At 62.3% G+C, this 112718-nt stretch carries 112 protein-coding genes (1 of these 112 running past the window's edge); 51 read left to right on the plus strand and 61 right to left on the minus strand.

The annotated features are described in order from the left end of the window. The first annotated feature begins 78 nt into the window (after positions 1 to 78). Positions 79 to 798, plus strand: coding sequence for a 16S rRNA (uracil(1498)-N(3))-methyltransferase (locus AC09SL_RS23000; RefSeq protein WP_058544214.1), 720 nt, complete (start codon positions 79 to 81; stop codon positions 796 to 798). Positions 799 to 821: 23 nt separating this feature from the next. On the opposite strand, the gene trhA is transcribed toward AC09SL_RS23000, so the two are convergent. Next, the gene (gene trhA / locus AC09SL_RS23005) at positions 822 to 1439 is read right to left on the minus strand and encodes a PAQR family membrane homeostasis protein TrhA (protein ID WP_018609564.1); all 618 of its coding nucleotides are present in this window, start codon (positions 1437 to 1439) and stop codon (positions 822 to 824) included. A 284-nt stretch (positions 1440 to 1723) separates the two neighbouring features. Here trhA and AC09SL_RS23010 point away from each other — a divergent pair, with 284 nt between their 5' ends. Continuing rightward, positions 1724 to 2638 (plus strand): LysR family transcriptional regulator, encoded by a 915-nt coding sequence (locus AC09SL_RS23010; protein ID WP_058544215.1) that lies wholly within the window; start codon positions 1724 to 1726, stop codon positions 2636 to 2638. Between the two features lie 118 nt (positions 2639 to 2756). Here the strand turns inward: AC09SL_RS23010 and madM are convergent, their stop codons facing one another. The 15 genes from madM to AC09SL_RS23085 form a co-directional block, all read right to left on the minus strand. Further along, positions 2757 to 3521, minus strand: coding sequence for a malonate transporter subunit MadM (madM, locus tag AC09SL_RS23015; protein WP_058544222.1), 765 nt, complete (start codon positions 3519 to 3521; stop codon positions 2757 to 2759). A gap of 5 nt (positions 3522 to 3526) precedes the next feature. After that, entirely contained in the window at positions 3527 to 3919 is a 393-nt protein-coding gene (gene madL, locus AC09SL_RS23020) for a malonate transporter subunit MadL (RefSeq protein WP_058544216.1), read from the minus strand. A gap of 67 nt (positions 3920 to 3986) precedes the next feature. Next, entirely contained in the window at positions 3987 to 4907 is a 921-nt protein-coding gene (mdcH, locus tag AC09SL_RS23025) for a malonate decarboxylase subunit epsilon (RefSeq protein WP_058544217.1), read from the minus strand. Then, the gene (locus AC09SL_RS23030) at positions 4904 to 5527 is read right to left on the minus strand and encodes a malonate decarboxylase holo-ACP synthase (RefSeq protein ID WP_058544218.1); all 624 of its coding nucleotides are present in this window, start codon (positions 5525 to 5527) and stop codon (positions 4904 to 4906) included. Before AC09SL_RS23030 ends, mdcH begins: the two co-directional genes overlap by 4 nt. Next, the gene (mdcE, locus tag AC09SL_RS23035; RefSeq protein ID WP_058544219.1) at positions 5521 to 6324 is read right to left on the minus strand and encodes a biotin-independent malonate decarboxylase subunit gamma; all 804 of its coding nucleotides are present in this window, start codon (positions 6322 to 6324) and stop codon (positions 5521 to 5523) included. The genes AC09SL_RS23030 and mdcE overlap by 7 nt, the downstream gene beginning before the upstream one ends. Continuing rightward, the gene (locus AC09SL_RS23040) at positions 6321 to 7172 is read right to left on the minus strand and encodes a biotin-independent malonate decarboxylase subunit beta (protein ID WP_058544220.1); all 852 of its coding nucleotides are present in this window, start codon (positions 7170 to 7172) and stop codon (positions 6321 to 6323) included. Before AC09SL_RS23040 ends, mdcE begins: the two co-directional genes overlap by 4 nt. Beyond that, positions 7165 to 7464 carry a malonate decarboxylase subunit delta gene (locus AC09SL_RS23045; RefSeq protein ID WP_058544221.1) on the minus strand — a complete coding sequence of 100 codons (300 nt, stop codon included), beginning with the start codon at positions 7462 to 7464 and terminating at the stop codon, positions 7165 to 7167. Before AC09SL_RS23045 ends, AC09SL_RS23040 begins: the two co-directional genes overlap by 8 nt. Continuing rightward, on the minus strand, positions 7464 to 8339 hold the full coding sequence (locus tag AC09SL_RS23050; RefSeq protein ID WP_064106882.1) for a triphosphoribosyl-dephospho-CoA synthase: 876 nt from the start codon (positions 8337 to 8339) through the stop codon (positions 7464 to 7466). The genes AC09SL_RS23045 and AC09SL_RS23050 overlap by 1 nt, the downstream gene beginning before the upstream one ends. Beyond that, positions 8340 to 10010, minus strand: a complete 1671-nt coding sequence (gene mdcA / locus AC09SL_RS23055) for a malonate decarboxylase subunit alpha (protein WP_058544370.1) — start codon at positions 10008 to 10010, stop codon at positions 8340 to 8342. A gap of 494 nt (positions 10011 to 10504) precedes the next feature. Further along, entirely contained in the window at positions 10505 to 10987 is a 483-nt protein-coding gene (locus AC09SL_RS23060) for a chemotaxis protein CheW (RefSeq protein WP_058544371.1), read from the minus strand. Beyond that, positions 10980 to 16907 carry an Hpt domain-containing protein gene (locus AC09SL_RS23065; protein ID WP_058544372.1) on the minus strand — a complete coding sequence of 1976 codons (5928 nt, stop codon included), beginning with the start codon at positions 16905 to 16907 and terminating at the stop codon, positions 10980 to 10982. The genes AC09SL_RS23060 and AC09SL_RS23065 overlap by 8 nt, the downstream gene beginning before the upstream one ends. Before the next feature lie 186 nt (positions 16908 to 17093). After that, positions 17094 to 19154 carry a methyl-accepting chemotaxis protein gene (locus AC09SL_RS23070; protein ID WP_058544373.1) on the minus strand — a complete coding sequence of 687 codons (2061 nt, stop codon included), beginning with the start codon at positions 19152 to 19154 and terminating at the stop codon, positions 17094 to 17096. A gap of 177 nt (positions 19155 to 19331) precedes the next feature. Then, a complete protein-coding gene (locus AC09SL_RS23075; protein ID WP_058544374.1) occupies positions 19332 to 19871 on the minus strand; it encodes a chemotaxis protein CheW in 540 nt (179 codons plus the stop codon). A 10-nt stretch (positions 19872 to 19881) separates the two neighbouring features. Beyond that, positions 19882 to 20247 (minus strand): twitching motility response regulator PilH, encoded by a 366-nt coding sequence (pilH, locus tag AC09SL_RS23080; RefSeq protein WP_058544375.1) that lies wholly within the window; start codon positions 20245 to 20247, stop codon positions 19882 to 19884. Positions 20248 to 20296: 49 nt separating this feature from the next. Beyond that, positions 20297 to 20725 carry a response regulator gene (locus tag AC09SL_RS23085; RefSeq protein WP_003206467.1) on the minus strand — a complete coding sequence of 143 codons (429 nt, stop codon included), beginning with the start codon at positions 20723 to 20725 and terminating at the stop codon, positions 20297 to 20299. Positions 20726 to 20949: 224 nt separating this feature from the next. Between AC09SL_RS23085 and gshB the strand changes: the two genes are divergently transcribed. The 7 genes from gshB to AC09SL_RS23120 all read left to right on the plus strand — a co-directional run bounded on the left by gshB (position 20950) and on the right by AC09SL_RS23120 (position 27002). After that, on the plus strand, positions 20950 to 21903 hold the full coding sequence (gene gshB / locus AC09SL_RS23090; protein WP_064106883.1) for a glutathione synthase: 954 nt from the start codon (positions 20950 to 20952) through the stop codon (positions 21901 to 21903). A gap of 76 nt (positions 21904 to 21979) precedes the next feature. Further along, positions 21980 to 22876, plus strand: coding sequence for an energy transducer TonB (locus tag AC09SL_RS23095; protein WP_064106884.1), 897 nt, complete (start codon positions 21980 to 21982; stop codon positions 22874 to 22876). Positions 22877 to 23107: 231 nt separating this feature from the next. Next, on the plus strand, positions 23108 to 23677 hold the full coding sequence (locus tag AC09SL_RS23100; protein WP_058545932.1) for a YqgE/AlgH family protein: 570 nt from the start codon (positions 23108 to 23110) through the stop codon (positions 23675 to 23677). Then, complete coding sequence (gene ruvX / locus AC09SL_RS23105; RefSeq protein ID WP_003177497.1) at positions 23677 to 24114, plus strand: Holliday junction resolvase RuvX; 438 nt, start codon at positions 23677 to 23679, stop codon at positions 24112 to 24114. Before AC09SL_RS23100 ends, ruvX begins: the two co-directional genes overlap by 1 nt. A gap of 84 nt (positions 24115 to 24198) precedes the next feature. Continuing rightward, positions 24199 to 24705, plus strand: a complete 507-nt coding sequence (pyrR, locus tag AC09SL_RS23110; protein WP_058545933.1) for a bifunctional pyr operon transcriptional regulator/uracil phosphoribosyltransferase PyrR — start codon at positions 24199 to 24201, stop codon at positions 24703 to 24705. A 24-nt stretch (positions 24706 to 24729) separates the two neighbouring features. Further along, positions 24730 to 25734: an aspartate carbamoyltransferase catalytic subunit gene (locus tag AC09SL_RS23115; protein ID WP_064106885.1), complete on the plus strand. Its 1005-nt coding sequence runs from the start codon at positions 24730 to 24732 to the stop codon at positions 25732 to 25734. Then, positions 25731 to 27002: a dihydroorotase gene (locus tag AC09SL_RS23120; protein ID WP_058543299.1), complete on the plus strand. Its 1272-nt coding sequence runs from the start codon at positions 25731 to 25733 to the stop codon at positions 27000 to 27002. Before AC09SL_RS23115 ends, AC09SL_RS23120 begins: the two co-directional genes overlap by 4 nt. A gap of 123 nt (positions 27003 to 27125) precedes the next feature. Here AC09SL_RS23120 and AC09SL_RS23125 read toward each other — a convergent pair whose 3' ends face one another. After that, complete coding sequence (locus tag AC09SL_RS23125) at positions 27126 to 27554, minus strand: NINE protein (protein WP_003206477.1); 429 nt, start codon at positions 27552 to 27554, stop codon at positions 27126 to 27128. 249 nt (positions 27555 to 27803) lie between these two features. Between AC09SL_RS23125 and AC09SL_RS23130 the strand changes: the two genes are divergently transcribed. Next, a complete protein-coding gene (locus AC09SL_RS23130) occupies positions 27804 to 28415 on the plus strand; it encodes a C40 family peptidase (RefSeq protein WP_058543298.1) in 612 nt (203 codons plus the stop codon). 159 nt (positions 28416 to 28574) lie between these two features. Here AC09SL_RS23130 and AC09SL_RS23135 read toward each other — a convergent pair whose 3' ends face one another. After that, the gene (locus tag AC09SL_RS23135; RefSeq protein WP_058543297.1) at positions 28575 to 29609 is read right to left on the minus strand and encodes a type IV pilus twitching motility protein PilT; all 1035 of its coding nucleotides are present in this window, start codon (positions 29607 to 29609) and stop codon (positions 28575 to 28577) included. 53 nt (positions 29610 to 29662) lie between these two features. Here AC09SL_RS23135 and AC09SL_RS23140 point away from each other — a divergent pair, with 53 nt between their 5' ends. The 10 genes from AC09SL_RS23140 to AC09SL_RS23185 all read left to right on the plus strand — a co-directional run bounded on the left by AC09SL_RS23140 (position 29663) and on the right by AC09SL_RS23185 (position 36773). After that, positions 29663 to 30349 carry a YggS family pyridoxal phosphate-dependent enzyme gene (locus AC09SL_RS23140; protein ID WP_058543296.1) on the plus strand — a complete coding sequence of 229 codons (687 nt, stop codon included), beginning with the start codon at positions 29663 to 29665 and terminating at the stop codon, positions 30347 to 30349. 35 nt (positions 30350 to 30384) lie between these two features. Beyond that, positions 30385 to 31203 carry a pyrroline-5-carboxylate reductase gene (gene proC / locus AC09SL_RS23145; RefSeq protein WP_058543295.1) on the plus strand — a complete coding sequence of 273 codons (819 nt, stop codon included), beginning with the start codon at positions 30385 to 30387 and terminating at the stop codon, positions 31201 to 31203. A gap of 10 nt (positions 31204 to 31213) precedes the next feature. Then, positions 31214 to 31804 carry a YggT family protein gene (locus tag AC09SL_RS23150; RefSeq protein ID WP_058543294.1) on the plus strand — a complete coding sequence of 197 codons (591 nt, stop codon included), beginning with the start codon at positions 31214 to 31216 and terminating at the stop codon, positions 31802 to 31804. Positions 31805 to 31809: 5 nt separating this feature from the next. Continuing rightward, positions 31810 to 32103, plus strand: coding sequence for a DUF167 domain-containing protein (locus AC09SL_RS23155; RefSeq protein WP_064106886.1), 294 nt, complete (start codon positions 31810 to 31812; stop codon positions 32101 to 32103). A gap of 310 nt (positions 32104 to 32413) precedes the next feature. Next, entirely contained in the window at positions 32414 to 33553 is a 1140-nt protein-coding gene (gene metX, locus AC09SL_RS23160) for a homoserine O-succinyltransferase MetX (protein ID WP_058543292.1), read from the plus strand. A gap of 7 nt (positions 33554 to 33560) precedes the next feature. Continuing rightward, complete coding sequence (gene metW / locus AC09SL_RS23165; protein ID WP_058543291.1) at positions 33561 to 34181, plus strand: methionine biosynthesis protein MetW; 621 nt, start codon at positions 33561 to 33563, stop codon at positions 34179 to 34181. Positions 34182 to 34207: 26 nt separating this feature from the next. Continuing rightward, complete coding sequence (locus tag AC09SL_RS23170; RefSeq protein ID WP_058543290.1) at positions 34208 to 34642, plus strand: DUF4426 domain-containing protein; 435 nt, start codon at positions 34208 to 34210, stop codon at positions 34640 to 34642. Next, the gene (gene rdgB / locus AC09SL_RS23175) at positions 34639 to 35235 is read left to right on the plus strand and encodes an RdgB/HAM1 family non-canonical purine NTP pyrophosphatase (RefSeq protein ID WP_058543289.1); all 597 of its coding nucleotides are present in this window, start codon (positions 34639 to 34641) and stop codon (positions 35233 to 35235) included. Before AC09SL_RS23170 ends, rdgB begins: the two co-directional genes overlap by 4 nt. Further along, positions 35232 to 36431, plus strand: a complete 1200-nt coding sequence (gene hemW, locus AC09SL_RS23180; RefSeq protein WP_058543288.1) for a radical SAM family heme chaperone HemW — start codon at positions 35232 to 35234, stop codon at positions 36429 to 36431. Before rdgB ends, hemW begins: the two co-directional genes overlap by 4 nt. Positions 36432 to 36449: 18 nt before the next feature. Next, positions 36450 to 36773: a DUF3392 domain-containing protein gene (locus AC09SL_RS23185; RefSeq protein ID WP_003177482.1), complete on the plus strand. Its 324-nt coding sequence runs from the start codon at positions 36450 to 36452 to the stop codon at positions 36771 to 36773. A 180-nt stretch (positions 36774 to 36953) separates the two neighbouring features. Here the strand turns inward: AC09SL_RS23185 and trmB are convergent, their stop codons facing one another. From trmB to AC09SL_RS23205, 4 genes are all read right to left on the minus strand, one after another. After that, on the minus strand, positions 36954 to 37679 hold the full coding sequence (trmB, locus tag AC09SL_RS23190; RefSeq protein ID WP_058543287.1) for a tRNA (guanosine(46)-N7)-methyltransferase TrmB: 726 nt from the start codon (positions 37677 to 37679) through the stop codon (positions 36954 to 36956). 9 nt (positions 37680 to 37688) lie between these two features. Then, positions 37689 to 38483: a thiazole synthase gene (locus tag AC09SL_RS23195; protein WP_003177480.1), complete on the minus strand. Its 795-nt coding sequence runs from the start codon at positions 38481 to 38483 to the stop codon at positions 37689 to 37691. A 54-nt stretch (positions 38484 to 38537) separates the two neighbouring features. After that, on the minus strand, positions 38538 to 38738 hold the full coding sequence (thiS, locus tag AC09SL_RS23200; protein ID WP_058543286.1) for a sulfur carrier protein ThiS: 201 nt from the start codon (positions 38736 to 38738) through the stop codon (positions 38538 to 38540). A 90-nt stretch (positions 38739 to 38828) separates the two neighbouring features. Next, positions 38829 to 39200 (minus strand): DUF423 domain-containing protein, encoded by a 372-nt coding sequence (locus AC09SL_RS23205; RefSeq protein WP_058543285.1) that lies wholly within the window; start codon positions 39198 to 39200, stop codon positions 38829 to 38831. Between the two features lie 73 nt (positions 39201 to 39273). Between AC09SL_RS23205 and mtgA the strand changes: the two genes are divergently transcribed. After that, the gene (gene mtgA / locus AC09SL_RS23210; protein WP_058543284.1) at positions 39274 to 39996 is read left to right on the plus strand and encodes a monofunctional biosynthetic peptidoglycan transglycosylase; all 723 of its coding nucleotides are present in this window, start codon (positions 39274 to 39276) and stop codon (positions 39994 to 39996) included. A 194-nt stretch (positions 39997 to 40190) separates the two neighbouring features. Here the strand turns inward: mtgA and rpoH are convergent, their stop codons facing one another. The 4 genes from rpoH to ftsY form a co-directional block, all read right to left on the minus strand. After that, entirely contained in the window at positions 40191 to 41045 is an 855-nt protein-coding gene (gene rpoH / locus AC09SL_RS23215) for an RNA polymerase sigma factor RpoH (RefSeq protein ID WP_003177476.1), read from the minus strand. 113 nt (positions 41046 to 41158) lie between these two features. Then, complete coding sequence (gene ftsX / locus AC09SL_RS23220; RefSeq protein ID WP_058543283.1) at positions 41159 to 42181, minus strand: permease-like cell division protein FtsX; 1023 nt, start codon at positions 42179 to 42181, stop codon at positions 41159 to 41161. Next, positions 42178 to 42849, minus strand: coding sequence for a cell division ATP-binding protein FtsE (gene ftsE / locus AC09SL_RS23225; protein WP_025215982.1), 672 nt, complete (start codon positions 42847 to 42849; stop codon positions 42178 to 42180). The genes ftsX and ftsE overlap by 4 nt, the downstream gene beginning before the upstream one ends. Then, a complete protein-coding gene (ftsY, locus tag AC09SL_RS23230) occupies positions 42846 to 44264 on the minus strand; it encodes a signal recognition particle-docking protein FtsY (protein WP_058543282.1) in 1419 nt (472 codons plus the stop codon). Before ftsY ends, ftsE begins: the two co-directional genes overlap by 4 nt. 343 nt (positions 44265 to 44607) lie before the next feature. Here ftsY and AC09SL_RS23235 point away from each other — a divergent pair, with 343 nt between their 5' ends. From AC09SL_RS23235 to AC09SL_RS23250, 4 genes are read left to right on the plus strand one after another with little or no spacing between them, the layout of a single operon-like run. Further along, on the plus strand, positions 44608 to 45963 hold the full coding sequence (locus AC09SL_RS23235) for a M16 family metallopeptidase (protein ID WP_058543281.1): 1356 nt from the start codon (positions 44608 to 44610) through the stop codon (positions 45961 to 45963). Further along, entirely contained in the window at positions 45956 to 47446 is a 1491-nt protein-coding gene (locus tag AC09SL_RS23240; protein WP_058543280.1) for a M16 family metallopeptidase, read from the plus strand. Before AC09SL_RS23235 ends, AC09SL_RS23240 begins: the two co-directional genes overlap by 8 nt. After that, positions 47446 to 48057 carry a 16S rRNA (guanine(966)-N(2))-methyltransferase RsmD gene (gene rsmD, locus AC09SL_RS23245; protein WP_064106887.1) on the plus strand — a complete coding sequence of 204 codons (612 nt, stop codon included), beginning with the start codon at positions 47446 to 47448 and terminating at the stop codon, positions 48055 to 48057. Before AC09SL_RS23240 ends, rsmD begins: the two co-directional genes overlap by 1 nt. A gap of 28 nt (positions 48058 to 48085) precedes the next feature. Next, positions 48086 to 49078 carry a hydrolase gene (locus AC09SL_RS23250; RefSeq protein WP_419555129.1) on the plus strand — a complete coding sequence of 331 codons (993 nt, stop codon included), beginning with the start codon at positions 48086 to 48088 and terminating at the stop codon, positions 49076 to 49078. Positions 49079 to 49199: 121 nt separating this feature from the next. On the opposite strand, the gene AC09SL_RS23255 is transcribed toward AC09SL_RS23250, so the two are convergent. Both AC09SL_RS23255 and AC09SL_RS23260 read right to left on the minus strand, forming a co-directional pair. Then, positions 49200 to 50054, minus strand: coding sequence for a sulfurtransferase (locus AC09SL_RS23255; protein WP_058543279.1), 855 nt, complete (start codon positions 50052 to 50054; stop codon positions 49200 to 49202). Between the two features lie 34 nt (positions 50055 to 50088). Continuing rightward, complete coding sequence (locus tag AC09SL_RS23260) at positions 50089 to 50760, minus strand: TetR/AcrR family transcriptional regulator (RefSeq protein WP_003206524.1); 672 nt, start codon at positions 50758 to 50760, stop codon at positions 50089 to 50091. Positions 50761 to 50908: 148 nt separating this feature from the next. On the opposite strand from AC09SL_RS23260, the gene AC09SL_RS23265 reads away from it, so the two are divergent. From AC09SL_RS23265 to AC09SL_RS23285, 5 genes are all read left to right on the plus strand, one after another. Then, positions 50909 to 52339, plus strand: coding sequence for a coniferyl aldehyde dehydrogenase (locus tag AC09SL_RS23265; protein ID WP_058543278.1), 1431 nt, complete (start codon positions 50909 to 50911; stop codon positions 52337 to 52339). 27 nt (positions 52340 to 52366) lie between these two features. Beyond that, complete coding sequence (locus tag AC09SL_RS23270; protein ID WP_058543277.1) at positions 52367 to 52912, plus strand: hypothetical protein; 546 nt, start codon at positions 52367 to 52369, stop codon at positions 52910 to 52912. An 86-nt stretch (positions 52913 to 52998) separates the two neighbouring features. Further along, positions 52999 to 54594: a GMC family oxidoreductase gene (locus tag AC09SL_RS23275; protein ID WP_058543276.1), complete on the plus strand. Its 1596-nt coding sequence runs from the start codon at positions 52999 to 53001 to the stop codon at positions 54592 to 54594. Positions 54595 to 54709: 115 nt separating this feature from the next. Further along, positions 54710 to 55189: a pantetheine-phosphate adenylyltransferase gene (coaD, locus tag AC09SL_RS23280; RefSeq protein ID WP_003177462.1), complete on the plus strand. Its 480-nt coding sequence runs from the start codon at positions 54710 to 54712 to the stop codon at positions 55187 to 55189. A gap of 136 nt (positions 55190 to 55325) precedes the next feature. Next, positions 55326 to 55577, plus strand: coding sequence for a YfhL family 4Fe-4S dicluster ferredoxin (locus AC09SL_RS23285; protein WP_003206534.1), 252 nt, complete (start codon positions 55326 to 55328; stop codon positions 55575 to 55577). A 162-nt stretch (positions 55578 to 55739) separates the two neighbouring features. On the opposite strand, the gene AC09SL_RS23290 is transcribed toward AC09SL_RS23285, so the two are convergent. The 3 genes from AC09SL_RS23290 to AC09SL_RS23300 form a co-directional block, all read right to left on the minus strand. After that, positions 55740 to 56060 carry a hypothetical protein gene (locus AC09SL_RS23290; RefSeq protein ID WP_058543275.1) on the minus strand — a complete coding sequence of 107 codons (321 nt, stop codon included), beginning with the start codon at positions 56058 to 56060 and terminating at the stop codon, positions 55740 to 55742. A 212-nt stretch (positions 56061 to 56272) separates the two neighbouring features. Next, the gene (mutM, locus tag AC09SL_RS23295) at positions 56273 to 57085 is read right to left on the minus strand and encodes a bifunctional DNA-formamidopyrimidine glycosylase/DNA-(apurinic or apyrimidinic site) lyase (RefSeq protein ID WP_003206537.1); all 813 of its coding nucleotides are present in this window, start codon (positions 57083 to 57085) and stop codon (positions 56273 to 56275) included. Positions 57086 to 57115: 30 nt separating this feature from the next. Then, a complete protein-coding gene (locus AC09SL_RS23300) occupies positions 57116 to 57931 on the minus strand; it encodes an HDOD domain-containing protein (RefSeq protein ID WP_165826107.1) in 816 nt (271 codons plus the stop codon). Between the two features lie 232 nt (positions 57932 to 58163). Here AC09SL_RS23300 and AC09SL_RS23305 point away from each other — a divergent pair, with 232 nt between their 5' ends. The 4 genes from AC09SL_RS23305 (at position 58164) to ilvD (ending at position 63685) form a co-directional block, all read left to right on the plus strand. Further along, positions 58164 to 58703 (plus strand): type 1 glutamine amidotransferase domain-containing protein, encoded by a 540-nt coding sequence (locus AC09SL_RS23305; RefSeq protein ID WP_058543273.1) that lies wholly within the window; start codon positions 58164 to 58166, stop codon positions 58701 to 58703. 254 nt (positions 58704 to 58957) lie between these two features. Then, positions 58958 to 60154 carry a class I SAM-dependent rRNA methyltransferase gene (locus AC09SL_RS23310; protein WP_003206543.1) on the plus strand — a complete coding sequence of 399 codons (1197 nt, stop codon included), beginning with the start codon at positions 58958 to 58960 and terminating at the stop codon, positions 60152 to 60154. 215 nt (positions 60155 to 60369) lie between these two features. Continuing rightward, the gene (locus AC09SL_RS23315) at positions 60370 to 61575 is read left to right on the plus strand and encodes an MFS transporter (protein ID WP_058543272.1); all 1206 of its coding nucleotides are present in this window, start codon (positions 60370 to 60372) and stop codon (positions 61573 to 61575) included. 268 nt (positions 61576 to 61843) lie between these two features. After that, on the plus strand, positions 61844 to 63685 hold the full coding sequence (gene ilvD, locus AC09SL_RS23320; protein ID WP_058543271.1) for a dihydroxy-acid dehydratase: 1842 nt from the start codon (positions 61844 to 61846) through the stop codon (positions 63683 to 63685). A 157-nt stretch (positions 63686 to 63842) separates the two neighbouring features. Here the strand turns inward: ilvD and AC09SL_RS23325 are convergent, their stop codons facing one another. Both AC09SL_RS23325 and AC09SL_RS23330 read right to left on the minus strand, forming a co-directional pair. Further along, positions 63843 to 64898: an HAD family hydrolase gene (locus tag AC09SL_RS23325; protein ID WP_058543270.1), complete on the minus strand. Its 1056-nt coding sequence runs from the start codon at positions 64896 to 64898 to the stop codon at positions 63843 to 63845. 290 nt (positions 64899 to 65188) lie between these two features. Next, positions 65189 to 65701, minus strand: a complete 513-nt coding sequence (locus AC09SL_RS23330; RefSeq protein ID WP_058543301.1) for a dihydrofolate reductase — start codon at positions 65699 to 65701, stop codon at positions 65189 to 65191. Positions 65702 to 65787: 86 nt separating this feature from the next. On the opposite strand from AC09SL_RS23330, the gene AC09SL_RS23335 reads away from it, so the two are divergent. Beyond that, the gene (locus tag AC09SL_RS23335) at positions 65788 to 67155 is read left to right on the plus strand and encodes a DUF2868 domain-containing protein (protein WP_058543269.1); all 1368 of its coding nucleotides are present in this window, start codon (positions 65788 to 65790) and stop codon (positions 67153 to 67155) included. Continuing rightward, positions 67148 to 68521, plus strand: a complete 1374-nt coding sequence (locus AC09SL_RS23340) for a GTPase/DUF3482 domain-containing protein (protein WP_064106888.1) — start codon at positions 67148 to 67150, stop codon at positions 68519 to 68521. The genes AC09SL_RS23335 and AC09SL_RS23340 overlap by 8 nt, the downstream gene beginning before the upstream one ends. 230 nt (positions 68522 to 68751) lie before the next feature. Here the strand turns inward: AC09SL_RS23340 and AC09SL_RS23345 are convergent, their stop codons facing one another. Beyond that, on the minus strand, positions 68752 to 69243 hold the full coding sequence (locus tag AC09SL_RS23345; protein ID WP_058543268.1) for a 2-thiouracil desulfurase family protein: 492 nt from the start codon (positions 69241 to 69243) through the stop codon (positions 68752 to 68754). A gap of 1 nt (position 69244) precedes the next feature. Then, a complete protein-coding gene (locus AC09SL_RS23350; protein WP_058543267.1) occupies positions 69245 to 69880 on the minus strand; it encodes a 2OG-Fe(II) oxygenase in 636 nt (211 codons plus the stop codon). Between the two features lie 153 nt (positions 69881 to 70033). Here AC09SL_RS23350 and AC09SL_RS23355 point away from each other — a divergent pair, with 153 nt between their 5' ends. Further along, positions 70034 to 70777 (plus strand): DUF2059 domain-containing protein, encoded by a 744-nt coding sequence (locus AC09SL_RS23355; RefSeq protein WP_064106889.1) that lies wholly within the window; start codon positions 70034 to 70036, stop codon positions 70775 to 70777. A gap of 61 nt (positions 70778 to 70838) precedes the next feature. On the opposite strand, the gene bipL is transcribed toward AC09SL_RS23355, so the two are convergent. Continuing rightward, positions 70839 to 71786 (minus strand): phospholipase BipL, encoded by a 948-nt coding sequence (bipL, locus tag AC09SL_RS23360; RefSeq protein WP_058543300.1) that lies wholly within the window; start codon positions 71784 to 71786, stop codon positions 70839 to 70841. 108 nt (positions 71787 to 71894) lie between these two features. On the opposite strand from bipL, the gene AC09SL_RS23365 reads away from it, so the two are divergent. The 3 genes from AC09SL_RS23365 (at position 71895) to AC09SL_RS23375 (ending at position 75983) form a co-directional block, all read left to right on the plus strand. Beyond that, on the plus strand, positions 71895 to 72470 hold the full coding sequence (locus tag AC09SL_RS23365; protein WP_058543266.1) for a DUF6436 domain-containing protein: 576 nt from the start codon (positions 71895 to 71897) through the stop codon (positions 72468 to 72470). A gap of 665 nt (positions 72471 to 73135) precedes the next feature. Continuing rightward, on the plus strand, positions 73136 to 75541 hold the full coding sequence (locus AC09SL_RS23370) for a penicillin acylase family protein (protein ID WP_058543265.1): 2406 nt from the start codon (positions 73136 to 73138) through the stop codon (positions 75539 to 75541). 100 nt (positions 75542 to 75641) lie between these two features. Continuing rightward, complete coding sequence (locus AC09SL_RS23375; RefSeq protein ID WP_014340738.1) at positions 75642 to 75983, plus strand: carboxymuconolactone decarboxylase family protein; 342 nt, start codon at positions 75642 to 75644, stop codon at positions 75981 to 75983. Positions 75984 to 75994: 11 nt separating this feature from the next. On the opposite strand, the gene AC09SL_RS23380 is transcribed toward AC09SL_RS23375, so the two are convergent. After that, positions 75995 to 76960: a GlxA family transcriptional regulator gene (locus AC09SL_RS23380; protein WP_058543264.1), complete on the minus strand. Its 966-nt coding sequence runs from the start codon at positions 76958 to 76960 to the stop codon at positions 75995 to 75997. A 187-nt stretch (positions 76961 to 77147) separates the two neighbouring features. Between AC09SL_RS23380 and AC09SL_RS23385 the strand changes: the two genes are divergently transcribed. Then, positions 77148 to 77786 carry an HD domain-containing protein gene (locus tag AC09SL_RS23385; protein ID WP_058543263.1) on the plus strand — a complete coding sequence of 213 codons (639 nt, stop codon included), beginning with the start codon at positions 77148 to 77150 and terminating at the stop codon, positions 77784 to 77786. Between the two features lie 181 nt (positions 77787 to 77967). On the opposite strand, the gene AC09SL_RS23390 is transcribed toward AC09SL_RS23385, so the two are convergent. The 8 genes from AC09SL_RS23390 to AC09SL_RS23425 form a co-directional block, all read right to left on the minus strand. Continuing rightward, entirely contained in the window at positions 77968 to 78855 is an 888-nt protein-coding gene (locus AC09SL_RS23390; protein WP_064106890.1) for an ABC transporter permease subunit, read from the minus strand. After that, on the minus strand, positions 78852 to 79772 hold the full coding sequence (locus tag AC09SL_RS23395) for an ABC transporter permease subunit (RefSeq protein ID WP_058542258.1): 921 nt from the start codon (positions 79770 to 79772) through the stop codon (positions 78852 to 78854). Before AC09SL_RS23395 ends, AC09SL_RS23390 begins: the two co-directional genes overlap by 4 nt. After that, the gene (locus AC09SL_RS23400) at positions 79769 to 80911 is read right to left on the minus strand and encodes an ABC transporter ATP-binding protein (RefSeq protein WP_058542259.1); all 1143 of its coding nucleotides are present in this window, start codon (positions 80909 to 80911) and stop codon (positions 79769 to 79771) included. Before AC09SL_RS23400 ends, AC09SL_RS23395 begins: the two co-directional genes overlap by 4 nt. Before the next feature lie 62 nt (positions 80912 to 80973). Further along, positions 80974 to 82071: a polyamine ABC transporter substrate-binding protein gene (locus AC09SL_RS23405; protein ID WP_058542260.1), complete on the minus strand. Its 1098-nt coding sequence runs from the start codon at positions 82069 to 82071 to the stop codon at positions 80974 to 80976. Between the two features lie 185 nt (positions 82072 to 82256). Further along, on the minus strand, positions 82257 to 83354 hold the full coding sequence (locus AC09SL_RS23410) for a polyamine ABC transporter substrate-binding protein (RefSeq protein ID WP_058542261.1): 1098 nt from the start codon (positions 83352 to 83354) through the stop codon (positions 82257 to 82259). A 177-nt stretch (positions 83355 to 83531) separates the two neighbouring features. Continuing rightward, on the minus strand, positions 83532 to 84896 hold the full coding sequence (locus AC09SL_RS23415) for an aspartate aminotransferase family protein (RefSeq protein WP_058542262.1): 1365 nt from the start codon (positions 84894 to 84896) through the stop codon (positions 83532 to 83534). Positions 84897 to 84954: 58 nt separating this feature from the next. Beyond that, positions 84955 to 86313, minus strand: coding sequence for a glutamine synthetase family protein (locus AC09SL_RS23420; RefSeq protein ID WP_018610575.1), 1359 nt, complete (start codon positions 86311 to 86313; stop codon positions 84955 to 84957). Positions 86314 to 86353: 40 nt separating this feature from the next. Beyond that, positions 86354 to 87130 (minus strand): gamma-glutamyl-gamma-aminobutyrate hydrolase family protein, encoded by a 777-nt coding sequence (locus AC09SL_RS23425; RefSeq protein WP_058542263.1) that lies wholly within the window; start codon positions 87128 to 87130, stop codon positions 86354 to 86356. Positions 87131 to 87408: 278 nt separating this feature from the next. On the opposite strand from AC09SL_RS23425, the gene AC09SL_RS23430 reads away from it, so the two are divergent. Continuing rightward, complete coding sequence (locus AC09SL_RS23430; RefSeq protein ID WP_025216023.1) at positions 87409 to 88785, plus strand: glutamine synthetase family protein; 1377 nt, start codon at positions 87409 to 87411, stop codon at positions 88783 to 88785. Positions 88786 to 89026: 241 nt separating this feature from the next. Beyond that, the gene (locus AC09SL_RS23435; protein ID WP_058542264.1) at positions 89027 to 89659 is read left to right on the plus strand and encodes a TetR/AcrR family transcriptional regulator; all 633 of its coding nucleotides are present in this window, start codon (positions 89027 to 89029) and stop codon (positions 89657 to 89659) included. 69 nt (positions 89660 to 89728) lie between these two features. Here AC09SL_RS23435 and AC09SL_RS23440 read toward each other — a convergent pair whose 3' ends face one another. The 7 genes from AC09SL_RS23440 to AC09SL_RS23470 form a co-directional block, all read right to left on the minus strand. After that, entirely contained in the window at positions 89729 to 89944 is a 216-nt protein-coding gene (locus AC09SL_RS23440) for a TOBE domain-containing protein (protein ID WP_003177394.1), read from the minus strand. 25 nt (positions 89945 to 89969) lie between these two features. Further along, positions 89970 to 90776 carry an aliphatic sulfonates ABC transporter ATP-binding protein gene (gene ssuB, locus AC09SL_RS23445; RefSeq protein WP_058542265.1) on the minus strand — a complete coding sequence of 269 codons (807 nt, stop codon included), beginning with the start codon at positions 90774 to 90776 and terminating at the stop codon, positions 89970 to 89972. Then, positions 90773 to 91555, minus strand: coding sequence for an aliphatic sulfonate ABC transporter permease SsuC (gene ssuC / locus AC09SL_RS23450; protein WP_058542266.1), 783 nt, complete (start codon positions 91553 to 91555; stop codon positions 90773 to 90775). Before ssuC ends, ssuB begins: the two co-directional genes overlap by 4 nt. Positions 91556 to 91562: 7 nt before the next feature. Beyond that, complete coding sequence (gene ssuD, locus AC09SL_RS23455; protein ID WP_058542267.1) at positions 91563 to 92711, minus strand: FMNH2-dependent alkanesulfonate monooxygenase; 1149 nt, start codon at positions 92709 to 92711, stop codon at positions 91563 to 91565. Positions 92712 to 92735: 24 nt separating this feature from the next. Then, positions 92736 to 93701 (minus strand): sulfonate ABC transporter substrate-binding protein, encoded by a 966-nt coding sequence (locus tag AC09SL_RS23460; protein ID WP_058542268.1) that lies wholly within the window; start codon positions 93699 to 93701, stop codon positions 92736 to 92738. A 91-nt stretch (positions 93702 to 93792) separates the two neighbouring features. Beyond that, complete coding sequence (gene ssuE, locus AC09SL_RS23465) at positions 93793 to 94386, minus strand: NADPH-dependent FMN reductase (RefSeq protein WP_058542269.1); 594 nt, start codon at positions 94384 to 94386, stop codon at positions 93793 to 93795. 306 nt (positions 94387 to 94692) lie between these two features. Beyond that, positions 94693 to 95331 carry a peroxiredoxin gene (locus tag AC09SL_RS23470; RefSeq protein ID WP_003206652.1) on the minus strand — a complete coding sequence of 213 codons (639 nt, stop codon included), beginning with the start codon at positions 95329 to 95331 and terminating at the stop codon, positions 94693 to 94695. Positions 95332 to 95668: 337 nt separating this feature from the next. Here AC09SL_RS23470 and mntA point away from each other — a divergent pair, with 337 nt between their 5' ends. Next, positions 95669 to 96064: a type VII toxin-antitoxin system MntA family adenylyltransferase antitoxin gene (gene mntA, locus AC09SL_RS23475; RefSeq protein WP_058542270.1), complete on the plus strand. Its 396-nt coding sequence runs from the start codon at positions 95669 to 95671 to the stop codon at positions 96062 to 96064. Further along, positions 96054 to 96482 carry a type VII toxin-antitoxin system HepT family RNase toxin gene (gene hepT, locus AC09SL_RS23480; protein ID WP_058542271.1) on the plus strand — a complete coding sequence of 143 codons (429 nt, stop codon included), beginning with the start codon at positions 96054 to 96056 and terminating at the stop codon, positions 96480 to 96482. Before mntA ends, hepT begins: the two co-directional genes overlap by 11 nt. Positions 96483 to 96566: 84 nt before the next feature. Here the strand turns inward: hepT and AC09SL_RS23485 are convergent, their stop codons facing one another. The 3 genes from AC09SL_RS23485 to argE all read right to left on the minus strand — a co-directional run bounded on the left by AC09SL_RS23485 (position 96567) and on the right by argE (position 100951). Continuing rightward, a complete protein-coding gene (locus AC09SL_RS23485; protein WP_058542272.1) occupies positions 96567 to 97886 on the minus strand; it encodes an OprD family porin in 1320 nt (439 codons plus the stop codon). A 471-nt stretch (positions 97887 to 98357) separates the two neighbouring features. Further along, a complete protein-coding gene (gene argA, locus AC09SL_RS23490; protein ID WP_058542273.1) occupies positions 98358 to 99656 on the minus strand; it encodes an amino-acid N-acetyltransferase in 1299 nt (432 codons plus the stop codon). 137 nt (positions 99657 to 99793) lie between these two features. Then, positions 99794 to 100951, minus strand: a complete 1158-nt coding sequence (gene argE, locus AC09SL_RS23495; protein ID WP_058542274.1) for an acetylornithine deacetylase — start codon at positions 100949 to 100951, stop codon at positions 99794 to 99796. 158 nt (positions 100952 to 101109) lie between these two features. Here argE and AC09SL_RS23500 point away from each other — a divergent pair, with 158 nt between their 5' ends. After that, positions 101110 to 102477, plus strand: a complete 1368-nt coding sequence (locus AC09SL_RS23500) for a CYTH domain-containing protein (protein WP_058542275.1) — start codon at positions 101110 to 101112, stop codon at positions 102475 to 102477. Between the two features lie 128 nt (positions 102478 to 102605). On the opposite strand, the gene AC09SL_RS23505 is transcribed toward AC09SL_RS23500, so the two are convergent. Beyond that, positions 102606 to 103076 carry an Lrp/AsnC family transcriptional regulator gene (locus AC09SL_RS23505; protein ID WP_058542276.1) on the minus strand — a complete coding sequence of 157 codons (471 nt, stop codon included), beginning with the start codon at positions 103074 to 103076 and terminating at the stop codon, positions 102606 to 102608. Between the two features lie 126 nt (positions 103077 to 103202). Here AC09SL_RS23505 and AC09SL_RS23510 point away from each other — a divergent pair, with 126 nt between their 5' ends. The 5 genes from AC09SL_RS23510 (at position 103203) to AC09SL_RS23530 (ending at position 107500) form a co-directional block, all read left to right on the plus strand. After that, positions 103203 to 103541, plus strand: coding sequence for a hypothetical protein (locus AC09SL_RS23510; RefSeq protein WP_058542277.1), 339 nt, complete (start codon positions 103203 to 103205; stop codon positions 103539 to 103541). A gap of 144 nt (positions 103542 to 103685) precedes the next feature. Next, positions 103686 to 105470 (plus strand): type IV pilus assembly ATPase TfpB, encoded by a 1785-nt coding sequence (tfpB, locus tag AC09SL_RS23515; protein ID WP_058542278.1) that lies wholly within the window; start codon positions 103686 to 103688, stop codon positions 105468 to 105470. Between the two features lie 264 nt (positions 105471 to 105734). After that, positions 105735 to 106655 (plus strand): SPFH domain-containing protein, encoded by a 921-nt coding sequence (locus AC09SL_RS23520; protein WP_003206668.1) that lies wholly within the window; start codon positions 105735 to 105737, stop codon positions 106653 to 106655. Between the two features lie 9 nt (positions 106656 to 106664). Continuing rightward, positions 106665 to 107114, plus strand: a complete 450-nt coding sequence (locus AC09SL_RS23525; protein WP_058542279.1) for an NfeD family protein — start codon at positions 106665 to 106667, stop codon at positions 107112 to 107114. 65 nt (positions 107115 to 107179) lie between these two features. After that, the gene (locus AC09SL_RS23530) at positions 107180 to 107500 is read left to right on the plus strand and encodes a DUF2388 domain-containing protein (RefSeq protein WP_170846005.1); all 321 of its coding nucleotides are present in this window, start codon (positions 107180 to 107182) and stop codon (positions 107498 to 107500) included. Positions 107501 to 107589: 89 nt separating this feature from the next. Here the strand turns inward: AC09SL_RS23530 and gcvH are convergent, their stop codons facing one another. The 5 genes from gcvH to AC09SL_RS23555 form a co-directional block, all read right to left on the minus strand. Further along, positions 107590 to 107973: a glycine cleavage system protein GcvH gene (gene gcvH / locus AC09SL_RS23535; RefSeq protein ID WP_058542280.1), complete on the minus strand. Its 384-nt coding sequence runs from the start codon at positions 107971 to 107973 to the stop codon at positions 107590 to 107592. Between the two features lie 52 nt (positions 107974 to 108025). Beyond that, complete coding sequence (gene gcvT, locus AC09SL_RS23540; protein ID WP_058542281.1) at positions 108026 to 109108, minus strand: glycine cleavage system aminomethyltransferase GcvT; 1083 nt, start codon at positions 109106 to 109108, stop codon at positions 108026 to 108028. A gap of 155 nt (positions 109109 to 109263) precedes the next feature. Next, positions 109264 to 110880: an ABC transporter permease gene (locus tag AC09SL_RS23545; protein ID WP_058542282.1), complete on the minus strand. Its 1617-nt coding sequence runs from the start codon at positions 110878 to 110880 to the stop codon at positions 109264 to 109266. A gap of 193 nt (positions 110881 to 111073) precedes the next feature. Then, positions 111074 to 112078: an extracellular solute-binding protein gene (locus AC09SL_RS23550; protein ID WP_058542283.1), complete on the minus strand. Its 1005-nt coding sequence runs from the start codon at positions 112076 to 112078 to the stop codon at positions 111074 to 111076. A gap of 186 nt (positions 112079 to 112264) precedes the next feature. Then, positions 112265 to 112718 carry the end of a 2-octaprenyl-3-methyl-6-methoxy-1,4-benzoquinol hydroxylase gene (locus AC09SL_RS23555; RefSeq protein ID WP_196764458.1) on the minus strand. The gene runs 764 nt beyond the window's last position, so the window shows 454 of its 1218 coding nt (coding positions 765–1218); the start codon falls outside the window, past its right edge; it ends in the stop codon at positions 112265 to 112267.

Genomic DNA, 112718 nt, shown 5'->3' on the forward strand with positions numbered 1-112718 from the left:
CGCTCCTACACCGCTCCTACATAGCTCCTACATAGCTCCTACACAGCTCTACACATTTAACTTTTCCAGAGATTCAGTATGAGACTGTCCCGCTTCTTCATCGATGCGCCCCTGAGCCTCGGCGACCACGAACTGCCTGAAGCCCAGGCCCACTACATCGGCCGTGTGCTGCGCATGGCCGAGGGCGATGCCGTGCAGGTGTTCGATGGCTCGGGCCAGGAGTTTCGCGGCACCCTGGCCGAGGTCGGCAAGAAACGCGTGCGGGTGCAATTGGACGAGCAGTTCGCCGGACAGCCTGAATCGCCGCTGCGCATTCACCTCGGCCAAGGCCTGTCCCGGGGCGAGCGCATGGATTGGGCGATCCAGAAAGCCACGGAGCTGGGGGTCGGCGAGATCACGCCGATCTTCAGCGAACGCTGCGAAGTGCGCCTCAAGGACGAACGCGCCGACAAACGCCTGCTGCACTGGCGTCAGGTGGCAATCAGCGCCTGCGAGCAGTGCGGGCGCTCGAGCGTGCCGATCATCCACGCGCCCCTGCTGCTGGCTGACTGGCTGAAGCAGACCGAGGCCGAGCTCAAACTGGTGCTGCATCCGGTGGCCGAGCCGCTGGTCAGCCATGACAAACCGTCGACACTGGCGTTCCTGATTGGTCCTGAAGGCGGTTTGTCGGACGCCGAAGTCGAACAGGCCAAGACCGCCGGCTACCACGCCGCCCGCCTCGGCCCTCGCGTGCTGCGCACCGAAACCGCGCCGGTGGTGGCGCTGGCGGTGGCGCAGCAGCTGTGGGGGGATTTCTAGAGTCAAATGTTGAACCCATGGCGCTAGAGCACGTAGAACAGAATCGCCACGAAGTGCAGCAAACTGCCGGCGATGACAAACAGGTGCCAGATGCCATGGGCGTGGCGTAGCCGATGGTCGAGGGCGAAGAAGATAATGCCCACGGTGTACAACACGCCGCCCGAGGCCAGCCAGGCAAACCCGGCGCTGCCCAGGGCCGCCAGCAGCGGCTTGACCGCCACCAACACGATCCAGCCCATCACCGCGTAGATGACGATCGACAGGATCCGCGCTTCGGAACGCGGCTTGATCTCCTGCAGTATCCCGATCAGCGCCAGCCCCCAGACGATTCCGAACAAGGTCCAGCCCCACGGCCCGCGCAGGGTCACCAGGCAAAACGGGGTATAGCTGCCGGCGATCAACAGGTAGATCGAAAAGTGATCGACCTTCTGCATGATGGCTTTTTTGCGCCCGCGCACGCTGTGGTAAACCGTCGAAGCGCTGTACAGCACCAGCAAGGTGAACCCGTAGATCGCCACGCTGACGATCTTCCACGGATCGCCCGCCATACCGGCAATCACCAGCAACCACACCGCCCCGATAAAAGCCGCCACCGCCCCGACCAAGTGCGTCCAGGCGTTGAGTCGTTCCCCGTGATACATCCAGTCCCACCTCACATTCCAGAACAGAGGCCAAGGCTCAGGCCTGGCGCGCCAAAGTGCAATGCTTTGCTTCAAGCCAGCCAAGTACGAACCTGTGGCAAAAGACTTATCTGTGGCGAGGGAGCTTGCTCCCGCTTGAGTGCGCAGCGCTCACAAGATTCTTGGGGCGGCTTCGCCACCCAGCGGGAGCAAGCTCCCTCGCCACAACAGCTTCCAAGCGACATAAATCGCGTCGCTGGGAAGACATGGGGCACAATCGGCCAATACGAATAAGAGTCCGTCCCATGCTGATCGACGAAGAATTGACCCTGAAGAAACTCGAGGTGTTCCTGGCCTTCATGCGCACTGGCAACCTGGCGCGGGCGGCCGCCGAGTTGCAGACCAGCAACGTCAGCGTGCACCGGGCCATTCACTCGCTGGAGAGTGCCCTGCGTTGCCCGTTGTTCAAGCACGAAGGCCGCAACCTCACGCCGTTGGAAAGCGCTTATGTGCTGGAAGAGCGGGCGCAGAGGCTGATCCAGGACGTGGTCGAAAGCGTACGCCTGACCCGCGAAGCCGCCGGTTTCTCCGCCGAACGCTTCAAGCTCGGCTCGCTGTATTCATTGACGGTCAAGACCGTGCCGCAACTGATCATGGGCCTGAAGATCCGCCGCAGCGAACTCAATATCGACCTGATCCTGGGTTCGAACATCGACCTGCTGTACAAGCTCAAGAACATGGAGGTAGACGCGATCCTGATCTCCCTGGACGACAGCGTGAACGACCCGGACTGCGAGCATATCGAGCTGTTTTGCGACGACATCTTCCTCGCCACACCGGCCGATTCTCCCTTTGCCCAACGCACTGAGGTCGATCTGGCCGAGGTGCGCGACGAGACGTTCATTACCCTGACCCAGGGGTTTGCCACGCACCAGGACGGTATCCGGGTGTTCAAGCAGGCGGGGTTCGAACCTAAGGTGGCGATGCAGGTCAACGACATCTTCACCCTGCTGAGCATGGTCAGTTCCGGGGTGGGCTATGCGTTGCTGCCAGGACGAATTGCGGCGGTGTATGAAAACCGGGTGAAACTGATCCCATTGCAGGAAAAGTACCGGTTGCAGCAGCGCATCGGCGTGGTGTTCCTGAAGGCCAAGGAGCGTGATCCGAATTTGCTGGCGCTGCTGGCTGAGTGCCGGATGTATGCCAATCGGCAGGCTTGAGACCGTGTTGCCTTCATCGCGAGCAAGCTCGCTCCCACAAGGGATGTGTGAACACCGATCCAATGTGGGAGCGAGCTTGCTCGCGATGGGGACAGTCCTGTCAGCAAGAGACTTTGCCTTACCCCATCAACCCCCGCATGATCAGAAACAACAACGAAGGCCCCAACAAGCAACCAAGCGCCGTATAGAACGCCGCCGTCAGGCAGCCATATGGCACCAGCTTCGGATCGGTCGCCGCCAACCCACCGGCCACACCGCTGGAGGTACCCATCAAGCCACCGAAAATCACCGCACTGCGTGGATTATTCAGGCCAATTAACGGTGCCACGAACGGCGTCGCCACCATCACCAGGATCGCCTTGATCAACCCGGCGGCAATGGACAGCGCCATCACTTCGGAACTGGCACCAATTGCCGCTCCGGTCACCGGCCCGACGATGTAGGTCACCGCCCCGGCGCCAATGGTGGTCAGGCTCACCGCATCGGTGTAACCGAAGGCCATTGCCACGCCCACGCCAGCAATGAACGACGTACCGACCCCGACAAACAGCGCCAGCACCCCGACAAAGCCGGCGCGCTTGAGTTCTTCGACACTCACGCCAAACGCCGTGGCGACGATGGCGAAGTCCCGCAGCATCGCACCACCCAGCAAGCCGATCCCGGACAGCAGCGGAATGTCCACCACGCCCTTATGCCCGCCGGTCACGGCACCGCCAATGTAGGAGAGCACCAGCCCCAGGAGAATGGCGATGGCCGAGCCGTGCAGGCGGCCTTTGGTGAACGTGTCGCTGATCCAGTAGGACACCCACATGGTGATGCCGACAATGGCAAAACCGCTGATCAGGCCGTAGCTGGTGATGACTTTCATCATGGATTCGTACATGGCAATCACCCGACCGTCTTAACGGAAACATCGGCCTGAGGCCCTTTGTTGCCAATGCGCACCAGCACCGGCACCATCGCAAAGGCAATCACCACCGCCAGGGTCCCGGCCAGGATCGCCATCGGCCCGCCCTTGAGCGCGCCGTAGACGTTTTGCTGCGCCGCCATCGCAACCACGATGGGGATGTAGATCGCACTCCAGAATTCCACGCCGGCCTCGGATTTGCCCTTGAACAGGCCGCGCTTGTTCAGGTAACTGCCCAGGCCGATCAACAGCAGCATCGCAATGCCGACGCCGCCGACGTTGGCCGGCACGCCGATCAACTTGCCCAGCAGCTCACCGATAAAAATACCCGTCAGGGTACAAAAGGCCAGAAATGCCACACCGTAGATAATCATTGTTGTAGTCCTCAAAGTGCATCGTCGAAGTTGTTGTTTTTGTGCTTCGCCAGCTTGAGTCGGTGGTTTAGGGTTGGCGGTTTCCCTCCTCACGCAACAGCGCTTGCAAGGTGTCGAGCCGGGCGCCGTCGAAAGCCATGACAGTGCCTTGCTCGAATACCCGGCGCGCCAGGGCGGTCAGTACCGCACCGGGGGGCAGTTCGATTTGCAGTCGTACGCCACGCTCGTAAGCGCTTTGCACGGTACCGCGCCAATCCACCACGCGGCACATGTTGAACGCCAGGTCGTCGCGCAAGGCCTCGGTGTCGATCACCGGTCGTGCGCGGCTACCGCTGAGATAACCCAAGGCCGGTGCTTTCAACGGCACGTCGGCAAATGCCTGGGCCAATGCCCGGGCCGGTGCTTCCAGCAACGGGCAATGGGACGGCACACTCACCGCCAGCCGACAGGCCTTCCCGGCCCCCAGGCTTCGCGCTTGCCTGGCAACGTCGGTCATGGCCTCGTCGCTGCCGGCGATGACCACCTGGTTATCGGCGTTGATGTTGGCCAGATAGACCGGGGTACGGTCGCTGTGCACCTGCGCCAGCAACGCTTCCACTGCCGCGAGGTCCAGGCCGATGATCGCGGTCATGCCATAGCCTTGCGGGTACGCCTGCTGCATCAATTCGCCCCGCAGGCTGACCAGTCGCAAAGCATCCTCGAACCCCAGCGCTCCGGCCACTACCGCTGCCGGATAAGCACCGATGGACAGCCCCGCCACGTAATCCGGCGCAGGGGCCAGTTCCAGCAATCGGCGCGACGCTGCCACGCCGGCGATCAACAGGCACAGTTGCACGGCGCGGGTCGATTGCAAGGCCTCGGCACTGTCCAGTTGCAGCACGTCCTCACCGAGCACGTCACCTGCCTCGTCGAGGACTTGCGGCGCCAGGCCATGGAGCATCCCCACGCGCTGCGCACCCTGGCCGGGAAAGACGAAGAGGCTGCTCACGCGACTTGCTCCAATGAAGGCTGCCAAGGATCGCTCACCAGCCGTGCCTGAACATCATCCTTGAGCAGGACCCGCCGCGACGAACCCGCCCACTCGCGCAAGGCGACGGCACCGCAGGGCGCTTGCAATTGCAGGTCCACGGCGCAGACCGAAGCATCCAGTTGCGCCAGCAACTCCTTGGCCTGGAGTCGGTCGATAACGTGCGGCGCCCGCAGAATCAAATCCAGGTCGCTGCGTTCATGCAGCGCCTCGACGCCCGTGGCGAGCTCGAACCCGGCGCTGCCGCTGACGCCCCAGACCCAGCCACTGGCATCGAGCAGCGGACGCAGGCGGGACAGCGCTTGCAGGGCTGGCAAGTCACGAGTCGACGGAACATGACAAAGATCTTCCGGCCTTACACGACGGGAAATCGCCGCGACCGCCATCGACGTTGCATAACGCTGCTCGCGCAAGCGCCCGCGCACGCCGACCGCGATTTGATCCGGTGCCGTCAGCGCGCGTCGAACCACCACCGGTTGACCGGCGGCAATCGATTCGACCACCCATGCCGGCGCACCCGCAGGCAGCTGCCCCGGGGTCAGCCCCCAGAGCAGGTCATGGGCCAGATACCTATTCACCACTGCGCTCTCAGCAGCTGGCGCACGGTGCTGGAAGCCGCGCGATGGGTCGCACCGAGGCGACTGCTCAAGTCCCGAGGTGCCCCGGCAACATCGTTGATCGCCTGTTGCAGGCAATCCGTTACCCGAGCCAGATCCGCCGCCGTCGGTTGCTCGATCTGCTCCACCGACAAGGTTTCCCACAGCAGGCCCAGGCTGGCAAAGCTGTCGATGTCATAAGCCATTGGCGGCACGCTGGCAGCCAACGCCTCAAGCTCTTCGACACTGCGCAGGGTCACCCGCGCCGCCGAGGCCTTGCCCATGGCGTGGACCATCACGCCCGGGTCGCGCAGGGCAATCAGCCGGTTGGCCTGGTAGCCGTGGGCCAGGAACGCCCCGGACATGGCCTTGCCCACCAGCAAACCGATCACCGGATGTCCGGCCAATCGGGCGCGGGCGTAACTGTCGGCCGCACCGGCCAAGGCCTGATGAATACCCAGGGCTTCTTCACGCCGGCCGTAGGCCTGGCTCGGTACATCGACAATGGCGATCAGCGGACGCTTGTTGACTGCCTCGCGGTCGGCGTCGATAGCATCGTCCACCGCTTTAGCCAGGCCCCAGCCCTCCAGCAAACCGACTTCGCCATTGCGAGCACGGGGAAAGCGACTGTCGGGATCCGCCACCACGGCCAGCAGGCGCACGGTTTGCTCGCCCAGCCGGACGTCAGCGACTTTCAACGAAGCCGGCAAGCCTTCCAGCGGTTTGGCGTCGCCACCCAAGGCCTCGAACCAGCGCAAGCCTCTCAACGAATAGGCACTCATGGGCGTTCTCCCTGATACAGCTGGCGAACCGTAGCCGGTTCGATTTGCACTTTTGTGTCCAGGCGGGCCAGACGTTGCAGGAATAGCTCGGCCTGGCCGCTGCGGTGTTCGGCGGCAATGCCCTGATGCAGCAACTGGCCGACCTGTTGGCGGATCTGCGCCACATCATCGGCGACGTAACGGTCCACCAGCCCACTGGCGAAACGCTGTTCGCCGCCGGTCAGGCTCCAGATGAATGGCCGGTCACGGGAGTCGTATTCGTCGATCCCGGCCTCCTGTTCGATCACTTGTGGGCCGTTCAGGCCCAGCCGCGCTTCCTGGGTCACCAGCAGATAACTGCACAGCCCGGCGGCGATGGACATGCCACCAAAGCAGCCGACGCTGCCAGCCACCACGCCGACCACCGGTTGGTATTGGCGCAGATCGACAATCGCCGAATGAATCTCGGCAATCGCCGCCAACCCGAGGTTGGCCTCCTGCAACCGCACGCCGCCGGTTTCCAGCAGCAACACGGCGCGGGTCGGGATGCCCTTGCGGTTGTCCTCGGCGGCCAGTTCCAGCGCACCGGCAATTTTCGCCCCGCCGACTTCGCCGAGGCTGCCACCCTGGAACGCGCCTTCAATGGCGGCGATTACCACGGGCAGGCCATCGAGCGTGCCCTTGGCGATCACCACCCCGTCGTCGCTTTGCGGCACTACGCCCTGGCGCAACAGCCACGGCGACATGACCCGCTGGAACGGGTCGAGCAGTTCACGGAAGGTGCCGTCATCGAGCAAGGCTTTCGCCCGTTGCCGGGCGCCGAGTTCGACGAAGCTGTGCTTGTTGAGCAACGCTGCACTGTCAGTCATGGCCGATCTCCTCGAAGCCTTGCTCCAGGCGCAAACGCACCACGCCGGGGGTAGCGCCGAAATCGTGGATGTCGATAGACAAGGCCGGCGGTGTCTGGCCGTCAAACATGCGGGCGAACAGGTGCTGCCAGCGTTGTTCACTGCCGTTGACCGAGGTCTGCACCTGGATGGTCAGCTTGCCCGCCAGGCCGGGTTCGATCAGTACTTCCAGGTCGCCCGAACCGACACAGCCCACCAGCGTCCGGCCCCGAGGCGGCTGCCCGGCGGGGAATTCAAAGGATAAGGTTTCCATCAGCACACTCCAGGGAAGAGGCCATCGCCGCGTTCGATACGGTCGAGGAACAGGCAGGCGGCGAGCAGGTCGGCAGCACCACCGGGCGAGGCATTCAAGGCAATCAGTTGTTGGTCCAGCGCGTGCAATTGGCGACGACCGCCCAGGCTCGCACTGCCACCGGCATCGAGCACAGCCTTGGCCCCCTGTTGCATGGCCTGCAAACCCGGCTCGCCAGCGCGGTAGAGCACGCAGGTGTCGGCCAGGGTGGTCATGATCGCCAGCAAGGCATCGAGCCGGGCGTTCTGCTCTCCCGCGCCCGCCGCGCGACTGCGCTTGAGCTGCGGCAGGCCCAGGCCAGTCACCGCGGGAAACGCCAGTTGCGCTTCTTCCCGGGCACCGCGTACGCCGTAGCGTTGGGCTACCTGGGCGCCATGGCTCAAGGGTTGGGGCGCATAACGGTCGTTGAGCAAGGCCAGCCGGGCAGCACGTAAAGTGACGGCGCCAGCGACCCTGGATTCAGATTCCAGCGCTGCCGCAGCGACCAACAGGCCCAAGGCCCAGATCGCACCCCGGTGCGTGTTGACGCCGCCAGTGGTGACGAGCATCGCGGCTTCACCTTCACGGCCGATGCGTCCCAGGGCTTCGCGCAGCGGCAAGCCGATCTCGCCACAGTCAAGGGCGGCTTCGGCCATTTCCTTGAACGCCGGCCACAGCGACAGTGCCGAGGCGTGCATCAGACCCAGGTGCAGGTCGGTGTGGGCGCCATTGCCACGCCGGTCCACCAAGGCCGGTTTAGGCGAGAGGTCGGCTTCGTCGATCAGCGCATCCACCGCCATATCCGCCAGGCGCTCGGCCAAGGACAGTTTTTTCGGTTGCAGGTTGAAGGCGTGCATTTACCAGCTCCTGAACTTGGCGGGCGGGTTGTAGAGGCCACCGGACCATTCCACCAGATCGGCCACGCTCTTGGCTGCAAGCAACTCGCGGGTGGCATCGGTGCGGCGGATGCCGAGGTCCTCGGGCAAGGCGATCAGCCCTTCGCGGCGCATGCGCGCGGTGTCTTTCGGGTTGTGGCGCAGGCCAATGGCAGTAACGCCGGCCACGGCCGCGATCATCGCCTGGCGCTCCTCCAGGGAGCGGGCCTTGTACAGGTAGGCGATGCCCTCTTCGGTCAGCAGGTGGGTGACGTCGTCGCCGTAGATCATGATCGGCGCCAGGGGCATGCCGGCTTTCTTCGCCACGTCCACCGCATCGAGTGTCTCGACGAAGGTCGGTTTGCCGCCCTCCTGGAACGTCTCGACCATCTGCACCACCAGCTTCTTGCCGCGTTCGAGCAACGGCGCCTCGCCATCGCCGTGGCGCATATCGAGCCAGGCCGGCGTGCCGTGACGACGACCGCGCGGGTCGTGGCCCATGTTCGGCGCACCGCCGAAGCCGGCCAATCGGCCACGGGTCACGGTGGAGGAATGGCCGTCGCCGTCCACTTGCAGGGTGGCGCCGATGAACAGGTCCACCGCGTACTGCCCGGCCAGTTGGCAGACCATGCGGTTGGAGCGCAGCGAGCCATCGTGGCCGGTGAAGAACACATCCGGCCGGGCGGCGATGTAGTTTTCCATGCCCAGTTCGGTGCCAAAGCAATGCACGCTTTCGACCCAACCACTTTCGATGGCCGGAATCAGGGTCGGGTGTGGATTGAGGGTCCAGTTGCGGCAGATCTTGCCCTTCAGGCCGAGGGATTCGCCGTAGGTCGGCAGGATCAGTTCAATAGCGGCAGTGTTGAACCCGATGCCGTGATTGAGCGACTGGACGTTGTGTTTTTCATAGATCCCGCGGATCGCCATCATCGCCATCAGCACATGCACAGGCTTGATATGGCGCGGGTCGCGGGTGAACAGCGGCTCGATGTAGAACGGCTTGTCGGCCACCACCACGAAATCGACCCAGGACGCTGGGATGTCGACCCGTGGCAAGTCACTGACGTCGTCCACCAACTGGTTGACCTGGACAATGACGATGCCATCACTGAAGGCCGCCGGTTCAATCAGCGCCGGCGTGTCTTCGGTGCTGGGGCCGGTGTAGATATTGCCGGCACGGTCGGCCATGAAACCGGCCGAGAGCACCACGTTGGGAATCAGGTCCACCACCAGCCGGGCATAGAGTTCGATGTAGGTATGGATCGCGCCGATTTCCAGCAGGCCGTCTTCGAGCAACTGGCTGATGCGCAGACTCTGGGTGCCGGCGAAGGAGAAATCGAGCTTGCGGGCGATGCCGCGCTCGAACAGGTCCAGGTGCTCGGACCGCCCGACGCTGGGCATGATCATGTGCAAATCGTGCAGCTTCGAAGGGTCGACCTTCGCCAGGGAGCGGGAAAGGAAGTCCGCCTGCTTCTGGTTATTGCCCTCCAGCACCACACGGTCGCCGGGCAGGACCAACGCCTCCAGCGCCGCGACGATCTTGTCGGTGGGCAGTACCACACCGTCGGCAAGCCCCTTCACCAGCCCGAGACGCCGCTGCTTTTCGCTGCGCCGCCGCGTCCAGCGCGAGTCGGGGGATATTGTTGTTGTCATGACCACTCCACGGGTTCGCTGTCGTGGGGGTCACATTAGGAGTGTTGTGGCGGGGGCATCAATCAAGCTCGACGGCGGATCGTTACGGTTGGAGTAATGATTGAACGCCATCCTTGTGGGAGCGAGCTTGCTCGCGATGGCGTCGAATCAGTCAACATTGTTGTTGCCTGACACTCCGCTATCGCGAGCAGGTTCGCTCCCACATAGGTCGTTTATAAGATCAGTGCTCACCGCTAATCCTGTGGGAGCAAAGCTTGCTCGCGATAGCGATGGGTCAGATTGCATCAATGCAGAATGTGCCGCCGCCTTAGCGAGCAAGCCCGCACACAATTGGATTGGGTACACCTGCAATCGCAGGTCGGCTGTCAGGCCGCCTCGCGAGCAAGCTTTGCTCCCACAGGTCCTGCTCACACAAATCTGGTTGGGGTACACCCGCAAGAGCCAGGCCGGCTGCCATCGCGAGCAAGCTCGCACACATTGGAACTTCGTATGTCTCAGGTTTTGTAGGGTTGAATCAGGCCCGCAGCCATCACCAACTCCTCCAACGCCAGCAGATCCGGCACTTTCGCCACGTGTTCCCCGACCTGCACCGCCGCCTGTTCCAACCCGCACAGCGGCACGTCGACGTAGCTCAATTGGCTGTCGAGCTTGTAGGAGCGGGGGATGCCTTGCACCAGCAGGGCAATGAAACGCAGCTCCGGCCGCCCGCCCAGGGCGTTGAGCACGACGATGCGTGCTCGCTCGCCAATCACGGTTTTCTGGCCGCAGGCCGACTCGAAGCTCAGCAACGGGATTTGCCGTTCGCGCCAGCTCACCCAGCCCAGGAACCACGGCGGGGTGTCCATATCGAATACGCTGTCCTGGTAGTCGATCAGTTCGGCCACGGCCACGTTGGGCAACACCAGGTGCCGGTCGGCCAATGGCAGCAGCAGACCGGTGAGGGGGCTGGTGCGCGAGTGAAGATGCAGGTCATGCATGGGTTTTGCTCCAGTACGCGATGCTGTCGAGCAGCACCGACTCCTGGTACGGCTTGCCCAGGTAGTCGTTGACGCCGATGGCCATGGCGCGGTCGCGGTGTTTCTGGCCGGTGCGGGAGGTGATCATGATGATCGGCAGGTGCGCCAGGCGCGGGTCGTTGCGCACCTGCGTGGCCACTTCGAAGCCGTCCATGCGCGGCATCTCGATGTCCAGCAGCATCAGGTCAGGCATATGTTCGGCCAACAACGCCATGGCGTCCACGCCATCCTTGGCGGTCAAAACGTGCATGCCGTGGCGCTCCAGCAAGCGGCTGGTGACCTTGCGCACCGTCACCGAGTCGTCCACCACCAGCACCAGCAGCGGCCGTTGCGATTCGCCCTCGCCCTCAGCCGGCACCTGGCGGCGCGGGACCTGGTGGGGCAAGGCGCGGATCGGCGCCAGCAGGTCGAGAATCAACACCACCCGGCCGTCCCCCAGGATCGTCGCCCCGGACAGCCCCTGCACCGCCGAAAACTGCGGACCGAGGCTCTTGACCACGATCTCCCGGGTCCCGGCGGTAGCGTCCACCTGCACAGCGACATGCCGCTCATTGCACTGCACCAGCAGCACCGGCAACGGTTGGCTCTGGCCCAGCAGTTTCGGGCGGGTGCCGGTTTTCAGCAGCTCACCGAGGTAGCACAGCTCATAACGTTGCCCGGCATAGGTGTAGGTCGGCGGATCGAGCTGGTAATAGCCATCCAGTTCGACGGGCAACACCCGGACAATGCTCTCGATGGTGTTCAGCGGGATCGCGTACTGGTCTTCCTGGCAGTGCACCATCAACGCCCGGTTCACTGCCACGGTAAACGGCAGGCGAATGCGAAAATGCACGCCCTGCCCCCGCGTGGAATCGATGATCATGCTGCCGCCCAGTTGCCGAACCTCTTCGTGGACCACGTCCATGCCAACGCCGCGGCCGGATATCTGGGTGATTTTCTCAGCAGTGGAAAACCCCGGCTGCAAGATGAACTGCAGCACGTCGCGGTCGCTGATGTCGCTGTCCGGCGCCAGCAAGCCACGCTTGATCGCCTTGTTGCGCACCGCCTCCAGCGGCACGCCGGCGCCATCGTCGCGGATGTCGAAAATAATGTCGCCGCCTTCCCGGGACAGGTCGAGGCTGATGCGTCCGCGTGCCGGCTTGCCGGCGGCAATGCGCACGTCGGCCGGCTCCAGGCCGTGATCGACGGCATTGCGCAACATATGTTCAAGCGGCGCGGCCATGCGCTCCAGCACGTTACGGTCCATCTCGCCCTCGGCATTGCCGACCACGAACTCCACGTCCTTGCCCAGTTCCTGCGCCACTTGCCGAACGATGCGCTTGAGCCGTGGCAGCATGCGTTCGAACGGCACCATGCGCGTACGCATCAGGCCTTCCTGCAGCTCGGTGTTGATCCGTCCCTGCTGTTGCAGCAGGACCTCGGCATCGTGATTGCTACGGTCGAGGGTTTCCTTGAGCTCAAGCAAGTCCGAGGCGGATTCGAACAGTGCCCGGGACAACTGCTGCAATTGGGAGTGGCGGTCCATCTCCAGCGGGTCGAACTCTTCGTAGCCCAGGCGCTCGGCCTCGACCTGCTGGCGGCTGAGAATCCGCCCCTGGGTTTCGGTGTCCAGGCGCCGCAACTGGTCGCGCATGCGCTCGATGGTGGTTTCCATTTCACCCAAAGCCACCCGCGCGTCATTGACCTGCTGTTCGATGCGCCCACGGAAGATCGACGTTTCACCCGCCAGGTTCACCAGGTCGTCGAGCAGTTCGGCGGAGACCTTGACCATGTCCGCGCCGTCGCCTGATGTACTGGGGTCCGGCCTTGCAGGCGCCGCTGGCGGAGCTACGGCGGGGGCCGGCTCCGGTACCGGGACAGCCTGCGACGCAGCATTCTCGGAGGGATGATTCACCGCCTGGATCTGCGCGATCAACCGGTCGGCCAGCGGGCACGGGTGGCCGGCGCGCACCGCGTCGAGCATCTGCGCCAGTCGGTCATGGCTGCTTTGCAACAAGGTGAACAGCGCCGGGGTCGGCTGAAGCAGGCCCGCCGACAGGCCTTCGTAGAGGTTTTCCAACTCGTGGGCCAGGTCGCCGATGGGCACGATCTCCACCATGCGCGCACCGCCCTTGAGGGTATGCAAATCCCGCAGCAGGGTTTCCACGGCCTGGCGATTCGACGGCTCGTCCTGCCAGCGCAGCAGCGCCGCGCCCGAGCTGTCGAGGATGTCGAAGCCTTCCTCAAGGAAGATTTCCAGCAGCTCTGGATCATGGCCGGTGCCGTCGGCCTGGGCCGCTGCGCTCGTCTCGATGCCGTTCGGCTTGTCCTGGCGGAACCTTCGCAGGGCGTCGATCAGCGCTACGGGATCGCCCAACGGCTGGCCCTGTTGCAGCTGCCCAAGCAACAGATCGAGGCGTTCGTGGCTGCTGGCGAGCAGTTGCGCCAGTTCCTCGCTATAGCTGTAGCGCCGGTCTACCAGCCCTTCGTAAAGATTTTCCAACTCCTGGGCCAGGTCGCTCACTGGCCGGATGTCGGCCATTCGCGCACCGCCCTTGAGGGTGTGCAAGTCACGCTGCAGCGAGGACAGCGGCGCGCCGTTATCCGGATCGGCCAACCAGCGGTGCAGGGCCTGGGCGGCGCTTTCGAGAATGTCCTGGGCTTCTTCGAGGAAAATCGCCGCGAGGTCATCTTCCATCGAAGTATCGACGGGCGCGTCACGCTCCATTTGCGCCGTCGCGTGGCTCAGTTCGCGGATGCTCAGGGTGCGGCTGCCGTCGCTGCGTATCAGGCCGGTGGCCGACGGGTCGAGGCTCTCCTGGAGCAGGCGGCGCAAGGCCTGTACCCGTTCGGGCTGCGGATGCACATGCTGCCCGGCCGCCAGTTCATCGAGCATGTCGATCAGCGCTTCATGGGCGCGCTGGGCCTCCTGGAAAAATTCATCGCTGACCGCCAGGCTGCTTTCTTCAACCGCGCCATAGAGGTCCAGCAAGGCTTCGCAGAGTTCGTCCACCGGGTGCAGGTCGGCCAGGTGCGCGCCTTCGCCGAGTGTGGTCAGCTCATCGAGCAGCGCACTCAGCTCCTGGCCTTCGCCGGGGTGCTGCTGCCAGCGCTGCAAGAGGCTTTCGGCGTCCAGCAGGATGTCCATGCCCCGGGCGAGGAAGTTGTTGATCAGTTGTGGGTCGCGCTTGGTCCGCAGCGCCTTGTCCGGCGCACTGTTGGCGGCATGCAGACGCTCGGCCAGCAGGGCCTGGGCGCGCTGGATCAGGTCCTCGGCGCCGGGGATCGCGGCCAGCGGCTCGCTGTGCAACTGGCGCAAGCCACGGCGCAGCAGGCCTTCGGCTTCCAGCAGCAATTCGACCTCATCCAGGTCGAGGGCAATCAGGTGCGCCCGGTATTCCCGGGCCAGCTCATCCATCGCCCCGGCCAGCTCGGCGATCGGCAGCACGCCGGCCATCGAAGCGCTGCCCTTGAGCGTATGCAAGGCCCGCTGCAATTCATCACTGGCCTGCAAGGGCAGGTGATCGGCCGACTGATCGAGAAAGCGATTGAGGCTGGCGAGGTGGCCCTGGGCTTCGTTGTCGAAGATCTTCAGCAGCAGCGGATCGAGGGCGGTCACGTCCTGCTCGTCCTCATCCTCCTCATCGCCGCCCTTGGCCAGGACATGGGCGCGGGCGGCCAAGCGGTCGACGTCGTCGCGCTGGCGCTGGTGATTGGCCGCGAATTCGGCCACCAGGGCCGGCAACAACTGCACCGTGTCTTCGATCAACTGGCGGACCGAGGCCTGCGGCTCGACACTGCGCTCCAGCACCCGGTTGAGCAGGTTTTCCACGGCCCAGGCCAGTTCACCCAACACCAGCGCCCGGACCATCCGGCCACTGCCCTTGAGGGTATGGAAGGCCCGGCGCAGTTCGCTCAGTGCAGCGTGGTCATCAGGATGCGCACTCCAGCGCGGCAAGTATTCACGCAGGACGTCCAGCACCTCGTCGGTTTCCTCGAGGAACACCTCGCGCAACTCGTCGTCCACCGGACTTTCATCCGGCGGTGGCGGCAACAGGCTGCCCGGGGTGCTCCTGGCCGGCGGATTGACCGCCGAGACCGGGCTGGCCAACACCTGGGCCAAGGATTGCACTGTCTGCGGGTCGTCCAGCTCCTGCAAGTCTTGCATGACCTGGGCTTCGTTGGGGCTCAACACCTCGTCGAGCACCGGCACCCGCGCTTCGTCAGGGAAATAACCGAGCGCGGCCAGGCTCCGCTCGACCGCATCCAACAAGGGTTCGCCGGGGGTTTCGGGGTCCTCGCTCAAGCGCTCCAGGTAGTATTCAAGGCCGGTGATCACGTCGGCCAGGTGGTCGAGTTCTTCCCAACCTGGCTGGGCCTGCTCCAGCAGCAGGTGGTCGCGGATAAACCCGTTGCAGGCCTCCACCAGGCTGGCGGCACGGCTCAGCGGGATCATCGCCAGCGCGCCGCGCACCTGGGTCAGCAGCGCTGGCAAGGGCTGCAGTTGCTCGCTGCTCCAGTCCGCGTCGATGTAGTCGACGATCATGTCCTTGGCCTGTTGCAGGCAGGTGTGGGCTTCCTTGATGACGATCTGGTGGATCTGGGTCAGGTCGGTGGTGGGCAGGTGGGTGTCTTCGCGACTCTCCGGCTCGACGGTGCCGACCATGCCGGCCAGGGTCGCCTCGACGTAGAGCAAGGCCCCGGCGACGTCCATGAGGGTCGCGTCATCCGGCTCGCGCTGGCCCTGGGCGAGGCTCAAGACCACCGCCAGTTGATCGATGATGACCTTGCGCGGCTGGCCGAAACCGAGCACCGCCAGGGTGTCGGCGATCTGCCGCAGCGGCGCCAACAGGCTTTCCAGCTCCGAGGCGTGCTGGCGATCGCTGCGCACGAACAGGTCCAGGCGCTCCTTGACCCGTACCAACTCCTCGCACAGCGCGGCAAGCACCGAGCGCATGGCATCGCGGTCGGGCCCGGCCAGGCGCGCGCGTTCTTCGTCGACCATGGCGCTGTCGGGCAGCGCGTCGTCCAGTGAGTAGCGTTCTTTCATGATCTGCATCTGCCCGCTGGGGTGTTCGGCCTTGGCAATATAGAACAACAAACTCTTGAGCAAGTGGGGCGGTGCCGGCTGATTGATGCCTGGCATGCCTTGGTCCAGCAGGCGCTTGAGTTCCTTGTCGGCTTCCTTGAACAGGCTGCGCAGCGCCGGGCTGTTGGCGATGCGCCCGTCACGCATGCCTTCGACCAGCGCCGAAGCCACCTGCCACAAGGCATTGAGGGGCGCATCGGCACACAGGGTTTCCAGGCGATGGAAGACCTTGGCCAGGTAACCGAGGTAGGTCGCGTCATCCTGTTCGCGCAACAGGCCCACCAGGGCCATTTGCAGGGTCTGGCGACATTTGCGCAAGGTGTTTGGCAGGTCAGCGGGTTCCAGGCGCTGCAAGGCCTCGTCGCTGAGCGGCGCAATATCGGGCAACTCGGGGCTGAACAGGCTGGTTTCCGACAACAGGCTCTCGCCCCGGGCACTGCGCAGGTCGTTGATCAAGGGCAACACCACCAGCGGCAGGTCGCGACGGGCACCTTGTACGCGATCCAGGTAGATCGGCAACTGCCCCAGGGCCTGGCTCAACAGGCTGATGGCTTCGTCGCGATGGGTGACGCGGTTGTCCTGCAGGGCGGCGCACAGCTGCTCCATCTCCTCGGCCAGCAACGCCGCACCGTAGAACTCGACCATCTGCAGGCCGCCGTGGACCTGGTGAATGCACGCCAGGCATTGCCCGAGGGCATCCGACGCCTGCGGATCGTCCACCAGGCGGTTGAGGGCCAGGTGCGCCTGCTTCAGCGTTTCGGCAATCTCGCCCTTGACCCATTCCAGGGCCACATAGTCGTGCCGATCACCCATAACCACTCCAATCAGGAGAACACAACACGCCTGCGGGGAAGGGATTTACCTGTGGGAGCAAAGCTTGCTCGCGATGCAAACACCTCGGTTCCCGAAGAACCGCGTTATCTTCATCGCGGGCAAGCCTTGCTCCCACAGAAACCTCCTCGCCACAAAAAGCCTTTTCCAACGGATGGATCCGGTTGGTCACCCTTTTTCCTCATCGCCAGCCGCTGCCGTCGGCAACGTGAACCCCGACACCGAACGACGCAGCTGGCTGGCCATTTTCGCCAGGTTGCCGATGCTCTCGGCAGTGGCGGTGGAACCGGACGAAGTCTGCGAAGTGATCTGCTGGATCACGTTCATGGTCAAGGAAATCTGCCCCGCCGAGGTGGTCTGTTGCTGCGCCGCGTTGGAAATGCTCTGGATCAGCGCCGCCAAGGTCTTGGACACACCTTCGATTTCTTCCAGGGCGACGCCGGCGTCCTGGGCCAGTCGCGCACCGCGCACCACTTCGGTGGTGGTCTGCTCCATGGAAATCACCGCCTCGTTGGTGTCAGCCTGGATCGCCCGCACCAGGGTCTCGATTTGCCGCGTCGCCGCCGAAGAGCGCTCGGCCAGGCGCTGCACTTCATCGGCCACCACCGCGAACCCGCGCCCGGCATCCCCGGCCATGGACGCCTGGATGGCGGCGTTGAGGGCCAGGATGTTGGTCTGGTCGGCGATGTCGTCGATCAGGCTGACAATGTCGCCGATTTCCTGGGATGACTCACCCAGGCGCTTGATGCGCTTGGCGGTGTCCTGAATCTGCTCGCGAATGTTGTCCATGCCATGAATGGTGTTGTGCACCACCTCATTACCCTTGTTGGCAATCTCCACCGACCGCTCGGCCACCGCCGACGACTCGGCGGCATTGGCCGACACCTGGTCGATGGACTGGGCCATTTCATTAATTGAAGTCGAAGCTTCGGAGATTTGCTGGGCCTGGTGCTCGGAAGCCTGGGCCAGGTGCATCGCCGTGGCCTGGGTTTCCTGCACGGCAGCCGCGACCTGGCCGGCGGTGAGGTTGATGGTCGCCACCAGATCGCGCAGTTGATCCACCGAGTAATTGATGGAGTCGGCGATGGTGCCGGTGAAATCCTCGGTGACCGAGGCCGTGACGGTCAGGTCGCCGTCGGCCAGGTCTTCGATTTCATCCAGCAACCGCATGATCGCGTTCTGGTTGCGCTCGTTCTTTTGTGCGGTTTCGTGCAACTGGCGGTTGGTTTCGCGAACCATCACCAGGCCGATCAGGATGATCGACATCAGCGCCAGCAAACCCAGCACATAGCCGCCGATGGTGTTGATGGAACGCCCACTGGCAAGGTTTTCGAAGGCCGTGGCCAGGTGCGAAGCCTCGTCAAGCAGGGTCTGCGACAGGTTGAAGATGTTGCCGGCCGATTCGCGAACCTTGAACAGCTCCGGGGAGGTCTCGAGGATTTCGTCCACCGAACCGGAGACGAACTCGAAGAGTTCGCTGATTTCACTCAGGCGTGCCCGGGCATCGCGGTCCTGGACCTGGGATATCTTCAAGGCCGGGTCACCTTGCAACATGCCATTGAGCACCTGGCCAAAACGCGCGGCGTCGCGACCGAAGGTGTCGGCGGCCTGGCTGGCGTTTTCGTCCCCCGCCAGCACGGTATTCACCGCGCCGAGAATCCGTTCGGCCAGCAGCGACTGGCGCTGGGCCATGGCCACCTGGGCGGCAGGCGCGCCGCGTTGCAGCAGGATCTCGACGACTTTTTCGTATTCGACCTGCAACTGCGGCACGGTTTCGGCCAGGGTCGCCGCCACCTGGTGCAGCGACAGCACGGTCTGTTCGCTGGAGAGGATGGCATCGGTGTTCTTGAGCAGGCGCTCCCAATCCAGCTGCACGGCGCGCATCTGCGGGCGCAGGGTGGCGGGCGCAGGGGGCAGGCCGGTCACCGGGTCGCCCTGTTTCAAGGAACCCCAGCGCTGGGCGAAGTCATTGCGCGCATCGCTCAGCAGCTTGAACGCCGCAGGCTTGCCGGCGGCGGCCTCGGTGGCGTTCTTGGCGATGCGCTGGGACAGCACCCGCAGCTCACCGGCATGGCCGATGTACTGTTTGTCATAGGTCGATTGGGTGTTGAGGTACGCAAAGTTGGCGAACAGCAGCATGATGAAGACGATCAGCGCGACGAACAGCACGATGATCTGCGAACGACTGCGCGACGCTTCCAGTGGCTTGCCTGTTTTTGCTTTGATCATCGGTTCTCGCCTGTGCTGCCCAATCTATTCACAATCCCAAGCCCGACTGGATTCCCCGTAGGAGCTGCCGAAGGCTGCGATCTTTTGATCCTAGGGCGTATGCCAAAGCAAGCTGTCTGTTGGAAAGATCAAAAGATCGCAGCCTTCGCCAGCTCCTACCCTGAGTTGCGCTGTCGCCTAAATCGCCACATCCATGAACCCTGGCGAGCGCGCCAGGGCAAACGGGCTGAACACTTGCCACTCGCGCTCGCCGCCAAACCGGCCCTTGACGAAGGCCGCTTCCGGGCCGTCGAGGTCGTCCGTCAGCGTCGGTTCCAGGCGGTCCTGGGCAAAATGCTGCAGCCCAAGGACCTCGTCCACCAGCAACCCGGCGAATACCTCGTCGTGATCCACCACCAACACCCGTCGCTGCTTGCGCACGGTCGACAGCTCGTGACCAAAGAACCCGCACAAGTCCATCAACGGCAACAAGCGCCCGCGCAGGTTAGCCACTCCACGCACCCACGGCTTGACCCCGGGCAAATGCGTGTGACGTGGTTCGTGCAGCACTTCGCTGACTTCGCCCATCGGCGCCACGTACCAGTGCTCGCCCAGGCGAAAGCCGATGCCGCTCCAGCCGGCGCGGTGGGTCGGCTGGGAGGGCAGGTCGGCCCCCAGCAACCGGCAGCGCCGGTCGATCTGCAGCAGCAGTTCGAATGCGGTCAGGGATTGGCTCATGGCAGCGCCGTCAGCCCGCCAGCACTTTGTTCAGGGTTGCGATCAGGGTTTCTTCGTCCACCGGTTTGGTCAGGTAGTCCTTCGCCCCTTGGCGCGTGCCCCAGACCTTGTCGGTGTCCTGGTCCTTGGTGGTAATGATGATCACGGGGATGTGGCCGGTGTCCGGGTCCTTGGTCAGCTGGCGCGTGGCCTGGAAACCGTTGAGGCCGGGCATGACGATGTCCATCAGCACCGCATCGGGTTTTTCCTGGCGGGCCAGGGCCACGCCATCGGCGCCATTCTCGGCCTTCAGGACCTGATGGCCGTGCTTTTCCAGCATGCCGGTCAGTTTGTACATTTCAGTCGGCGAATCATCGACGATCAGAATTCGTGCCATGGTGTTCCCCATTTTTTTTGTTGACCCCGGGCCCGGTGGCCGAGTGTCATTAATGTGCCTGGTGCGGCTGGACAGCGGCAAAGCCCGGGACATGGGCCTGTATCGCACCCAGCAGTTCTTCCTTGCTGAACGGCTTGGTCAAAAACTGATCGGAACCGACGATGCGCCCCTTGGCCTTGTCGAACAACCCGTCGCGGGACGACAGCATGATCACTGGCGTGGCCTTGAACGCACTGTTGTTCTTGATCAGGGCACAGGTCTGGTAGCCATCGAGGCGCGGCATCATGATGTCGACAAAAATGATGCCCGGATGATGGTCGGCGATCTTGGCCAGGGCATCGAAGCCATCGACGGCCGTGATCACCTCGCAGCCCACGTTGCGCAGCAAGGTTTCGGCGGTGCGGCGGATGGTCTTCGAGTCGTCGATGACCATGACCTTCAAGGCGCTGGGTTGCTGCTGCGTGAGATGCTCTGCCATTGCCACTGCGAACCGGTTTTTAACGCGTAAGTGTGATCGACAGCGCAAACCCTTGATGTTCAAGGCCCGCACGTCACATGCCAGCCTTTTTAGCACAGTCTCCATCGCCGATCTATCGGCCGCTTGGCACGGTGGTTTTTCCTTGACCGCCAATCTTCCGGGCGCCACTCTGACGCCACTTTTTCACGCCAATATGTGCCCATCAAATTTCGAGGAACCAAGCCATGAGCGTACGCGTCGGCATTGTCATGGACCCTATCGCCCGCATTTCCTATAAAAAGGATAGCTCGCTGGCCATGCTGCTGGCCGCTCAGAAGCGCGGCTGGGAGCTGTTCTACATGGAGCAGCGCGATCTCTACCAGGCCGAGGGCCAGGCTCGGGCGCGGATGAAGCCGCTGAAAGTCTTCGCCAACCCCGAAAAATGGTTTGAGCTGGGCACCGAGCGCGATGCGCTGCTCAGCGACCTGGACGTGATCCTGATGCGCAAGGATCCGCCGTTCGACATGGAATTCGTGTACTCCACCTACCTGCTGGAACAGGCTGAAAACGCCGGTGTGCTGGTGGTCAACAAGCCCCAGAGCCTGCGCGACTGCAACGAAAAGCTGTTCGCCACGCTGTTCCCGCAATGCACGCCGCCAACCATCGTCAGCCGTCGCCCGGACGTGTTGCGCGAATTTGCCGACCATCACGGCGACGTGATCCTCAAGCCCCTGGACGGCATGGGCGGCTCCTCGATCTTCCGCCACACCGCTGGCCACCCTAACCTCTCGGTGATCCTGGAAACCCTGACCTTGCACGGCAAGCAGCAGATCATGATCCAGGGTTACCTGCCGGCCATCGTCGATGGCGACAAGCGCATCCTGATGATCGACGGCGAACCGGTGGATTATTGCCTGGCGCGCATCCCGGCAGCTGGCGAAACCCGCGGCAACCTGGCGGCCGGCGGGCGTGGCGAGGCGCGCCCGTTGACCGACAAGGACCGCTGGATCGCCGCCCAGGTCGGCCCGACCCTGCGCGAAAAAGGCCTGCTGTTCGTAGGCCTGGACGTGATCGGCGAGCACCTGACGGAAATCAACGTCACCAGCCCGACCTGCATCCGCGAGATCGACAATGCCTTTGGCACCGACATCGGCGGCATGCTGATGGATGCCATCGATCAGAAGCTCAAGGCTCGTTGATCCAGATCTGCTGAAGGAAACCCACATTGCGTTATCATGCCCGGCCTGAAAAAAACGCGATGTTGGTTTCCTTGTCATGACACTCCCGTCCGATCTGCCCCAAGAGCTCGCCCATCGTAGCGTGCGCCCGGCTGATCGCCTCGGTTTTACCCTGTTCCTGGCGGCGTTGATCCACCTGGCCCTGCTGCTGGGCGTCGGTTTTGCCACGGTCGAGCCCAAGCAGATCAGCCAGACCCTGGAAATCACCCTGGCCACCTTCAAGAGCGAGACCAAGCCCAAGAAGGCTGATTTTCTCGCCCAGGAAAACCAGCAAGGCAGCGGCACCCTGGAAAAAAAGGCGACCCCCAAGACCACCGAGATCGCGCCGTTCCAGGACACCAAGGTGCAGAAAGTCACCCCGCCGCCAGCTGCAAAGCCCGAAGTGAAGGAGACGACGCCCAAGGCAGCCGTGACCACCGTGGCGCCAAAGCCGAAAAAGGCCCCGGTCAAGGAAGAGGTCAAGCCTGATCCCAAGCCCAAGGCCCCCGAACCCACCTTCGACAGCTCACAGTTGTCCAGCGACATCGCCAGCCTGGAAGCCGAACTGGCCCAGGAGCAACAGCTCTACGCCAAGCGCCCGCGCATCCACCGCCTGAGCGCCGCCTCGACCATGCGCGACAAGGGCGCCTGGTACAAGGACGAGTGGCGCAAGAAGGTCGAGCGCATCGGCAACCTCAACTACCCCGACGAAGCGCGGCGCAAGCAGATCTACGGCAACCTGCGGCTAATGGTCTCGATCAACCGTGACGGCTCGCTGTATGAAGTACTGGTGCTCGAATCCTCCGGCCAGCCGCTTTTGGACCAGGCCGCCCAGAGGATCGTGCGCCTGGCCGCGCCGTTTGCACCGTTTACCGGGGACCTGTCGGACATCGACCGCCTGGAGATCATCCGCACCTGGAAGTTCGCCCGTGGCGACCGGCTCTCCAGTAACTGACTCAGGCCTGAGCCCGCCACAGATCCCTTGTGGGAGCGGGCCGTGTGGGAGCAAGGCTTGCTCGCGATGAAAGCGCCGCGGCCTCTTGAGAACCGCAGCGCCTGGATCGCGAGCAAGCTTTGCTCCCACAAAGCCCTCTCCCACATTTGGTCGGAGTCGCCAACCAGACCGAGACATTTCCTGCACATCCCCAGCTTGTCAGTTCGGCCCTGCCCCGCCACACTAGCGCCTATGAAAAACGTCAGCCCCACCTACCTCAAGCATCACTTCCTGATTGCCATGCCGCACATGGCCGATCCGAATTTTGCCCACACCTTGACCTACATCGTCGAGCACACGGCCAATGGGGCCATGGGGCTGGTAATCAATCGCCCGCAGGAGCTGAACCTGGCGGACATCCTGGAGCAGTTGCGCCCCGAAGTGGAACCGCCACTCTTGTGCCAGCACGTACCGATTTTCATCGGTGGCCCGGTGCAGACCGACCGCGGCTTCGTGCTCCATCCGTCGGGCCCCAAATACCAGGCCACCGTGGATCTGGACGGGATATCACTGTCCACCTCCCAGGACGTGCTGTTCGCCATCGCCGACGGCGTCGGCCCGCAAAAGAGCCTGATCGCCCTCGGCTATGCCGGTTGGGAACCCGGGCAACTGGAAGCCGAACTGGCCGACAACGCCTGGCTGACCTGCCCGTTCGATGCCGACATCCTGTTCAACACCAGCAGCGAACTGCGCCTGGAAGCGGCGGCCAGCCGGCTAGGGGTCAACCTCAGCCTGCTCACCAGCCAGGCAGGACACGCCTGATGGCCCTGCGCTTGCTGCTGGGTTTCGATTACGGCACCAAACAGATCGGCGTAGCGGTCGGCCAGGTCATTACCGGCCAGGCCCGCGAGTTGTGCACCTTGAAGGCGCAAAATGGTGTTCCGGACTGGAACCAGGTCGAAGCGCTGATCAAGGAGTGGAAACCCGATGCCGTGGTGGTCGGCCTGCCGCTGAACATGGACGGCACGCCCAGCGACATGTGCCTGCGCGCCGAGAAATTCGCCCGCCGGCTCAATGGCCGCTACAACCTGCCCTTCTATACCCATGACGAGCGCCTGACCACGTTCGAGGCCAAGGGTGAGCGCCTGGTGCGCGGCGGGCAGAAAGGCAGTTACCGCGACAACCCGGTGGACGCCATCGCCGCCGCCCTGCTGCTGCAAGGCTGGCTCGACGCCAACGCCGCCCTGTTCGAAACCTGATTTTTTGAAAGCGCCGCCAAGGCGCTTTCTCTTAGCGATAGACCGCGCCACTCACCACCGGCCCGGGAACCTGAAGGAGCCAGCATGAGCCTGCCCAATCCTGCCGAACTGATCAGCCAGATGGCGATTCGTCTCAAGGCACACCTGGAACACCGCGGCATCAGCGACCCGCGCTACATCGGTATTCGCACCGGTGGCGTCTGGGTCGCCCAGGCCTTGCTCGAAGCACTGGGCAGCCAATCGCCCCTGGGCACCCTGGACGTGTCCTTCTACCGCGACGACTTCAGCCAGAACGGCCTGCACCCGCAAGTGCGCCCCTCGGCCCTGCCGTTCGAGATCGAAGGCCAGCACCTGGTGCTGATCGACGACGTGCTGATGAGCGGTCGGACCATCCGCGCCGCCCTCAATGAACTGTTCGACTACGGCCGCCCGGCCAGCGTGACGCTGGTGTGCCTGCTGGACCTGGACGCCGCCGAGCTGCCGATCCGGCCGAACGTGGTCGGTGCGACGCTGACGCTGGCCGCCCATGAGCGGGTCAAGCTCTCCGGCCCGTCGCCGCTGCAACTCGAACTGCAAGACCTTGCCCTTTAACTGCCCTTGTAAGAGTCCATCGCGATGACGCCTCTCGAAACCAAGCGCCCGCTGCAGCTCAACGACCAGGGCCAGCTGCAGCACTTCCTGTCCCTCGACGGCCTGCGCCGCGAGCTGCTGACGGAAATCCTCGACACTGCCGACTCGTTCCTCGAAGTCGGTGCCCGGGCGGTGAAGAAAGTCCCATTGCTGCGCGGCAAGACCGTGTGCAACGTGTTCTTCGAAAACTCCACCCGCACCCGCACCACCTTCGAACTGGCGGCCCAGCGGCTGTCGGCGGACGTGATCACCCTCAACGTGTCCACGTCCTCGGCGAGCAAGGGTGAAACCCTGCTCGACACCCTGCGCAACCTCGAAGCCATGGCCGCCGACATGTTCGTCGTGCGCCACGGCGACTCCGGTGCAGCGCACTTCATTGCCGAACACGTCTGCCCGCAAGTGGCGATCATCAACGGCGGCGACGGCCGTCACGCCCACCCGACCCAGGGCATGCTGGACATGCTGACCATCCGTCGGCACAAGGGCGGCTTCGAGAACCTGTCGGTGGCCATCGTCGGCGACATCCTGCACTCGCGGGTGGCCCGCTCGAACATGCTGGCCCTCAAGACCCTCGGCTGCCCGGACATCCGTGTGATCGCGCCCAAGACCCTGCTGCCCATCGGCGTCGAGCAATACGGCGTGAAGGTCTACACCGACATGACCGAAGGCCTCAAGGATGTGGACGTGGTGATCATGCTGCGCCTGCAACGCGAGCGCATGACCGGCGGCCTGCTGCCCAGCGAAGGTGAGTTCTACCGCCTGTTCGGCCTGACCACCGCCCGCCTGGCCGGGGCCAAGCCGGACGCTATCGTCATGCACCCGGGGCCGATCAACCGCGGCGTGGAGATCGAGTCGGCGGTGGCCGACGGGCCGCACTCGGTGATTCTCAACCAGGTGACCTACGGCATCGCCATCCGCATGGCCGTGCTGTCCATGGCCATGAGCGGGCAAACGGCCCAGCGCCAATTCGACCAGGAGAACGCCCAGTGAAGCTCAGCATTCTCGGCGCACGCGTGATCGATCCAGCCAGTGGCCTGGATCAAGTGACTGATATTCATATCGATGCCTGCAAGATCGTCGCCCTTGGCGCAGCGCCGGCCGGTTTCGTCGCGGTCGAGACCCTCGACGCCCAAGGCCTGGTGGCCGCTCCCGGCCTGGTGGACCTGAACGTCGCCCTGCGCGAGCCGGGCTACAGCCGCAAAGGCAGTATCGTCAGCGAGACCCGGGCCGCCGCTGCCGGTGGCGTGACCAGCCTGTGCTGCCCGCCGCAGACCAAACCGGTGCTGGACACCTCGGCCGTGGCCGAACTGATCCTTGACCGCGCCCGCGAGGCCGGCAACACCAAGGTTTTCCCCATCGGCGCACTGAGCAAAGGCCTGGACGGCGAGCAACTGGCCGAGCTCATCGCCCTGCGTGACGCCGGTTGCGTGGCGTTCGGCAACGGCCTGAACAGTTTCAGCAACACCCGTACCCTGTGCCGTGCCCTGGAATACGCGGCGACCTTCGGCCTGACGGTGATCTTCAACTCCCAGGACCACGACCTGGCCGAAGGCGGCTTGGCCCACGAGGGCCCGACCGCCAGCTTCCTCGGCCTGCCGGGCATCCCGGAAACCGCCGAGACCGTGGCCCTGGCCCGAGACCTGCTGTTGGTCGAGCAAAGCGGCGTGCGCGCCCACTTCAGCCAGTTGACCAGTGCCCGCGGCGCGGCGCTGATCGCCCAGGCCCAGGCCCGCGGCCTGCCGGTGACCGCCGATGTGGCGCTCTACCAGTTGATCCTGACCGACGAAGCGCTGATCGATTTCAACAGCGTCTACCACGTCCAGCCGCCGCTGCGCACCCGCGCCGACCGCGATGGCTTGCGCGAGGCGGTGAAATCCGGGGTGATCTCGGCCATCTCCAGCCATCACCAACCCCACGAACGCGATGCCAAGCTGGCACCGTTTGGCGCCACCGAGCCGGGCATCAGCAGCGTCGAACTGCTGCTGCCGCTGGCCCTGACACTGGTGGAAGACGGTTTGCTGGACCTGCCGACCCTGCTGGCGCGCCTGAGCGCCGGTCCGGCCCAGGCACTGCAATTGCCGGCGGGGAAACTCGCGGTGGGCGCCGCGGCGGACCTGGTGCTGTTCGACCCTGCCACGTCCACGGTGGCCGGTGAAGCCTGGCGTTCCAAGGGTGACAACTGCCCGTTCCTCGGCCATAGCCTGCCGGGAGTGGTGCGTTACACCCTGATGGATGGGCGGATTACCCATCAGGCCTGATACCGCGCCGCGCCTATCGCGAGCAAGCTCGCTCCCACAGGTGGATCTTTGGTGAACACATGATTTGTGAACATCTCGATCCAGTGTGTGAGCGAGCTTGCTCGCGATGCAGGCGACCCGGTCTTACTGAAAAGCCCCACGCTTCTGCGCATTACGAATCGACACCTGATCGTTCAGCGTCCAGAAGTCATACAGCACCCCCAGGAAAAACACCCCGCCGGTCAGCAGGTAAAGGATCCCGCTGAGCCATTTGCCCTGGTACATGCGGTGTACGCCCAGCACCCCGAGAAACGTCAGAAGAATCCACGCCACGCTGTATTCGATGGGCCCCGGGGTGAAACGCAGGTCCGCTTCGCGGTCCATGGCCGGAATCAGGAACAGGTCGATCAACCAGCCTATGCCCAGCAGGCCGAAGGTGAAGAACCAGATCGTGCCCGTGACCGGCTTGCCGTAATAGAAACGATGGGCCCCTGTGAACCCGAAAATCCACAGCAGATACCCAATGACCTTGCTGTGGGTATCGCGGATTGCATCCTGCTGATAGCTGTTCATGAATGGCCTCTTTTGCCTCGATAGATAAATTTTTTCTGACTTTTTGTGACTTTTTCGTGTCTGGCCGACAAACGGTTCTCGGCACCCCGAACCGACGAAAGCCCCGTGGCATAGGGGTTCTGTCGGACAATCCGGTCAATTTGCCGCATTTTGCTGGTTTTTGCGCGGCGTTTCGAATCGACAAACGGCCTCGGAATGGCAAAAAAAGCTGTTATAAAGTTGCGCGCCAACCTTTAAGAGCCCTGCCTAATGCGTCCATTTTTCAAGACATGGCTAACCCTCTGCCTATTATTGCCACTGGCCGCCCACGCCACCAATCGTGAGCAACGTCTTCCCAACGTCAACGGCTATACCCCGAAATCCCATGTTTCTGCTTCCTTGAGCAAGAACAAGCCAAGCGCCCAGCGCGTGAGCACGACCAACAGCAAGCTGGTCCCGCCGATGGCGACCAAAACGAGCAGCAATGTGTTGAGTCGCGCCGTGAATGTACTCGGCACACCTTACCGTTGGGGCGGCAGTAGCCCAAGTAAAGGTTTCGATTGCAGCGGGCTGGTGAAATACGCCTTCAACGACGCCACCTTCGACCTGCCGCGCACCTCCAACGCCATGGCCACCGGTCATGGCGAGAAAGTCGAGCGCAAGGATCTCAAGCCAGGCGACCTGATCTTCTTCAAGCTCAGGAGCCGCCGGGTCAACCACGTGGCCATCTACCTGGGCAACGACCGCTTCATCCACGCCCCGCGCCGTGGCAAGTCGGTGAGCATCGATACCTTGAACAAGCCGTATTGGAACAGTCATTACGTGATAGCCAAGCGCGTGCTGCCCAAAGAGCCGGGGGCGATGCACGTGGTTCAGCGCTGAAGAGCGCATGGCCTTTAGCTAGGTTGCACCTGTAGGAGCTGCCGAAGGCTGCGATCTTTTGATCCTGATCTTTCGCTCTCGACTCAATCGGCAGTGGAAAGATCGCAGCCTCGTTGCACTCGACAGCTCCTACAGGGACTGCCGCCTCCCTGTTCCTGCTTAGAAGTTATCCGGCGTACGCGCCCGCTCCCGCGCATGCTCGCGGCTGATCAGCCCCTTGTTCACCAAGTCCTTCAGGCACATGTCCAGCGTCTGCATCCCCAGCGAGCCGCCGGTCTGGATGGCCGAGTACATCTGCGCCACCTTGTCTTCACGGATCAGGTTCCGAATGGCCGCGGTGCCCAGCATGATTTCATGCGCCGCGATCCGGCCGCCGCCGATCTTCTTGACCAGCGTCTGGGAAATCACCGCCTGCAACGATTCCGACAACATCGAGCGAACCATGGACTTCTCGTCACCGGGGAACACGTCCACCACCCGGTCAATGGTCTTGGCCGCCGACGTGGTGTGCAGGGTGCCGAATACCAGGTGCCCGGTTTCGGCGGCGGTCAGCGCCAGGCGAATGGTCTCCAGGTCGCGCATCTCCCCCACCAGGATCACGTCCGGGTCCTCCCGCAGGGCCGAACGCAGGGCCGTGGAGAAACCCTGGGTGTCGCGGTGCACCTCGCGCTGGTTGATCAGGCATTTGCGCGGTTCGTGAACGAATTCGATAGGGTCTTCGATGGTGAGGATGTGATGGTGCTTGTGGCTGTTCAGGTAATCGATCATGGCCGCCAGGGTGGTGGACTTGCCTGAACCGGTCGGCCCGGTCACCAACACCAGCCCGCGAGGGGCCTCGGTCACTTTGCGAAACACCTCGCCCATCCCCAGGTCTTCCATGGTCAGGACTTTCGACGGAATGGTGCGGAACACCGCCCCCGCACCGCGATTCTGGTTAAAGGCGTTGACCCGAAACCGTGCGACGCCCGGCACGTCGAAGGAAAAATCGGTCTCCAGAAACTTTTCGTAATCCACCCGTTGCCGGTCGTTCATGATGTCGTAGATCAGTTCATGAACCTGCTTGTGGTCCAGTGCCGGCAGGTTGATGCGCCTGACATCGCCATCGACGCGGATCATCGGTGGCAGCCCGGCGGACAGGTGCAGGTCCGACGCGCCCTGCTTGGCGCTGAACGCCAGTAACTCAGTGATATCCATAGCGCTCCTCAATTCCAGTAGAATGCCGCGAACCTCACCGCTGGCGCTTCTTTATGTCCACGATAGCAGACAACATCGCTCAGGTTAGTTCGCGCATCCGCGCTGCGGAGCAGGCCGCCCAGCGTGCCGAACACAGTGTCCAACTGCTGGCCGTGAGCAAGACCAAGCCCGTCCAGGCACTGCGCGAAGCCTATGCCGCAGGCCTGCGGGACTTCGGCGAGAACTACCTGCAAGAAGCCTTGGGCAAACAGCTCGAACTGACCGACCTGCCCTTGATCTGGCACTTCATCGGCCCCATTCAATCGAACAAGACGCGCGCTATCGCCGAACATTTCGACTGGGTGCATTCCGTGGATCGCTTGAAAATCGCACAACGTCTGTCCGAACAACGCCCGGCCGACTTGCCACCGCTGAACATCTGCATTCAGGTCAACGTCAGCGGTGAAACCAGCAAATCCGGCTGTACCCCAGCGGACCTGCCCGCCCTGGCCAGCGCCATCAGCGCCCTGCCCCGCCTGAAACTGCGCGGGTTGATGGCGATTCCCGAACCCACCGAAGACCGCGCCGCCCAGGATGCTGCCTTCGCCGCTGTCCAACGCCTGCAAGCCAGCCTGGCGCTGCCGCTGGACACCCTTTCCATGGGCATGAGCCACGACCTTGAGTCGGCCATTGCCCAGGGCGCCACCTGGGTGCGCATCGGTACAGCCCTGTTTGGTGCCCGCGACTACGGTCAATCCTGAAACATGGCCGACTCATCTCTTTATAAGGACCTGTCATGAGCAACATGCGTATTGCCTTCATCGGCGCCGGCAACATGGCCGCCAGCCTGATCGGCGGCCTGCGGGCCAAGGGCCTGGACGCTTCCCTGATCCGCGCCAGCGATCCGGGCGAAGCGACCCGCACCCGGGTGAGCGCCGAGCACGGCATCGAAACCTTCGCCGACAACGCCCAGGCCATCGACGGCGCGGACGTCATCGTGCTGGCGGTCAAGCCGCAGGCGATGAAAACCGTCTGCCAAGCCCTGCGCCCAAGCCTCAAGCCCCATCAACTGGTGGTGTCGATTGCCGCCGGCATTACTTGCGCCAGCATGAACAACTGGCTCGGCGAGCAGCCCATCGTACGCTGCATGCCCAACACCCCGGCGCTGCTACGCCAGGGCGTCAGCGGCCTGTTCGCCACTTCCCAAGTGTCCACCGCACAACGCCAGCAGGCCGAGGAGCTGCTGTCGGCTGTCGGCCTGGCACTGTGGCTGGACACCGAACAGCAACTGGACGCCGTCACCGCGGTCTCCGGCTCGGGCCCCGCGTACTTCTTCCTGCTGATCGAAGCCATGACCGCCGCCGGCGAGAAACTCGGCCTGCCCCGGGAAACCGCCGCTCAGCTGACCTTGCAGACCGCACTGGGCGCCGCGCACATGGCGGTGTCCAGCGACGTCGATGCGGCCGAACTGCGCCGCCGTGTGACCTCGCCGGCCGGCACCACCGAAGCGGCCATCAAATCGTTCCAGGCCGGGGGCTTCGAAGCCCTGGTGGAAAAAGCACTCGGCGCCGCCGCGCACCGCTCGGCCGAAATGGCCGAACAACTGGGCCAATAAGGAGTCATTCATGATTGGATTGAACACTGCAGCGGTGTACGTGCTGCAAACCCTCGGCAGCCTGTACCTGCTGATCGTGCTGCTGCGCTTCGTGCTGCAACTGGTGCGCGCCAACTTCTACAACCCGCTGTGCCAGTTCATCGTCAAGGCCACCCAGCCACTGCTCAAGCCGCTGCGTCGGATCATCCCTAGCCTGTTCGGCCTGGACATGTCTTCGCTGGTCCTGGCGATTCTCGTGCAACTGGCGCTGATGGCCCTGACACTGCTGCTGACCTACGGCACCACCGGCAACCCGCTGCAACTGCTGATCTGGTCGATCATTGGCGTGACCGCGCTGTTCCTGAAGATTTTCTTCTTCGCCCTGATCATCAGCGTGATCCTGTCGTGGGTCGCACCGGGCAGTCACAACCCGGGCGCCGAACTGGTGAACCAGATCTGCGAGCCGGCCCTGGCGCCGTTCCGCCGTATCCTGCCGAACCTCGGCGGCCTGGATATCTCGCCGATCCTGGCATTCATGGTGCTCAAGCTGATCGACATGCTGGTGATCAACAACCTGGCGGCGATGACCATGATGCCGGAAATCCTGCGCCTGCTGATCTGACCCACGTGAGCTACTTTCGCTGGGATGGCGACGACCTGATCCTGGAGTGTCACCTGCAACCGGCAGCCCGCAGCGATGATTTCGCCGGGCTGCACGGTGACCGCCTGAAGATCCGCCTCACCGCCCCGCCGGTCGAGGGCAAGGCCAACGCATACTTGATGGCGTTCCTGGCCAAGGCGTTTGGCGTGTCCAAGAGCCAGGTCAGCCTGGTCAGCGGCGAATTGAACCGGCAGAAACGGGTGCGCATCCATTCGCCGAAGAAACTGCCGGAGTTGCCGGGCCTCGCCCGGCCCACCTGATCCGGCTTGGATCGGGGGCATGGTTAACCCTGTGGCGAGGGAGCTTGCTCCCGCTGGGAGGCGCCTGCAGGAGCTGCCGGAGGCTGCGATCTTTTGATCTTGATCTGTTGTGCGTTCGCTCACGACTCAATTGCCTGGGGAAAGATCGCAGCCTCGTTGCACTCGACAGCTCCTACAGGGCCGCTTCGCGCCCCAGCAGGAGCAAGCTCCCTCGCCACAAAAACAACGGCGGACAATCAGCCGCGCCTTTGCTTGCCGCCCGCCACAGCGGTCTTTAGACTTACGCCTCATTTCAACGCGAGCAGGGTCGATGCCAGCTGCCTTTCCCCCCGATTCCGTTGGTCTGGTGACGCCGCAAATGGCGCATTTCAGCGAGCCCCTGGCCCTGGCCTGCGGCCGTTCGTTGCCAGCCTATGACCTGATCTACGAAACCTACGGCACCCTCAATGCCACGGCGAGCAATGCCGTGCTGATTTGCCACGCCTTGTCGGGGCATCACCACGCCGCCGGCTACCACAGCATCGACGACCGCAAGCCCGGCTGGTGGGACAGTTGCATCGGCCCGGGCAAGCCCATCGACACCAGCAAGTTCTTCGTGGTCAGCCTGAACAACCTGGGCGGCTGCAACGGCTCCACCGGCCCCAGCAGCCTCAACCCGGACACCGGCAGACCCTTCGGCGCCGATTTCCCGGTGCTGACCGTGGAGGACTGGGTCCACAGCCAGGCACGCCTGGCCGATCGCCTCGGTATCGGCCAGTGGGCAGCCGTGATCGGCGGCAGCCTGGGGGGCATGCAAGCCCTGCAGTGGACCATCACCTACCCGGACCGCGTGCGCCACTGCCTGGCAATCGCCTCGGCGCCCAAGCTGTCGGCGCAGAACATCGCCTTCAACGAAGTGGCACGCCAGGCGATCCTCACCGACCCCGACTTCCACGGCGGCTCGTTCCAGGAGCACGGCGTGATCCCCAAGCGCGGGCTGATGCTGGCGCGGATGGTCGGGCACATCACCTACCTGTCCGACGACTCCATGGGCGAGAAATTCGGCCGCGGCCTCAAGAGCGAAAAGCTCAACTACGACTTCCACAGCGTCGAGTTCCAGGTCGAGAGCTACCTGCGTTATCAGGGCGAGGAGTTCTCCGGGCGTTTCGACGCCAACACGTACCTGTTGATGACCAAGGCACTGGACTACTTCGATCCGGCGGCGAACTTCGACGATAACCTGGCGAAAACCTTCGCCAATGCCACCGCCAAGTTCTGCGTGATGTCGTTCACCACCGACTGGCGCTTCTCCCCGGCGCGCTCGCGCGAGCTGGTGGACGCGCTGATGGCCGCGCGCAAGGACGTCTGCTACCTGGAAATCGACGCGCCCCAGGGTCACGACGCCTTTTTGATCCCGATCCCGCGCTACCTGCAGGCGTTCGGCAACTACATGAACCGTATAACGCTGTGAGGACGCCATGAGAGCCGATCTGGACATCATCCAGGAATGGATCCCCGCCGGCAGCCGCGTGCTCGACCTGGGCTGCGGCAACGGCGAACTGCTGACCTGGCTGCGGGACAACAAGCAAGTCAGCGGCTACGGCCTGGAAAACGACCCGGACAACATCGCCGAGTGCGTTGCCAAGGGCATCAACGTCATCGAGCAGGACCTGGACAAGGGCCTGGGCAATTTTGCCAGCAACAGCTTCGACATCGTGGTCATGACCCAGGCGCTGCAAGCGGTGCACTACCCGGACAAGATCCTCGACGAAATGCTGCGGGTCGGACGCCAGTGCATCATCACCTTCCCCAACTTCGGCCACTGGCGTTGCCGCTGGTACCTGGCGAGCAAGGGTCGCATGCCCGTTTCGGAGTTCTTGCCCTACACCTGGTACAACACGCCGAACATCCACTTCTGCACCTTCGAGGATTTCGAAGCGCTGTGCCGCGAGCGTCAAGCCAAGGTCATCGATCGCCTGGCCGTGGACCAACAGCACCGCCACGGGTGGGCCAGCAAGCTATGGCCTAATCTGTTAGGTGAGATAGGCATCTATCGGGTCAGCAGCCCAGGCCTTAACGATCATCAGGTCGCGGTCTGAGCCCCGGCCTTACCCAGGAGCACGACATGAAACGTCTAGCGTTGTTTCTCATCACCGCTTGCCTGAGCGTTGGCGCCATGGCCGCCGACGCTATCAAGGGTGAGCGCAAGGAAGTGTTCGGTGATATCACCGTGCACTACAACACCTTCAACTCCACCTTCCTGACACCGGACATCGCCAAGGGCGCCGATCTGATTCGCAGCAAGCAACAAGGTGTGATCAACGTCTCGGTGCTCAAGGATGGCAAACCCTTGATGGCCCAGGTCAGCGGCACTGTGAAAGACCTCACCAGCCAGAGCATCCCGCTGCAATTCAAGCAGGTGACCGAGCAAGGCGCGATCTACTACATCGCCCAGTACCCGGTGCCCCAGCAGGAAACCCGTACCTTCGAGATCAAGGTGCAGACCGGCGACAAGATCAACACCATCAATTTCAACCAGGAACTGTTCCCGGGCCAATGATCAATTTCACCCAACTCGTACTGGCCAGCCACAACGCCGGCAAACTCAAGGAACTGCAAGCCATGCTCGGCGGGTCGGTGCAGCTGCGCTCGATTGGCGAGTTCAGCCAGGTGGAACCGCAAGAGACCGGCCTGTCGTTCGTCGAGAACGCCATTCTCAAGGCCCGCAATGCCGCACGCATCTCGGGCCTGCCGGCGCTGGCCGACGATTCCGGGCTGGCCGTGGACTTCCTCGGCGGCGCGCCCGGCATTTATTCGGCCCGCTATGCCGACGGCAAAGGTGACGCGGCGAACAATGCCAAGCTGCTCGACGCCCTCAAGGACGTGCCCGAAGCCGAGCGCGGCGCGCAGTTCGTTTGTGTGCTGGCCCTGGTACGCCATGCCGATGATCCATTGCCGATCCTCTGCGAAGGCCTGTGGCACGGGCGCATTCTCACCGAAGCCAGCGGCGAGCACGGTTTCGGCTATGACCCGTTGTTCTGGGTGCCGGAACGCAATTGCTCCAGCGCCGAGCTGGGGCCGGTGGAAAAGAACCAACTGAGCCACCGCGCCCGTGCGATGGCCCTGCTGCGTCAACGCCTGGGCCTGCAATGATCGATGACGCTCCCGCACCGCTGATTCATGGCGGTGTACAAACGCCTCGGGCACCACTGCCGGTGCTGCCGCCCCTGGCGTTGTACGTCCACATCCCGTGGTGCGTGCGCAAATGCCCGTATTGCGACTTCAACTCCCACACCGCCAGCCCTCAGCTGCCGGAAGAGGAATATGTCGACGCCTTGCTGGCCGACCTCGAACAGGACTTGCACGCGGTCCATGGTCGCCCGTTGAGCTCGATCTTTTTCGGCGGCGGCACCCCGAGCCTGTTCAGCGCCCGGGCCCTGGGGCGTCTGCTCAAGGGGGTGGAAGCGCGGATACCGTTCGCCCAGGACATTGAAATAACCCTGGAAGCCAACCCCGGCACCTTCGAACAAGAAAAATTCGTCGCTTACCGGGCCTTGGGCATCAATCGCCTGTCCATCGGCATCCAGAGTTTCCAGCAGGCCAAGCTTGAAGCCCTGGGCCGGATCCACAACGGCGACGAGGCGGTGCGCGCCGCCGGCATGGCCCGCCAGGCCGGTTTCGACAATTTCAACCTGGACCTGATGCATGGGTTGCCCGACCAGTCCCTGGAAGACGCCTTGAGCGACCTGCGCCAGGCCATCGCCTTGCAGCCGACGCATTTGTCCTGGTACCAGCTGACGCTGGAGCCGAACACGGTGTTCTGGAACCAGCCGCCGACATTGCCCGAAGACGACACGCTGTGGGACATCCAGGAAGCCGGGCAAGCCTTGCTGGCCGAACACGGCTACGCCCAATACGAGGTTTCGGCCTACGCCCAACCCGGCCGGGCGGCGCGGCATAACCTCAATTACTGGAGCTTCGGCGACTTCATCGGCATCGGTGCCGGCGCCCACGGCAAGCTCAGCCATCCGGACGGGCGCATCGTGCGCACCTGGAAGACCCGCCTGCCCAAGGACTATCTCAACCCGGCCAAAAGCTTCCAGGCCGGCGAGAAAACCCTGGCCAACGAAGAGCTGCCGTTCGAGTTCCTGATGAATGCCCTGCGCCTGACCGCAGGCGTGGAAGCGCGGCTGTACCCGGAGCGCACCGGGCTGCCCCTGCAAAGCCTGGCCGAAGGTCGGCGCGAGGCCGAACAAAGCGGGTTGTTGCAGGTCGAACCGACACGTCTGGCGGCCACCGAGCGCGGACAGCTGTTTCTCAACGACTTGCTGCAGACATTTCTGAGCTGATCAACACAAGGAAATCGAATGGATCTGGTACTCGATCTGCTGGCCACCGTGTCCCGCTGGAGCCGCAGCAACCTGTCGGAAATCTCCCTGGCATTGGTAGGTTGCCTGCTGGTGCTGTTTGGCGCCGACATCAAGGGTTGGGTCGAACAACGCCTGGGCAGCATCGCCGGCGCCTTGCGCGTCCCGCTGATCGCCCTGCTGTGCATGATCGGCAGCGGCGCGGCACTGATCTACGCCACGCCGTGGGTCGTCCGGGGCTTGAGCCAGTTCAACAACTACAGCCTGGCGCCGGTGTTGTTGGTGGTGCTGGTGTTGATCGGCGTAGTCGCGGATCGGCGCTGATCCCACCCACACCACAAAACAAATGTGGGAGCTGAGCTTCTGTGGGAGCAAGGCTTGCCCGCGATAGCAGCGCCTCGGTACCCACTTGAATCCCGAGTTGCCTGCATCGCGAGCAAGCTTTGCTCCCACAAAGCCTTGCTCCCACAGAAGTTCAGCTCCCACATTGGGTATTGGTGATGCTTAAGCCACCTTCTCGAACTTCAAATCCCAAACCCCATGCCCAAGCCGCTCGCCTCGGCGCTCGAACTTGGTGATCGGCCGCTCAGCCGGGCGCGGCACGCACTTGCCGTCTTCGGCCAGGTTGCGGTAGCCCGGGGCGACGTTCATCACTTCCAGCATGTATTCGGCGTAGGGTTCCCAGTCGGTGGCCATGTGCAGCACACCGCCGACCTTCAACTTGCTGCGCACCAGTTCAGCGAACGACGCCTGGACGATACGGCGCTTGTGGTGGCGGCTTTTGTGCCAAGGGTCCGGGAAGAACAACATCAGCCGGTCGAGGCTGTTGTCGGCCACGCAGCGGTTGAGCACTTCGATGGCGTCGCAATCGTAGACCCGCAGGTTGGTCAGCCCTTGGGTCAGCACGCCGTTGAGCAGCGCACCAACGCCGGGACGGTGGACTTCCACACCGATGAAATCCTGCTCCGGTGCAGCGGCGGCCATTTCCAGCAGCGAATGGCCCATGCCGAAGCCGATTTCCAGCGAGCGCGGGGCCGATCGGCCGAAGACCTGGTCAAAGTCCACCGGTGCATCGGCAAGCGGCAGGACAAACAGCGGCGCGCCCTGCTCCAGGCCGCGCTGCTGGCCTTCAGTCATGCGCCCGGCGCGCATCACGAAACTCTTGATGCGGCGGTGCTGGCGCTCTTCGCCTTCTTCCGGCAGGACCGGCGTGTCGTTCGATTCAGTCATCAATGGCTCTTACTTGATCAGACCATCCAGCGGCGAGGAGGCGCTGGCGTAAAGTTTTTTCGGCATGCGGCCGGCCAGGTACGCCAGGCGACCGGCGACGATGGCGTGCTTCATGGCTTCGGCCATGAGGATCGGCTGCTGGGCGTGGGCGATGGCCGAGTTCATCAGCACTGCTTCGCAACCCAGCTCCATGGCGATGGTGGCGTCGGATGCGGTACCGACACCGGCATCCACCAACACCGGGATCTTGGCTTCTTCCAGGATGATCTGCAGGTTGTACGGGTTGCAGATCCCCAGGCCGGTGCCGATCAGGCCGGCCAGCGGCATGACCGCGATGCAGCCGATTTCCGCCAATTGACGGGCAATGATCGGATCATCGCTGGTGTAGACCATCACGTCGAAGCCTTCCTTGACCAGGGTTTCGGCGGCCTTGAGGGTTTCGATCACGTTGGGGAACAGGGTTTTCTGGTCCGCCAGCACTTCCAGCTTCACCAGGTTGTGGCCGTCGAGCAGCTCACGGGCCAGGCGGCAGGTGCGCACGGCCTCGATGGCGTCGAAGCAACCGGCGGTGTTCGGCAGGATGGTGTAGCGATCCGGCGGCAGGATATCCAGCAGGTTCGGTTCGCCCGGGTTCTGGCCGATGTTGGTCCGGCGCACAGCGACGGTCACGATTTCGGCGCCCGAGGCTTCGATGGCCAGGCGGGTTTCTTCCATGTCGCGATATTTGCCGGTGCCTACCAGCAAGCGCGACTGGTAGGTACGACCGGCCAGGACGAAGGGCTTGTCGCTACGAACGATGCTCATGGGAAATCCTCTGTTGGGGTGAGGTTCTTGCGAAATACCGCGAAACCGAGGCGACTAGCCGCCGCCGATGGCGTGGACCACTTCGACGCTGTCGCCATCGTTCAACGTGGTTTCGGTGTGCTGGCTGCGCGGGACGATATCCAGATTGAGCTCCACCGCGACGCGGCGTCCGGTGAGTTCCAGACGGGTCAGCAGGGCCGCAACGGTTTCACCGTCGGGCAGTTCAAGGGGTTCGCCGTTCAACTGAATGCGCATGCCGGATGCCGCCATCATTTTTAGGGGCTGGCATTCTAGCCCGATCAGTCTGGGTGACCCAAGCCATTCGTCATGAAATGGACCGCCCGGTCAGCCCAGCCGCCAGGCGGCAAGCCCCAGGCACAGCCAGCCGATCAGGAACGCCACGCCGCCAAACGGCGTGATGATGCCCAACTTGCTGATACCTGTGAGGGTCAGCAGGTACAGGCTGCCGGAGAACAACAGGATACCGATCACAAATGAAACCCCGGCCCAGGTGACGATGCGGCCGGGAATGTGCGTGGCCAGCAGCGCAACGCCCAGCAACGCCAGGGTGTGCACCAGTTGGTAGGTGACGCCGGTGTGGAAAATCGCCAGGTATTCGGCGCTCAGGCGGCCTTTGAGGCCATGGGCGGCAAATGCCCCCAGTGCCACGCCCGTGAAGCCGAAAAAAGCAGCCAGCATCAGAAAGCTACGCAGCATGAGAACTCCAGTCAGACTCGGTGGACAGGGTCTGTATAATGGCCCGCTCGACGGGTTCGGCCAAGCCATCTCTATGCTGCGTTTATTATTTCGACGATTCCTTAACGCCCTGCTCTGGTTCGCCGTTGGCAGTGTTGTGCTCGTACTGTTGTTTCGGGTGGTGCCGCCGCCGTTCACGGCGCTGATGATCGAGCGCAAGGTTGAATCCTGGTTCGGCGGCGAACCGATCGACCTGCAACGTACCTGGCAGCCTTGGGATCAGATCTCCGATAGCCTGAAAGTGGCGGTGATTGCTGGCGAAGACCAGAAATTCCCCGAGCACTGGGGCTTCGACTTCGGTGCGATCCAGGCTGCGCTTACCCATAACGGACGCGGCGGCTCGATTCGCGGCGCCAGCACCCTCAGCCAGCAAGTGTCCAAGAACCTGTTCCTGTGGCCCGGCCGCAGTTGGCTGCGCAAGGGCCTGGAAGCCTGGTTTACCGCGCTGATCGAAATATTCTGGCCCAAGCAGCGGATCCTCGAGGTGTACCTCAACAGTGTCGAGTGGGATGACGGCGTGTTCGGAGCTGAAGCGGCAGCGCGACATCATTTTCGCGTAGGCGCCGACGCCTTGTCTCGGCAACAGGCCAGCCGTCTGGCGGCGGTATTGCCCAACCCGCGGAAATGGAGCGCCAGCCGGCCGAGCCCTTACGTACTGCGACGGGCGAGCTGGATTCGCCAGCAGATGAGCCAGCTGGGGGGCGACAGTTATTTGCTGGAGCTCAATAATTCGCGGCGAGCACCTTGGGCCCAGTAACCAAGACACTGGAGATCCCTTGTGGGAGAGGGCTTGCTCGCGAATGCGGTGCACCAGATACATTGATGTGCACTGACACACCGCATTCGCGAGCAAGCCCGCTCCCACAGGTGGAGTGTCGGGTCCGACATCGAGCACAAAAAAACGCCCCGATCATCACTGATCGGGGCGTTTTTTCATGGCCGCTATCGCAGTCAGGCAGCGATCGACACCTTGAGCTTGTTCATCGCGCTCTTCTCAAGCTGGCGAATCCGCTCGGCCGACACGTTGTACTTCTGCGCCAGGTCGTGCAGCGTGGCTTTTTCCTCGGCCAGCCAGCGCTGGTAGAGGATATCGCGGCTGCGCTCGTCCAGCACTTCCAGGGCTTCGTGCAGGTTGGTGTTGGAGTTGTCGCTCCAGTCGGCGTCTTCCAGTTGACGCGCCGGGTCGTACCGGTGGTCTTCCAGGTAGTTGGCCGGCGATTGGAAAGCGCTGTCGTCGTCCGCTTCGGCGGCCGGGTCGAAGGCCATGTCATGGCCGGTCAGGCGGCTTTCCATCTCGCGCACCTCCCGAGGCTCTACACCCAGGCTTTCGGCGACACGATGGACTTCTTCGTTGTTCAGCCAGGCCAGGCGTTTCTTCTGGCTGCGCAGGTTGAAGAACAGCTTGCGCTGGGCCTTGGTGGTCGCGACTTTCACGATGCGCCAGTTGCGCAGGATGAACTCGTGGATTTCCGCCTTGATCCAGTGCACCGCAAACGACACCAGGCGCACGCCCATTTCCGGGTTGAAACGCTTGACCGCCTTCATCAGGCCAACGTTGCCTTCCTGGATCAGGTCGGCCTGGGCCAGCCCGTAGCCGGAATAGCTGCGGGCGATATGTACGACAAAACGCAGGTGGGCGAGCACCATCTGCCGAGCCGCCTCAAGATCCTGCTCATAATAGAGACTCTCGGCCAGTTCACGCTCCTGCTCGGGGGTCAGCAGTGGAATGCTGTTGACCGTGTGCACATAGGCCTCCAGGTTCGCACCCGGGACCAGAGCATAAGCAGGTTGCAAAGAAGTGGTCATACGAAAAAACCTCCGACTCACATAACTCGTGCAGTTCAGCACTGCGAAAATTGACCGGAAACCCTAGGACAAGTTCCCACAAAAATTGAAAGGTCAATACACGCAAAAAACACTTATTTTGGCGCAAGCTCACGCAAGTGGCGTGCGACCGCAATCCATGCACCGATATAACCCAACAGCACCGCGCCAAGCAAGAGCGACAGACCATCGGCGACTGGCACGCCGGCGAGCGAGAAATCACTGCCGTACAAACCGGCCAACCTTGTTACCGCGTCGTTCAGCCAATCCAGTCCGAACGCCAATACCCCCCAGGACAGGATCCCGGCACCGAAGCCATACAGCGCGCCCATATAAAGGAAGGGCCTGCGTACATAACTGTCCGTACCACCGACGAGTTTAATCACTTCTATCTCGGTGCGGCGGTTTTCAATATGAAGACGAATGGTATTGCCTATCACCAAAAGTAATGCAGAAACCAGCAGCACCGTCAGACCGAAGACGAACCGGTCGCCGAGCTTGAGGATCGCCGCAAGACGCTCGACCCAGACTAGATCAAGTTGCGCCTGTTGTACCTTCGGCAACTCGGAAAGTCTTTGTCTCAATGCTTCAAGGGTCGGTTTGTCGACCTCGTTCGGCGTCACCAGTACCACGCCCGGTAGCGGGTTCTGCGGCAACTCCTTGAGGGCGTCACCCAGGCCGGACTGCTGCTGGAACTCTTCAAGCGCCTGCTCGCGGCCGATGTACTCGGCTTCGGCCACGCCCGGCATGGCCTTGATCTGCTCGCGCAACGCCTGGCCTTCGCCGGGGCTCGCATCCATCTGCAGGTACAGGGAAATCTGCGCCGCGCGCTGCCAGGAACCGCCCAGGCGCTCCACATTACTTAGCAATAATGACAGGCCCATGGGCAGACTCAGGGCAACCGCCATGACCATGCAGGTAAAGAAGCTGCCGATGGGTTGCTTGCCCAGGCGCCTCAGGCTGTCCAGCAGGCTGGCGCGATGGCTTTCGATCCAGGCGTGCAGCAGCGTAGCGAAGTCCGGGCCGTCGTCATCGTCGCGTTTTTTCTTTTGCGGCTGCGGATCGGAGGCCTTCGGGGCCACGCGTTCGGCCACTTTCGGGCTGCGGGTCGCACTCATACGCCAGCCTCCCCGTCACCAATCAGTCGTCCACGTTGCAACGTGAGCATGCGGTGACGCATACGCGCAATCAATGCCAGGTCGTGACTGGCGATCAGCACGCTGGTACCCAGGCGGTTGATGTCTTCGAATACGCCCATGATTTCCGCCGCCAGTCGCGGGTCGAGATTACCGGTGGGCTCGTCCGCCAGCAGCAACGCCGGGCGATGGACGATGGCGCGGGCGATGCCGACGCGCTGTTGCTGGCCGGTAGACAGGTCGCCCGGGTACAGGTCGGTCTTGTCCGACAGGGCCACGCGCTCCAGGGCCGAATCCACGCGCTTGACGATCTCGGCCTTGGACAGGCCAAGGATCTGCAACGGCAATGCCACGTTGTTGAATACCGTGCGGTCGAACAGCAACTGGTGATTCTGGAACACCACGCCGATCTGCCGTCGCAGGTAGGGGATCTGGGCATTGCTGATGGTGCTCAGGTCCTGGCCGGCCAGCAGCAATTTGCCGGTGGAGGGCCGTTCCATCGCCAACAGCAGGCGCAGCAAGGTACTTTTACCGGCGCCGGAATGGCCGGTGACAAACAGAAACTCGCCCCGACGGACCCGAAAGCTCAGCTCATGCAAGCCGACGTGACCGTTCGGATAGCGTTTACCGACCTGTTCGAAACGAATCATGAATGCTCCCGTTCGGCAAACAGTGCCTGGACAAAGGGCTCGGCTTCAAAGGTGCGCAAGTCGTCGATGCCTTCGCCCACGCCGATATAGCGAATGGGCAGGCCGAACTGCTTGGCCAGGGCGAAAATCACCCCACCTTTGGCGGTGCCGTCGAGCTTGGTCAGGGCCAGCCCGGTCAGTTCGACGGTCTGGTTGAATTGCTTGGCCTGGTTGATGGCGTTCTGGCCGGTACCGGCGTCCAGCACCAGCAGCACTTCGTGGGGGGCGTCGGCGTCGAGCTTGCCGATCACCCGGCGCACCTTCTTCAATTCTTCCATCAGGTTGTCTTTGGTGTGCAGGCGACCGGCTGTGTCGGCGATCAGCACATCGATGCCACGGGCCTTGGCAGCCTGCACGGCGTCGAAGATCACCGAAGCGGAGTCGGCGCCGGTGTGCTGGGCGATCACTGGGATCTTGTTACGCTCGCCCCACACTTGCAGCTGTTCGACCGCGGCGGCGCGGAAGGTGTCGCCCGCGGCCAGCATGACTTTCTTGCCTTCGAGCTGCAGTTTCTTGGCCAGCTTGCCGATGGTAGTGGTCTTGCCTGCGCCGTTGACGCCGACGACCAGGATCACGAACGGCTTGTTCTGCGAGGCGATCACCAGCGGCTTTTCCACCGGCTTGAGCAGGCTGGTCAGCTCGCCTTGCAGGGATTTGTACAGTGCGTCGGCGTCGGTCAGCTGCTTGCGCGCAACCTTCTGGGTCAGGCTCTGGATGATCACCGAGGTGGCCTCGACACCGACATCGGCGGTCAGCAGGCGGGTCTCGATGTCTTCCAGCAACTCGTCGTCGATGACTTTCTTGCCCAGGAACAGGCTGGCCATGCCTTCGCCGATGCTGGCGCTGGTCTTGGACAGGCCCTGCTTGAGGCGGGCGAAGAAGCCGACCTTGTTTTCCTCGGCGCTACGCACGGGCTCGACGGTTTCCAACACAGCGGGTGCCGGCTCGGGTGCGGCAGGCGCAACCACGGGTGCAACGGCGACTGGCGGCTCAATGACTGCTTCGACGACTGGCGCCTCGACAACCTGCGTCGGCGCTGGAATCGGCGGGGTGATATGGGGCGCCGTTTCCTCCACCAACGCGACCGGTTCTTCCGCCACCGGCAAGGTCAACCAGGGGGTTTGCTCGGCGGGCGGGGTCAGCGGCTGCTCGGCCACTGGCTCAGCAACGGTCTGAGGCTCGACCGGTTGCAGCACCGGCTCGGCAATCGGCAGGACGATGGGCGCGGTTTCTTCGGCCACTGCCTCGGCGGGCTCAGGCAGCGGTTGCGGCTGTTCAACGACGGTTTCCTGCGGTTTCTTGCGCAGCCATCCGAACAGGCCTTTCTTCTCGCCAGCCGCAGCTGGGGTCTTCTTGTCGTCGTTGGAACCAAACATGGAGGACGGCTATCTCACGGTAGCGACGCGCCAAAGGGCGCCTCGGTAATAAATATTCAATGCTGAACAGACTGCGTTTCATCCAGCTTGTTCACGCGCAACATTTTGTCGAGACGTCCCAAGGACACCTCAAAGTCGATTTTTTCGAAGGACTGGTACGGCATCATCGGCGAAAACGCCGGGATCAACGGGCAAACCCGACAATTCTCCGGGGAACCCAGACAACCCCGGACCGATAAAAGGCCCGATAGGCGTGGCCGCCAGTAAAACGGACCGTTATCCTAGCACCCTCTCGCCCGCCGACGCTAAGACCTAGCGGGCAACCCAACAGGTTTAAACACGAATGAATGCTCTTGCCCGCCGCGCCGCAGGCCTGCTGCTCAGCACAGTTTGTCTGCCCTTTTCAGCCTTGGCTGCCGACCCACAACCCACCCATGAATTTACCCTCGACAACGGCCTGAAGGTCGTCGTGCGCGAAGACCATCGTGCGCCGGTGGTGGTCTCCCAGGTCTGGTACAAGGTTGGCTCCAGCTACGAAACGCCAGGCCAGACCGGTTTGTCCCACGCTCTGGAACACATGATGTTCAAGGGCAGCGAAAAAGTCGGTCCGGGCGAAGCCTCGCTGATCCTGCGCGACCTCGGTGCCGAAGAGAACGCCTTCACCAGCGATGACTTCACCGCCTATTACCAGGTACTGGCCCGTGACCGCCTGGGCGTGGCCTTCGAACTGGAAGCCGACCGCATGGCCAGCCTGCGCCTGCCGCCGGAGGAGTTCAGCCGCGAGATCGAGGTGATCAAGGAAGAGCGCCGCATGCGCACCGACGACAAGCCCATGTCCAAGGCCTACGAGCGCTTCAAGGCCATGGCTTACCCAGCCAGCGGCTACCACACGCCGACCATCGGCTGGATGGCCGACCTGGACCGGATGACCGTCGAGGAGCTGCGTCACTGGTACGAATCCTGGTACACCCCGAACAACGCGACCCTGGTGGTGGTCGGCGACGTGACGCCGGACGAGGTCAAGTCCCTGGCCCAGCGCTACTTCGGCCCGATTGCCCGGCGTGCGGTGCCGGTCGCGAAAATCCCCCTGGAACTGGCCGAACCCGGCGAGCGCCAGATCACCCTGCATGTGCAGACCCAACTGCCCAGCGTGATGCTGGCCTTCAATGTGCCCAGCATCGCCACCGCCACGGACAAAACGTCGGTCAATGCGCTGCGGCTGATCTCGGCCCTGTTGGACGGCGGCTACAGCGGGCGGATCCCGACCCAGCTGGAGCGCGGCGAAGAGCTGGTGTCCGGCGGCTCGTCGAGCTACGACGCCTACACCCGTGGCGACACGCTGTTCACGTTGTCGGCGACGCCCAACACGCAGAAAAACAAAACCATCGCCCAGGCCGAAGCCGGCCTGTGGCGCTTGCTTGAACAGCTGAAAACCACCGCGCCGACGGCCCAAGAGCTGGAACGCGTGCGCGCCCAGGTCATCGCCGGCCTGGTCTATGAACGCGACTCGATCACCAGCCAGGCCACCGCCATCGGCCAGTTGGAGACCGTCGGTTTGTCCTGGAAGCTGATGGACACCGAGCTCGCTGAACTGCAAAGCGTGACCCCGCAAGATATCCAGAAGGCAGCCCAGCTGTATTTCACCCGCTCGCGCCTGAGCGTTGCGCATGTCCTGCCCGAGGAGAAAGCTCATGAGTGAGCGCAAATCGCGGCGCCCGGTACTGATCGGCCTGGCGCTCATCGTCCTGGCCGGCTCCCTGGCGTTCTATCTGTCGCCGACCACCGACGTCACCGCCAGCCAGGCGTTGGATAACGCCAAGTCCGGCAACAAGCTGCAATCGTTGGCGGAACTGGACGGTAAAGCCCCCAGCCACCGCCAGCTCGACGTGCAGACCTGGAAAACCGCCGACGGCGCCAAGGTGCTGTTCGTCGAAGCCCGGGAATTGCCCATGTTCGACCTGCGCCTGACCTTCGCCGCCGGCAGCAGCCAGGACGGCGACGCTCCCGGTCTCGCGCTGCTGACCAACGCCATGCTCAACGAAGGCGTGGCCGGCAAGGATGTCAGCGCCATTGCCCAAGGCTTCGAAAGCCTTGGTGCCGTCTTCGGCAACGGCGCCTACCGGGACATGGCCGTGGCGTCCCTGCGCAGCCTCAGCGCAGCCGACAAGCGTGAGCCGGCATTGAAGCTGTTCGCCGAAGTTGTCGGCAAACCGACCTTCCCTGCCGACTCCTTCGCCCGCATCAAGAACCAGATGCTCGCCGGTTTCGAGTACCAGAAGCAGAACCCCGGCAAACTGGCCGGCCTGGAACTGATGAAGCGCCTGTACGGCGATCATCCTTATGCCCACTCCAGCGACGGCAGCGCCGAGAGCATTCCACCGATCACCCTGGCCCAGGCCCGGGCTTTCCACGCCAAGGCCTACGCCGCCGGCAATGCAGTGATCGCGCTGGTGGGGGATTTGTCCCGTGCCGAAGCCGAAGCGGTTGCCAACCAGGTATCCGCCGCGCTGCCCAAAGGCCCGGCCCTGGCGAAAACCCCGCCGCCGGTGGAGCCCAAAGCGAGTATTGGCCACATCGAATTTCCGTCCAAGCAGACCAACCTGATGCTCGCGCAACTGGGCATCGACCGAGACGATCCGGACTATGCCGCCGTATCCCTGGGCAACCAGATCCTCGGCGGTGGCGGCTTCGGCACACGACTGATGACCGAGGTGCGGGAAAAGCGCGGCCTGACCTACGGCGTATATTCCGGCTTCACGGCGATGCAAGCCCGCGGCCCGTTCATGATCAACCTGCAGACCCGTGCGCAGATGAGCGAAGGCACCTTGAAACTGGTGCAGGACGTGTTCGCCGACTACCTCAAGAACGGTCCCACCCAGAAAGAACTCGATGACGCCAAGCGTGAGTTGGCCGGCAGTTTCCCGCTGTCCACCGCCAGCAATGCCGACATCGTCGGCCAGCTCGGCGCCATGGGTTTCTATGACTTGCCGCTGAGCTACCTGGAGGACTTCATGCGTCAGTCCCAGGAATTGACAGTCGAGCAGGTCAAGGCCGCGCTGAACAGACACCTGAGCACCGATAAAATGATCATCGTCACCGCTGGCCCGAGCGTGCCGCAAGAGCCGCTGCCGCCCCCCACTGACAAACCTGCCGAGCAGCCGCTCGGGGTTCCGGAGCACTAATGGCCCGCCCATCGAATTCCAGCAAGAAACCCGTGCACAACGGTGTGAACCAGTTGCGCATCATCGGCGGCGAATGGCGCAGCCGGCGCCTGAGCTTCCCGGATGCCCCGGGCCTGCGTCCCACTCCCGACCGCGTGCGCGAAACCTTGTTCAACTGGCTCGCACCCTACGTGGCGGGTGCCCGGGTGCTCGACCCGTTCGCCGGCAGCGGCGCGCTGTTTCTCGAGGCCCTGTCCCGTGGCGCCGCCATGGGCCAGGCGCTGGACGCCAGCAACCTGGCGGTCTCCAGCCTGAAAGAACATTTGGGCACCCTGCGCTGCACCGTCGGCCAAGTGCAGACCGCCGACGCACTGCGCTACCTGGACAGCCAACCGGCAACGCCTTTCGACCTGGTGTTCCTCGACCCGCCTTTCAACCAGAACCTGCTGCCGACGGTTTGCGCCTTGCTCGAGGAACGTCAGTGGCTGGCCGAGGATGCCTGGGTCTACACTGAAAGCGAGACAGCCCCGTCCACCCTGGGCTTGCCGGGCAATTGGCGCTTGCATCGCGAGCAGAAATCCGGACGGGTGTATTACGCGTTGTGGCAGCGTTTGACAAAGGACATGGACTGAACGGCTGGCCAGTGCATCGAGAATAATAATGATGTCCGCCGCATTTGAACGTTTCGTCCCCGCCCCGGGCCTTGGCAACCCGCATTTGCAAACCTTATGGGGCCCATTGTGGCGCCAGACCACTCACCTCGATCGCCAGCGCGAACGCCTGTGGCTGGACGACGGTGATTTCCTCGATCTTGACTGGCATGGCCCCCACAGCGCCGAGGCGCCATTGGTGCTGGTGCTACACGGGCTGACCGGTTCTTCCAACTCGCCTTACGTGGCCGGGCTGCAACACGCCCTTGCTCGCCAGGGTTGGGCCAGTGCGGCCTTGAACTGGCGTGGCTGCTCGGGTGAGCCGAACCTGCTGCCGCGCAGCTACCACTCGGGCGTCAGCGAAGACCTGGCCGCCGCCATCACCCACTTGCGCGCCCGACGGCCCTTGGCGCCGCTGTTTGCGGTGGGTTATTCACTGGGCGGCAATGTGCTGCTCAAGCACCTGGGGGAAACCGGCCGCGACAGCCAGTTGCAAGGGGCCGTGGCGGTCTCGGTGCCGTTTCGCCTCGACCAGTGCGCCGATCGCATCGGCCAGGGCTTTTCCAGGTTCTACCAGGCGCATTTCATGCGTCAGCTTGTGACCTATGTGCGCAACAAGCAACGCCAGTTCCAGCACGACGGACGCCACGAAGGCCTCGCGACCCTCGCGGCGCTTGGCCCGTTGGAAAACATGCGCACCTTCTGGGACTTTGACGGCCGGGTGACGGCGCCGCTGCATGGGTTCTCCGATGCGGCGGACTACTACCGCCGTGCCTCCAGCCGTTATTTCATGGCAGGCATCAGCACGCCGACCCTGGTCATCCAGGCCGCCGACGATCCTTTTGTGTTTCCCCACAGCGTGCCAGAACCGGGCGAATTATCCGCCTCGACCCGAATTGAACTGCACGCCCAGGGCGGGCATGTGGGATTTGTCGACGGAACCCTGCGGCGTCCGGGGTATTACCTGGAGCGGCGGATTCCCGATTGGCTGGCCAGCCTGTAACAGGCCTGTAGGAGCTGACGAGTGCAACGAGGCTGCGATCTTTCCACAATCACTTGAGTCCAAGAGCGAAAGATCAAAATCAAAAGATCGCAGGCTTCGCCAGCTCCTACGGGGATTGCATTCAGTCCCCGACGGCCAATGGCCTTTGGGGATCATTGATCCACTCACTCCACGAGCCGGCGTACAGCCTCCCCAGCGGATACCCTGCCAGGCACAAGGCAAACAGGTTATGACACGCCGTCACGCCGGAGCCGCAATAGGCCACCAGGTCGGTGGGCGAGCGCTCGCCCAGTTTTTCGGCGAAGCGCTGCTTGAGCTGGTCGGCCGGCAAGAAACGGCCATCGGCGCCCAGGTTGTCTGTGAACGCCGCACACCGGGCGCCCGGGATATGCCCGGCCACTGGGTCGATCGGCTCGACTTCACCCTTGAATCGCGGCAACGCCCGGGCATCGAGCAGGGTCATGTCCGATTGGCCGAGGCGCTGTTGCAGCGCTTGGGCACTGACCATCAAGCTCGCATCCGGCGCCCCACTGAAAGTCCCGCGACTGTTCTGCGGCGGATCCAGACTCAAAGGCAAGCCGGCGGCGTGCCAGGCCTTGAGCCCACCGTCGAGGATGTACACGCCATCGCGCTTGCCCAGCCAGGCCAGCAACCACCAGCCCCGCGCGGCATAGGCGCCGGGACCGTCGTCGTACAGCACGACATCGCTATCGTTATCGATCCCCCAGGCCTTGAAGCGCTCGATCAACGCCTCGGGCTCGGGCAGCGGATGACGCCCGGTCACGCCTTTGATCACCGCCCCGCTCAGGTCGCGCTCAAGGTCCGCGAACGACGCATCGGCGATGTGACCCTCGGCATAACTGCGCTGACCGTAATCGGGGTCTTCCAAGGCAAAACGGCAATCGAGGATGACCAGCCCGGGCTGTGATCGCCGCTCTTCGAGGGCTTGAGGGCTGATGAGTTGCGCAATGGGCATGGTGAGCTCCTGTGGCTAAGTCGGGGGGTCGATCCTACTGCCCTTCCTCCAGGGTCTGGGCCAGGGGGACGTAATACTCTTTGAACAATGCATCCACCTCTTCGCGGGCCTGATCGGTCACAAAACCGGCCTCCAACACCAGCACCTGATACACGCCACGCTTGATGGCCTGCTCGCTCAGGTGGCTGAAGTTTTCCCGCGTGGTGCACAGGAACCGCACCCAGGACGTGAGGATGATCCAGGCATTGAGGGTCAGGGACTCGATCTGCACCCGGTCCATCTTCAGGATGCCGGCGGCAACGAAGCCTTCATAAATAGCGGTGCCATGGATCAGGCTGCGCTGGGAAAACCGTCGATAGCGCGCCGCAAGGTCCGGATCGCTGTCGAGCAGATGTTCCAGGTCCCTGTGCAGAAAACGGTAGCGCCACATGGCCGCCAGCAGCTCCTGCAAATAGAAGCGCTTGTCCTCCACCGTGGCCGCACGGCCCTGGGGCGGGCGCAAGAAGCTGTCCACCAGGTTCTCATATTCACTGAACAACACGGCGATGATCGCCTGCTTGTTGGGGAAGTGGTAATAGAGGTTGCCTGGGGACATGTCCATGTGGGCGGCAATGTGGTTGGTGCTGACGCTGCGCTCGCCTTGCTGGTTGAACAGCTCGAGGCTGTTCTGCACGATGCGCTCGCTGGTTTTCATTCGTGGGGCCATGGTTTGGGCTTTAATTCGACGAAGGCATTGATCGGCATCTTACGACCTATCGGTCACAGGAAAAACCCATCGCCGTTACGGATGCCATTGACTTTCTAGAGTATAAGCTCTAGAAAACATCCACTCTAATAATATCCGGTGCCCGACGATGCCTGCCGACGTTGCCTACCTGCACGAGTCTCAACAACAACTGGACGAGCTGCGGTCGCTCTTCGATGCCCAGCGCCAGGCCTACGCCGTCCAGCCGATGCCACCGGCCGAACAACGCCGACAATGGCTCAAGGCACTGCGTGAGGTATTGAGTGACGAACGCCAAGCCTTGATCGAAGCCATCAGCCAGGATTTCAGCCACCGCAGCGCCGACGAAACACTACTGGCCGAGCTGATGCCGAGCCTGCACGGCATCCATTACGCCAGCCGACACCTACGCGGCTGGATGAAACCTTCCCGGCGCAAGGTGGGCATGGCCTTCCAGCCAGCGTCGGCCAAAGTCGTGTACCAGCCGTTGGGCGTGGTCGGGGTCATCGTGCCGTGGAACTACCCGCTGTTCCTGGCCATCGGGCCGCTGACGGGAGCGCTGGCGGCGGGCAACCGGGTGATGCTCAAGCTCAGCGAATCGACACCGGCGACCGGCTTGCTGCTCAAGCGACTGTTGGCCCGGGTCTTTCCCCAGGACCTGGTGTGCGTGGTGCTTGGCGAAGCGGAGGTCGGCATGGCGTTTTCCAAGCTGCCCTTCGATCACCTGTTGTTCACCGGCGCCACCAGCATTGGCAAGCATGTCATGCGCGCCGCTGCCGAAAACCTGACCCCGGTCACCCTCGAGCTGGGTGGAAAGTCGCCGGCCATCGTGTCGACCGATGTGCCGCTCAAGGACGCCGCCGAACGCATCGCTTTCGGCAAGACCCTGAATGCCGGGCAAACCTGCGTCGCCCCGGACTACGTACTGGTACCGCAGAACCGCGTTGGCGAGTTCGTCGAGGCGTATCGCGAGGCGGTTCGCGGGTTTTATCCGACCCTGGCGGACAACCCGGACTACACCGCAATCATCAACGAACGACAGCTGGCGCGGCTCAACGGCTACATCAGCGACGCCACCAGCAAGGGCGCGCTGCTGATCGAACTGTTCGCCCAGGGCCAGGATCGCCGCATGGCCCACAGCCTGCTGCTCAACGTCAGCGATGAAATGACCGTCATGCAGGACGAAATTTTCGGCCCGCTGCTGCCTATCGTGCCCTATGAGCACTTGGACCAGGCGTTTGCCTACATCAATCAGCGACCTCGCCCGCTGGCGCTCTACTACTTCGGCTACAACAAGGCCGAGCAGAATCGCGTGCTCCACGAAACCCATTCCGGCGGCGTCAGCTTGAACGACACGCTGCTGCATGTCGCCCAGGACGACTTGCCATTCGGCGGCATCGGCCCCTCGGGAATGGGGCATTACCACGGGCATGAGGGTTTCCTGACCTTCAGCAAGGCCAAGGGCGTGCTGACCAAACAACGATTCAACGCCGCGAAGCTGATTTATCCCCCGTATGGCAAGCCTTTGCAGAAATTGATCCAGAAGCTGTTTGTCCGCTGACGCGTCTCTTGCCGGGTAATCACAATAATGAACCCAAGCCTCACCGATTCACCCGTGCTGTCACGGCGCGGCCTGCTGAAGTTCAGCCTCGGTGCCAGCGCCTTCCTGGCCACCGTCGGTGTGGGTGCCAGCCTGAGCGGTTGCTCGCCAAGCCAACCGGCCAACGGCCTGGCGGCCCTGCGCGACAGCGACCTGCCATTTTTACGCAGCGTCATCCCGGTGATGCTGGACGGTGCAGTGGCCGTCGGGCAGGTCCCCGCCGCCATTGACGCGACCCTGCTAAGCCTGGACAGCAGCCTGGCCCACCTGTCCCCCGCCATGCTCAAGCTCACGCGCCAACTGTTCGACGTGCTCACGCTGGGTATTACCCGCGGGCCACTGACCGGCGTCTGGGGCCCGTGGGAAAACGCCAGCGTCGATGACATCCGCCAGTTCCTCGGGCGGTGGGAAAACAGCTCGCTGGACCTGCTACAACAAGGCCACAACTCGTTGCTGCAACTGGTGATGATGGCCTGGTACGTCCGGCCCGAGGCCTGGGCGCATTGCGGGTATCCGGGGCCGCCCAAGATTTGAAAGCCATTGAGATCCTGTGGGAGCGAGCTTGCTCGCTCCCACAGGGTTCTTCATCGCCCGTTCATAACAATAAGAGAGCCCTGAACATGCCCGTACCCGATCTCTTCCGCGAAGGCCTGGCCCGTGGCTGGACCACCTACAACGGCGCGCAGTTGTCCCAGGACCTGATCCTGGAGGCGGACGTGGCCATCGTCGGCAGCGGTGCCGGTGGCGGTACCACGGCGGAAATACTCAGTGCTGCCGGCTACAAGGTGTTGCTGATCGAGGAGGGGCCGCTCAAGACCAGTCATGATTTCACGCTGCTTGAAGACCAGGCCTACAGCAGCCTGTATCAGGAAGGCCTCGGGCGCATGAGCAAGGACGGCGCCATCACCATTCTCCAGGGCCGGGCCGTCGGTGGCACGACGCTGATCAATTGGACCTCCAGCTTCCGCACGCCCGACCAGACCCTCGACCACTGGGCCGCCGAGCACAACGTCAAGGGCCACGGCCGCGCTGAAATGGCGCCCTGGTTTGCGCAGATGGAACAACGCCTGGGCGTGGCGCCGTGGCTGGTTCCGCCCAATGCCAACAACGACGTGATCCGCAAGGGTTGTGAACAATTGGGCTACGCCTGGCACGTCATCCCGCGCAACGTACGCGGCTGCTGGAACCTGGGCTATTGCGGCATGGGCTGCCCGACCAACGCCAAGCAGTCGATGCTGGTCACCACCATCCCGGCCACGCTGGACAAGGGCGGCGCGCTGCTTTACCTGGCGCGGGCCGAGCGTCTGACGATCAAAAATGATGCCGTCATCGGCCTCGAGTGCCAAGCCATGGACGAACGTTGCGTGGCGCCGACCGGACGGCGCATCACCGTCAAGGCGCGGCACTACGTGCTGGCGGGCGGCGGTATCAATAGCCCCGGATTGCTGCTGCGCTCCGATGCGCCAGACCCGCATCAACGCCTGGGCAAGCGCACCTTCCTGCACTTGGTGAACATGTCCGCCGGGCAATTCGACGAGGTCATCAACCCGTTCTACGGTGCGCCGCAATCGATTTATTCGGATCATTTCCAATGGCAGGACGGAACCACCGGCAAAATGTCCTACAAGCTTGAAGTCCCGCCCCTGCACCCGGCGCTGGCCGCCACGCTATTGGGCGGCTTCGGCCCCGAGAACGCCTTGCACATGTCCCGGCTGCCGCATACCCACGCCATGCTGGCGCTGTTGCGCGACGGCTTTCATCCAGACAGCCCCGGCGGCAGCGTCGAATTGCGCAGCGACGGCACGCCGGTGCTCGATTATCCCGTGACTCCGTATGCCTGGGATGGCCTGCGCCGGGCCTTCCACAGCATGGCCGAGATCCAGTTTGCCGGCGGCGCCAAGGCGGTCATGCCCTTGCACAACGATGCCCGCTACGTAAAGACCCTGGCCGAAGCCCGCACGCTGATCGACGGGCTCGACCTGGCGTTGTACCGCACACGCCTGGGCAGCGCCCACGTGATGGGCGGTTGCGCCATGGGTGAAGACCCGAAAACCGCCGTCACCGACAGCCTTGGCCGCCATCACCAACTGGGCAACCTGTCGATCCATGACGGCTCGCTGTTCCCCACCAGCATCGGTGCCAACCCGCAATTATCGGTGTACGGGCTGACCGCGCAATTGGCGACGGCCCTGGCCGAGCGCCTGAAAAATCCATGAATTTGCGGATTATTCGCAGCGTCTATAGTGCTTTCTTACGCAACAGCCGACTTGGCCGACCGAGAAGGCTGCGATACCATCCGACTCCCCAACGGACTCCCGCCAGGACGACGCGATGAACCGAGTGTTGTACCCAGGTACCTTCGACCCTATTACCAAGGGCCATGGCGATCTGGTCGAACGCGCCGCGCGCCTGTTCGACCATGTGATCATTGCCGTCGCCGCCAGCCCGAAGAAAAACCCGCTGTTCCCGCTGGAGCAACGTGTGGAACTGGCCCGCGAGGTCACCAAGCACCTGCCCAACGTCGAAGTGGTCGGTTTCTCGACGCTTTTGGCGCACTTTGCCAAGGAAAAAAACGCCAATGTGTTCCTGCGTGGCCTGCGGGCGGTCTCGGACTTCGAGTACGAGTTCCAACTGGCCAACATGAACCGCCAACTGGCACCGGACGTCGAGAGCCTGTTCCTGACGCCGTCTGAGCGCTATTCCTTCATTTCCTCGACCCTGGTACGGGAAATCGCGGCGCTGGGCGGAGATATCACCAAGTTCGTCCACCCGGCCGTGGCCGATGCGCTGACCCTGCGCTTCAAGAAATAATCCGCGGGCTGTGACCCGCTTCGCTGCCCAGCGCAGCGCAGTCCATCGCGCCCGCGTGCACTGCGCTCGCCAATGCGGCACAATTGCGCCCATACGTTTTCATATGCCCGGGCCCAACGCCCCGGCAGGAGCCTGCATGTCCCTGATCATCACCGACGACTGCATCAATTGCGACGTCTGCGAACCCGAATGCCCGAACGAGGCCATTTCCCAAGGCGAAGAGATCTACGTCATCGACCCGAACTTGTGCACCCAGTGCGTCGGCCATTACGACGAACCCCAGTGCCAGCAGGTCTGCCCGGTAGATTGCATCCCTCTGGACGAGGCTCATCCGGAAACTGAAGAACAGTTGATGGCCAAGTATCGCAAGATTACCGGCAAGGCTTGAGCCGGGTGGTCTTGTAGCGTCTTTGCCGACCTCTTCGCGAGCAAGCCCGCTCCCACAGGAATCGACTGTGCTCAGATAATTTGTGCCTAAGTACATCCCTTGTGGGAGCGGGCTTACTCGCGAAGAGGCCCTCAGCCACCACCCATATGTAACTGTTGACCTTCACTCCTGCCGCTCAAACCCCTCCCCAATACACCCCAGGCAGCGCACAAACGTGGCTTTTGCCGGGTCCACCACCAACGCCTTGCCCGCATCGCCTACCCCGCCGCCCAGCGCGGTAAAGGGCAACGACACCACGAATGCCCCGGCACCGACCACAGTAGCGGCCAGCAGCAGCGGACGGGCGATCAGCAGATCGCCGATCATGGCAAAGGCAGGAGGATTCTGGATGGTATAGCGTGGGTCGCCGCTGCCGTCGCTTGCCAAGGCAGGCAAACCGACACTCAGCAGCAGCGCGAGAACGACAGGTCGAAGCAGTTTCATCGGGCGATCCTTCGGCTAAATCAGTATGAAAGTGGCCTGTGTGGCTAGTTCGTTAGCTCAAATTCGGATGCCAGAAGTCCATAGCCAAGGCGCTGTGACGAGTCATAGCCCGCTATGGCGAGGAACAGCAACGCAGGATATGGACTTCTGGCGCCGAAGTTGACTAACAGAACTAGCCACACAGGCCACTTGACTATAGACCGTAGGACAAATCAGCTCTGGCAGCGCGGACACCAGACGCTCGCACGCTGGCCCAGGCGGATTTCCCGCAGCCCCGTGCCACACACCTTGCACAGCTCCCCGCCGCGGCCGTAGACGAACAGTTCCTGCTGGAAATAGCCGGGCTGGCCATCTCCGCCGATAAAGTCCCGCAGCGTGGTGCCGCCGCGCTCGATGGCATGGGCGAGGATGCGCTTGATCTCGATCGCCAGCTTCAGGTAACGCGCCCGGGAAATGCCTCCGGCGGCCCGGCGCGGATCGATCCCGGCGGCGAACAACGCCTCGGTCGCGTAGATATTGCCCACCCCCACCACCACCGCGTTGTCCATGATGAACGGCTTGACCGCCATGGAACGCCCCCGCGAAAGCTGGAACAACCGTTCACCATCGAACAGGTCGGTCAACGGCTCGGGGCCAAGGCGAATCAACAGCTCATGATTGAACGGATCAAGGCTCCAGAGCATCGCGCCGAAGCGGCGAGGGTCGGTGTAGCGCAAGGCCAGCCCGGACTCCAGCTCGATGTCCACGTGCTCGTGCTTGGCGGCAGGCATGCCGACCTCCACCAAGCGCAGGTTGCCGGACATGCCCAGGTGGCTGATCAACGTGCCGACCTCGGCATTGATCAACAGGTACTTGGCCCGCCGCTCGACCTGCACGATGCGCTGGCCCGAAAGCCGCACGTCGAGATCTTCCGGGATCGGCCAGCGCAGGCGGCGGTCGCGGACCACCACGCGACTGACTCGCTGGCCTTCAAGATGGGGCGCGATGCCGCGACGGGTGGTTTCGACTTCCGGCAGTTCTGGCATGGAGTTCTCGCATCAGGCGAAGCACCGCACTCAACGAGAGGCGAGGTCGCGAATTTCCTGTTTCTGGGTCTGGAAGTCGTATTCCGACAAACCGATGTAATCGAGCACAAGGCTGCCGACGCAATCCCACTCGTGGTCTTCGGCCTGATTGCCGAGCACCCGGTGGGACGCACAGATGTTTTCGGACATTTTCAGGATCGCCAGCAGGTTCTTCAGTTGGCTGTTGTTGCGTGAAGACTCGTCGCTGAAGATCGCCAGGGCGTTGTGGTGGTTGGCGATGGCCTGGCTGACGTGATCCGGCAAGCGCCAGGACTTGGAGGTGTAGTAACCGACCACGGCATGGTTGGTGTTGAACACGCGGTTCTCGCTGTCCACCACCCGGCACTCGGCGCTGGCATTGGCGTAGGCCTCTTCCAGCACGCCCATGTAGTTGGGGAACTGCTTGAGCATCAACGGCACGCCGCAGTCGTGGAACAACCCCAATGCATAGGCTTCGTCGCCATTTTCCAGGCCGACGCGCTTGGCCAGGGTCAGGCAAGTCATCGCCACATCCTGTGCGGTATCCCAGAAGCGGTTCAGGGTGACGATGGCGTCGTCGTGCAACTCGCCCTTGATCGACTGCGCGTTGATCAGGTTGATGATCGAACGGCTGCCCAACAGGTTCACCGCGCGCTGGATCGAGGTGATCTTGTTGTGCAAGCCGTAGTACGGCGAGTTGACGATCTTGAGCAGGGCCCCGGAAAGACCAGGATCGTGGGAGATCAGCTTGGCGATGGCCTCCAGGTCCGGGTCGGGCATGTACTGTTCCATCTGCAGATCCACCATGATCTGCGGCTGGGGCGGCACGCTGATGCCTTGCAAGGACTGTTGGATCTGTTCGGCGGAAAGTTCTTTGGACATGAGTACACACTCCGGGTCAGGCGGGGATTCTAACCCTTAAAGATGGATCCGATACACCGCCGGGTAGATCGACGGAACTTTCCTTCAGGCGCAGGCTTCGGACTTTACAGGGCCGACATTCAAGCCTGCATAAAGGCTTGAGTCGGCAGCCCAGCCACTCAGCTTGAGGAGATTTTTCATGCCTGGCTCCCTGAACAACAAACGTGTCGCCATCCTCGTGACCGACGGTTTTGAACAGGCCGAACTGACCGGCCCCCAACAGGCCCTGGAACAGGCCGGCGTCAAGGTGGACATCGTTTCGGCCCGCGAAGGCCAGGTCAAAGGTTGGAACCATGACCAGCCGGCCGACGACTTCCGGATCGACCTGACTTTCAAGGCCGCCAATGTCGAGCAATACGACGCCGTGGTGCTGCCCGGTGGCGTGCAGAACTCCGACACCATCCGCATCGACGCCGATGCCCAGAAGCTGGTCAAAAGCTTCGAGGCGGCGGGCAAGCCCATTGCGGTGATTTGCCATGGCGGCTGGCTGCTGGTGTCGAGCGGGCTGGTCAAGGGCAAGACCATGACCAGCTACAAAACCCTCAAGGATGACCTGGTCAACGCCGGCGCGAACTGGGTCGATAAGGAAGTGGTCAAGGACGGCACGTTGATCAGCAGCCGCCAGCCCGATGACATCCCGGCGTTCAACCGCGAGTTGATCAGCGCGTTGTCCGCCTGAGCCTGCTGCGCTCTGTGTAGGAGCTGGCGAAGCCTGCGATCTTTTGATCTTGATCTTGATCTTTCGCTTACGATTCAAGTGTCTGGGGAAAGATCGCAGCCTCGTTTCACTCGACAGCTCCTACATAGCTCCTACATAGCTTCTACGCAGCTTCTACGGCTAAGCGAGAGTGTGCTTGCTCACCGCATGTCCACCGCAAGCCCCGCCAGAGTTGCAACACGGTATACTCCCGCTCTTTTTTCCGGAGCGACGTCATGTCCCTGCCTAGCCTGCGCCTCAAAGCCAACGCCGACCGTCGCCTGCGCGCCGGCCACCTGTGGGTCTACAGCAACGAAATCGATGTAGCCGCCACGCCGCTGCACGGCTTCAAGGCCGGCGACCAGGCCATCCTCGAAGCCGCCGGCGGCAAGCCGCTGGGCATCGTTGCGATGAGCCCCAACAACCTGATCTGCGCCCGGCTGCTGTCCCGTGACGTGAAGCTGCCGCTGGACAAATCCCTGCTGGTGCATCGCCTCAATGTGGCGTTGTCCCTGCGCGAGCGGCTGTTCGACAAGCCGTTCTATCGCCTGGTCTACGGTGACTCCGACCTGTTGCCAGGCCTGGTGGTCGACCGTTTCGGCGACATCCTGGTGGTGCAGATCGCCTCGGCCACCATGGAAGCCCACAAGGACGACGTGATCGCCGCCCTGACCCAGGTGCTCAAGCCCAGCGGCATCCTGTTCAAGAACGACTCCGCGGCCCGTGACGCCGAAGGCCTGAACCGCTACGTCGAGACCGTGTTCGGCCTGGTGCCGGAATGGGTCGCGCTGGAAGAGAACGGCGTGAAGTTCGAAGCACCGGTCATGGAAGGCCAGAAAACCGGCTGGTTCTACGACCACCGCATGAACCGCGCACGCCTGGCCCCGTACGCCAAGGGCAAGCGTGTACTGGACCTGTTCAGCTACATCGGCGGCTGGGGCGTGCAAGCCGCAGCGTTCGGCGCCAGTGAAGTGTTCTGCGTCGATGCCTCGGCCTTCGCCCTCGACGGTGTCGAGCGCAACGCCGCGCTGAACGGCTTCGCCGAGAAGCTGACCTGCATCGAAGGCGACGTGTTCGAAGCCCTGAAGGAACTCAAGGCCAGCGAAGAACGTTTCGACGTGATCGTGGCCGACCCACCCGCTTTCATCAAGCGCAAGAAAGACCTGAAGAACGGTGAAGGCGCCTATCGCCGCCTCAACGAACAAGCCATGCGCCTGCTCAGCAAGGACGGCATCCTGGTCAGCGCTTCGTGCTCGATGCACCTGCCCGAAGACGATCTGCAAAACATCCTGCTGACCAGCGCCCGTCATCTGGACCGCAACATTCAACTGCTCGAACGCGGCGGCCAGGGGCCAGACCATCCGGTACACCCGGCCATTGCCGAAACCCGCTACATCAAGAGCATCACCTGCCGGTTGTTGCCCAACAGCTGAGGCCGGGCGGGGCCAGGGCCATAGCGCTGTGCCCCGCACACTCCAATTGCACTCTGATCGCAGCCTCGGCTGCGATTTTTTTTGCATGTCTGAATAAGTCCGTAGGAGAACCCCCACGCAATTACCAGAGCCTTCCTACTCAATCTCCCCCACGCCTGGCCGGCATGACGCATTAGGATTGAAAGCGCACCTCAGGCACGTCTTGGAACTGTTCGATGACTGATCCGCAAAACCGCCTGGCCGCCCGCAAACCGGCCATCGTCGGCCTATTGCTGACACTGACACTGCTCGGCGTCTTTCCAATCGACGTCGTACTGCCTTCGTTCCCCGCCCTCTCCGAGCACTTTGAACGTCCATCGTCGGACATTGCCCTGTCTGTCAGCCTGTACGCAGTGGGCATCGCCCTTTCGCAACTGCTGGTTGGCCCACTCTCCGACACCATGGGGCGAAAAAACCTGCTGCTGATCGGGATCGCTGTTTCAGCGGTCGGCGCAGCAGGTTGCGTGCTTGCCGATGGCTACTGGTCTTTTTTGCTGTTGCGTATTGTCCAAGCCTTGGGGTGTGGCTGCTTCGTGCTGTCCCAAGCGCTGATCCAGGACCTGTTCACCGGCCGGGAACAGCAGCGACTTCGTATTTTCCTGGTCACCTGCGGGGGGATTTTCATTTCCGTTTCGCCCCTGGCCGGCACCGGCCTGCAAAGCTGGATGGGCTGGCGTGGCAGCTTCCTGGTGTTCATTGCCCTGGCAATCGGCGCATTCATCGGCGCCAGTCGTTTACTTCAACGTGGCGCGGCAGGCAGCCAACCCAGGCGATTGGAACTCATCGCTGCCTATCGAAAGGTCTGCCGCGACTTCAGCTTCATGGCCTATTGGCTCACCTCGGCGCTGGCTTTTTCCTGCCATTTCTCGTTCATCGTCATTTCGCCATTGGTCTTGATCGACCAGTTGCACCTCTCGCCCGAAGCTTTTTCACTGGCGCTGCTGGGCTATGGCTTGGCCTACATTGGCGGGGGCGTGGTGGCGACCGTGCTGAGCAATCGCATCGACTCGCAGACGCAAATCATCACCGGCCTGGGCCTGATCCTCGCGGCAGGGATCCTGATGCTGGGGCTTTCCAGTCACCTTGGCTTGTCGGTCACCACCCTGCTGCTGCCCATGATCGTGTGCACCGCCGGGACAACCATTGCCCGCGCAGCCGCACACACCCAAGCCATGAATAGATTTCCCGGGCAGGCCGGCACATCGGCCTCGGCCGGTAGCGTGCTGATCTTCATCGTCGGCGGGCTGACCAGCGCCGCGATCAGCCTCACCCCGCTGGACTTGCAGGTTACCCTGGCCCTCTGCCTGGTCCTGCTCAGCCTGCTGGGGCTGGCCCTCAATGCCCTGGTCCGGCATCGCTACAGGGGCTTGCTGGCCGACTGAACCCTGCCAGTCGTCATCCTACGCACGACATTGGCGCCCAATCAGCGCTTTGCGTCATTTCATCCTGGCGCCAGCGGTGTAGAATCGCGACATTCATCGCCATTCATCCCCGGCGGGTTTATGAGCTCATGCTGAGGCGCGCAGTGATCCTGCAAAGTCATCAGCCACTTCCGGACACACGGCCAAACCCGGGTATTCCAGACGTTGACGCAAGCTCACTTCCCCATTGATACCTGATAAGTACCTGTTTAGCCGCCCGGAGTGCTCCATGCCTGATTACCGCTCGAAAACATCCACCCATGGCCGCAACATGGCCGGCGCCCGTGCCTTGTGGCGCGCCACGGGGATGAAGGATGACGACTTCAAGAAGCCGATCATCGCCATTGCCAACTCCTTCACCCAGTTCGTGCCCGGCCACGTCCACCTCAAGGACCTCGGACAACTGGTTGCCCGGGAAATCGAACGCGTCGGCGGCGTAGCGAAAGAATTCAACACCATCGCCGTGGACGACGGCATCGCCATGGGTCACGACGGCATGCTCTATTCGCTGCCGAGCCGCGAGATCATCGCCGACTCCGTCGAATACATGGTCAACGCCCACTGCGCCGACGCCATCGTGTGCATTTCCAACTGCGACAAGATCACCCCGGGCATGCTCATGGCCGCCCTGCGCCTGAACATCCCGGTGATCTTCGTCTCCGGCGGCCCGATGGAAGCCGGCAAGACCAAGCTCGCCAGCCACGGCCTCGACCTGGTCGACGCCATGGTGATCGCCGCCGACTCCAGCGCCTCTGACGAGAAGGTTGCCGAGTACGAGCGCAGCGCCTGCCCGACCTGCGGTTCGTGCTCCGGCATGTTCACCGCCAACTCGATGAACTGCCTGACCGAAGCCCTGGGCCTGGCCCTGCCGGGCAACGGTTCGACCCTGGCCACCCACAGCGATCGCGAACAGCTGTTCCTGCAGGCCGGCCGGACGATCGTCGAGCTGTGCAAGCGCTACTACGGCGAGAACGACGACTCGGTGTTGCCGCGCAACATCGCCAACTTCAAGGCGTTCGAAAACGCCATGACCCTGGACATCGCCATGGGCGGTTCCACCAACACCATCCTGCACTTGCTGGCCGCGGCCCAGGAAGCCGAGATCGATTTCGACCTGCGCGACATCGACCGCCTGTCCCGTCACGTGCCGCAACTGTGCAAGGTCGCGCCGAACATCCAGAAGTACCACATGGAAGACGTGCACCGTGCCGGCGGGATCTTCAGCATCCTCGGCTCCCTGGCCCGTGGCGGCCTGTTGCACACCGACCTGCCGACCGTGCACAGCAAGACCATGGCCGAAGGCATCGCCAAGTGGGACATCACCCAGACCACCGACGAGGCCGTGCATCACTTCTTCAAGGCCGGCCCGGCGGGCATCCCGACGCAAACCGCGTTCAGCCAGTCGACCCGTTGGGAAACCCTGGACGACGATCGTGAAAACGGCTGCATCCGCAGCGTCGAGCACGCCTATTCCAAGGAAGGTGGCCTGGCCGTGCTGTACGGCAACATCGCCCTGGATGGCTGCGTGGTGAAAACCGCCGGCGTCGACGAGTCGATCCATGTGTTCGAAGGCAACGCGAAGATTTTCGAAAGCCAGGACAGCGCCGTGCGCGGCATCCTCGCTGACGAAGTGAAGGCCGGCGACATCGTGATCATTCGTTACGAAGGTCCGAAAGGCGGCCCGGGCATGCAGGAAATGCTCTACCCGACCTCCTACCTGAAGTCCAAAGGCCTGGGCAAAGCCTGCGCCTTGTTGACCGATGGCCGGTTCTCCGGCGGTACCTCGGGCCTGTCCATCGGCCACGCTTCGCCGGAAGCAGCGGCGGGCGGTGCCATCGGCTTGGTGCGCGATGGCGACAAAGTCCTGATCGACATTCCGAACCGCTCGATCAACCTGTTGATCAGCGACGAAGAACTGGCCGGGCGCCGCGTCGAACAGGACAACAAGGGCTGGAAACCGGTGGAAGTGCGTCCACGCAAAGTCACCACGGCTCTCAAGGCCTACGCCCTGCTCGCCACCAGCGCCGACAAGGGCGCGGTGCGTAACAAGGCAATGCTCGACGGCCTGTAAGCGTCGACAACGCCCATAAAAAGCCCCGCCAAGTGCGGGGCTTTTTTTGATTCCAGTTCGCCCCTTGGAGCCAAGTGCTCTTTGTGGCGAGGGAGCTTGCGCCCTCGCCACGGGTTCATCCCCTTTCGAATCCCTGATAATCCCTGTGGGACGGGGGTTACTGGATATCTTCCGGTTTGACGATCACCCAGTTCTTGTCCGCCGTCACCGACAGCCCTTCCTTGGCCTGGGCGGCAGCGTGCTTGGCCATCATGCCGTTAATCTGGGTCATGTATTTGTCCTTGCGGTTGACCCACAGATGGATGCCGCCCTTGGCCACGTCCACATCGTGGAACAGCATGTAGCCGTCACTGCTCGGCGTGTCACCGGCCACCAGCACCGGTTTCTTCCATTCGTCGATGTACGTCAGGATCGCCGCGTGCTTGCCGGCCATCCAGGTCGCCGGGGTCCACAGGTAAGGCGTGTACTCCAGATCAAGGTTGGCCTTCTCGTCATACTTGCCCGCGGTGATTTGTTTGCGGGCGGTGGTCAGCTCGCCAGTCTTGCGGTCCTTGAGCAACGTGGTCACGCCGATCACGTTCTGCGGCTTGAGGTTGTAGCCATACTTCGGATCCGAGGCGACCATGCGCACCAGCTCTTCGGAAGCGGCGGTCATGACATAGACCTCGATGCCGTTTTCCATCAGCTTGTTATACAGCTCGGCCTGGCCGGTGAAGATTTTCGGTGGGTTGACGCTGTACTGGACCACCTTGTCGCCGTCGTAATACGTGGTCTGCACTGGCTTGCCGGACGCCATCAGTTCGTCGACGTAGCCCTTGAGCTCCTTGAGGGTAAAGCCGGAAAACACCTGGGCCACCCAGGGGTAGCAGACCATGTCATCGACTTCGCACAGGCGGTAGTAATAGCTGAACAGGCTTTCCTTGTGGTCGGCGGTGTCCTTGAACGGCATCAGCTTCAAGGACGGGTCCAGGGTTTCCCGGGTGATGAGGCCCTTGTTCTCCAGGAACGGCAGCAACGACTCCTCAAGGTCGTAGCGGTAACTGGTGTTGTCCATGTCGAACACCGCGTAGTTACCCTTGTTGGCGTTGGCCGCGATCATCGCCTCCAGGGCCTTGGCTTGTTCCGCCGGCCAGTGCTTGAGGTCAGTGGCCAGTGCCTGGCCAACAAGACCAAGGCTCAAGGCGACAGCGAGAAAACGAGGTACGAGCTTCATCGGCATTTCTCCCGGGTTCAAAAGAACTCGACGCTAACAAATGCTTGTGACAGTCCTCGCCTACCCGCGACCGCTTACGTCTTGATAGCGCCAGTGACATATCCGTAAACGTCGCCGCCTTATTCCATAAACGACAATCCAGATGCGTTTTTAGTATTAACTCGTTAGTTATCAGGCTATTAGGCTCACTGGCTCGCAGTCGCGGCCTCAGGTGACTGGCACCCGCCTTATCAGAGTTTTTTGATGAATCTGCCGCGGATCCTCAATCCTCAGATATCGCTCCACATGGCCTACAGCTTTTCCCACACCTCAAAGCTATAGGCCGGCTTGTCCCCTTCGGCCGGGTTTGGCTGGCTCGAAACCAGCGTCCACTGGCTCGGATCAAATGCCGGGAACCACGCATCCCCTTCCGGGCTCAGCGCCACGCGGGTCAGGTACAGCCGATCCGCCTGCTCCAGGGCCTGGGCGTACAGTTGGGCACCGCCAATCAGCATCAACTCGTCGACGCCTTGTTCCTGCGCCCACGCTTGGGCCCGCGCCACCGCGGCCTCCAGGGTGGAAAACACTTCTGCGCCCTCCAGCACCAGGCCCGGCTGACGGCTGACCACGATGTTCAGGCGTCCCGGCAGCGGTCGACCGAGGGAATCCCAGGTCTTGCGCCCCATGATGATCGGCTTGCCCAGGGTGGTGGCCTTGAAGTATTTGAAATCCCCCGGCAGGTGCCAGGGCATGCGGTTGTCGACGCCGATCACACGGTTTTCACCGAGGGCTGCGATCAGGCTTAAAGGGAGAGTTTTGTTCATGGCCGCGAGGATACCAGAGGCCCGGCGTACCCCGACAGGCATCACAGCGGTTATGCTCAACCCTCATTCGAGCAACGGAAGCACCCGTGACAGCACTGCAGAACCTCTGGTTGACCGAGACGATACGCCTGCGTGAAGAACACGCCGGCCCGCTCGAGGACCAGGAAGCCAATCGCCTGGCCCGTGCGGCAGGCGGCGACTTAGCCACTCGCATCCACCACCGCGCCCGCTGGCTGGCCGAACGCGATGGCCTCACCGCGGCCCTGCACCACTGGCTGCAAGGGGCGCGCCTGGCGCTGATCGCATTGGCGCTGCTCGCCATCATCAGCGGCGCCGGCCTGGGCTTTGCCGCACTCGGCGACGGGCAGGCACCGGTCAATGTGTTCTGGGCCTTGGGCAGTCTGTTGGGGCTGAACCTGATCCTGCTTATCGGCTGGGCCCTGGGCCTGATATTCGCTGGCGAGCAAGGCGCAACGCTGGGACGCCTGTGGTTGTGGCTCAGCGAAAAATTCGCCCGCGACGCCAAGGCTGCCCACCTGGCTCCGGCCCTGCTGCTGTTGCTGCAACGGCACAAACTCAATCGCTGGGCCCTCGGTGTGTTGGTCAACGGCCTGTGGCTGCTGGCGATGCTCAGCGCGCTGGTCATCGTGCTTCTGCTGATGGCGACCCGGCGCTATGGCTTCGTCTGGGAAACCACCCTCCTCGGCGGTGAGACCTTCGTCGCCATGACCCAGGCCCTCGGCGCGCTGCCCGCCCTGCTGGGTTTCAGCGTGCCAACGGTGGAAATGATCCGCGCCAGTGGCGACGGAGCCCTGAACATCGAGAGCGCCCGCCAGGCCTGGGCCACCTGGCTAGTGGGGGTGCTGCTGGTCTATGGCCTGTTGCCGCGCTTGTGCCTGGCACTGCTGTGCCTGTGGCGCTGGCGGCGCGGCCGCACCACCCTGCGCCTGGACTTGAACCTGCCCGGCTATGCCCAATTGCGTGAACGGCTGATGCCCAGCAGCGAGCGACTGGGCGTCAACGACGCCGCCCCCGCGCAATTGCATCGAGTCGAAAGTGCTGTCAGTGCAATGGACAGCGACGGCGCGCTGCTGGTGGCAATCGAGTTGGACGATCGACCCTGGCCACCCAAGCTGCCCGAGACCGTGAAAAACGCCGGCATTCTCGACAGCCGCGACTCTCGCCACAAACTCCTTGAACAACTGTCGCGCTTTCCCCCTGCGCGCCTGGCCATTGCCTGTGACCCACGCCGTTCACCGGACCGCGGCAGCCTGGCGCTGATCGCCGAGCTGGCCCGTTGCGCCAGCGCCACCCGCGTCTGGCTGTTGCAGGCACCGCCCGGCGAAGCGCTGGACGCCGAGCGCCTGGGCGACTGGCATACCGCACTGCAACAGTTGCAGTTGCCCTTCGCCGACTGCATGCCCTTGAACTGGCTGGAGACCGGCCATGACTGAGCCCATGAAGCCGCTGAAGCTGGCGGTGGTCGGCCACACCAATGTGGGCAAGACCTCGCTGCTGCGTACCTTGACCCGCGACGTCGGCTTCGGCGAAGTGTCCCATCGCCCGAGCACCACTCGGCATGTCGAGGGCGCGCGCCTGTCGGTGGATGGCGAAGCGCTGCTGGAACTGTACGACACGCCAGGCCTGGAGGACGCCATCGCCCTGCTCGATTACCTCGAGCGCCTGGAGCGTCCTGGCGAACGCCTGGATGGCCCGGCGCGCCTGGCCCGCTTCCTCGAGGGCAGCGAGGCGCGGCAACGCTTCGAACAAGAAGCCAAGGTACTGCGCCAACTGCTCGCCAGCGACGCCGGGCTGTATGTGATCGATGCCCGGGAGCCAGTGCTGGCCAAGTACCGCGATGAACTGGAAGTGCTCGCCAGTTGTGGCAAGCCGCTGCTGCCCGTGTTGAACTTCGTCAGCAGCGCCCACCATCGCGAGCCCGACTGGCGCGAAGCCCTGGCGCGATTGGGGCTGCACGCCCTGGTACGTTTTGACAGCGTGGCCCCGCCCGAGGACGGCGAGCGGCGCCTGTATGAGAGCCTCGCGCTGTTGCTGGAAAGCGCCCGTGAGCGGTTGGATCGACTGGTCGCCGACCAACAGGTTCAACGCCTGGCCCGGCAGCAGAGCGCGGCGCGCGTGATCGCTGAACTGCTGATCGACTGCGCCGCCTGCCGACGCAGCGTCGCCAGCGACGCCGAGCTGGAACGCGAGGCCATCAGTGAACTGCGCAACGCGGTGCGCCAGCGCGAACAGCGTTGTGTCGAGGCCCTGCTCAAGCTCTATGCTTTCCGTCCCCAGGACGCCGCCGCCAGCGACCTGCCGCTGCTCGACGGACGCTGGGGCGACGACCTGTTCAACCCCGAGACCCTCAAGCAACTGGGCGTGCGCGTCGGTGGCGGGATCGCGGCGGGCGCGGCGGCCGGGGCTGGCGTCGATTTGCTGGTGGGCGGCCTGACCCTTGGGGCCGCCGCCCTGGCCGGGGCCATTGTCGGCGGCACCCTGCAAACCGCCCGCAGCTATGGCAACCGTCTGATGGGCAAGCTCAAGGGCCAACGGGAACTGACAGTGGACGACAGCGTGCTGCGCCTGTTGGCCCTGCGCCAACGCCAACTGCTGCAAGCCCTCAACCAGCGCGGCCATGCGGCGATGGACAGCATCCGCATCGCCACGCCCCAGGACAAGACCTGGCGCGAAGGCAAGCTGCCCGAAGCCTTGAACAAGGCGCGGGCGCATCCGCAATGGTCATCCCTGAATACTCAACCGCGATTGAGCCAGGCAGAGCGCCAAGAGCTGATAGAGCAGCTGGCCGAGCAGCTCTGAACGACACGAAACCTTGCTCCCACTGGGCTCTGTAGGAGCTGGCGAAGCCTGCGATCTTTTGATCTTTTGATCTTTCGCTTGAGATTCAAGTGTTTTGGAAAGATCGCAGCCTCGTTGCACTCGACAGCTCCTACGCAGCTCCTACATAGCTCCTACATAGCTCCTACATAGCTCCTACGCAGCTCCTTCGGCCCAACGGGGATAAATCCCCTCGCCACAAAAGCAATCCATCAGTCGTTGCTCAAGGCCTTGAGGGCCGCCGCCGCTTCAGGCAACTCCAGTTCACTGAATACCTTCACGCCATGGCGCTTGAGCAACGCAGCCGTCACGCCTTCGCCGCTGACCTTCACACCGCTGAACGTTCCATCATAGGTCTGCAGGTTGCCGCACGACGGGCTGTTGGCCTTGAGCACGGCGATGCGGATGCCGTGTTCACGCACCCGCTCCAACGCTTGATACGCGCCTGACAGGAACTGCGCACTCACATCCTCGCCGTCGGTGGTGATGACCATTGCCTGGTCGTCGAGCACTTGCGCCCCCTGCCCGCCAGCAATCTCCGCCGCCGCCCGAGGCGTGGGCAAGCCGCCGGCGACTTCCGGGCACAGCGGCACGATCCGGCCTTCGTCGAGCCACTGCTGAAGTTGATCGAACGGCCCGCTGGCGCCGCCGTCGTAACGCACGCGATGCCCGAGCAGGCAGCGACTGACCAAGACCTTTTCCATCTCAGAACAACTCATTGCCACGACGACGAAACCAACCGGTCAAGGACAGGCGATTGCGCGTGGCCGGCAGCACTTCATGGGGAATGCCCCCCGACAGGAACACCACCAGGCAACCGCCGATGGGCACCACCTCCCGCTCCACGCCATCCTCCAGGTACATGCGCAACTGGCCGCCGTGCTCCGGTAGCCAATCATCGTCGTTGAGGTAGAGCACCGCCGACACCATGCGTCGGTCGTCATCGCGAAAGCGGTCGACATGCCTGAGGTAGAACGCGCCGGGTGGGTAGAGGGCAAAGTGACTTTCGAAGTCTTCCAGGCCCAGGAACAACCCACGATTCATCGCCTCGCGCAGGCTGTCCATCAGCGCCAGGTAATGGTCGCAGGCTTGCGCCTGGCCGGGTTCGATCCACTGGATGTGATCACCCCGGATCCCTTCGCGGATCTCCGAGAACGGCCCGCGCCCGACCGCTGCCGGGGCCAGTTCGCCCTCGGCGGCACGCTGGCGGCATTCAGCCGCCAGGGTGCGGGTCAGCGCATCCGGCAGGAAGAGGTTCTGCTGCGACCAGCCGCGCTCGGCCAGGTCGTCGACGATACGTAACAGCAGCGGGTGATCAGAAGGTATTTGCATGGCGCGCATAGTATGCCTGTGCCTGCAAAACCGACAGCGCCACGCAGCGGGTTCGCTGCGTCAGTTCGCTGCGTCAAATTGCACCGCCGTACGAACTTGATACGAATTCTCGACAAGACCCCACACCCCACGGAGAATAGTCGGCTGCTGACAGGAGTCCCTATGCGCCGTTTGCTTTTCTCACTGTTGATGTTCTGCGTTTTGCCCGCCTGGGCAGACAGCTACGACCAGTTGTACAAGGTCGCCGGCTGGCCGCAACAGCGGGCGCATTTCAGTGACGCCTTGAGCGCTGCCCAGCAGCGCTATCAGAGCAGCCTGCCGCCGGCGGTGTTCCAGGCCCTGGTGAACAACAGCAATCAACGTTTTGCCCCCCAGGCCATGGACCAGCGGGCCGAGGCGCAAATGCGCAGCAATCTTCAAGACCCGAGCCCGGCCCTGAGCTTTTTCCAATCGCCCCTGGGCCGCAAGGTCGTGGCGGCCGAGTTGCTGGCGACCCGGCGCGATCAATTGGCGAAAAACGCCAAGGGCCTGCCGAAGATGCCCGCCAGCGACAACCGCCTGTTGATCATCGGCCACCTGGCCCAGGCCCTGCCCGCCCGCGAGGCCGGCGCCGAAGTCAGCCTGGCGATCGCCGGCGTGGCGGCCGACAGCCTGAGCTCGATGATCCCGGGGCTCCTGGGGGCCGGCCAGGCCCAAGGCATGCTCAATGGCCAGCGCCAACGGTTGATGGAACAGATCGGCGCGGACCTGAACAACACGCTGCTATACGTCTACCGTGACCTGACGGATACCGAACTGGAAGAGTTCGCCACCTTCGCCGAATCGACCGAGGGCCAGGCTTATTATCAAGCGGCCTTGGCGGCGATTCGGGCGGGATTGGCGGTGGGGCAGAATCTCGGGCAGTAGATAGATCATCCGCGTCTGCCATACCGCTTTCGCGAGCAAGCCCGCGAAGGCGATTGATCAGTCACCGCCGAACCCGGCTCATCCGCTTGCTCAAGAACCCAAACATCTCCTGCCGCATCGCCAGCGCCTCATTCGCCAAATGATGGCGCCCCTCGGGCAACATCAACACCTGCGGCCGATCGAACTTGCTGCGCAGCACTTGCAGGTTATGCACCCAATCCACCGTCATGTCCGCCTGCCCCTGCACGATCAAGGGCTGGCGCGGGCTGCTCGGGGCGGCTTCGATACGTTTGATCCATTGCCCCAACGCGCCCACCCAGGCGGTGGGCAGGCGCAGAGGTTGCAATGGGTCGGCTTGCAGGAAGGGCAGGAACTGCGGGTCGGTGGAGTTCTCGCTGAAACGCCGGGCGATACCGCTCACGAAGGGCTTGAGCAGGTAATAACTCAGGCGCGACCACCCCCAGGCCCGCGGCCGCACCAGGGGCGATAGCAGGATGACCTGGCCCTGGGCCGGGCTCTGCGCGCCCTGATTGAGCACGTGATCGACGACAATGGCCCCGCCGGTGCTTTGCCCGCATAGATGCCAGGGCTGCGGCAGGCCCAGCGTCCCGGCCTCGGCCAACAGCCCCTGCAACGTGGCCTGGTACTCGGCAAAATCCTCGATGCTGGCGCGTTCGCCGCTGGACAGGCCGTGTCCCGGCAGGTCGCAGGCGATCACCGCGAATTTCTGCTCCAGGGCCCACTCGATCAAGTGGCGATACAGCCCCATGTGATCGTAGTAACCGTGGAACACAAACAAGGTCGCCACGGCTTTTTCCGGCCACCAGACCTGGCTGACCAACTCATACCCGCCCACTTCGAAGCGCCCCAACCCCTTGCGCACGACGCGCTGGGGAAAGTCCAGCCCATAGAACCGCTGGTAGGCCTGGGCTTGCTCGGACAGGGCTTGCCACTGGGCCAGCGGTTGCAGGCTGGCACGCAGGAGATCGGGGTCGAAAGTGGCAGGCATCAAGATTTCCAGGCATAGGCGCATCGCGCGAAACAGACTTTGTAGGCCTGCGATATTCATCTGTCGCGGCAGGCATGGCAAGCTACGCGCCTTCAGAGGATCGACTCCATGCGCCCGTCCCACCGCACGACCTTGCTCGCCAGCCTGCTCGCCCTCGGATGCGCCGTCGTCTTGTGGATGGCCTACGACTGGTTCCAAGGCCGTTTCCTGCGGGCCTTCAGCCAACACACAGCGGTGTTTTCCGGCGATCCTCTGCGCCTGCCTGCCGATCTGGCCGGCCCCGGCGCAATACGCCTGGTGCATTTCTGGGACCCGGCGTGCCCATGCAATGTCGGCAACCAGCAGCACCTTTCCGAGTTGATCGATAAATATGTGCCGCAAGGCGTCGAGTTTTATGCAGTACAAAAAGCCGGCAGCCAAGGTCAGCTGCCGGCCACGTTGAGCCACTTGAAAACCCTCCCGGCGCTCCCCGGCTCGAGCCAGATTCCTGCAAGCCCGGCCGTGGCGATCTGGGATCGCAGCGGCAAACTGGCGTACTTCGGCCCCTACAGCGAAGGCCTGACCTGCAACTCGAGCAACAGCTTCATCGAGCCGATTCTCGAGGCATTGAGTATTAACCGACAAGTTAACGCGACCCATACCCTGGCGGTGGGTTGTTATTGTGCGTGGTCGACTTCAAATTGATCTAGCGACACTACTGCCGAATCAAGCAAACGTACCGTGGCAGAACATCACCAATCCAAACCGGGACAGCCTGCCCCATACCCAACCCCCAGGTGTGGGACGCGCTATCGAGAACCTCTATACCACCACTCGCGGCGCTAACCAGCTGGCTACGCAAGCCACTGTCGCGGGGCTCAACGTAGGTGCCGAGTGGATTCAGAGCTTGGCACCGAGATCTAAAAACCCTGGTGCTGGCGACAATATGGAGCTGGCGGAACGAGGCGAGGCGCGGACCCAGGGCGGGCCGGCCAACGAACCAGCACCCACCACCCGGCCAAGCTGATGAAACCGCCGGGCCATCGACGATCACCGGTTGAAACGCCCTTCTACGCCGGCCACAGGAGCCTCCTGTGGCCGGCCCTCGCGACACACGCCGACTCATGTCCCTTTGTGCTTCGACGACGGCCGACGTGATTGCCGTGCCGATCGCCGATAGCCTTCCGATTCGCGGCACCGGCCTCCAAAGCCCAGCCGCTACCCGAAACCTTCCACCGCCTATACTCCCGCCCGCGAGGCGACCTGGAGAAAATCCCTCCGACGGACGATGCGCCGGGAAGCAGCCGTATGCTAAACAGGGAATCAACAGCGAGACCATGGAGCCGCTGTCATCAGAATAAGGAATCACCATGAAACGCACCCTCATCGCCTTTCTGTCATTGCTCGTCACCGCGATCATCGTTGCGGGCGGCTACCTCTACAGCAAGCAGCCCACCCGCCAGGGCACGGTACAGTTGCAAGGGCTGCAGGGCTCGGTGACGGTGCGCTACGACGAACGCGGTGTGCCGCATATCCGCGCCGAAAACGAAACCGACCTGTACCGCGCCCTTGGTTATGTCCATGCCCAGGATCGGCTGTTCCAGATGGAGATCATGCGCCGCCTCGCCCGTGGTGAGCTGGCCGAGGTGCTGGGGCCGAAACTGCTCGACACCGACAAGCTGATGCGCAGCCTGCGCATCCGCGAGCGTGCCGCGGCCTACGTGACCGAGCAGGACCCGCAATCCCCGGCCTGGATCGCCATGCAGGCCTACCTGGACGGCATCAACGCCTATCAGGACAGCCACACCCGCCCCGTGGAGTTCGATGTGCTGGGCATTCCCAAGCGCCCCTTCACCGCCGAAGACACCGTGAGCATTACCGGCTACATGGCCTACAGCTTCGCCGCCGCCTTTCGCACCGAACCCCTGCTGACCTACGTGCGCGATGTGCTGGGTGCCCACTACCTGAGCATTTTCGACCTCGACTGGCAGCCTCAGGGCGTGCTGGCCGAAGGTCGCAAGGGCAGCCTGCCGCTGGCTGCCGCCGACTGGAAAGACCTCAATGCCCTGGCCCGCCTGAGCGAGCAGGCCCTGGCCGATAACGGCCTGCCGCAGTTCGAGGGCAGCAATGCCTGGGCGGTCTCCGGCAGCCGCACCCACAGCGGCAAGCCGTTGCTGGCGGGTGACCCGCACATCCGCTTTTCCACGCCTTCGGTGTGGTACGAGGCGCACTTGTCGGCCCCGGGGTTCGAACTCTACGGGCAGTACCAGGCGCTGATGCCCTTTGCGACGCTGGGCATGAACCGGGATTTCGGCTGGAGCATCACCATGTTCCAGAACGACGACCTGGACCTGATCGCCGAGAAGGTCAACCCGGACAATCCCGAACAGGTCTGGTATCGCGACAAATGGGTGGACATGACCCGCAGCGAGCAGCAGATCGCAGTCAAGGGCCAGGCGCCGGTGACGCTGGTGCTGCGCCAGTCGCCCCATGGCCCGATCGTCAATGATGCCCTCGGCGCGAATGCCGGCAAGACCCCGGTCGCCATGTGGTGGGGATTCCTGGAAAGCCGCAACCCGATCCTCGACGCCTTTTACCAGCTCAACCGCGCCGACACCCTGGCCAAGGCCCGTGGTGCTTCGGCCAAGATCCACGCACCGGGGCTGAACGTGGTGTGGGCCAATGCCAAGGGGGACATCGGCTGGTGGGCCGCCGCGCAACTGCCCAAGCGGCCGGCCGGCGTGAAGCCCGGCTTCATCCTCGACGGCAGCAGCCCGGAGGCGGAAAAGGAAGGCTTCTATCCGTTCAGCAGTAACCCGCAGGAAGAGAATCCGGCGCGGGGCTACATCGTCTCGGCCAACTTTCAGCCGGTGCCGGCCAGCGGCATCGAGATCCCGGGTTACTACAACCTCGCCGACCGCGGCCAGCAACTCAACCACCAGCTCAGCGACAAGCAGGCGAAGTGGGACATCGAAACCACCCAGGCACTGCAACTGGGCACCACCACCGCCTATGGCCCTCGCCTGCTCGCGCCTTTGCTGCCGGTACTGCGTGAAGTGGTCAGCGACCCGCAGGAACGCAAATGGGTGGAACAACTGGCTCAATGGCCGGGCGATTACCCCCTGGACTCCACCAGTGCCACGCTGTTCAACCAGTTCCTGTTCAACCTGGCCGACGCCGCCCTGCACGATGAGCTGGGCGACGGGTTCTTCGAAACCGCCCTGTCGACCCGGGTGATCGACGCGGCCTTGCCACGCCTGGCAGCTACCGAGAACTCACCGTGGTGGGATGACCGCACCACCCTCGGTACCGAGACCCGTGCCGACACCGTGAAAAAGGCCTGGGCCAAGAGCCTGGCGCACCTGAAGGTCACCCTCGGCGACGATGCCTCGCAATGGCAGTGGGGTAAGGCCCACACCCTGACCCACGGTCACCCGCTGGGCATGCAAAAGCCGCTGGACCGGATCTTCAACGTCGGCCCCTTCGCCGCGCCGGGCACCCACGAGGTGCCCAACAACCTCTCCGCCAAAATCGGCCCGGCACCGTGGCCGGTGACCTACGGGCCTTCGACACGGCGCATCATCGACTTCGCCGACCCGAGCCACAGCGTCACCATCAACCCCGTCGGCCAGAGCGGCGTGCCGTTCGACAAGCATTACGAGGACCAGGCCGAGGCATACATAGAGGGGCTGTATCACCAGGCGCACCTGGCCGAGGAAGAAGTGACGGCCAATACCCATGGCACCTTGAAACTGTTGCCGGCCCGGGCGCCCTGAATCGGGCGCGCAGGCTTTTTCATCGCCACCTGGGCTTGATCGTCATTGATGGTCAAGACTAGAGGGGCTCAATCCCGTCTCGTCCTTAGGAGTCAACGCAATGTTCAATAACTGGTCCGAGCTGCTGCCTACCATCAAGAGCGCCTTTGGCGCCCTGGGCAAAAGCAATCCGAAGATGGTCAAGGCCTACATGGCCCTGGACGAAGCCGCGGCTGAAAACAACGTGCTCGATGCCAAGACCCGTGAGCTGATCTCCATCGCCGTCGCCATCACCACGCGCTGTGACGGCTGCATCGGCGTACACACTGACGCCGCCATCAAGGCCGGCGCCACCCGCGAAGAAATCGCCGCCACCCTGGCCACCGCCGTGTCCCTGAATGCGGGCGCGGCGTACATCTACTCCCTGCGCGCGCTGGAGGCCCATGACGCGTTGAAGAAGTGAGCGGCTGACACCTACGCCAGCGCGCCGAAATTCAGCCTGAATTGCTGTGGCGTCACGCCCAGCCTGCGATCGAATACGCTGCGCATGTGCTGGGCATCGCGAAAGCCACATTGCCAGGCCACGGTCTTGAGCGGGGCGCGGGTGCTTTCCAGCATCACCCGCGCCGCGTCCACCCGGGCCTGCTCGACGAACTCCGCCGGCGTGATCTTCGCTTCCCGGGTGAACACCCGAGAGAAGTTGCGCGGGCTCATGTTCGCGGCACTGGCCAGGTCGGCGATGGTCAGGTCACCGTTCAGGTGCGCCAGGACATACGCCTGGACCTGGGCCACGGTGGACGTCGGCTCAGCGTGGGGCGCAAGAAATGGGCTGAATTGCGACTGCCCGCCCGAGCGCTGGGTAAACACCACCAGCCGCTTGGCGACACTCAGGGCAACGTCCGGCCCATGGTCCTGGGCCAGCAGGAACAACGACAGGTCGATGCCTGCGCTGACCCCGGCAGAGGTGTAGAGCTGGCGATCCTGCACGTACAAACGATCCGCCTCGACCCGGGTCGAGGGGCACAGCTGCGCCAGCGCCGCGGCGTCACCCCAATGGGTGGTGACGGTCCGCCCCTCCAGCAATCCAGCCCGGGCCAGCATGAAAGCGCCATTGCAGATCGAGCCAAAGCGCCGCGCTCGTGCGCAAGCATCCCGCAGCCAGGCATCGAATACCGCGCCAACGTGCATGAACGGTAACTGCGGCCCGCCCGCCACCAACAGCAGGTCGTAGGCCTGTCGAGCCTCGCTGAAATGCCGATGGGCATTCAGGGACAAGCCGTTGGAACAGGACATCGCGCCTTGCTCGGTGCCGATCACTTCAAGCCGATAGTGATCCTCGGCGGCCAGGAACCGATTGGCTTCGCTGAACACGTCCATGGGCCCGGTAACGTCCAGCGACTGGACGCCTGGGAATACCACGACGGCGACGACTTTCTGCATGGTGCTCACTTGCCTTCGAGTGGAACGACTCCAGCACCCTAGCCAATTCGCGTCCCGGAAGCCATCTGGCACGAAACCCAGGCTTATTGGCAAGGATCGCAGCCATGGGAACATTGTTCGGCTAACGCCCGGCGAACAGACTGAAACCCTCGGCGCCGCACTGGCCCATCGTCAAGAGGAGAACAGCATGAACAGCATCGCCGGCATCAAGATCCCCGATAGTCCCCTCGCCCGCGCCACCACCGAATACATCCGCGATATCGAATCCGACCTGCTGTACCACCACTCCCGCCGGGTGTTTCTGTTCGGCGCCTTGAGTGGCCAGCGTCGGCAGTTGGCCTACGATCCGGAGTTGCTGTACGTCGGAGCGATGTTCCACGACCTGGGCCTGGTGGAAGGTTATCGCAGCGATGATGAGCGTTTCGAAGTGGACGGGGCGAACGCGGCCGCAGCGTTTCTCAAGCCCTACGGGTTGAGCGATGACGACATTGAGCAGGTGTGGCTGTCGATTGCCCTGCACACCACGCCAGGCGTGCCCAAACACCTGCGCCCCACCGTCGCCCTGGTGACCGCTGGTGTGGAGATGGACGTGCTGGGCATGGACTACGCCGCGTTCCCGGCAGCACAGCGCGACGCCGTGGTGCACGCTCATCCCCGCGAGGAAGGGTTCAAGGAATGCATCATCTGCGCCTTTGCCGACGGTTTGCGGCATCGTCCGCAGACCACATTTGGCAACGTGAAGACCGACGTGCTGGTGGATCAGGAACCCGGGTTCAAACCGATGAACTTCGTGGAGGTGATCCGCACTTCGCCTTGGCATTCGTAGCCAGCACGCCCCACCGCTATCGCGAGCAAGCTCGCTCCCACAAGGGCATCTGCGTTCGGCTGCGGATTTGCAGGTGCCCCAAAAACACCTGTGGGAGCGAGCTTGCTCGCGATGACGGACTGACATTCAACATCTTCGCTGACTGCCACACCGCTATCGCGAGCAAGCCCGCTCCCCACATTCAGACCGGTGCGGTCTCGGCCCGGCGTACTTCCGGTTGTTTCCAGGAGTCGGCGGCGCTTTCTTCGATGGCTTGCTGGATCGCGCGCCTGCGATTTTCTTCGGCGCGACGGCTGAAGTACCAGACCAGGAAAGTCACCAGCGACACCGCCAGCAGGATCAGGCTCGCCACGGCATTGATTTCCGGTTTTACCCCCAGGCGCACGGCCGAGAAGACTTCCATCGGCAAGGTCGTCGAACCAGGGCCGGAGACGAAGCTCGCCAGCACCAGGTCATCCAGGGACAACGCGAATGACATCATGCCCCCCGCCGCCAGTGACGGCGCGATCATCGGGATGGTGATCAGAAAGAACACCTTCCACGGCCGCGCACCGAGGTCCATGGCCGCTTCTTCGATGGACAGGTCCAGCTCACGCAAGCGCGCCGAGACCACCACCGCCACATAGGCCGCGCAGAATGTGGTGTGGGCAATCCAGATCGTGACGATGCCACGCTCCTGGGGCCAGCCGATCATCTGGGCCATGGCCACGAACAGCAGCAACAGCGACAGGCCAGTGATGACTTCCGGCATCACCAGCGGCGCGGTGACCAGGCCACCGAACAACGTGCGGCCCTTGAAGTGGGTGATGCGGGTCAGCACGAAGGCCGCCAACGTACCCAGGGCCACCGCGGCAATCGCCGTGTAACAGGCGATTTCCAGCGAGCGCACCACCGAACCCATCAACTGGCTGTTGTCCAGCAGGCCGACGTACCACTTGATCGACCAACCGCCCCACACCGTCACCAGTTTCGAGGCATTGAACGAGTAGATCACCAGGATCAGCATCGGCGCGTAGATGAACAGCAAACCCAGCACCAGCATCAGGCTTGAAAAACTGAAGCGCTTCATTCCTTGCCCTCCATTTCCTTGGCCTGACTGCGGTTGAACAGGATGATGGGCACGATCAGGATCGCCAGCATCACCACCGCCAAGGCGGATGCCACCGGCCAGTCACGGTTGTTGAAGAATTCCTGCCACAGCACTTTGCCGATCATCAGGGTTTCCGGGCCGCCCAGCAGTTCCGGGATCACGAACTCGCCCACCACGGGAATGAACACCAGCATGCAGCCTGCGATGATGCCGTTCTTGGACAGCGGCACGGTGATTTTCCAGAAACTGTTGAAAGTACTCGAACCCAGGTCCGACGCGGCTTCCAACAGGCTGGGGTCATGTTTCACCAGGTTGGCGTACAACGGCAGGATCATGAACGGCAGGTAGGAATAGACGACCCCGATATACACCGCCAGGTTGGTGTTGAGGATTTGCAGCGGTTCACTGATCAAACCGATGCTCAGCAAAAAGCTGTTGAGCAAGCCGTTGTTGCTGAGGATGCCCATCCACGCGTAGACGCGGATCAGGATCGCGGTCCAGGTCGGCATCATGATCAGCAGCACCAGCACCGTCTGCATCTCTTTGCGGGCGCTGGCGATGGCGTAGGCCATCGGGTAACCGATCAACAGGCACAAAACGGTGCTGATCAGGGCCATCTTCAGCGAGCCGAGGTAGGCGGCAATGTACAGCTCGTCCTCACTGAGCATCACGTAGTTGGCGAGGTTGAGCAGCACCTGCAGTTTCTGATCGATGTAGCTATAGATCTCGGTGTACGGCGGGATGGCCACGGCGGCTTCGGCGAAGCTGATCTTCAGGACGATGAAGAACGGCAGCATGAAGAACAGGAACAGCCAGATGAAGGGCACCCCGATGACCAGCTGGCGGCCACCGGGCGTTATTCGAGCGAGTCGGCGTTTGAGTTTGCGCAGGTTCATGAGCGAAGCACCACGCCGCTGTCGTCTTCCCACCAGACGAACACCTGGTCGCCCCAGGTCGGACGCTGGCCGCGGCGTTCGGCGTTGGCGACGAAGGACTGCACCAGCTTGCCGCTTGGCAACTCGACGTAGAACACCGAGTGGCCGCCCAGGTAGGCGATGTCATGGACCTTGCCGCTGGACCAGTTGTGTTCGCAGTCTGGTTGCTCGGCGGTGACCAGCAGTTTTTCCGGGCGAATGGCGTAGGTCACGGACTTGTCCTGCACCGATGTGCTGATGCCGTGGCCCACGTAGATGTTGCGGTCCAGATCCTTGCAGGTCAGCACCGCATGGCCTTCGGCGTCGTCCACCACTTCGGTCTCGAAGATGTTGACGTTGCCGATGAACTCGCAGACCAGCCGGCTGGTCGGGGTTTCATAGATGTCGATCGGGCTGCCGATCTGGGCGATCCAGCCCAGGTGCATGATCGCAATGCGCTCGGCCATGGTCATGGCCTCTTCCTGGTCGTGGGTCACCATGACGCAGGTCACACCGACCCGCTCGATGATCTCCACCAGCTCAAGCTGCATTTGCGAGCGCAGCTTCTTGTCCAGGGCTCCCATCGGTTCGTCGAGCAGCAACAGCTTCGGCCGCTTGGCCAGGGAACGGGCCAGGGCCACGCGCTGGCGCTGGCCACCGGAGAGCTGGTGCGGCTTGCGCTTGGCGTACTGGCTCATCTGCACCAGCTTGAGCATTTCAGCCACGCGGGCATCGACCTCGGCTTTCGGGATCTTGTCCTGTTGCAAGCCGAAGGCGATGTTCTGCGCCACCGTCATGTGGGGGAACAAGGCGTAGGACTGGAACATCATGTTGATCGGCCGCTCGTAGGGCGGCATGTCAGTGATATCCACGCCATCGAGGAAAATCCGCCCCTCGGTGGGCCGCTCGAAACCGGCCAGCATGCGCAGCAGGGTGGACTTGCCCGATCCCGAACCGCCGAGCAAGGCGAAAATCTCGCCTTTCTTGATTTCCAGGGACACATCGTCCACCGCAATCGTCTCGTCGAACTTCTTCGTGACCCGGTCGATTTTGACCAACACCTGCTTGGGTGTCTGGTCGCCCTCGAGGGCTTTCTTATAGGCGCCGGAGGCAACTGCCATTTACGAAACTCCCACAGAATTTGCAGTTCGCCCCACGCGGGCGAACCTTAAGAGTGTTGACGTTATTTACCCGACTTGACCTTGGTCCAGCTGCGGGTCATGAGTCGTTGGATCTTGGGCGGCAACTCGGAGTTGACGTAGAGCTTGTCGACGACTGCTTGCGGTGGGTAAACCGCTTCGTCGGTGCGTACTTCCTGATCCATCAGCTCGCCAGCCTTGGGGTTCGGGTTGGCATAACCGACAGTGTCGCTGACCTGGGCGATGACCTCAGGCTTGAGCAGATAGTTGATAAAGGCATGCGCTTGCTTGACGTTGCCGGCGTCGCGCGGGATCGCCAGCATGTCGAACCAGAGATTGCCGCCTTCCTTGGGAATCACGTAGGCGATATCGACGCCCTTGCCGGCTTCGCTGGCACGCTCGCGGGCCTGGAAGATGTCGCCGGAGAAACCGGCGGCCACGCAGATCTCGCCGTTGGCCAGGTCGGATATGTACTTGGAGGAGTTGAAGTAGGTCACGTAAGGCCGGATCTTGAGGAGCTGGGCCTCGGCCTTCTTGTAGTCTTCAGGGTCTTGGCTGTTGGGGTCCAGGCCCAGGTAGTTGAGCATCGCCGGGATCATCTCGTCACCCGAGTCGAGGAACGAAACACCGCAGCTGGACAGCTTCTTGATGTTTTCCGGTTCGAACAGCATGGCCCACGAATCGATCTTGTCGACACCCAGGACCGCCTTGATCTTCTCGACGTTGTAGCCGATGCCGTTGGTGCCCCACAGGTAAGGCACGGCGTACTGGTTACCCGGGTCGTTCTTTTCCAGGCGCTTGAGCAGCACGGGGTCGAGGTTGGCGTAGTTGGGCAACTGCGCCTTGTCGAGCTTCTGGAACGCCCCGGCCTTGATCTGTTTGCCCAGGAAGTGGTTGGACGGCACCACCACGTCGTAACCGGTACGCCCGGCCAGCAACTTGCCTTCCAGGGTTTCGTTGGAGTCGAACACGTCATACACCGGCTTGATGCCAGTGGCTTTTTCGAAATCCGCCAGGGTGGTCTCGCCGATGTAGTCCGACCAATTATAAATATGCACGGTGGAGGCGGCCTGGACGCTGACGGCGAGCGTCAGGCCGGCACCGACCAGCAAGGCGTTGCGTAACAAAGAAAAGACTGGCATGTGGAGGTCCTCTTAAATAGTTGGGCCCAAGTTGCCCCCGTTACTTGGCCAAGAGAGGCCCTGCAACAAAACCGGCGCGCAACTTACCCTCGATAAACCGATCCAGCAAAATTTTTTGGTTATTTAATTGCTCCTGTTGCCGCCGCCGCGACGGCAGCGACAACAGGAGGATGCTTCAGGCCGGCTTATTTACCGGATTTGATCTTGGTCCAGCTGCGGGTCATGATCCGCTGGGTCGCGGACGGCAGATCGGCGATGGCGTAGAGCTTGGCCTTCACTTCGTCAGATGGATAAATGCTCGGGTCACCGGAGATTTCCTTGTCCACCAGAGGGGTGGCGGCTTTGTTGCCGTTAGGGAAACGCACGTTGTCGGTGATCTCAGCCATGATTTCCGGCTGCATGATGAAGTTCATCCATTTATAAGCGGCTTCGATGTTTTCGGCATCCTTGGGGATGGCGACCATGTCATAGAACGAACCGGCACCTTCCTTGGGAATGGTGTAGGCCACTTTCACTTTGCCGCCAGCCTCGGCAGCACGGCTCTTGGATTGCTCGATATCACCCGAGTAGCCCACGGCGACGCAGATGTTGCCGTTGGCCAGGTCGGAGATGTATTTGGACGAGTGGAAGTAACTGATCGATGGACGCAGTTTAAGGAACAGCGCTTCGGCCTCGGCCAGTTGCTTCTTGTCCTGGCTGTCGGTCGGGTAGCCCAGGTAATGCAGGGCTACCGGAATCATTTCGGTTGGCGAATCGAGGAAGCTCACGCCGCAGCTCTTGAGCTTGGCGATGTTCTCTGGCTTGAGCAGGGTGTCCCAGGAATCGATCTTGTCGACGCCCAAGGCGGCCTTGACCTTCTCGGGGTTATAACCGATCCCGATAGTGCCCCACATGTAAGGGAAGGCGTGTTTGTTGCCCTGGTCGCTGGCATCGCCGACCGCCTTGAGCAGGTCGGTGTCCAGGTTCTTCCAGTTCGGCAGTTTGGACTTGTCCAGTTCCTGGTAGACCCCGGCCTTGATCTGCTTGGCCAGGAAGTTGTTCGACGGCACCACGATGTCATAACCGGACTTGCCGGCCAGCAACTTGGCTTCCAGTGTTTCGTTGCTGTCGAACACGTCGTAGACGACTTTGATCCCCGTTTCTTTTTCGAACTTGGCGACCGTGTCCGGCGCAATGTAGTCGGACCAGTTATAGACGTGCAGCACTTTGTCCTCCGCCTGAACGGCGCCCGCCATCACGCCCATCAGGGACATGGCGAGGAGGGTCTTGCCAGCTATCTTCATACCTAATGTCTTCATGCCTAATGCCTTCATGAAAAAGTGCTCCAGTTATTCTTCTTAGCCACAGTTCAGTAGCCGGCCACCAGTCTGGCAAGTTACAGGCCGGGCTTTCAACACAAGCCCAGACTTTTGTTCGCGCTGGGCGAGGCCCTTGCAGGAACCTCGCTCAGAGCCTAGCACTTAGCCTTGCAACGCACTGAGCGTCAGGTCCAGGCACTGCCGCGCCTTGGTCACCAGTTCATCGATCTCGGCCTTGCTGATCACCAGCGGCGGCGCAATGATCATGGTGTCGCCCACCGCGCGCATGATCAGCCCGTTATCGAAACAGAACTGCCGGCAGATCATGCCCACGCCCTTGCCTTCGTAGCGCTTGCGCGTGGCCTTGTCCTGGACCAGCTCGATAGCCCCCAGCAAACCGACACCGCGCACCTCACCCACCAACGGATGATCGTTCAGCTCGCGCAAACGTTTCTGCAAATAGGGTGCCGTTTCAGCATGGACGCGCTCGATGATCTTTTCGTCGCGCAGGATGCGGATGTTTTCCAGGGCCACCGCGGCGGCCACCGGGTGACCGGAATAGGTAAACCCATGGTTGAAGTCGCCGCCTTCGTTGAGCACCGCGACCACGTCGTCACGCACGATCAGCCCGCCCATGGGGATGTAGCCGGAGGTCAGGCCCTTGGCGATGGTCATCATGTGGGGTTTCAACCCGTAGTAGTCGGTACCGAACCACTCACCGGTACGACCGAAACCGCAGATCACTTCGTCGGCCACGAACAGGATGTCGTACTTGGCGAGGATTTCCTTCATGCGCGGCCAGTAGCTGTCCGGCGGCACGATCACGCCACCGGCGCCCTGGATCGGCTCGGCGATGAAGGCACCGACGTTGTCCACGCCGATCTCCAGGATCTTCTCTTCCAGCTGGTTGGCGGCCCACACGCCGAACTCTTCGGGGCTCATGTCGCCGCCTTCGCCGAACCAATAAGGTTGGGCGATGTGGACAATGCCCGGGATCGGCAGGTCGCCCTGCTCGTGCATATAGGTCATGCCGCCCAGGCTCGCGCCGGCCACGGTCGAACCGTGATAACCGTTCTTGCGGCTGATGATGACCTTCTTGTTCGGCTGGCCCTTGATCGCCCAATAGTGGCGGACCATCCGCAGCATGGTGTCGTTGCCTTCGGAGCCGGAACCGGTGAAGAACACGTGGTTCATGCCTTCAGGGGCGATGTCGGCGATGGCTTTGGACAATTCCAGCACCGGCGGGTGGGCCGTCTGGAAGAACAGGTTGTAGTACGGCAGCTCGCGCATCTGTTGGCTGGCGGCATCGGCCAGTTCCTCGCGGCCATAACCGACGGCCACGCACCAGAGGCCGGCCATGCCGTCGAGGATCTTGTTGCCTTCACTGTCCCAGAGGTAGACACCCTTGGCGTGAGTGATGATGCGCGGGCCTTTCTCTTTGAGCTGCTTGAAGTCGCTGAACGGCGCCAGGTGGTGATCGTTGCTCAGGGCCTGCCATTCACGGGTCTGCGGGTTGTTGCGGGTCATGCCAATTCTCCTTTTATCGGTGAGGGCGAAGCTGCCTGAAGCAGCTCCGCCCGGCGCTTCAGACGGCGAAGAGCAGGAATTCCCGCTCCCACGAACTGATGACGCGCTTGAAGTTTTCATGCTCGGCCCGCTTGACCGCGACGTAGCCTGTGATGAATTTCTTGCCCAGGTATTTCTCGATGGTGGTGCTGTTTTCCATGCGTTCCAAAGCATCTTCGATGGTCAGCGGCAAACGCAGGTTGCGGCGTTCGTAGCCTCGGCCCACCACCGGCGCGCTCGGGTTGATACCTTCGACCATGCCGATGAAGCCACACAGCAGACTGGCGGCAATCGCCAGGTACGGGTTGGCATCGGCACCCGGCAAGCGGTTTTCCACCCGACGGTTCTGCGGCCCGGCATCCGGCACCCGCAGGCCCACGGTGCGGTTCTCTTCGCCCCACTCCACGTTCACCGGTGCCGATGTGTCCGGCAGGAAGCGGCGGAACGAGTTGACGTTGGGGGCGAACAGCGGCAACAGCTCGGGGATGAATTTCTGCAGGCCACCGATGTGGTGCAGGAACAGATCGCTCATGGTCCCGTCTTCATTGGAGAAGACGTTCTTGCCGGTTTCCTTGTCGATGATGCTCTGGTGCAGGTGCATCGCACTGCCCGGCTCGCCGGTCATGGGCTTGGCCATGAAGGTGGCGGCCACGTCGTGCTTGAGGGCCGCCTCGCGCATGGTGCGCTTGAACACCAGGATCTGGTCGGCCAGGGACAGGGCATCGCCATGACGGAAATTGATTTCCATCTGCGCCGTGCCGTCCTCGTGGATCAGGGTATCGAGGTCAAGCTCCTGCAGTTCGCACCAGTCGTAGACGTCTTCGAACAGCGGGTCGAATTCGTTGGCCGCCTCGATCGAGAAAGACTGACGGCCGGTTTCCGGACGGCCGGAGCGGCCAACGGGCGGTTGCAGCGGAAAGTCCGGGTCGTCGCTGCGCTTGGTCAGGTAGAACTCCATTTCCGGCGCGACGATCGGCTGCCAACCCTTGTCGGCGTAGAGCTTGAGCACTTTCTTGAGCACGTTGCGCGGCGACAGCTCGATGGGGTTGCCCTGCTTGTCGTAGGCGTCGTGGATGACCTGGGCTGTGGGCTCGATGGCCCAGGGCACAAGGAATACTGCGTTCTCGTCCGGGCGGCAGATCATGTCGATGTCAGCAGGGTCGAGCAGTTCGTAATAGATGTCGTCTTCGACATAGTCGCCCGTAACGGTCTGGAGCAGAACGCTCTCGGGCAGGCGCATGCCTTTCTCGGCGATGAACTTGTTGGTCGGCGAGATCTTGCCCCGGGTGATACCGGTGAGGTCGCCAATCATGCATTCGACTTCTGTGATCTTGTGGTCTTTCAACCAATCGGTGAGCTGGTCGAGGTTGTTACTCATAAATGCCTCTAGGCGTGAGTTTCCTGACTGCTATTAGTCGTCAGGCGTTGTTTGACGCATCGGCGTCGCGTTGGATTGCCCTTGCTCGGCAGGCATCGCCAAATGCCTGGAAAATCGCAAGGTAGTGCGGGTTAGAGCTTACCTCCCATTCGGGGTGCCATTGCACACCTAAAGCAAAAGCCTTGCCTTCTGGCACCGAAACCGCCTCGATCAGGCCATCGGGCGCCACCGCTTCGGCCCGCAACCCAGGCGCCAGGCGCGCGATGCCTTGGCTGTGGATCGAATTGACCGCTATCTGTTGAGGCAGCCCCAGGCCTGCCAGTACACCGCCAGGCTGGATATGCACGGCGTGGGCAGGGCCGTATTGGACATCCACCGCTTGAGTATCGTCTTCACGATGATCGATGAAGGTTCCGACTTCATGAACTTTCTGATGCAGGCTGCCGCCAAAGGCGACGTTCATCTCTTGGAACCCACGGCAAATGCCCAGCACCGGGATGCCCGCATCGACAGCGGCGCGGATCAGCGGCAAGGTGGCGGCGTCCCGTGCAGGATCATGAGCAGTGCCTGGCGCACTGGCCGGGCCTTGGTAATGAAAAGGTTCTATATTGGAAGGAGAGCCGGTAAAGAGGATACCGTCCAGAGCGTCCAGAATATCGGACGGCGAAAACAGATCCGCCAGGGACGGGATCAGCACTGGCAAGCCCTTGGCGGCTGTCGCGACAGCCCGGGCATATTTGTCGCCGGTGGTGTGATAAGCATGCAGACCGATCTGCTTGGAGCAGGTGGTGATGCCGATTAACGGCAGGCGAGACATGAAGCACCCCGGTATTATTGCTGTTATGGGTTTGAATCGAGCTTAGCCTTGTTCATTTTTTTACACAACACCCCCGTAAAAAATACAACACGGCCCGCTCAAGCCTGCGGGCGCCAAGCCCCCTTAACGGGAAAAAACGCCCCAAATTGCCTCAAAAAAGCCCTGCAGGTGCTTTTTTAGGGCAAAAAAGGCCCTGCTTGACTTCGGCATGCCGTTCGGGTTGACTGGGTTTGGAAGAGATCAATGATTGATATTTTTAACAACAAAGGTGTTGCATCATGTCGGTACCCCCGCGTGCCGTTCAGCTTAACGAAGCGAACGCGTTCCTTAAGGAACATCCTGAGGTTCTGTACGTTGACCTTCTGATTGCGGATATGAATGGTGTGGTGCGCGGCAAGCGCATAGAACGCACCAGCCTCCACAAGGTTTACGAGAAAGGCATCAACCTGCCGGCCTCTTTATTTGCCCTGGATATCAATGGCTCCACGGTGGAAAGCACCGGCCTGGGTCTGGACATCGGCGATGCCGACCGGATCTGTTATCCAATCCCTGACACCCTGTGCAACGAGCCTTGGCAGAAGCGCCCGACTGCGCAACTGTTGATGACCATGCACGAACTTGAAGGCGAGCCTTTCTTCGCCGACCCGCGTGAAGTCCTGCGCCAAGTCGTGACCAAGTTCGATGAACTGGGCCTGACCATCTGCGCCGCATTCGAGCTGGAGTTCTACCTGATCGACCAGGAGAACGTGAATGGACGCCCACAACCGCCCCGCTCGCCAATCTCCGGCAAACGCCCGCACTCGACACAGGTCTACCTGATCGATGATCTCGACGAATACGTCGATTGCCTCCAGGACATTCTGGAAGGGGCCAAGGAGCAAGGCATTCCTGCCGACGCCATCGTCAAGGAAAGTGCCCCGGCGCAGTTCGAAGTGAACCTGCACCATGTGGCCGACCCGATCAAGGCCTGCGACTATGCGGTCCTGCTCAAGCGTCTGATCAAGAACATCGCCTACGACCATGAAATGGACACCACCTTCATGGCCAAGCCTTATCCGGGCCAGGCGGGTAATGGTCTGCATGTCCACATCTCGATTCTTGATAAAGATGGCAAGAATATTTTTGCCAGCGAGGATCCCGAGCAGAACGCCGCACTGCGTCACGCGATCGGCGGTGTGCTCGAGACCCTGCCCGCGCAGATGGCTTTCCTCTGCCCGAACGTCAACTCCTACCGTCGTTTCGGCGCACAGTTCTACGTGCCGAACTCGCCGACCTGGGGCCTGGACAACCGCACCGTGGCTTTGCGCGTTCCTACCGGTTCGGCCGATGCCGTGCGCCTGGAACACCGCGTCGCCGGTGCCGATGCCAACCCGTACCTGCTGATGGCCGCCGTGTTGGCAGGCGTTCACCATGGCCTGGTCAACAAGATCGAGCCCGGGGCGCCAGTGGAAGGCAACAGCTACGAGCAGAACGAGCAAAGCCTGCCGAACAACTTGCGTGATGCCTTGCGCGAGCTGGACGACAGCGAAGTCATGGCCAAGTACATCGACCCGAAATACATCGATATCTTCGTGGCCTGCAAGGAGAGCGAGCTGGAGGAGTTCGAACACTCCATCTCCGACCTTGAATACAACTGGTACCTGCATACCGTGTAAGCGGGTTGCAGTAAAAAAACGCCGCAGGCCTTCGGGACTGCGGCGTTTTTTTATATTTGGGTGGATGGCCGCCTTCGGCGGATCGCGAGCAAGCTCAGCTCCCACAGAGGGGCTCTTCTGATCATTTGGTCTGATTCACAATATATTGCTCTGTGGGAGCAAGGCTTGCCCGCGATGACGGCCCGGCAGACAACACATAAATCGACTCGTACAATGCCCGGCAGCCCCGCAGGAGACGTCCATGACGCGCATCGCCACCCCCCGCAAACCCCGCGCACGCAGCCAGGCCCGGATCGACAGCATTCTTGATGCCGCCCGTACGCTGCTTACCGCCGAAGGCGTGGCCAGCCTGTCGATCTACAGCGTCGCCGAGCGCGCCGGGATCCCGCCCTCTTCCGTGTACCACTTCTTCGCCAGCGTCCCGGCCCTGCTCGAAGCCCTGACCGCCGACGTCCACGCCGCCTTTCGCGCCTGCCTGCAAGCACCGATCGATCATGCGGCGCTGAACCATTGGCACGACCTGTCACGGCTGGTGGAACAGCGCATGCTCACCATCTACAGCCAGGACGCCGCCGCCCGCCAATTGATCCTGACCCAGCATGGCCTGACCGAAGTCACCCAGGCCGACCGTCAGCACGACCTCGAGCTGGGCGACCTGATGCATAAGGTGTTCGACCATCATTTCGAACTGCCGACCCTGCCCGACGACGTCGACGTGTTCGCCCTGGCCATGGAACTGGGCGACCGCGTCTACGCCCGCTCGGTACAGCAACACGGCCAGATCACCCCGCGCATGGCCGAAGAGGGCATGCGGGTGTTCGATGCATACCTGGGGCTGTATCTGCCGCCGTATTTGCCCAAGCGCTCTGATTGATCGTTGATCGCCAGGGACCGGAAAGCCCCGAAGGGCTCTCACCTTCCGGGGCTGTGGGTCAAGCATCGCTCACAATTTGGCGATAGAAACCTCGGTGGATTTGACGAAGGCGATCACTTCGCTGCCGATCGCCAGTTCCAACTCCTTGACCGAGCGGGTGGTGATGACCGACGTGACGATGCCCGACGCGGTCTGCACGTCGATTTCCGACAGCACGTCGCCTTCGACGATTTCCTTGATGGTGCCTTTGAACTGGTTGCGTACGTTGATGGCTTTGATAGTCATGGTGTCGATTCCTGTCTGGATGAAGTTATTGCGCCCAACGCAATTGCGTAGGCAAGGGTGAAACGGGGTCGGGTTCCGGCGGTTGGCCGGGCAAGGACAGCACACGGGTGAGGACTTCGGTTTCCAGGCTCGCCAGGCGATGAGAGCCGCGAACCCGCGGGCGTGGCAGGTCGATAGTCAGGTCGAGGCCGATATGGCCGTCCTCGATCAAGATCACCCGATCGGCAATCGCTACCGCCTCGCTGACGTCGTGGGTCACCAGCAACACCGTGAAGCCGTGCTGCTGCCAGAGGTTTTCGATCAGTTGCTGCATCTCGATGCGGGTCAGTGCGTCCAGCGCCCCCAAGGGTTCGTCGAGCAGCAACAGGCGTGGCTGATGAATCAGGGCGCGGGCCAGGGCCACTCGTTGTTTCTGTCCGCCGGACAACGCCGCCGGCCATTCGTGGGCGCGATCGGCCAAGCCGACGGCTTGCAGTGCCTGCAACGCCTGCGGGCGCCAGTTGCCTTTTAGTCCAAGGCCGACGTTGTCGATGACTTTTTTCCAGGGCAGCAAACGCGCTTCCTGGAACATCAACCGCGTGTCCTGTTGCGCAGCACTCAACGCTGCCGAGCCCGCCAGCAGTTGGCCGTCCGTGGGTTGGTCGAGGCTGGCCAGCAACCGCAACAAGGTACTTTTGCCGCAGCCACTGCGACCGACCACGGCCACGAACTGCCCGGCCGGGATATGCAGGTCGATGTCGCGCAACACTTGGCGCGTGCCAAAGGTTTTTTGCAGCTTGCGCACTGCCAGCGAGATACCACGGCGCAGGCACGGCGGTTGTTGGGCGGTCATGCGACACCTCCCTTGTTCACCTGGTACGCCGGGTGCCAACGCAGCCAACCCCGTTCAAGCCCGCGGGCGGCAAGGTCGGCCAGCTTGCCCAGCACGGCGTACAAGAGAATCGCCAGCACCACCACATCGGTCTGCAGGAACTCCCGGGCATTCATCGCCAGATAGCCGATGCCAGAGCTGGCCGAGATGGTTTCCGCCACGATCAGCGTCAACCACATGAAACCCAGGGCAAAGCGCACACCCACCAGGATCGAAGGCAAGGCCCCCGGCAGGATCACCTGGCGAAACAGGCTGAAACCGGACAAGCCGTAGCTGCGGGACATTTCCACCAGCGCTGGGTCGACGTTGCGAATGCCATGGTAGGTGTTGAGGTAAATCGGGAACAACGTGCCCAACGCCACCAGGAAAATCTTCGCCGACTCATCGATGCCAAACCACAGGATCACCAGCGGAATCAGCGCCAGGTGCGGGATGTTCCGGACCATTTGCACGGAACTGTCCAACAGGCGCTCGCCCCACTTCGACAAACCGGTGATCAAGCCCAGGGCCAGGCCGATACCGCCGCCGATCAGGAATCCGACCGCTGCGCGCCAACCGCTGATCGCCAGGTGCGTCCAGATCTCGCCGCTGCGCACCAGGTTGACCCCGGCCTCGATCACGGCCACGGGTGCCGGCAGGATCCGCGTGGATAACCAACCGGCCGATACCGACAGTTGCCATACCGCCAGCAACAGCAGCGGCACTGCCCAAGGCGCGAGGTTGTGAATGATTTTCTTCATGGCCGCCTCAGCTCTGGGACGCGGCTTTGGGAAGAATATCGTTGGCGACCATTTCACCGAACGGGCTCACATAGCCCTGGCTCCTGGGCCACTCCGGGCGCTCCACGTCCAGGTGCGGGAACAGCAGTTCCGCCACGCGATAGGACTCTTCCAGGTGTGGATAACCGGAGAAAATAAAGGTGTCGATGCCAAGATCGGCGTATTCCTTGACCCGCGCCGCCACGGTCGGGCCATCGCCCACCAGCGCCGTGCCGGCCCCGCCGCGCACCAGGCCGACACCGGCCCAGAGGTTGGGGCTGACTTCCAGCTTGTCGCGACGGCCACCGTGCAGGGCGGCCATGCGTTGCTGGCCCACCGAGTCGAAGCGCGCCAGGGAAGCCTGGGCAAGGGCAATGGTCTCGTCGTCCAGGTGGGAAATCAGCCGGTCGGCCGCTTGCCAGGCTTCGGCGCTGGTTTCACGTACGATCACATGCAGGCGGATGCCGAATCGCACGGTACGGCCAAGCTTCGCGGCCTTGGCTCGCACTTGTTCGATTTTCTGTGCGACAGCTGCGGGCGGCTCGCCCCAGGTCAGCACCATGTCCACCTGCTCGGCCGCCAAATCCTGGGCGGCTTCGGAGGAGCCGCCGAAGTACAGCGGTGGTCGCGGTTGCTGGATCGGCGGATAGAGCAGCTTGGCGCCCTTCACACTGATGTGCTCACCGTCGTAATCCACGGTTTCGCCTTCCAGCACCCGACGCCAGATGCGGGTGAATTCCACCGACGCCTGGTAGCGTTGCTCGTGGTCGAGGAACAGGCCGTCGCCGGCCAACTCATCCGGGTCGCCGCCGGTCACCAGGTTGAACAGAGCACGTCCGCCGGATAACCGGTCGAGGGTCGCGGCTTGGCGCGCTGCCACCGTTGGAGAAATGATCCCGGGGCGCAGGGCAACGAGGAATTTCAGGCGCTGGGTCACCGGAATCAACGAAGCGGCCACCAGCCAGGAGTCCTCGCAGGAACGCCCGGTAGGAATCAACACGCCGCCGAAACCCAGTCGATCTGCCGCTTGGGCAACCTGCTGCAGGTAACCGTGATCGACGGCGCGGGCACGTTCGGCAGTGCCCAGGTAATGGCCGTCGCCATGGGTAGGCAGGAACCAGAAAATATTGAGGCTCATGGAGTGGTCTCCTAAGGGATCGAATTACTGCGCTTTCGCAACGGCCGCCGGCGGCGTCCAGATCACGTCCTTGATGCTCAAGGGTTTTGGAATCAATTTGAGCTGGTAGAAGCTGTCGGCGATTTTCTGCTGCGCCTCCACCACTTCCGGCGTAAGGAACAACGCCCCATAGCCTTGGCGCTTCACCGCCGTCAGGGTGATGTCCGCCGGCAGGCCGAGCAGCGGTGATACTTGCTGGGTCACGTCTTCAGGGTTGGCCTTGGACCACGCCCCCACTGCGCGCACCTCTTCCACCAGTGTCTTAATGACCTGGGGATTTTTTTGCACATAGGGTTTGGTGGCGAGGTAGAACTGGTGGTTATCGACGATGCCTTTGCCGTCACGCAGGGTGCGCGCCTGCAGCTGCTGTTCGGCGGCCGCCTGGTACGGATCCCAGATCACCCAGGCGTCGACGCTGCCACGCTCGAACGCGGCGCGGGCGTCGGCCGGCGGCAGGAAAACGGTCTGGATATCGGAGTATTTCAGGCCAGCATCTTCCAGCGCCCGCACCAGCAGGTAGTGGACATTGGAGCCTTTGTTCAGCACGACTTTCTTGCCCTTGAGGTCTCGCACCGACTGGATCGCCGCCCCCTTGGGTACCAGGATCGCCTCGCTGGTGGGCGCCGGTGGCTCGTAGGCGACGTAGAGCAGATCGGCGCCCGCGGCCTGGGCGAACACCGGCGGGGTTTCACCGGTCACGCCAAAGTCGATGGAGCCGACATTCAAGCCTTCAAGCAGCTGCGGCCCGCCGGGGAACTCGGTCCATTGCACGTCCACGCCAAGGGCTGCGAGACGTTTCTCCAACGTACCCTTGGCCTTGAGCAGCACCAGGGTGCCGTATTTCTGATAACCGATCCGCAAGGTTTCGGCTTGAGCTTGGGTGATGACGCCGAGGGACACAGCCGCAGCAAACAGAGCGACCAGCCCGCGACGCAAAATGACAGTGCGCATGGCACCTCTCCTTTTTGCTGTGGGGTTTTGGCTGCACCTGCTTGGCCGTTGACGGCTGAGTAAGGTGAGTTGAATCAGGGGTGTTCGGGGTTCATATGCTCCAGCGAGCGCTCAGCAAACGTTCGTTCAATACACTGGGGTCCAGCGGCCTGGGCCGACGGGCCATGGCGCTGAAAAACTGTTCCAGCGCCTCGTCCAGGCGCTGTTGCAGGGCCGGCGCCAATTGCGCCGGGGCGCTGCCTTCGCCATAAGCGACCTGGCTGTCTTCAGCAAAGATCCCGTGGAGCATTTCCTGGGCCTTGAGCGCCGACAAAACCGGCTTGAGGGCGTAATCCACCGCCAGCATGTGGGCGATGCTGCCGCCGGTTGCCATCGGCAACACCACTTTATGGGCCAGGGCGCGCTCAGGCAGCAGGTCCAGCACGGTTTTCAGCGCACCGGAAAAAGACGCCTTGTACACCGGCGTGGCGATCAACAGGCCATCGGCATTTTCGATCTGCTGGAGCAAGTCGATCACCTTCGGGCTGTCGAAGCGGGCATGGAGCAAATCTTCGGCCGGGAAGTCGCGCACCTGATAGCTCACCACTTCCACACCTTGCTGCTGCAACCAGCGTTGCGAGTGCTCCAGCAGCACCCCGGAGCGGGAGCGTTGGCTGGGACTGCCACCGAGCGAGACGACCAACATGCCTGCTATTCCTTAACTGTCACGTGCGATTCGCGGTGGGCGATCTCGCGGTACGTAGCCAACCATAACAGGGGGACACATATATCTTTAAATCATATTTATTCATTTATTTATGCAATTAAGAGATATGCAACCCACTCTCTTTAAGCATTAAAAAAAGGCCGTCGAAACGGCCAAAACCCTTGGTGCACAGAAATCCCCTGTGGGAGCGAGCTTGCTCGCGATAGCGGTGTATCAGTCGACATCGACGTTGGCAGATCCGACGCCATCGCGAGCAAGCTCCCACAGGTTCAGGTCGGGTGTGCGTCAGCGGTTGGGCTGCGGGGTCAGGCGCAGGTAAGGTTTCACGGCGCGATAGCCCTTGGGAAAGCGCTGCTTGAGTTCCTCTTCATCCTTGAGCGAGGGCACGATCACCACTTCATCACCGTCCTGCCAATTGGCTGGTGTGGCGACTTTGTAGTTGTCGGTCAATTGGAGGGAGTCGATCACCCGCAGGATCTCATTGAAATTGCGCCCGGTGCTGGCCGGGTAGGTAATGGTCAGGCGGATCTTCTTGTTCGGGTCGATCACGAACAACGAACGCACGGTCAAGGTGTCGCTGGCGTTAGGGTGGATCAGGTCGTACAGGTCCGACACCTTGCGGTCGGCATCAGCCAGGATCGGGAAATTGACCACGGCGTTCTGGGTCTCGTTGATGTCCTCGATCCATTTGTGATGCGAGTCCACCGGGTCGACCGAGAGGGCAATGGCCTTGACCCCGCGCTTCGCGAATTCGTCCTTGAGCTTGGCGGTCAGGCCCAACTCGGTGGTACACACCGGGGTGAAGTCCGCTGGGTGGGAAAACAGCACGCCCCAGCTGTCGCCGAGCCATTCGTGGAAGCGTATTTTGCCGGCGCTGGAGTCCTGTTCGAAGTCGGGGGCGATGTCGCCGAGTCTGAGGCTCATGGTGCGGCTCCTGGATGAGAGGGTTGTGAGCCCAAACTTTGCACCGCTTTCGATTGCTTTAAAAAGAATGAATATCCATTTATGTAGATCTTTAGTGAATATAAAAAACTGTTCACTGGCGCCATAACGCATACCGGCACAAGATCGTCAGCGAGGTTCGAGAAGGCCTCGAGTTGCTGTAAAGAGGAGAAGGTTCGGGGAAGGCTACAGGGGTGGGCCAGACCCGAAACGCAAAAGCCCCGCCCGGCGTGTTGCCGGGCGGGGCTTTTTTTTGTTTTGTACCCACACTACGGAAATTATTGAGGCGATTTCAGAACGAGCGGCTAGGATAGGCAGCATGAACACTCAAGCCTTGCTGACTCATCTGCAAAACCACCTCCCTGGCCTGCTCGCGGTCTACCTGTTCGGCAGCCATGCACAGGGCACCGCCGGGCCTGACAGTGATGTCGATTTGGCTGTGCTTTTGTCCGGCGAGATCGACCCTGTGTCGTTATGGCAGCTTTCAGGTGATCTGGCGGATATCGCGGGCAGTCCAGTGGATCTGATCGATCTACGCGGCGCAACGACCGTCATGCAGTATCAGATCCTGACCCGCGGTCGGAGGCTCTGGGCCAGAGACATCCAGGCGGGGTTGTTCGAGTGTTTTATTCTTAGCGAAAAAACCGCTCTCGACGAGGTTCGGGCCGGATTGCTCCAGGATATTCAGGAAGAAGGCAGCGTGTATGGCCGATGACATACTGATTAATAAAGCAGCGAGTATCGAGCGTTGCGTCGCCAGGGTGCGGGAGGAGTACGAGAAGGATCCCGCTACGTTTGCCACTGACTTCACTCGCCAGGATTCGGCAGTCCTGAATATCCAGCGTGCGTGCGAAGCGGCACTGGATATGGGACAGCATCTGATTCGACGTGAGCGACTGGGTGTCCCGCAAAGTGCCCGCGATACATTCGAGTTACTTTTTCAAGGTGGCTGGGTGGAAGAAGGTCTGGTGAAAAACCTGAAGAACATGGTGGGTTTCAGGAATATCGCCGTGCATGACTACCAAGCCCTGCAATTGCCGATCATGGTCGCGATCATTACCCAGCATCTGGGCGACTTCCTGGCTTTCAGCACGTTCATCCTGCGTAAGGACGCGGCGGAGTCCAAGGGATAAAGCGATATCCGGCTCGTTGAGACAAAAACGTAAAAGCCCCGCCCGGCGTGTTGCCGGGTGGGGCTTTTTTTACTTCGCTACGTCTTACATGAAGTTGTAAGTGTAGTTGAAGATCAGGCGGGTCTGATCCTGGCTGTCGCCCACGCCGCTGCTGCGGTATGTACCCTGACGCAGGGTAGTGCCGAAGCCTTTCAACGCGCCCTGCTGGATGACGTAATCCACACGCATGTCGCGTTCCCACTCGGAGTAATCGCTTGCGCCGTTGGTGGTTTTAACGTCGTCACCGCGCAGGTAGGAAACCGAGGCTTTCAGGCCTGGAACGCCCAAGGAAGCGAAGTCGTAGGAGTATTGGCCAAAGGTGGTGTTTTCACCGGCACGGACAAACCCGTTGATCATGCTGTCGGTGAACAGGTAGAAACTCGCGCCACCGGCACCTTCGGGACGACCGTTGCTGTCAACCACGTTGCCCTGGTTCAGGTATACGAAGCCACCGTCATCACCGACTTGCTGGTGACCCAGCAGGAAGGCGCTGCCGCCGAGGGTGTAAGTGAACATGGCGCTCCAGGTCTTGTTATCGACCTCGCCCGCATGTTTGGCATAACCGCTGTTGTTGTTGAACTCATAACCCGCGTCGCCGTTACGGCCATCCGAGCTGCTGTCGAAGTAACGCAGGTCAGTCTTGAACGACTGGCCTTCGCTGATCGGGAACACATGAACCGCACCCAGGAAGTGCTGCTTGTAGTAATCCTGCAGGTTGGCGTAGTAGTACTGCAGGGTCAGGTCCTTGGTGACCTTCCAGTCAGCACCGGCAAAGCGGAACTGGTTGCTTTCCTCGGTACCACCCGCCACTGCCAGGCCGGTGCTGTTGCTCGATGCACGACCTGTGGCGTGTTCCAACTGACCAGCGTTGAAAGTGACGTTGTCGATTTCCTTGGAGGTGATGGTGCCACCTTCAAAGGTCTGTGGTAGCAGACGGCTGTCGTTGGAAACCAGGATCGGCAGGTTTGGCGCCAGTGCGCCACCCACGTGAGCTTCGGTCTTGGAGAACAGCGCCTTGACGTTACCCGACAAGCGGCTCCACTCATGTACCGCCGAACCATCAGTATCGGCTGGCATATAGGAACCGTTGTTACGACCCCTTCCCCCATCGAGACGGATACCCACCAGCGCCTGAGCGTCGATACCGAAACCCACAACACCTTGCGTGAAGCCAGACTTGTAGTCGAACTTCAGGCCCGTGCCCGTTTCGCGCAGGTCTTCTTTGCCCGTTTCGTGGTTGTCATTATTGAAATACAACGTACGAGAACTGACAGACGCCTTGCTGTCTTCGATAAAACCAGCGGCGCCTGCCTGCTGCGCCAGAACCCCAACGGCCACAGCCAGTGCCAAGGTGGACTTGTTCATGCTTCGCTCCTCTCGTTTTCTAATTCTTGTGTGTCTTTGGTTCCGGATCGAACGCCCGGATCCCGCGGATGCGCGATTAGCGCCAGACCGTGACCGACAAGTCAATCGTAACCATTTATGACTACGACTATGGTCTAACCCCCGCTACACGGTCCGCAGGATAATGGATTCTTTATGACGGTAAGAAGAATTGTTTCAAAAGTTTTCAGATCGTTTCGATAAATGATCGCATCACAGCACCATCAGGCCGTGACATGACTTATCGGCGAAGCAGGAAATTACTGAACGATGATTCGTCGGGGATTCATGAGGCCCGCGAATGCTTGGCGGCGAGATAGGTTTGCGCGCCTCCTGCGCCTTCGATTCCTGTTTACGACAGCTCGCGCATGCCGCGATCTTGACGCGATCCAGACTAGTTGCTCATTGTCTGAAATCAAGAAGATCGCGGCAGTGCACGTTTTCCGAAGCCGCTTACAAGGATTTTTCGAAGATTTTCGAATTGCGCTGGTAGTTGTAGAGCGAAGCCCGCGCCGCTGGCAGGCGCTCGACACTGCTGGGTTCAAAGCCACGTTCACGGAACCAGTGGGCGGTCCGCGTCGTCAGCACGAACAGCGTCTTGAGCCCTTGGGCGCGGGCCCGGGTTTCGATCCGTTCCAGCAATTCGTCACCGCGCCCGCCGTGGCGGTACTCCGGGTTCACGGCCAGGCAAGCCAGCTCCCCGGCGTCCGAATCGGCGATCTGGTACAACGCCGCGCAGGCGATGATCATCCCTTCGCGCTCGACCACGCTGAACTGCTCGATCTCGCGCTCCAGCACTTCGCGGGAGCGACGTACCAGGATCCCCTGCTCTTCCAACGGGCTGATCAGGTCCAGCAGGCCGCCAACGTCCTCGATGGCCGCTTCGCGTACCACCTCGAATTGCTCCTGGGCCACCAGCGTACCGCTGCCATCGCGGGTGAACAGTTCGGCCAGCAGCGCACCGTCCTCGGCATAGCTGACGATATGGCTGCGGGCCACGCCGCCACGACAGGCCTGGGCTGCCGCATCCAGCAGTTCGGCCTGATAGTCGCTGCCCAGGCGCTGCATATGGCCCGGAACCTGTTGCGGGCGCAATTCGCGGACCAGCCGACCGTCTTCCCCGATAAGCCCCTGCTCGGCACCGAACAGCAGCAGCTTGTCGGCTGCCAGATCGATGGCCGCCCGGGTGGCAACGTCCTCACAGGCCAGGTTGAAGATCTCTCCGGTGGGCGAATAACCCAACGGCGACAGCAACACGATCGAGCGCTCGTCCAGCAGACGATTGATACCCTTGCGATCGACCCGGCGCACTTCACCGGTGTGGTGATAATCCACGCCTTCGAGCACGCCGATGGGACGTGCGGTGACCAGGTTGCCGCTGGCGACCCGCAGCCGCGAGCCTTGCATGGGCGAGGACGCCATGTCCATGGACAGCCGGGCCTCGATGGCGATGCGCAACTGGCCGACCGCGTCGATCACGCACTCCAGGGTCGCGGCATCGGTGATGCGCATGCCGTGGTGGTAGTGCGGCGTGAGGCCCCGTGCAGCGAGGCGGGTCTCGATCTGCGGGCGCGAACCATGGACCAGCACCAGGCGCACGCCGAGGCTGTGCAGCAGCACCAGGTCATGGACGATGTTGCCGAAATTAGGATGCTCCACCCCGTCGCCAGGCAGCATGACGACAAAGGTGCAATCGCGGTGGGCGTTGATGTAGGGCGAAGCGTGACGAAGCCAATTGACGTATTCGGGCATGAACCTGGACCTGTAATAAATAACAGCCAAAAAAAGACGAAACAGAACGCACAACGGGCTGGTGGTTATCGTCGGAACAGGCTTGGCGACACGCGCGCTCTCCTCATGTGATGAATACGGCCCCGCAAGGGGGCAATTTAACCGACCGTGGCCGGTGTCAGGCAGTAATGACCGATCAATTGTTGCAACAGCTGTACGGTAGGTTGCAAACGTGACATTTCTAGGTACTCGCCCGGCTGGTGGGCGCAGGCGATATCGCCAGGGCCGAGCACCAGGGTTTCGCAGCCAAGGCGCTGAAGATAAGGCGCTTCGGTGCCAAACGCCACTGCTTCGGCACGATGGCCGGTGAGTCGCTCGGCCACCCGCACCAGCTCGCAGTCTTCGGCCTGCTCGAAGGGTGGCACTTCAGGGAACAGCGGTGCGTAGTCGATCTTGACTTTATGGCGTTCGGCGATGGGGTCGAGCTTCTGTTGGATCGCTGCCCGCAGCACTTGCGGGTCCATGCCCGGCAAGGGCCGCAAGTCGAATTCCATGGAACACTGGCCGCAGATCCGGTTGGGGTTGTCGCCACCATGGATGCAGCCGAAGTTCAGGGTCGGTTGCGGCACGGTGAACTGCGGGTTACGGAACTCACGCTGCCATTGCAGGCGCAGCCCACGCAGTTCGCCCATGGCATCGTGCATGGCTTCCAGCGCGCTGTGGCCCAGGCTCGGGTCGGAGGAATGGCCGCTGCGCCCGAGAATGTCGATGCGCTCCATCATCACGCCTTTGTGCAGGCGAATCGGCTTGAGGCCGGTCGGCTCACCGATCACCGCCGCCCGCCCCAGCGGTCGCCCGGCATCGGCCAGGGCCCGGGCGCCGGCCATGGAGCTTTCTTCGTCACAGGTCGCGAGGATCAGCAGCGGTTGCTTGAACGGTTGGTCCAGCAGCGGCTTGACCGCTTCGATGACCAAGGCGAAAAAACCCTTCATGTCACAACTGCCCAGGCCCACCCAACGGCCATCGACCTCGGTGAGCTTCAGCGGATCGGTCTGCCACAACGCGCCGTCGAACGGCACCGTGTCGCTGTGGCCAGCCAGCACCAGGCCGCCGGGGCCGCTGCCGAAACTGGCCAGCAGGTTGAATTTGCCGGGGCTGACCTGCTGGATATCACAGCAGAACCCAAGCTCAGTGAGCCAGCCTGCCAGCAGCTCGATCACGGCACTGTTGGACTGGTCCAGCCCAGGCTGGGTGCAACTGACCGAAGGCGTGGCGATCAGGGCAGCGAATTGATCTTTCATGGAAGGCAAAGGCATCGCTGACTCCGGGCTTACAGATTGATGTCCATCATAGAACCATCCGACGCCAGGAATAAACCGTCGCAGCACCTAGGGCGGGTGAGTCCTGTACACTGCACGGCCTTGGCAGCCACACCTTCCCCCGGCTGCACACCCGATCCCTGGATTTTCCGGCCATGCAGAAAGAAACCGAAATCAAACTCCGCGTCAGCCGCGAGACCCTGGCAGCCTTGCGCGAGCATCCGCTGCTGAAAAAACGCAACAAGAGTGGCTGGGAACGCCACGAACTGATGAACCAGTATTTCGACACGCCGGAGCGTGACCTGGCACGGGCCAAGGTCGCCCTGCGCCTGCGTCGCGACGGCGAAGAGGTGATCCAGACCCTCAAGACCCGCGGCCAGAGCGTTGCCGGCCTGTCCGAGCGCAACGAGTACGATTGGCACCTGCCCAAGGCCAAGCTCGACCTGAAAAAACTCGACGGTGAATGCTGGCCCGAAGCCTTGACCGAACTGGACAAGAAAACCCTCAAGGCCATCTTCACCACCGATTTCGTTCGCGAACGCGCTGAAATCGCCTGGGGCCGTGGCAAAAGCAAGGTGGTCATCGAAGCCGCCCTGGACCTGGGCCATGTGGTGGTCGGCAAGCAGAAGGAAGAAATCTGCGAACTGGAGCTGGAACTGCGCGAAGGCGAACCCGCCGCCCTGCTGGAACTGGCCGCCGAGCTGGCCGCGACCCTGCCCTTGATGCCTTGCGACATCAGCAAGGCCGAGCGTGGCTATCGCCTGTATGACGCAGGCAGCTACGCCCTGAGCCTGCCAGCGCCACAACTGACCGCCGAAACGCCGCTGGATGACGCCTTCGCCGCGCTGAGCTGGCATCTGCTCGGCAGCAGCCAGCGCTTGGCCGAGCAGTACCGTTTCAACGGTCACTGGCGCCTGCTGCAGGACTGGGTGGAAAACCTCGCCGAACTGCGTGCCCTGCTCAGCAGCCTCGGCCAGGCCGCGCCGCGCCAATCGACCCACGACTTGCGCCTGGCCCTGGACGCGTTGCTGGAAGACTGGCGCCCACTGGTCCAGGCCGGCCTGGATGACGAAGACGTGCGCAAGGCGGCGCCGGAACAGTTCCTTGAAGAGCTGCAAGACCCGCGCTGGGGCCTGTTTTCCCTCAACACTTCACGCTGGCTGCTGGCTCGCAGCTGGGCCGCCGAGCGCAACACCCGTGGCAATCGCCAGGGCGCGGCGCAACTGGGCAGCTGGCTGCCGCGCCTGCTGGGCGAAGAGTCCTCGTCCCTGCAACTGCAACGCTATCAGCAGCAACCGGAAGACCTGGCCGAGCAACTGCCGCGCATCGAACGCATCCAGGCCTGGCTGCACCACGCCCGCCATGTGCTGGAGATCCCGGAAATGGATCGCCTCTACGGCGAGCTGAACAAACTGGCGCAACTGGCCAACCAGCCGATCACCGACGAAACGCTGGATGCGCGCAAGCAGCAGGCAATTGCGGTTTACCAGAATCGGGCCTGGAAGACTTTGCTGCGCCTGTAATATCGCCATCGCGAGCAAGCTCGCTCCCACATTGGATCAGTGCTGTACACACATCTTGTGGCCACTGAAGATCAACTGTGGGAGCGAGCTTGCTCGCGAAGGGGCCGGCACATTCACCTCAGATCCAACTATCGCAGCACCGGCAAACTCGTCGTCGACTTGATCTCCGACAGCGCCACGATCGAGTTCACTTCCTGGATCCCCGGCACCATCGACAGCTTTTCGAAAAAGAATCGCTCATACGCCTCGATGTCCGCCGTGACGATGCGCAGCAGAAAATCCACCGACCCCATCAGCACGTAACATTCCAACACTTCGGGGAAGCCGCGGATCGCCTCGGTGAACTCGGTAAAGTTCGAACGACCGTGGGCGTTGAGTTTGATCTCAGCGAATATCTGCGTGTTGAGGCCGATTTTCTTGCGATCCAGCAGGGTCACCTGGCCGCGGATGATGCCCTCCTCCTTCATCCGCTGGATCCGCCGCCAGCATGGCGATTGAGACAAGCCGACCTGTTCGGCGATCTGCGCACTGGACAGCGAGGCATCCTCCTGCAGCAGCGCCAGTATCCTGCGGTCGTAGCCATCCAATTCGCTGTGCATGAATAAACCCGAAATAATTGATTTAGAGAATCAGGCGATTCGAAACTTCGCCAGAGTTACTCATTTTAGATAAGAAATACCTCGGATCGCATGTAAATATTTCTCCCGTCACCCAGGAGACCGAACATGCCCCCACTCGAAGCCGTTGCCATTGCCCCGACCCGCGCCGACGTCTGGCACGCCGCCCATACCCATTGTCGGGCGCGGTACCAGATACTGGCCGAAGCCGAACCGGATTTACTGTGCCGGGCGATGAACCTGTTTGCCTTGCAGGGCCTGACGCCGCAGCAGGTTCAGGTCGAGCGACTCGACGATGTGCTGTCGCTGGACATCGTCATGGATGGGTTGAGCTGGCACCGTGCCCAGGTCATCGCTGAAAAATTACGTAACTTGATCAGCGTCTGTTCGGTGGACTTGCAAGACGCTGATATTGCGCACGTTGGGCCGGCCCAGACCGCCTGTTGAATGCCCAAGGGCAAGAATTGGTAACTCATTGGTCGGGTAGTGGCCCAACGGTCCACGGGGTCGGGACTATTCTTTTGCAGACCGAGCGAGGACGCCGAAGCGTCTGTATCGCGGCTTTGCTGCAATTGTCCAATAGGAACCCGCATGTCCACCAAACACGCCACTCAGGACCGCTGGCTGGACCTCAACGATCTGCTGCGCCAACTGGTCACCCAGGGCCTCATCAGCCAGGATTCGGCTGAAACCGCGCTGAACGCCCGCCGACGCCATAGCGCCAATAGCCAGTTGCATCCGCTGGAGTTCATCGCCAACCAGCACCTGGACGATCTCAGCCGACCTGGCAAGCACCTGGACCTGGAGAACCTGACCCTGTGGTTGTCCCAACAGACCGGCCAGCCGTACATGCGCATCGACCCGTTGAAAATCAACGTCGCGGCCGTGACGCCCTTGATGTCCTACGCCTTTGCCCAGCGCCACAAGATCCTCGCGGTGGCGGTCGATCGTGACACCGTCACCGTGGCCAGCGCACAGCCCTACGTCAACAGCTGGGAAGCCGACCTGACCCACGTGCTCAAGCTGCCGATTCAGCGGGTGGTCGCCAACCCGGTGGACATCCAGCGCTTGAGCGTGGAGTTCTATCGCCTGGCCAAATCGGTCAGCGGCGCCACCACGGTCGATCAGCAACCGAGCAACCTGAGCAACTTCGAACAATTGCTCAACCTGGGCGCCAGTGACCAGGAGCCGGACGCCAACGACGCCCACATCGTCAATATTGTCGACTGGCTGTTCCAGTACGCCTTCCAGCAGCGTGCCAGTGATATCCACATCGAACCGCGCCGCGAACAGGGCACCGTGCGGTTTCGCATCGACGGAGTGCTGCACACCGTCTACCAGTTCCCGCCGCAGGTCACGATGGCGATCGTCAGCCGCCTCAAGAGCCTGGGGCGGATGAACGTCGCAGAAAAACGCAAACCCCAGGACGGCCGGGTCAAGACCAAGACGCCGGACGGCGGCGAAGTGGAATTGCGCCTGTCGACCTTGCCCACCGCGTTCGGCGAAAAAATGGTCATGCGGATCTTCGACCCGGAAGTGCTGCTCAAGGATTTCGACCAACTCGGCTTCTCCGCCGACGACCTGCGGCGCTGGCAGGACATGACCCGCCAGCCCAACGGCATCATCCTGGTGACCGGGCCTACCGGTTCCGGCAAGACCACCACGCTCTACACCACCCTCAAGAAACTGGCGACGCCGCAAGTGAACCTCTGCACCATCGAGGACCCGATTGAAATGGTCGAGGCCTCCTTCAACCAGATGCAGGTCCAGCACAACATCGACCTCTCCTTCGCCGCCGGGGTGCGGGCCCTGATGCGACAAGACCCGGACATCATCATGATCGGTGAGATCCGCGACCTGGAGACCGCCGAAATGGCGATCCAGGCGGCGCTCACCGGGCACCTTGTCCTGTCGACGCTGCACACCAACGACGCGCCGAGCGCAATCAGTCGCCTGCTGGAGCTGGGTGTGCCCCATTACCTGATCAAGGCCACCGTGCTCGGGGTCATGGCCCAGCGACTGGTGCGCACCCTGTGCCCACATTGCAAGACGCCCCTGGCCCTGGACGAAGACGACTGGCAAACCCTGACGCGTCCCTGGCAGGCCCCGCTGCCCAGCAATGCGCAGCAGGCGGTCGGTTGTTCGGAATGCCGCGATACCGGCTATCGTGGGCGTGCTGGGGTATACGAAATCATGCAACTGACCGACAGCGTCAAGGCCTTGATCCACCCTGACACCGACCTGCTGGCAGTGCGCCGCCAGGCATTCAAGGAAGGCATGCGCAGCCTGCGACTGTCGGGGGCACAAAAGGTGGCGGCGGGTTTGACCACGGTCGAGGAAGTGCTGCGGGTGACGCCGCAGAGCGAGCAGAAGTAGCGACGGGAAGTTGATCTCCGCTGAGCCGTAGCAGCTGTGTAGGAGCTGTGTAGGAGCTGTCGAGTGCAACGAGGCTGCGATCTTGTCCCAGACAATTGCGCCGGAAGTGAAAGATCAAGATCAAAAGATCGCAGCCTTCGGCAGCTTCTACAGGGCTCAACGTGTCACTAAATCTCCACGGCACAAGGACTATAGGGAAGATAATGGCCGCTTGCCTTACACTCAGGGCTCGCAGGTCCATCTCAATTCACACAAGGAACCGTCATGCAGATCGGCAGTGTACTTTTACTTTTCATCGGCCTCGTGGTCGCCATTCTATTCATGGGTTTCAAGGTCGTGCCCCAGGGCTACCAATGGACCGTCGAGCGGTTCGGCCGCTACACCAACACCCTCAAGCCCGGCCTGAACATCATCATTCCGGTGATGGATCGCATCGGTCGCAAGATCAACGTGATGGAAAGCGTGCTGGACATCCCGCCCCAGGAAGTCATTACCGCCGACAACGCCACGGTACAGATCGACGCCGTGTGTTTCTTCCAGGTGGTCAACACCGCCCAGGCCGCCTACGAGGTCAACAACCTCGAACACGCCATCCGCAACCTGCTGCAGACCAATATCCGTACCGTGCTGGGGTCCATGGAGCTGGACGCGATGCTGAGCCAGCGCGACGGTATCAACGAAAAACTGCTGCGCACCGTCGATGAAGCCACGGCGCCGTGGGGTATCAAGATCACCCGGATCGAGATCAAGGACATCAGCCCGCCGGCCGACCTGATGGCCGCCATGTCGGGGCAGATGAAAGCCGAACGTATCAAGCGTGCCCAGATCCTCGAAGCCGAGGGCCTGCGAGCTTCGGCGATTCTCACTGCCGAAGGCAAAAAGCAGGCGCAGATCCTCGAGGCCGAGGGCAGCCGTCAAGCCGCATTCCTGGAGTCCGAGGCCCGCGAACGCCAGGCACAAGCCGAAGCGCTGGCCACCCAGGTGGTGTCCCAGGCGATTGCCGACGGCAACGTCCAGGCCGTGAACTACTTCGTCGCGCAGAAATACATCGATGCGCTGGGCAAACTGGCTTCGGCCAACAACAGCAAAGTAATCCTGATGCCTCTGGAAGCCAGCCAGGTCATTGGTGCGGTCGGCGGCATTGGCGAGATCGTCAAAGCCACCTTCGACAGCAAGAAAGCCTGAGGCACGCATATGTGGGTGTTCCTGCAACACATGTCGTACTGGGACTGGCTGGCGCTGGGCGTGATCCTGCTGATCCTCGAAGTGTTCGGCGCCGGCGGCTACCTGCTGTGGATCGGCATGGCCGCCGCGGCTGTCGGCGTGCTCACATTCCTTCTGCCGCAGATGGCGTGGGAGCTGCAGTTCCTGCTGTTCGGCCTGTTCGCCATCGCAACGGCGCTGTATTGGTGGCGACGCCAGCGCAGCGCTGTTCGCGAAAGCGATCAGCCGCACCTGAACCTGCGCGGGCAAGAGCTGATCGGCAAGGTCTTCCAGGTTCATGAAGCGATTGTCGATGGCCGCGGCAAGATCAAGGTGGCCGACAGTGTCTGGCTGGCCAAGGGCCCCGAGTCGGCCGTGGGCACGCGGGTCAGGGTGGTGGCGCAGGAAGGCGCGGTGCTGCAGGTGGAGCGGGCTGACTGAGGAGTCATGGAACTGAACAGAGGCGCAGGTAATCCAACGTGATAGTTAACCCAGTGGAGTCACCTATCATGCGTCTCAAACTTGCTGTCGCTACCCTAGCCTTGCTGTCTCTTCCTGTTGGCTCGGCAATGGCTGACACGTTTTGGCGTAACGTCATCTCATCCGGTGCGACTACCGGTTCCACCTACCTGACTTTCAAGGATCACAAGCTGATCGTCGCCGCCCAGGACGACGCCGGCAGCTTCGTCGCCAGTGACGGCGGTATTCGGGGCCCCTACCTGGAAGCGGCGATGCAGAAAGTGCGTGCCGATAACCCAGGCCTGCAAGCCACTGACATGGAACTGGCCAACGCGATCCTGGCGAAAAACGCCGTCGCCCAGGATTGATTCAAGGCCAATAAAAAATGCCGCTCGATTGAGCGGCATTTTTTTGCCCGGAGAATACCCCAAGGCTGTACTCACACATTGGATCCGGGTTATTCGCCGATAGCGGACCTGTAGCCTGCTGCATCGAGCAGCTTGTCCAGGTCGGCCTTATCGCTCGGCTTGAGCTTGAAGATCCAGGCGCCGTACGGATCGGAGTTCAACGACTCCGGCGAACCTCCCAAGTCTTCGTTGATCGCGATCACTTCGCCGGCAATCGGGGAGTAGATGTCGGAAGCGGCCTTGACCGACTCAACCACACCGGCCTGGTCACCTGCGGCAAAAGTCTTACCGACTTCAGTCAGCTCGACGAATACCACATCGCCCAAGGCTTCCTGCGCATGATCGCTGATGCCCACGGTGACGGTACCGTCAGCTTCCAGGCGTACCCACTCATGGCTTTCGGCAAAACGCAGTTCGGCAGGGATATCACTCATATTCTGTGTCCTCAAGAGAAAGTGTCAGCGGCCAGCGGCCCGCCGCAAAAGGTTAGATCAGGGTTCTGCCATGGCGGACAAAGGTCGGTTTGACCACCCGTACCGGGTACCACTTGCCGCGAATTTCCACCTCGGCACGGTCGGCGGTAGCCATCGGAACACGTGCCAGGGCAATCGACTTGCTAAGCGTAGGAGAAAAACTACCACTGGTGATCTCTCCATCGCCAACATTGGCGATGCGAACCACCTGATGGGCGCGCAAGACACCCCGCTCCTCCAGCACCAGCCCGACCAGTTTGTGCTGCACACCGCTGGCAAGCTCGGTTTCCAGCGCACTGCGCCCGATGAACTGACGGCTCGCCGGTTCCCAGGCGATACTCCAGGCCATGTTCGAGGCCAGCGGCGAAACGCCTTGGTGAATGTCCTGGCCGTAGAGGTTCATGCCGGCCTCCAGGCGCAAGGTATCGCGGGCACCGAGGCCGATGGGCGAAATACCGGCACCGACCAGGTCGTTGAAGAAACTCGGGGCCTCCTGGGCGGGCAGGACGATTTCCAGGCCATCTTCGCCGGTGTATCCGGTCCGGGCGATGAACCATTCGCCGTCGGCGCGACCTTCGAAGGGCTTGAGCTGCAGGATGATTTGCCCACGCGGTTGTGTCACCAGTTCGGCAATCTTCTGCCGGGCCTGGGGGCCCTGGATCGCCAGCATCGCCAGTTCGGGGCGCTCATGCAACTGCACGTCGTAGCCACCGAGCTGTGCCTGCATCCACGCCAGGTCCTGATCGCGGGTCGAGGCGTTGAAGACCAGCCGATAGCCGTCCTCGACACGGTAGATGATCATGTCGTCGACGATGCCGCCGCGCTCATTGAGCATCGCGCTGTACAAGGCACTGCCTGTGTCCTGCAAACGATCGACGTCATTGGCCAGCAAACGCTGCAGCCAGACCTTGGCCTGGGGACCGGCGACATCGATCACGGTCATGTGGGATACATCGAACACTCCGCAGTCGCGACGCACCTGATGGTGTTCTTCGACTTGCGAGCCGTAATGCAAAGGCATATCCCAACCGCCAAAATCGACCATCTTCGCGCCGAGGGCGAGATGAAGGTCATACAGAGGCGTACGCTGTCCCATGGGTTTCTCCTTCCGGGCTTGGCGAAGGTGCGGACGGACACTGCGTAGCGCGAACGTCTGAAAAAAGGAGTTTTCTGACATCCTCAGTTGCCCGGTCCGACAGATGGACCGCACCGAATGCCGCGCATTGTAGCCGCATGAGGTAGGACTGACACCTAGCTGTTTCGATGGGCCGAACGTCGTATCAATCCGATGACCGGCAAGAGGCCCACAAGCACCAGCGTCAGCGCCGGCAAGGCAGCCCGGGCCCACTCCCCTTCGCTGGTCATCTCGAAGATCCGCACCGCCAGCGTGTCCCAGCCGAACGGGCGCATCAGCAGGGTCGCGGGCATTTCCTTGAGCACGTCGACGAATACCAGCAACGCCGCGCTCAAGGTGCCGGGCAGCAGCAGCGGCAGATACACTTTGAAAAACAGTCGCGGCCCACTGACCCCAAGGCTGCGTGCCGCTTCGGGCAAAGACGGACGAATTCGCGCCAGGCTGCTCTCCAACGGACCGTAGGCCACGGCCAGGAAGCGCACCAGATATGCCAGCAACAGCGCCGACAGGCTACCTAACAACAGCGGTTTGCCTGCACCGCCGAGCCAGGTCGACAGCGGGATGACCAGCTCACGGTCCAGGTAGCTGAATGCAAGCATGATCGATACCGCCAGCACCGAACCGGGCAAGGCATAGCCCAGGTTCGCCAGGCCGACGCCGACACGAATCGGGCGGGTTGGCGCCAGCCGGCGGGCGAACGCCAGCAGCAAGGCCACGCAGACGGTAACCAGCGCGGCCAGGCCGCCCAGATAGAGGGTGTGGACGATCAGCCCGGTATAACGTTCATCCAGGTCGAAACGACCGCGTTGCCAGAACCACACCAGCAACTGCAGTACCGGGATGACAAAGGCACAGGCGAACACCAGAAAGCACCAACTGCTGGCTGCCACGGCCTTGAAACCGCGCAACGTATACAAAGCCTTGGCCCGGGGACGCTCGTTACTGGCTCGGTGGGCACCGCGGGCCCGGCGTTCGCCGTAGAGCACCAGCATCACCGCCAGCAACAGCAGGCTGGCCAGTTGGGCAGCGCTGGAGAGGCTGAAGAAGCCGTACCAGGTCTTGTAGATCGCGGTGGTGAAGGTGTCGAAGTTGAACACTGACACTGCGCCGAAATCTGCCAGGGTTTCCATCAACGCCAACGCTACGCCCGCACCGATGGCCGGCCGGGCCATCGGCAGCGCTACGCGCCAGAACGCCTGCCACGGTGACTGCCCGAGCACGCGGGCGGCTTCCATCAACCCCTTGCCCTGGGCCAGGAAGGCACTGCGCGCCAGCAGATAGACGTAAGGGTAAAAGACCAGCACCAGCACCAGGATCACCCCGCCGGTGGAGCGGACCCGGGGCAGGCGCAAGCCGCTGCCGAACCATTCACGCATGAGCGTCTGTACGGGGCCGGCAAAATCCAGCAGGCCAACGAAGACAAACGCCAACACGTAAGCCGGAATCGCAAATGGCAGCATCAACGCCCAGTCGAGCCAGCGTCGCCCGGGGAACTCACACAGACTGGTGAGCCAGGCCAGACTGACACCCAGCAAGGTCACCCCGACGCCCACGCCAAGGATCAACGTGAGGGTGTTGCCCAACAGGCGCGGCATCTGCGTCTCCCACAAGTGGGACCAGATCTGTTGATCGATGCTCTGCCAGGACAGCAGCAAGACGCTCAGGGGCAACAGGACCAGCGCGGCGATGGCGAAGACCAGGGGGTACCAGCGGCGTTGGGCGGGATGGGCCAAGGAATACTCTCGTTAAACAAACAGGACTTGCTACCGCTGGACTCTGTAGGAGCTGGCGAAGCCTGCGATCTTTTGATCTTTTGATCTTTCGCTTGAGATTCAAGTGTCTTTGGAAAGATCGCAGCCTCGTTGCACTCGACAGCTCCTACATAGCTCCTACAGGCCCGGGGGAGGGAGCTCCCTCACCACAGGTTCAGTTCCAGCCAGCGCGATCCATCATGCGAATGGCTTCAGCCTGGCGCTTACCCGCGACTTCCACTGGCAGGGTATCGGCCTTGAACTTGCCCCAGGCCGCCACTTCCTTGGACGGCTCGACGTCCGGGTTGGCCGGGAACTCCTGGTTCACGTCGGCGAAGATGTTTTGTGCTTCTGGCGTGGTCATCCACTCCACCAGTTTCTTCGCCGCATCCGGATGCGGTGCATGCTTGGTCAGGCCAATGCCCGAGAGATTGATGTGCACGCCACGGTCGGCCTGGTTCGGCCAGAACAGCTTGACCTTCAAATCCGGTTTCTGTTGGTGCAGGCGGCCATAGTAGTAGGTATTGACGATGCCGACATCGCACTGCCCGGCATTGATCGCCTCGAGCAGCGCGGTGTCATCGGAGAACACGTCGGTGGACAGGTTCTTGACCCAGCCCTTGAGGATTTCCTCGGTTTTTTCCGCCCCGTGGGTTTCGATCAGCGTGGCGGTCAGGGACTGGTTGTAGACCTTCTTCGAGGTCCGCAGGCACAGGCGGCCTTCCCACTCTTTGCCAGCCAGCGCTTCATAGGTGGTCAATTCGCTAGGTTTAACCCGCTCAGTGGAGTAGACAATGGTCCGCGCCCGCAGGCTCAGGCCGGTCCAGGCGTGGGAAGAGGCGCGATATTGGGACGGGATATTCGCGTCGATCACCGGCGAGTTGAACGGCTGGAGAATGCCCATCTGCTCGGCTTGCCAGAGGTTGCCGGCGTCGACGGTGAGCAGCAGGTCGGCGGTGGCGTTCTCACCCTCGGCCTTGATCCGCTGCATCAACGGCGCTTCCTTGTCGGTGATGAACTTCACCGCCACGCCGGTTTTCTTGGTATAGGCATCGAAGACCGGCTTGATCAGCTCGTCGATACGCGAGGAGTAGACCACCACCTCATCGGCGGCCTGGGCGGCAGTAGAACCGATCAGGGTCAAGGCGAGGGCGGACAGCAGGCGTCTGGTTGCCAACATGGTAGCGGTCTCTGGATGGTGAGCGAAGCGCAAATGATAAGGACTCACATTTGGCATCTCAATCGAACAATAGTTGGACACATTTCCAAATGTTGCGACTTTGAGAAGATGTGCAGTGTTTACGTCCGTCATCGCTTGTGGGAGCAAGGCTTGCCCGCGATAGAGCCATAAGCCCCAACCTACCTCTCAGGCCTTGGCCAAGTCCGGCAAATCCCCAATCAACCCCAGCGCCTCGCGCACGAACAGCCCCTTGGCTTCAGGCATGCGGTCCACCAGTTTCAATCCGGTATTACGCAACCAGCGCACCGGCAACGGATCGGCCTGGAACAAGCGCTCGAACCCTTCCATCGCCGCCATAAGTGCCAGGTTATGGGGCATGCGTCGCCGCTCGTAGCGGCTCAGCACCTTCACGTCTGCCAGTCGTTCGCCACGCCCGGCCGCTTGCAACAGCACTTCGGCCAGCACGGCGGCGTCGAGGAAGCCCAGGTTCACGCCCTGCCCGGCCAACGGATGAATGGTATGGGCCGCGTCGCCGATCAGAGCCAGCCCTTCGGCCACATAGCGCTTGGCATGTCGTTGGCGCAGCGGCACGCACAGGCGCGGGTCGGCGCTCAGTACCGTGCCGAGCTGGCCTTCGAAG

The organism is Pseudomonas sp. PF05 (genome assembly GCF_056521845.1).

Bases quoted from the DNA above. Each gene is read 5' to 3' on its own strand.
- metW (WP_058543291.1), top strand. From the start codon at position 33,561: ATGAGAGCCGATCTGGACATCATCCAGGAATGGATCCCCGCCGGCAGC.
- AC09SL_RS23085 (WP_003206467.1), bottom strand. From the start codon at position 20,725: ATGGCAGAGCATCTCACGCAGCAGCAACCCAGCGCCTTGAAGGTCATG.
- ftsX (WP_058543283.1), bottom strand. From the start codon at position 42,181: ATGAGTGCGACCCGCAGCCCGAAAGTGGCCGAACGCGTGGCCCCGAAG.
- AC09SL_RS23470 (WP_003206652.1), bottom strand. From the start codon at position 95,331: ATGAGCCTCAGACTCGGCGACATCGCCCCCGACTTCGAACAGGACTCC.
- AC09SL_RS23410 (WP_058542261.1), bottom strand. From the start codon at position 83,354: ATGAAGATAGCTGGCAAGACCCTCCTCGCCATGTCCCTGATGGGCGTG.
- AC09SL_RS23460 (WP_058542268.1), bottom strand. From the start codon at position 93,701: ATGCGCACTGTCATTTTGCGTCGCGGGCTGGTCGCTCTGTTTGCTGCG.
- gshB (WP_064106883.1), top strand. From the start codon at position 20,950: ATGAGCGTACGCGTCGGCATTGTCATGGACCCTATCGCCCGCATTTCC.
- AC09SL_RS23430 (WP_025216023.1), top strand. From the start codon at position 87,409: ATGTCGGTACCCCCGCGTGCCGTTCAGCTTAACGAAGCGAACGCGTTC.
- ruvX (WP_003177497.1), top strand. From the start codon at position 23,677: ATGGCCCTGCGCTTGCTGCTGGGTTTCGATTACGGCACCAAACAGATC.
- tfpB (WP_058542278.1), top strand. From the start codon at position 103,686: ATGTCCACCAAACACGCCACTCAGGACCGCTGGCTGGACCTCAACGAT.
- AC09SL_RS23355 (WP_064106889.1), top strand. From the start codon at position 70,034: ATGCGCCGTTTGCTTTTCTCACTGTTGATGTTCTGCGTTTTGCCCGCC.
- AC09SL_RS23505 (WP_058542276.1), bottom strand. From the start codon at position 103,076: ATGCACAGCGAATTGGATGGCTACGACCGCAGGATACTGGCGCTGCTG.
- AC09SL_RS23325 (WP_058543270.1), bottom strand. From the start codon at position 64,898: ATGAAGCTCGTACCTCGTTTTCTCGCTGTCGCCTTGAGCCTTGGTCTT.
- AC09SL_RS23305 (WP_058543273.1), top strand. From the start codon at position 58,164: ATGCCTGGCTCCCTGAACAACAAACGTGTCGCCATCCTCGTGACCGAC.
- trhA (WP_018609564.1), bottom strand. From the start codon at position 1,439: ATGTATCACGGGGAACGACTCAACGCCTGGACGCACTTGGTCGGGGCG.
- ftsE (WP_025215982.1), bottom strand. From the start codon at position 42,849: ATGATTCGTTTCGAACAGGTCGGTAAACGCTATCCGAACGGTCACGTC.
- AC09SL_RS23500 (WP_058542275.1), top strand. From the start codon at position 101,110: ATGCAGAAAGAAACCGAAATCAAACTCCGCGTCAGCCGCGAGACCCTG.
- AC09SL_RS23170 (WP_058543290.1), top strand. From the start codon at position 34,208: ATGAAACGTCTAGCGTTGTTTCTCATCACCGCTTGCCTGAGCGTTGGC.
- madM (WP_058544222.1), bottom strand. From the start codon at position 3,521: ATGTACGAATCCATGATGAAAGTCATCACCAGCTACGGCCTGATCAGC.
- AC09SL_RS23550 (WP_058542283.1), bottom strand. From the start codon at position 112,078: ATGTTGGCAACCAGACGCCTGCTGTCCGCCCTCGCCTTGACCCTGATC.
- AC09SL_RS23250 (WP_419555129.1), top strand. From the start codon at position 48,086: ATGATGTCCGCCGCATTTGAACGTTTCGTCCCCGCCCCGGGCCTTGGC.
- mntA (WP_058542270.1), top strand. From the start codon at position 95,669: ATGAACACTCAAGCCTTGCTGACTCATCTGCAAAACCACCTCCCTGGC.
- ssuD (WP_058542267.1), bottom strand. From the start codon at position 92,711: ATGAGCCTCAATATTTTCTGGTTCCTGCCTACCCATGGCGACGGCCAT.
- ilvD (WP_058543271.1), top strand. From the start codon at position 61,844: ATGCCTGATTACCGCTCGAAAACATCCACCCATGGCCGCAACATGGCC.
- proC (WP_058543295.1), top strand. From the start codon at position 30,385: ATGAGCAACATGCGTATTGCCTTCATCGGCGCCGGCAACATGGCCGCC.
- AC09SL_RS23395 (WP_058542258.1), bottom strand. From the start codon at position 79,772: ATGAACCTGCGCAAACTCAAACGCCGACTCGCTCGAATAACGCCCGGT.
- ssuC (WP_058542266.1), bottom strand. From the start codon at position 91,555: ATGAAGAAAATCATTCACAACCTCGCGCCTTGGGCAGTGCCGCTGCTG.
- bipL (WP_058543300.1), bottom strand. From the start codon at position 71,786: ATGCCTGCCACTTTCGACCCCGATCTCCTGCGTGCCAGCCTGCAACCG.
- AC09SL_RS23195 (WP_003177480.1), bottom strand. From the start codon at position 38,483: ATGAGCATCGTTCGTAGCGACAAGCCCTTCGTCCTGGCCGGTCGTACC.
- AC09SL_RS23135 (WP_058543297.1), bottom strand. From the start codon at position 29,609: ATGGATATCACTGAGTTACTGGCGTTCAGCGCCAAGCAGGGCGCGTCG.
- AC09SL_RS23075 (WP_058544374.1), bottom strand. From the start codon at position 19,871: ATGAGCCAATCCCTGACCGCATTCGAACTGCTGCTGCAGATCGACCGG.
- AC09SL_RS23065 (WP_058544372.1), bottom strand. From the start codon at position 16,907: ATGGGTGATCGGCACGACTATGTGGCCCTGGAATGGGTCAAGGGCGAG.
- AC09SL_RS23115 (WP_064106885.1), top strand. From the start codon at position 24,730: ATGACGCCTCTCGAAACCAAGCGCCCGCTGCAGCTCAACGACCAGGGC.
- trmB (WP_058543287.1), bottom strand. From the start codon at position 37,679: ATGACTGAATCGAACGACACGCCGGTCCTGCCGGAAGAAGGCGAAGAG.
- hemW (WP_058543288.1), top strand. From the start codon at position 35,232: ATGATCGATGACGCTCCCGCACCGCTGATTCATGGCGGTGTACAAACG.
- ssuB (WP_058542265.1), bottom strand. From the start codon at position 90,776: ATGACCGCCCAACAACCGCCGTGCCTGCGCCGTGGTATCTCGCTGGCA.
- pyrR (WP_058545933.1), top strand. From the start codon at position 24,199: ATGAGCCTGCCCAATCCTGCCGAACTGATCAGCCAGATGGCGATTCGT.
- AC09SL_RS23350 (WP_058543267.1), bottom strand. From the start codon at position 69,880: ATGCGCGCCATGCAAATACCTTCTGATCACCCGCTGCTGTTACGTATC.
- AC09SL_RS23330 (WP_058543301.1), bottom strand. From the start codon at position 65,701: ATGAACAAAACTCTCCCTTTAAGCCTGATCGCAGCCCTCGGTGAAAAC.
- AC09SL_RS23040 (WP_058544220.1), bottom strand. From the start codon at position 7,172: ATGACTGACAGTGCAGCGTTGCTCAACAAGCACAGCTTCGTCGAACTC.
- coaD (WP_003177462.1), top strand. From the start codon at position 54,710: ATGAACCGAGTGTTGTACCCAGGTACCTTCGACCCTATTACCAAGGGC.
- ftsY (WP_058543282.1), bottom strand. From the start codon at position 44,264: ATGTTTGGTTCCAACGACGACAAGAAGACCCCAGCTGCGGCTGGCGAG.
- AC09SL_RS23435 (WP_058542264.1), top strand. From the start codon at position 89,027: ATGACGCGCATCGCCACCCCCCGCAAACCCCGCGCACGCAGCCAGGCC.
- AC09SL_RS23205 (WP_058543285.1), bottom strand. From the start codon at position 39,200: ATGCTGCGTAGCTTTCTGATGCTGGCTGCTTTTTTCGGCTTCACGGGC.
- AC09SL_RS23390 (WP_064106890.1), bottom strand. From the start codon at position 78,855: ATGAAGCGCTTCAGTTTTTCAAGCCTGATGCTGGTGCTGGGTTTGCTG.
- AC09SL_RS23070 (WP_058544373.1), bottom strand. From the start codon at position 19,154: ATGATCAAAGCAAAAACAGGCAAGCCACTGGAAGCGTCGCGCAGTCGT.
- AC09SL_RS23130 (WP_058543298.1), top strand. From the start codon at position 27,804: ATGCGTCCATTTTTCAAGACATGGCTAACCCTCTGCCTATTATTGCCA.
- AC09SL_RS23010 (WP_058544215.1), top strand. From the start codon at position 1,724: ATGCTGATCGACGAAGAATTGACCCTGAAGAAACTCGAGGTGTTCCTG.
- thiS (WP_058543286.1), bottom strand. From the start codon at position 38,738: ATGCGCATTCAGTTGAACGGCGAACCCCTTGAACTGCCCGACGGTGAA.
- AC09SL_RS23405 (WP_058542260.1), bottom strand. From the start codon at position 82,071: ATGCCAGTCTTTTCTTTGTTACGCAACGCCTTGCTGGTCGGTGCCGGC.
- AC09SL_RS23060 (WP_058544371.1), bottom strand. From the start codon at position 10,987: ATGCATGACCTGCATCTTCACTCGCGCACCAGCCCCCTCACCGGTCTG.
- AC09SL_RS23260 (WP_003206524.1), bottom strand. From the start codon at position 50,760: ATGGCCCCACGAATGAAAACCAGCGAGCGCATCGTGCAGAACAGCCTC.
- rdgB (WP_058543289.1), top strand. From the start codon at position 34,639: ATGATCAATTTCACCCAACTCGTACTGGCCAGCCACAACGCCGGCAAA.
- mtgA (WP_058543284.1), top strand. From the start codon at position 39,274: ATGCTGCGTTTATTATTTCGACGATTCCTTAACGCCCTGCTCTGGTTC.
- AC09SL_RS23290 (WP_058543275.1), bottom strand. From the start codon at position 56,060: ATGAAACTGCTTCGACCTGTCGTTCTCGCGCTGCTGCTGAGTGTCGGT.
- AC09SL_RS23525 (WP_058542279.1), top strand. From the start codon at position 106,665: ATGTGGGTGTTCCTGCAACACATGTCGTACTGGGACTGGCTGGCGCTG.
- AC09SL_RS23270 (WP_058543277.1), top strand. From the start codon at position 52,367: ATGAACCCAAGCCTCACCGATTCACCCGTGCTGTCACGGCGCGGCCTG.
- rpoH (WP_003177476.1), bottom strand. From the start codon at position 41,045: ATGACCACTTCTTTGCAACCTGCTTATGCTCTGGTCCCGGGTGCGAAC.
- AC09SL_RS23485 (WP_058542272.1), bottom strand. From the start codon at position 97,886: ATGAACAAGTCCACCTTGGCACTGGCTGTGGCCGTTGGGGTTCTGGCG.
- AC09SL_RS23400 (WP_058542259.1), bottom strand. From the start codon at position 80,911: ATGGCAGTTGCCTCCGGCGCCTATAAGAAAGCCCTCGAGGGCGACCAG.
- AC09SL_RS23345 (WP_058543268.1), bottom strand. From the start codon at position 69,243: ATGGAAAAGGTCTTGGTCAGTCGCTGCCTGCTCGGGCATCGCGTGCGT.
- AC09SL_RS23510 (WP_058542277.1), top strand. From the start codon at position 103,203: ATGCCCCCACTCGAAGCCGTTGCCATTGCCCCGACCCGCGCCGACGTC.
- AC09SL_RS23000 (WP_058544214.1), top strand. From the start codon at position 79: ATGAGACTGTCCCGCTTCTTCATCGATGCGCCCCTGAGCCTCGGCGAC.
- argE (WP_058542274.1), bottom strand. From the start codon at position 100,951: ATGCCTTTGCCTTCCATGAAAGATCAATTCGCTGCCCTGATCGCCACG.
- gcvH (WP_058542280.1), bottom strand. From the start codon at position 107,973: ATGAGTGATATCCCTGCCGAACTGCGTTTTGCCGAAAGCCATGAGTGG.
- gcvT (WP_058542281.1), bottom strand. From the start codon at position 109,108: ATGGGACAGCGTACGCCTCTGTATGACCTTCATCTCGCCCTCGGCGCG.
- mutM (WP_003206537.1), bottom strand. From the start codon at position 57,085: ATGCCAGAACTGCCGGAAGTCGAAACCACCCGTCGCGGCATCGCGCCC.
- AC09SL_RS23380 (WP_058543264.1), bottom strand. From the start codon at position 76,960: ATGCAGAAAGTCGTCGCCGTCGTGGTATTCCCAGGCGTCCAGTCGCTG.
- AC09SL_RS23375 (WP_014340738.1), top strand. From the start codon at position 75,642: ATGTTCAATAACTGGTCCGAGCTGCTGCCTACCATCAAGAGCGCCTTT.
- AC09SL_RS23385 (WP_058543263.1), top strand. From the start codon at position 77,148: ATGAACAGCATCGCCGGCATCAAGATCCCCGATAGTCCCCTCGCCCGC.
- AC09SL_RS23045 (WP_058544221.1), bottom strand. From the start codon at position 7,464: ATGGAAACCTTATCCTTTGAATTCCCCGCCGGGCAGCCGCCTCGGGGC.
- pilH (WP_058544375.1), bottom strand. From the start codon at position 20,247: ATGGCACGAATTCTGATCGTCGATGATTCGCCGACTGAAATGTACAAA.
- mdcA (WP_058544370.1), bottom strand. From the start codon at position 10,010: ATGACAACAACAATATCCCCCGACTCGCGCTGGACGCGGCGGCGCAGC.
- AC09SL_RS23275 (WP_058543276.1), top strand. From the start codon at position 52,999: ATGCCCGTACCCGATCTCTTCCGCGAAGGCCTGGCCCGTGGCTGGACC.
- AC09SL_RS23240 (WP_058543280.1), top strand. From the start codon at position 45,956: ATGAGTGAGCGCAAATCGCGGCGCCCGGTACTGATCGGCCTGGCGCTC.
- AC09SL_RS23285 (WP_003206534.1), top strand. From the start codon at position 55,326: ATGTCCCTGATCATCACCGACGACTGCATCAATTGCGACGTCTGCGAA.
- AC09SL_RS23265 (WP_058543278.1), top strand. From the start codon at position 50,909: ATGCCTGCCGACGTTGCCTACCTGCACGAGTCTCAACAACAACTGGAC.
- AC09SL_RS23310 (WP_003206543.1), top strand. From the start codon at position 58,958: ATGTCCCTGCCTAGCCTGCGCCTCAAAGCCAACGCCGACCGTCGCCTG.
- AC09SL_RS23420 (WP_018610575.1), bottom strand. From the start codon at position 86,313: ATGAGTAACAACCTCGACCAGCTCACCGATTGGTTGAAAGACCACAAG.
- madL (WP_058544216.1), bottom strand. From the start codon at position 3,919: ATGATTATCTACGGTGTGGCATTTCTGGCCTTTTGTACCCTGACGGGT.
- AC09SL_RS23095 (WP_064106884.1), top strand. From the start codon at position 21,980: ATGACACTCCCGTCCGATCTGCCCCAAGAGCTCGCCCATCGTAGCGTG.
- AC09SL_RS23340 (WP_064106888.1), top strand. From the start codon at position 67,148: ATGACTGAGCCCATGAAGCCGCTGAAGCTGGCGGTGGTCGGCCACACC.
- AC09SL_RS23185 (WP_003177482.1), top strand. From the start codon at position 36,450: ATGGATCTGGTACTCGATCTGCTGGCCACCGTGTCCCGCTGGAGCCGC.
- AC09SL_RS23520 (WP_003206668.1), top strand. From the start codon at position 105,735: ATGCAGATCGGCAGTGTACTTTTACTTTTCATCGGCCTCGTGGTCGCC.
- AC09SL_RS23255 (WP_058543279.1), bottom strand. From the start codon at position 50,054: ATGCCCATTGCGCAACTCATCAGCCCTCAAGCCCTCGAAGAGCGGCGA.
- AC09SL_RS23150 (WP_058543294.1), top strand. From the start codon at position 31,214: ATGATTGGATTGAACACTGCAGCGGTGTACGTGCTGCAAACCCTCGGC.
- AC09SL_RS23100 (WP_058545932.1), top strand. From the start codon at position 23,108: ATGAAAAACGTCAGCCCCACCTACCTCAAGCATCACTTCCTGATTGCC.
- ssuE (WP_058542269.1), bottom strand. From the start codon at position 94,386: ATGTTGGTCGTCTCGCTCGGTGGCAGTCCCAGCCAACGCTCCCGCTCC.
- AC09SL_RS23125 (WP_003206477.1), bottom strand. From the start codon at position 27,554: ATGAACAGCTATCAGCAGGATGCAATCCGCGATACCCACAGCAAGGTC.
- AC09SL_RS23140 (WP_058543296.1), top strand. From the start codon at position 29,663: ATGTCCACGATAGCAGACAACATCGCTCAGGTTAGTTCGCGCATCCGC.
- argA (WP_058542273.1), bottom strand. From the start codon at position 99,656: ATGCCCGAATACGTCAATTGGCTTCGTCACGCTTCGCCCTACATCAAC.
- mdcE (WP_058544219.1), bottom strand. From the start codon at position 6,324: ATGAGTGCCTATTCGTTGAGAGGCTTGCGCTGGTTCGAGGCCTTGGGT.
- AC09SL_RS23365 (WP_058543266.1), top strand. From the start codon at position 71,895: ATGCGCCCGTCCCACCGCACGACCTTGCTCGCCAGCCTGCTCGCCCTC.
- AC09SL_RS23415 (WP_058542262.1), bottom strand. From the start codon at position 84,896: ATGACCCGCAACAACCCGCAGACCCGTGAATGGCAGGCCCTGAGCAAC.
- AC09SL_RS23440 (WP_003177394.1), bottom strand. From the start codon at position 89,944: ATGACTATCAAAGCCATCAACGTACGCAACCAGTTCAAAGGCACCATC.
- hepT (WP_058542271.1), top strand. From the start codon at position 96,054: ATGGCCGATGACATACTGATTAATAAAGCAGCGAGTATCGAGCGTTGC.
- rsmD (WP_064106887.1), top strand. From the start codon at position 47,446: ATGGCCCGCCCATCGAATTCCAGCAAGAAACCCGTGCACAACGGTGTG.
- AC09SL_RS23050 (WP_064106882.1), bottom strand. From the start codon at position 8,339: ATGCACGCCTTCAACCTGCAACCGAAAAAACTGTCCTTGGCCGAGCGC.
- AC09SL_RS23425 (WP_058542263.1), bottom strand. From the start codon at position 87,130: ATGTCTCGCCTGCCGTTAATCGGCATCACCACCTGCTCCAAGCAGATC.
- AC09SL_RS23370 (WP_058543265.1), top strand. From the start codon at position 73,136: ATGAAACGCACCCTCATCGCCTTTCTGTCATTGCTCGTCACCGCGATC.
- metX (WP_058543292.1), top strand. From the start codon at position 32,414: ATGCCAGCTGCCTTTCCCCCCGATTCCGTTGGTCTGGTGACGCCGCAA.
- AC09SL_RS23235 (WP_058543281.1), top strand. From the start codon at position 44,608: ATGAATGCTCTTGCCCGCCGCGCCGCAGGCCTGCTGCTCAGCACAGTT.
- AC09SL_RS23315 (WP_058543272.1), top strand. From the start codon at position 60,370: ATGACTGATCCGCAAAACCGCCTGGCCGCCCGCAAACCGGCCATCGTC.